106 protein-coding genes and 1 tRNA gene (2 of these 107 only partly in view) are annotated in these 113427 nt (G+C 63.7%); 58 read left to right on the top strand and 49 right to left on the bottom strand.

Annotated features, from left to right (window positions below):
- Window positions 1–896 carry the 5' portion of a CaiB/BaiF CoA transferase family protein gene (locus tag EHH60_RS16135; RefSeq protein WP_124160441.1) on the bottom strand. The gene continues 271 nt to the left of window position 1, outside the view, so the window shows 896 of its 1167 coding nt (coding positions 1–896); the start codon lies at window positions 894–896; its stop codon lies beyond the left edge, outside the window.
- 488 nt (window positions 897–1384) lie between these two features.
- Here EHH60_RS16135 and EHH60_RS16140 point away from each other — a divergent pair, with 488 nt between their 5' ends.
- Window positions 1385–1717, top strand: a complete 333-nt coding sequence (locus EHH60_RS16140; RefSeq protein WP_124160442.1) for a hypothetical protein — start codon at window positions 1385–1387, stop codon at window positions 1715–1717.
- 375 nt (window positions 1718–2092) lie between these two features.
- Entirely contained in the window at window positions 2093–2770 is a 678-nt protein-coding gene (locus EHH60_RS16145) for an AAA family ATPase (protein WP_061880428.1), read from the top strand.
- A gap of 139 nt (window positions 2771–2909) precedes the next feature.
- Here EHH60_RS16145 and EHH60_RS16150 read toward each other — a convergent pair whose 3' ends face one another.
- The 5 genes from EHH60_RS16150 to trxB form a co-directional block, all read right to left on the bottom strand.
- Entirely contained in the window at window positions 2910–3056 is a 147-nt protein-coding gene (locus tag EHH60_RS16150; RefSeq protein WP_199751506.1) for a hypothetical protein, read from the bottom strand.
- 132 nt (window positions 3057–3188) lie between these two features.
- The gene (locus tag EHH60_RS37560) at window positions 3189–3338 is read right to left on the bottom strand and encodes a hypothetical protein (protein WP_199751507.1); all 150 of its coding nucleotides are present in this window, start codon (window positions 3336–3338) and stop codon (window positions 3189–3191) included.
- Window positions 3339–3498: 160 nt separating this feature from the next.
- Window positions 3499–4407 carry a 4-hydroxy-tetrahydrodipicolinate synthase family protein gene (locus EHH60_RS16155; RefSeq protein WP_199751508.1) on the bottom strand — a complete coding sequence of 303 codons (909 nt, stop codon included), beginning with the start codon at window positions 4405–4407 and terminating at the stop codon, window positions 3499–3501.
- 444 nt (window positions 4408–4851) lie between these two features.
- The gene (locus tag EHH60_RS16160; RefSeq protein ID WP_028178742.1) at window positions 4852–5775 is read right to left on the bottom strand and encodes a LysR family transcriptional regulator; all 924 of its coding nucleotides are present in this window, start codon (window positions 5773–5775) and stop codon (window positions 4852–4854) included.
- A 4-nt stretch (window positions 5776–5779) separates the two neighbouring features.
- Window positions 5780–6745 carry a thioredoxin-disulfide reductase gene (gene trxB, locus EHH60_RS16165; protein ID WP_124160445.1) on the bottom strand — a complete coding sequence of 322 codons (966 nt, stop codon included), beginning with the start codon at window positions 6743–6745 and terminating at the stop codon, window positions 5780–5782.
- A 266-nt stretch (window positions 6746–7011) separates the two neighbouring features.
- Between trxB and EHH60_RS16170 the strand changes: the two genes are divergently transcribed.
- Window positions 7012–7491 (top strand): Lrp/AsnC family transcriptional regulator, encoded by a 480-nt coding sequence (locus EHH60_RS16170; protein WP_027534298.1) that lies wholly within the window; start codon window positions 7012–7014, stop codon window positions 7489–7491.
- A 141-nt stretch (window positions 7492–7632) separates the two neighbouring features.
- Here EHH60_RS16170 and greA read toward each other — a convergent pair whose 3' ends face one another.
- From greA to EHH60_RS16185, 3 genes are all read right to left on the bottom strand, one after another.
- Window positions 7633–8106: a transcription elongation factor GreA gene (greA, locus tag EHH60_RS16175; protein WP_027563740.1), complete on the bottom strand. Its 474-nt coding sequence runs from the start codon at window positions 8104–8106 to the stop codon at window positions 7633–7635.
- A gap of 213 nt (window positions 8107–8319) precedes the next feature.
- Window positions 8320–11784, bottom strand: a complete 3465-nt coding sequence (gene carB / locus EHH60_RS16180; protein ID WP_124160446.1) for a carbamoyl-phosphate synthase large subunit — start codon at window positions 11782–11784, stop codon at window positions 8320–8322.
- A 142-nt stretch (window positions 11785–11926) separates the two neighbouring features.
- The gene (locus EHH60_RS16185) at window positions 11927–13096 is read right to left on the bottom strand and encodes an MFS transporter (RefSeq protein WP_124160447.1); all 1170 of its coding nucleotides are present in this window, start codon (window positions 13094–13096) and stop codon (window positions 11927–11929) included.
- A 109-nt stretch (window positions 13097–13205) separates the two neighbouring features.
- Here EHH60_RS16185 and EHH60_RS16190 point away from each other — a divergent pair, with 109 nt between their 5' ends.
- Entirely contained in the window at window positions 13206–13583 is a 378-nt protein-coding gene (locus EHH60_RS16190; RefSeq protein WP_124160448.1) for an ArsR/SmtB family transcription factor, read from the top strand.
- 233 nt (window positions 13584–13816) lie between these two features.
- Here the strand turns inward: EHH60_RS16190 and EHH60_RS16195 are convergent, their stop codons facing one another.
- Window positions 13817–14518, bottom strand: a complete 702-nt coding sequence (locus tag EHH60_RS16195; protein ID WP_124160449.1) for a class I SAM-dependent methyltransferase — start codon at window positions 14516–14518, stop codon at window positions 13817–13819.
- A 113-nt stretch (window positions 14519–14631) separates the two neighbouring features.
- Between EHH60_RS16195 and EHH60_RS16200 the strand changes: the two genes are divergently transcribed.
- Complete coding sequence (locus EHH60_RS16200) at window positions 14632–15153, top strand: Dps family protein (protein WP_124160450.1); 522 nt, start codon at window positions 14632–14634, stop codon at window positions 15151–15153.
- A 110-nt stretch (window positions 15154–15263) separates the two neighbouring features.
- Here EHH60_RS16200 and EHH60_RS16205 read toward each other — a convergent pair whose 3' ends face one another.
- Window positions 15264–15785: a cupin domain-containing protein gene (locus EHH60_RS16205; RefSeq protein ID WP_124160451.1), complete on the bottom strand. Its 522-nt coding sequence runs from the start codon at window positions 15783–15785 to the stop codon at window positions 15264–15266.
- 145 nt (window positions 15786–15930) lie between these two features.
- Here EHH60_RS16205 and EHH60_RS16210 point away from each other — a divergent pair, with 145 nt between their 5' ends.
- Window positions 15931–16146 carry a hypothetical protein gene (locus EHH60_RS16210; protein ID WP_124160452.1) on the top strand — a complete coding sequence of 72 codons (216 nt, stop codon included), beginning with the start codon at window positions 15931–15933 and terminating at the stop codon, window positions 16144–16146.
- A 46-nt stretch (window positions 16147–16192) separates the two neighbouring features.
- On the opposite strand, the gene carA is transcribed toward EHH60_RS16210, so the two are convergent.
- On the bottom strand, window positions 16193–17383 hold the full coding sequence (gene carA / locus EHH60_RS16215; protein WP_124160453.1) for a glutamine-hydrolyzing carbamoyl-phosphate synthase small subunit: 1191 nt from the start codon (window positions 17381–17383) through the stop codon (window positions 16193–16195).
- 146 nt (window positions 17384–17529) lie between these two features.
- On the opposite strand from carA, the gene EHH60_RS16220 reads away from it, so the two are divergent.
- The 7 genes from EHH60_RS16220 to EHH60_RS16250 all read left to right on the top strand — a co-directional run bounded on the left by EHH60_RS16220 (window position 17530) and on the right by EHH60_RS16250 (window position 23136).
- The gene (locus EHH60_RS16220; protein WP_124160454.1) at window positions 17530–18258 is read left to right on the top strand and encodes an alpha/beta fold hydrolase; all 729 of its coding nucleotides are present in this window, start codon (window positions 17530–17532) and stop codon (window positions 18256–18258) included.
- 33 nt (window positions 18259–18291) lie between these two features.
- The gene (locus tag EHH60_RS16225; RefSeq protein WP_124160455.1) at window positions 18292–18747 is read left to right on the top strand and encodes a GatB/YqeY domain-containing protein; all 456 of its coding nucleotides are present in this window, start codon (window positions 18292–18294) and stop codon (window positions 18745–18747) included.
- 145 nt (window positions 18748–18892) lie between these two features.
- Entirely contained in the window at window positions 18893–20029 is a 1137-nt protein-coding gene (locus EHH60_RS16230) for an epoxide hydrolase family protein (RefSeq protein WP_124160456.1), read from the top strand.
- Window positions 20030–20152: 123 nt separating this feature from the next.
- A complete protein-coding gene (locus EHH60_RS16235; protein WP_124160457.1) occupies window positions 20153–21763 on the top strand; it encodes an acyl-CoA synthetase in 1611 nt (536 codons plus the stop codon).
- A gap of 9 nt (window positions 21764–21772) precedes the next feature.
- A complete protein-coding gene (locus EHH60_RS16240) occupies window positions 21773–22240 on the top strand; it encodes a MarR family winged helix-turn-helix transcriptional regulator (protein WP_124160458.1) in 468 nt (155 codons plus the stop codon).
- An 81-nt stretch (window positions 22241–22321) separates the two neighbouring features.
- Window positions 22322–22690 (top strand): nuclear transport factor 2 family protein, encoded by a 369-nt coding sequence (locus EHH60_RS16245; RefSeq protein WP_124160459.1) that lies wholly within the window; start codon window positions 22322–22324, stop codon window positions 22688–22690.
- A 2-nt stretch (window positions 22691–22692) separates the two neighbouring features.
- Window positions 22693–23136, top strand: a complete 444-nt coding sequence (locus tag EHH60_RS16250; RefSeq protein ID WP_124160460.1) for a hypothetical protein — start codon at window positions 22693–22695, stop codon at window positions 23134–23136.
- 1 nt (window position 23137) lies between these two features.
- Here the strand turns inward: EHH60_RS16250 and EHH60_RS16255 are convergent, their stop codons facing one another.
- A complete protein-coding gene (locus EHH60_RS16255; RefSeq protein ID WP_124160461.1) occupies window positions 23138–25369 on the bottom strand; it encodes an ATP-binding protein in 2232 nt (743 codons plus the stop codon).
- A gap of 238 nt (window positions 25370–25607) precedes the next feature.
- Between EHH60_RS16255 and EHH60_RS16260 the strand changes: the two genes are divergently transcribed.
- Window positions 25608–26384: a DUF2189 domain-containing protein gene (locus EHH60_RS16260; protein WP_124160462.1), complete on the top strand. Its 777-nt coding sequence runs from the start codon at window positions 25608–25610 to the stop codon at window positions 26382–26384.
- Between the two features lie 81 nt (window positions 26385–26465).
- Here the strand turns inward: EHH60_RS16260 and EHH60_RS16265 are convergent, their stop codons facing one another.
- From EHH60_RS16265 to EHH60_RS16275, 3 genes are read right to left on the bottom strand one after another with little or no spacing between them, the layout of a single operon-like run.
- Complete coding sequence (locus tag EHH60_RS16265) at window positions 26466–26978, bottom strand: SRPBCC family protein (protein ID WP_124160463.1); 513 nt, start codon at window positions 26976–26978, stop codon at window positions 26466–26468.
- Window positions 26975–27445: an SRPBCC family protein gene (locus tag EHH60_RS16270; protein WP_124160464.1), complete on the bottom strand. Its 471-nt coding sequence runs from the start codon at window positions 27443–27445 to the stop codon at window positions 26975–26977. The genes EHH60_RS16265 and EHH60_RS16270 overlap by 4 nt, the downstream gene beginning before the upstream one ends.
- Window positions 27438–27752, bottom strand: a complete 315-nt coding sequence (locus EHH60_RS16275) for an ArsR/SmtB family transcription factor (RefSeq protein WP_124160593.1) — start codon at window positions 27750–27752, stop codon at window positions 27438–27440. Before EHH60_RS16275 ends, EHH60_RS16270 begins: the two co-directional genes overlap by 8 nt.
- Window positions 27753–27878: 126 nt before the next feature.
- Here EHH60_RS16275 and EHH60_RS16280 point away from each other — a divergent pair, with 126 nt between their 5' ends.
- Entirely contained in the window at window positions 27879–28499 is a 621-nt protein-coding gene (locus tag EHH60_RS16280; protein WP_199751509.1) for a LysE family translocator, read from the top strand.
- Between the two features lie 3 nt (window positions 28500–28502).
- On the opposite strand, the gene EHH60_RS16285 is transcribed toward EHH60_RS16280, so the two are convergent.
- Window positions 28503–29306, bottom strand: a complete 804-nt coding sequence (locus EHH60_RS16285) for an N-formylglutamate amidohydrolase (protein ID WP_124160465.1) — start codon at window positions 29304–29306, stop codon at window positions 28503–28505.
- 77 nt (window positions 29307–29383) lie between these two features.
- On the opposite strand from EHH60_RS16285, the gene EHH60_RS16290 reads away from it, so the two are divergent.
- Entirely contained in the window at window positions 29384–29782 is a 399-nt protein-coding gene (locus EHH60_RS16290; RefSeq protein WP_124160466.1) for a gamma-glutamylcyclotransferase family protein, read from the top strand.
- On the opposite strand, the gene EHH60_RS16295 is transcribed toward EHH60_RS16290, so the two are convergent.
- On the bottom strand, window positions 29779–30342 hold the full coding sequence (locus EHH60_RS16295; RefSeq protein ID WP_124160467.1) for a chlorite dismutase family protein: 564 nt from the start codon (window positions 30340–30342) through the stop codon (window positions 29779–29781). The genes EHH60_RS16290 and EHH60_RS16295 overlap by 4 nt on opposite strands.
- A gap of 254 nt (window positions 30343–30596) precedes the next feature.
- Here EHH60_RS16295 and dnaG point away from each other — a divergent pair, with 254 nt between their 5' ends.
- Window positions 30597–32618 carry a DNA primase gene (gene dnaG, locus EHH60_RS16300; protein WP_124160468.1) on the top strand — a complete coding sequence of 674 codons (2022 nt, stop codon included), beginning with the start codon at window positions 30597–30599 and terminating at the stop codon, window positions 32616–32618.
- Window positions 32619–32993: 375 nt separating this feature from the next.
- Window positions 32994–35132 carry an RNA polymerase sigma factor RpoD gene (rpoD, locus tag EHH60_RS16305; protein WP_124160469.1) on the top strand — a complete coding sequence of 713 codons (2139 nt, stop codon included), beginning with the start codon at window positions 32994–32996 and terminating at the stop codon, window positions 35130–35132.
- A 116-nt stretch (window positions 35133–35248) separates the two neighbouring features.
- Here rpoD and EHH60_RS16310 read toward each other — a convergent pair whose 3' ends face one another.
- The 3 genes from EHH60_RS16310 to EHH60_RS16320 form a co-directional block, all read right to left on the bottom strand.
- Window positions 35249–35485: a hypothetical protein gene (locus EHH60_RS16310; protein ID WP_124160470.1), complete on the bottom strand. Its 237-nt coding sequence runs from the start codon at window positions 35483–35485 to the stop codon at window positions 35249–35251.
- 519 nt (window positions 35486–36004) lie between these two features.
- On the bottom strand, window positions 36005–36349 hold the full coding sequence (locus EHH60_RS16315; RefSeq protein WP_124160471.1) for a hypothetical protein: 345 nt from the start codon (window positions 36347–36349) through the stop codon (window positions 36005–36007).
- 113 nt (window positions 36350–36462) lie between these two features.
- Window positions 36463–36987, bottom strand: a complete 525-nt coding sequence (locus EHH60_RS16320; protein ID WP_124160472.1) for a hypothetical protein — start codon at window positions 36985–36987, stop codon at window positions 36463–36465.
- A gap of 144 nt (window positions 36988–37131) precedes the next feature.
- On the opposite strand from EHH60_RS16320, the gene EHH60_RS16325 reads away from it, so the two are divergent.
- On the top strand, window positions 37132–37938 hold the full coding sequence (locus EHH60_RS16325) for a lytic murein transglycosylase (protein ID WP_124160473.1): 807 nt from the start codon (window positions 37132–37134) through the stop codon (window positions 37936–37938).
- A 126-nt stretch (window positions 37939–38064) separates the two neighbouring features.
- Here the strand turns inward: EHH60_RS16325 and EHH60_RS16330 are convergent, their stop codons facing one another.
- Window positions 38065–38895, bottom strand: a complete 831-nt coding sequence (locus EHH60_RS16330) for an SDR family NAD(P)-dependent oxidoreductase (protein ID WP_124160474.1) — start codon at window positions 38893–38895, stop codon at window positions 38065–38067.
- Window positions 38896–39016: 121 nt separating this feature from the next.
- On the opposite strand from EHH60_RS16330, the gene EHH60_RS16335 reads away from it, so the two are divergent.
- From EHH60_RS16335 to EHH60_RS16350, 4 genes are all read left to right on the top strand, one after another.
- A complete protein-coding gene (locus EHH60_RS16335) occupies window positions 39017–39391 on the top strand; it encodes a response regulator (RefSeq protein ID WP_124160475.1) in 375 nt (124 codons plus the stop codon).
- 55 nt (window positions 39392–39446) lie between these two features.
- The gene (locus EHH60_RS16340) at window positions 39447–40058 is read left to right on the top strand and encodes a LysE family translocator (protein WP_124160476.1); all 612 of its coding nucleotides are present in this window, start codon (window positions 39447–39449) and stop codon (window positions 40056–40058) included.
- Window positions 40059–40703: 645 nt separating this feature from the next.
- Window positions 40704–41915 carry a GGDEF domain-containing protein gene (locus EHH60_RS16345; protein ID WP_124160477.1) on the top strand — a complete coding sequence of 404 codons (1212 nt, stop codon included), beginning with the start codon at window positions 40704–40706 and terminating at the stop codon, window positions 41913–41915.
- A 35-nt stretch (window positions 41916–41950) separates the two neighbouring features.
- Window positions 41951–42571 carry a peptidoglycan recognition protein family protein gene (locus EHH60_RS16350; RefSeq protein ID WP_124160595.1) on the top strand — a complete coding sequence of 207 codons (621 nt, stop codon included), beginning with the start codon at window positions 41951–41953 and terminating at the stop codon, window positions 42569–42571.
- A gap of 232 nt (window positions 42572–42803) precedes the next feature.
- Here EHH60_RS16350 and rpoH read toward each other — a convergent pair whose 3' ends face one another.
- A complete protein-coding gene (rpoH, locus tag EHH60_RS16355) occupies window positions 42804–43703 on the bottom strand; it encodes an RNA polymerase sigma factor RpoH (RefSeq protein ID WP_124160478.1) in 900 nt (299 codons plus the stop codon).
- 218 nt (window positions 43704–43921) lie between these two features.
- Complete coding sequence (locus tag EHH60_RS16360; RefSeq protein WP_124160479.1) at window positions 43922–44929, bottom strand: RluA family pseudouridine synthase; 1008 nt, start codon at window positions 44927–44929, stop codon at window positions 43922–43924.
- Between EHH60_RS16360 and EHH60_RS16365 the strand changes: the two genes are divergently transcribed.
- The 4 genes from EHH60_RS16365 (at window position 44928) to EHH60_RS16380 (ending at window position 48076) form a co-directional block, all read left to right on the top strand.
- On the top strand, window positions 44928–45272 hold the full coding sequence (locus EHH60_RS16365; RefSeq protein WP_124160480.1) for a hypothetical protein: 345 nt from the start codon (window positions 44928–44930) through the stop codon (window positions 45270–45272). The genes EHH60_RS16360 and EHH60_RS16365 overlap by 2 nt on opposite strands.
- 57 nt (window positions 45273–45329) lie before the next feature.
- A tRNA-Glu gene (locus EHH60_RS16370) sits at window positions 45330–45404 on the top strand.
- A 98-nt stretch (window positions 45405–45502) separates the two neighbouring features.
- Complete coding sequence (locus EHH60_RS16375) at window positions 45503–47308, top strand: site-specific integrase (protein ID WP_124160481.1); 1806 nt, start codon at window positions 45503–45505, stop codon at window positions 47306–47308.
- Window positions 47309–47848: 540 nt separating this feature from the next.
- Complete coding sequence (locus EHH60_RS16380; protein WP_124160482.1) at window positions 47849–48076, top strand: hypothetical protein; 228 nt, start codon at window positions 47849–47851, stop codon at window positions 48074–48076.
- 537 nt (window positions 48077–48613) lie between these two features.
- Here the strand turns inward: EHH60_RS16380 and EHH60_RS16390 are convergent.
- Complete coding sequence (locus tag EHH60_RS16390) at window positions 48614–50560, bottom strand: DEAD/DEAH box helicase family protein (protein WP_124160484.1); 1947 nt, start codon at window positions 50558–50560, stop codon at window positions 48614–48616.
- Between the two features lie 876 nt (window positions 50561–51436).
- Here EHH60_RS16390 and EHH60_RS16395 point away from each other — a divergent pair.
- Together EHH60_RS16395 and EHH60_RS16400 are read left to right on the top strand one after the other, a co-directional pair.
- Entirely contained in the window at window positions 51437–51772 is a 336-nt protein-coding gene (locus EHH60_RS16395; RefSeq protein ID WP_349629069.1) for a hypothetical protein, read from the top strand.
- A gap of 44 nt (window positions 51773–51816) precedes the next feature.
- On the top strand, window positions 51817–52371 hold the full coding sequence (locus EHH60_RS16400) for an ATP-dependent DNA ligase (protein WP_502697409.1): 555 nt from the start codon (window positions 51817–51819) through the stop codon (window positions 52369–52371).
- Here EHH60_RS16400 and EHH60_RS16405 read toward each other — a convergent pair.
- The 3 genes from EHH60_RS16405 to EHH60_RS16420 all read right to left on the bottom strand — a co-directional run bounded on the left by EHH60_RS16405 (window position 52368) and on the right by EHH60_RS16420 (window position 54591).
- On the bottom strand, window positions 52368–52769 hold the full coding sequence (locus tag EHH60_RS16405) for a hypothetical protein (RefSeq protein WP_124160487.1): 402 nt from the start codon (window positions 52767–52769) through the stop codon (window positions 52368–52370). The genes EHH60_RS16400 and EHH60_RS16405 overlap by 4 nt on opposite strands.
- Before the next feature lie 519 nt (window positions 52770–53288).
- Entirely contained in the window at window positions 53289–53561 is a 273-nt protein-coding gene (locus tag EHH60_RS16415; RefSeq protein WP_124160489.1) for a hypothetical protein, read from the bottom strand.
- A gap of 358 nt (window positions 53562–53919) precedes the next feature.
- Entirely contained in the window at window positions 53920–54591 is a 672-nt protein-coding gene (locus EHH60_RS16420) for a recombinase family protein (protein ID WP_124160490.1), read from the bottom strand.
- A 220-nt stretch (window positions 54592–54811) separates the two neighbouring features.
- Here EHH60_RS16420 and EHH60_RS16425 point away from each other — a divergent pair, with 220 nt between their 5' ends.
- The 8 genes from EHH60_RS16425 (at window position 54812) to EHH60_RS16465 (ending at window position 64764) form a co-directional block, all read left to right on the top strand.
- Window positions 54812–56086, top strand: coding sequence for an SIR2 family protein (locus tag EHH60_RS16425; RefSeq protein WP_124160491.1), 1275 nt, complete (start codon window positions 54812–54814; stop codon window positions 56084–56086).
- A gap of 3 nt (window positions 56087–56089) precedes the next feature.
- On the top strand, window positions 56090–57835 hold the full coding sequence (locus tag EHH60_RS16430) for an ATP-binding protein (RefSeq protein ID WP_124160492.1): 1746 nt from the start codon (window positions 56090–56092) through the stop codon (window positions 57833–57835).
- A 37-nt stretch (window positions 57836–57872) separates the two neighbouring features.
- Window positions 57873–59132: a GIY-YIG domain-containing protein gene (locus EHH60_RS16435; RefSeq protein ID WP_124160493.1), complete on the top strand. Its 1260-nt coding sequence runs from the start codon at window positions 57873–57875 to the stop codon at window positions 59130–59132.
- Between the two features lie 4 nt (window positions 59133–59136).
- Complete coding sequence (locus EHH60_RS16440) at window positions 59137–60801, top strand: SIR2 family protein (RefSeq protein WP_124160494.1); 1665 nt, start codon at window positions 59137–59139, stop codon at window positions 60799–60801.
- Entirely contained in the window at window positions 60798–61253 is a 456-nt protein-coding gene (locus EHH60_RS16445) for a nucleoside 2-deoxyribosyltransferase (protein ID WP_199751510.1), read from the top strand. The genes EHH60_RS16440 and EHH60_RS16445 overlap by 4 nt, the downstream gene beginning before the upstream one ends.
- A gap of 694 nt (window positions 61254–61947) precedes the next feature.
- Window positions 61948–62382: a cupin domain-containing protein gene (locus EHH60_RS16455; RefSeq protein WP_124160495.1), complete on the top strand. Its 435-nt coding sequence runs from the start codon at window positions 61948–61950 to the stop codon at window positions 62380–62382.
- A 305-nt stretch (window positions 62383–62687) separates the two neighbouring features.
- A complete protein-coding gene (locus EHH60_RS16460; RefSeq protein WP_124160496.1) occupies window positions 62688–63746 on the top strand; it encodes a LysR family transcriptional regulator in 1059 nt (352 codons plus the stop codon).
- Window positions 63694–64764 carry an LLM class flavin-dependent oxidoreductase gene (locus EHH60_RS16465; protein ID WP_124160497.1) on the top strand — a complete coding sequence of 357 codons (1071 nt, stop codon included), beginning with the start codon at window positions 63694–63696 and terminating at the stop codon, window positions 64762–64764. Before EHH60_RS16460 ends, EHH60_RS16465 begins: the two co-directional genes overlap by 53 nt.
- A gap of 68 nt (window positions 64765–64832) precedes the next feature.
- Here the strand turns inward: EHH60_RS16465 and EHH60_RS16470 are convergent, their stop codons facing one another.
- From EHH60_RS16470 to EHH60_RS16485, 4 genes are all read right to left on the bottom strand, one after another.
- Window positions 64833–66143, bottom strand: a complete 1311-nt coding sequence (locus EHH60_RS16470) for a glycosyltransferase (protein WP_124160498.1) — start codon at window positions 66141–66143, stop codon at window positions 64833–64835.
- Window positions 66144–66467: 324 nt separating this feature from the next.
- Window positions 66468–67976 carry a sensor histidine kinase gene (locus EHH60_RS16475; protein WP_124160499.1) on the bottom strand — a complete coding sequence of 503 codons (1509 nt, stop codon included), beginning with the start codon at window positions 67974–67976 and terminating at the stop codon, window positions 66468–66470.
- Window positions 67973–68692 (bottom strand): response regulator, encoded by a 720-nt coding sequence (locus tag EHH60_RS16480; RefSeq protein ID WP_124160500.1) that lies wholly within the window; start codon window positions 68690–68692, stop codon window positions 67973–67975. The genes EHH60_RS16475 and EHH60_RS16480 overlap by 4 nt, the downstream gene beginning before the upstream one ends.
- Before the next feature lie 891 nt (window positions 68693–69583).
- Window positions 69584–70609, bottom strand: coding sequence for an alpha/beta hydrolase (locus tag EHH60_RS16485; RefSeq protein ID WP_124160501.1), 1026 nt, complete (start codon window positions 70607–70609; stop codon window positions 69584–69586).
- A 938-nt stretch (window positions 70610–71547) separates the two neighbouring features.
- Here EHH60_RS16485 and EHH60_RS16495 point away from each other — a divergent pair.
- The gene (locus EHH60_RS16495) at window positions 71548–73038 is read left to right on the top strand and encodes an amidohydrolase family protein (RefSeq protein ID WP_245454506.1); all 1491 of its coding nucleotides are present in this window, start codon (window positions 71548–71550) and stop codon (window positions 73036–73038) included.
- A gap of 3 nt (window positions 73039–73041) precedes the next feature.
- Window positions 73042–73971: a CobW family GTP-binding protein gene (locus EHH60_RS16500; protein ID WP_124160503.1), complete on the top strand. Its 930-nt coding sequence runs from the start codon at window positions 73042–73044 to the stop codon at window positions 73969–73971.
- 48 nt (window positions 73972–74019) lie between these two features.
- On the opposite strand, the gene EHH60_RS16505 is transcribed toward EHH60_RS16500, so the two are convergent.
- From EHH60_RS16505 to EHH60_RS16540, 8 genes are all read right to left on the bottom strand, one after another.
- Entirely contained in the window at window positions 74020–74415 is a 396-nt protein-coding gene (locus EHH60_RS16505) for a GFA family protein (RefSeq protein WP_124160504.1), read from the bottom strand.
- Window positions 74416–74713: 298 nt separating this feature from the next.
- Window positions 74714–75184: a hypothetical protein gene (locus EHH60_RS16510; protein WP_124160505.1), complete on the bottom strand. Its 471-nt coding sequence runs from the start codon at window positions 75182–75184 to the stop codon at window positions 74714–74716.
- A gap of 14 nt (window positions 75185–75198) precedes the next feature.
- A complete protein-coding gene (locus EHH60_RS16515) occupies window positions 75199–75699 on the bottom strand; it encodes a hypothetical protein (protein ID WP_124160506.1) in 501 nt (166 codons plus the stop codon).
- 246 nt (window positions 75700–75945) lie between these two features.
- Window positions 75946–76845 (bottom strand): polysaccharide deacetylase family protein, encoded by a 900-nt coding sequence (locus EHH60_RS16520; protein WP_124160507.1) that lies wholly within the window; start codon window positions 76843–76845, stop codon window positions 75946–75948.
- Between the two features lie 2 nt (window positions 76846–76847).
- On the bottom strand, window positions 76848–77657 hold the full coding sequence (locus tag EHH60_RS16525) for an ABC transporter permease (RefSeq protein WP_124160508.1): 810 nt from the start codon (window positions 77655–77657) through the stop codon (window positions 76848–76850).
- The gene (locus EHH60_RS16530) at window positions 77647–78504 is read right to left on the bottom strand and encodes an ABC transporter permease (RefSeq protein ID WP_124160509.1); all 858 of its coding nucleotides are present in this window, start codon (window positions 78502–78504) and stop codon (window positions 77647–77649) included. The genes EHH60_RS16525 and EHH60_RS16530 overlap by 11 nt, the downstream gene beginning before the upstream one ends.
- On the bottom strand, window positions 78505–79554 hold the full coding sequence (locus tag EHH60_RS16535; RefSeq protein WP_124160510.1) for an extracellular solute-binding protein: 1050 nt from the start codon (window positions 79552–79554) through the stop codon (window positions 78505–78507).
- A 1-nt stretch (window position 79555) separates the two neighbouring features.
- Window positions 79556–80677, bottom strand: a complete 1122-nt coding sequence (locus tag EHH60_RS16540) for an ABC transporter ATP-binding protein (protein WP_124160511.1) — start codon at window positions 80675–80677, stop codon at window positions 79556–79558.
- A gap of 200 nt (window positions 80678–80877) precedes the next feature.
- Between EHH60_RS16540 and EHH60_RS16545 the strand changes: the two genes are divergently transcribed.
- The 7 genes from EHH60_RS16545 to EHH60_RS16575 all read left to right on the top strand — a co-directional run bounded on the left by EHH60_RS16545 (window position 80878) and on the right by EHH60_RS16575 (window position 92108).
- Window positions 80878–81648 (top strand): GntR family transcriptional regulator, encoded by a 771-nt coding sequence (locus EHH60_RS16545; protein WP_124160512.1) that lies wholly within the window; start codon window positions 80878–80880, stop codon window positions 81646–81648.
- A gap of 1 nt (window position 81649) precedes the next feature.
- The gene (locus EHH60_RS16550) at window positions 81650–82306 is read left to right on the top strand and encodes an aspartate/glutamate racemase family protein (RefSeq protein WP_124160513.1); all 657 of its coding nucleotides are present in this window, start codon (window positions 81650–81652) and stop codon (window positions 82304–82306) included.
- A gap of 148 nt (window positions 82307–82454) precedes the next feature.
- Entirely contained in the window at window positions 82455–84176 is a 1722-nt protein-coding gene (locus EHH60_RS16555; RefSeq protein ID WP_124160514.1) for an AMP-binding protein, read from the top strand.
- A 12-nt stretch (window positions 84177–84188) separates the two neighbouring features.
- Complete coding sequence (locus EHH60_RS16560; protein ID WP_199751511.1) at window positions 84189–87494, top strand: acetyl-CoA carboxylase family protein; 3306 nt, start codon at window positions 84189–84191, stop codon at window positions 87492–87494.
- Window positions 87495–87668: 174 nt separating this feature from the next.
- Window positions 87669–89540: a sigma-54-dependent Fis family transcriptional regulator gene (locus EHH60_RS16565; protein ID WP_199751512.1), complete on the top strand. Its 1872-nt coding sequence runs from the start codon at window positions 87669–87671 to the stop codon at window positions 89538–89540.
- 126 nt (window positions 89541–89666) lie between these two features.
- Window positions 89667–90554 carry a LysR family transcriptional regulator gene (locus tag EHH60_RS16570; protein ID WP_124160517.1) on the top strand — a complete coding sequence of 296 codons (888 nt, stop codon included), beginning with the start codon at window positions 89667–89669 and terminating at the stop codon, window positions 90552–90554.
- A gap of 246 nt (window positions 90555–90800) precedes the next feature.
- The gene (locus EHH60_RS16575; RefSeq protein ID WP_245454508.1) at window positions 90801–92108 is read left to right on the top strand and encodes an FAD-binding protein; all 1308 of its coding nucleotides are present in this window, start codon (window positions 90801–90803) and stop codon (window positions 92106–92108) included.
- A gap of 19 nt (window positions 92109–92127) precedes the next feature.
- On the opposite strand, the gene EHH60_RS16580 is transcribed toward EHH60_RS16575, so the two are convergent.
- Window positions 92128–92682: a flavin reductase family protein gene (locus EHH60_RS16580; protein WP_124160519.1), complete on the bottom strand. Its 555-nt coding sequence runs from the start codon at window positions 92680–92682 to the stop codon at window positions 92128–92130.
- Between the two features lie 57 nt (window positions 92683–92739).
- Window positions 92740–93837: an LLM class flavin-dependent oxidoreductase gene (locus tag EHH60_RS16585; RefSeq protein ID WP_124160597.1), complete on the bottom strand. Its 1098-nt coding sequence runs from the start codon at window positions 93835–93837 to the stop codon at window positions 92740–92742.
- A gap of 217 nt (window positions 93838–94054) precedes the next feature.
- Between EHH60_RS16585 and EHH60_RS16590 the strand changes: the two genes are divergently transcribed.
- The 3 genes from EHH60_RS16590 (at window position 94055) to poxB (ending at window position 97459) form a co-directional block, all read left to right on the top strand.
- Window positions 94055–94969, top strand: a complete 915-nt coding sequence (locus EHH60_RS16590; RefSeq protein WP_124160520.1) for a 2-dehydro-3-deoxygalactonokinase — start codon at window positions 94055–94057, stop codon at window positions 94967–94969.
- A gap of 13 nt (window positions 94970–94982) precedes the next feature.
- Entirely contained in the window at window positions 94983–95615 is a 633-nt protein-coding gene (locus tag EHH60_RS16595; RefSeq protein ID WP_124160521.1) for a 2-dehydro-3-deoxy-6-phosphogalactonate aldolase, read from the top strand.
- 107 nt (window positions 95616–95722) lie between these two features.
- Complete coding sequence (gene poxB, locus EHH60_RS16600; RefSeq protein WP_124160522.1) at window positions 95723–97459, top strand: ubiquinone-dependent pyruvate dehydrogenase; 1737 nt, start codon at window positions 95723–95725, stop codon at window positions 97457–97459.
- A gap of 65 nt (window positions 97460–97524) precedes the next feature.
- Here the strand turns inward: poxB and EHH60_RS16605 are convergent, their stop codons facing one another.
- Both EHH60_RS16605 and EHH60_RS16610 read right to left on the bottom strand, forming a co-directional pair.
- Entirely contained in the window at window positions 97525–97890 is a 366-nt protein-coding gene (locus tag EHH60_RS16605; RefSeq protein WP_199751513.1) for a hypothetical protein, read from the bottom strand.
- Between the two features lie 67 nt (window positions 97891–97957).
- Window positions 97958–98866: a PaaI family thioesterase gene (locus EHH60_RS16610; RefSeq protein ID WP_124160523.1), complete on the bottom strand. Its 909-nt coding sequence runs from the start codon at window positions 98864–98866 to the stop codon at window positions 97958–97960.
- Window positions 98867–99016: 150 nt separating this feature from the next.
- Here EHH60_RS16610 and EHH60_RS37565 point away from each other — a divergent pair, with 150 nt between their 5' ends.
- Window positions 99017–99337 (top strand): hypothetical protein, encoded by a 321-nt coding sequence (locus tag EHH60_RS37565; protein ID WP_061878930.1) that lies wholly within the window; start codon window positions 99017–99019, stop codon window positions 99335–99337.
- A 167-nt stretch (window positions 99338–99504) separates the two neighbouring features.
- Here EHH60_RS37565 and EHH60_RS16620 read toward each other — a convergent pair whose 3' ends face one another.
- The gene (locus EHH60_RS16620; protein ID WP_199751514.1) at window positions 99505–100974 is read right to left on the bottom strand and encodes an amidase; all 1470 of its coding nucleotides are present in this window, start codon (window positions 100972–100974) and stop codon (window positions 99505–99507) included.
- 127 nt (window positions 100975–101101) lie between these two features.
- Window positions 101102–102214: a cyanuric acid amidohydrolase gene (gene atzD / locus EHH60_RS16625; protein WP_124160524.1), complete on the bottom strand. Its 1113-nt coding sequence runs from the start codon at window positions 102212–102214 to the stop codon at window positions 101102–101104.
- A 281-nt stretch (window positions 102215–102495) separates the two neighbouring features.
- Here atzD and EHH60_RS16630 point away from each other — a divergent pair, with 281 nt between their 5' ends.
- The 4 genes from EHH60_RS16630 to EHH60_RS16645 all read left to right on the top strand — a co-directional run bounded on the left by EHH60_RS16630 (window position 102496) and on the right by EHH60_RS16645 (window position 107426).
- A complete protein-coding gene (locus EHH60_RS16630) occupies window positions 102496–104832 on the top strand; it encodes a Tex family protein (RefSeq protein WP_124160525.1) in 2337 nt (778 codons plus the stop codon).
- Window positions 104833–105117: 285 nt separating this feature from the next.
- The gene (locus tag EHH60_RS16635) at window positions 105118–105570 is read left to right on the top strand and encodes a hypothetical protein (RefSeq protein ID WP_124160526.1); all 453 of its coding nucleotides are present in this window, start codon (window positions 105118–105120) and stop codon (window positions 105568–105570) included.
- Window positions 105571–105670: 100 nt separating this feature from the next.
- A complete protein-coding gene (locus EHH60_RS16640) occupies window positions 105671–106363 on the top strand; it encodes a response regulator transcription factor (protein ID WP_124160527.1) in 693 nt (230 codons plus the stop codon).
- Window positions 106350–107426 carry a sensor histidine kinase gene (locus EHH60_RS16645; RefSeq protein WP_124160528.1) on the top strand — a complete coding sequence of 359 codons (1077 nt, stop codon included), beginning with the start codon at window positions 106350–106352 and terminating at the stop codon, window positions 107424–107426. Before EHH60_RS16640 ends, EHH60_RS16645 begins: the two co-directional genes overlap by 14 nt.
- A 12-nt stretch (window positions 107427–107438) precedes the next feature.
- On the opposite strand, the gene EHH60_RS16650 is transcribed toward EHH60_RS16645, so the two are convergent.
- Both EHH60_RS16650 and EHH60_RS16655 read right to left on the bottom strand, forming a co-directional pair.
- Entirely contained in the window at window positions 107439–107810 is a 372-nt protein-coding gene (locus EHH60_RS16650) for a response regulator transcription factor (protein WP_124160529.1), read from the bottom strand.
- Entirely contained in the window at window positions 107807–108673 is an 867-nt protein-coding gene (locus EHH60_RS16655) for a S1C family serine protease (RefSeq protein WP_124160530.1), read from the bottom strand. The genes EHH60_RS16650 and EHH60_RS16655 overlap by 4 nt, the downstream gene beginning before the upstream one ends.
- A gap of 183 nt (window positions 108674–108856) precedes the next feature.
- Between EHH60_RS16655 and EHH60_RS16660 the strand changes: the two genes are divergently transcribed.
- A complete protein-coding gene (locus EHH60_RS16660; protein WP_124160531.1) occupies window positions 108857–109822 on the top strand; it encodes a VOC family protein in 966 nt (321 codons plus the stop codon).
- 15 nt (window positions 109823–109837) lie between these two features.
- Here the strand turns inward: EHH60_RS16660 and EHH60_RS16665 are convergent, their stop codons facing one another.
- Window positions 109838–110974 carry a GGDEF domain-containing protein gene (locus EHH60_RS16665; RefSeq protein ID WP_124160532.1) on the bottom strand — a complete coding sequence of 379 codons (1137 nt, stop codon included), beginning with the start codon at window positions 110972–110974 and terminating at the stop codon, window positions 109838–109840.
- A 173-nt stretch (window positions 110975–111147) separates the two neighbouring features.
- Here EHH60_RS16665 and EHH60_RS16670 point away from each other — a divergent pair, with 173 nt between their 5' ends.
- The 3 genes from EHH60_RS16670 to EHH60_RS16680 all read left to right on the top strand — a co-directional run.
- Window positions 111148–112023 carry a dihydrodipicolinate synthase family protein gene (locus tag EHH60_RS16670; RefSeq protein WP_124160533.1) on the top strand — a complete coding sequence of 292 codons (876 nt, stop codon included), beginning with the start codon at window positions 111148–111150 and terminating at the stop codon, window positions 112021–112023.
- A 170-nt stretch (window positions 112024–112193) separates the two neighbouring features.
- The gene (locus EHH60_RS16675; protein WP_124160534.1) at window positions 112194–113294 is read left to right on the top strand and encodes a S1C family serine protease; all 1101 of its coding nucleotides are present in this window, start codon (window positions 112194–112196) and stop codon (window positions 113292–113294) included.
- 126 nt (window positions 113295–113420) lie between these two features.
- Window positions 113421–113427: the 5' portion of a xanthine dehydrogenase family protein molybdopterin-binding subunit gene (locus tag EHH60_RS16680; RefSeq protein WP_124160535.1), read on the top strand. 2318 nt of this gene lie beyond the right edge of the window; only the first 7 of its 2325 coding nucleotides appear in the window; its start codon is at window positions 113421–113423; its stop codon lies off the right edge, out of view.

Below are 113427 nucleotides of genomic sequence, written 5' to 3' on the forward strand. Positions count from 1 at the left end.
AAGCGCTGCTCGATATGCGCCTGCAGCTCGTCGCGGTTCTGCATACGCAGCGGATTGGTGCGGAAGCGCAGGTCGTCGGCAAGTGCGGCATCGCCGAGCACGATGCGGCACAGCGACCGCCATTCCCGGTCGTTCTGGATGCCGAAGAAGATCGTGTTGCCGTCACCGACGCGGAACGGTCCGTACGGCGCGATCGTCGCATGCTTCGCGCCGGTGCGCGGCAGCGGCCGGCCCGTGCTCTCGGTGTAGAAGGCGGGATAGCTCATCCAGTCCGTGATGGAATCGAACAGCGAGGCCTGGAACGCCGTGCCCTTGCCGGTCCGCTCGCGCCGATACAGCGCCATCAGCACGCCGCTCAGGATGTACATGCCGGTGGCGATGTCGACCACGGAGAGCCCCACCTTGGCAGGCTCCGCCTCGGTGCCGTTGATGGCGAGCACGCCGGCCTCACACTGCACCAGGAGATCATAGGCCTTCTTGTCGCTGTAGGGGCCGCCGGTGCCATAGCCCGAGACGTCGCAGGCGATGAGGCGCGGAAATTTCCGCACGAGCGATGCCGCATCGAGGCCGAGCCGCTCCGCCGCGCCGGGCGCGAGGTTCTGGATGAACACATCCGCCCGCGGCAGCAGGGCGTCGAGCACCTTGCGCCCCTCGGGGCTCTTGATGTCGATGGCAAGGCTTTCCTTGGAGCGGTTGGTCCAGACGAACTGGCTCGACATGCCGTTCATGACATGATCGTAGTCCCGGCAGAAATCGCCGCTTCCGGGCCGCTCGATCTTGATGATGCGCGCGCCCCAATCCGCCAGATGCCGGCTGGCCAGCGGCGCCGCGATCGCCTGCTCAAGCGAGACCACCGTCACCCCCGCGAGCGGAAGTTCCGCCTCATTCCCATCCATGCGCTCGCCTCCACTTCCAACGCTTTCTATCAGCGCAGGAGACAGGCCGACCACCCCACGCGCATCTTTTTTGATGATGCCATCATGCCCCTGTTTTGCCCGACAAGTCAAATTTGACTTCGTGAAATCCTAAGAATGGAAATGCCGAGGGATTGCCGTCCCTTGGCTACTGTGCATGGGGTTGTTTTCGGAGTTTTGTGTTGGAGGCCCGGAAACTCCGGCGCCAGTCCACCGCGACACAGTGGTCGTCATGCCGGGACAAGCCCGGCCATGACGTCGTGGCGAGTTCCGTGTCTCAATCGCTTTCTGGATGACTGCGGGTCGGTCCAGTGCGCAATTGCGCACAAGGCCGGACGACGACGGTAAGGAAGACTGCCCGTCGCCCCTGTTGCCGAGACCGCACACGTCCCGGCTTTCGCATCTGCCCTCGTTGCCAACGCACCGCCGTTCACCCACTATTCCCAGGGACTCATGACGTGGGGACATCGATGCCGGCATTTCGCTTGAACAAGTCATTGGCCGCCGCAACGCTCGGCCTTGCCCTGGCCGTCCTGGCTCTGCCGCGCGCCGGCTTCGCCTACACCCAGGAGGAGCAGCAGGCCTGCTCGCCGGATGCGATGCGGCTGTGCAGCGAGTTCGTTCCGAACGTCGATGCCATCACCGCCTGCATGATCAAGAAGAAGGCGCAGCTCTCGCCGCAATGCCGGGTGTTCTTCCGCCCGGAGCCGGGCGAGGTCCGCGCCGGCAAGCCGACCAATACCACCAAGACGAGCGCCAAGCCGGCGAAGGCGACCAAGAAGAAAAAGGCCGAGTCATTTTGAGCCGGGGCGGAGCGCCCCTTGCTTGAAACCTGCGCCATGACCGACATCGGCTCTGCGCCAGCCTCCGGACTCGTTTTGTTCGCGCGACGCTGCGCAGGCTTGCTGTAATTACGGCCGGTGCGCGACGGGAAAGAGTCGCCCGCAGGTTTGCGCGGCAAGGTTGCGTCGTCCCGTCTGTTGCTCAAAAAACGCACAAATGTCCGCGCAAGCGGTGTTTCGCAGGGAGCTGCGTCTTTCTCCTGCGATGCAGTGTGACTCAAAAGCCAACACGCCTTGTTATTTCGTGGCCGTAACGCAACCCCTGATAAATTTTTCTTTCCCGAATCAGCGCGCTGATTCATTTTCGCGGCCTGGGGTCAATTGGAGGCGGAAGGTATGAACGTTATTGTTTTTGCATCGCGCAAGGGCGGCTCGGGCAAGAGTACCCTGGCTGCACATCTCGCCGCGCAGATCAAGGCGAGCAAGCAGGTCATGCTCGTGGACGCGGATCCGCAGGGCTCGCTCACGCTGTGGCACAAGCTGCGCGGCACCAACGAGCCGCCGATCAAGGCTGCCGTGAACTCCGTCAGCGGCATCGTCTCCGCTGCCAAGCGCGACGGCTATGAATGGGTGTTGATCGACACGCCGCCGAACCTGTCGGCCGTCGTCGACGACGCGATCAAGAACGCCACCATGGTGGTGATCCCCGCCCGTCCCGGCGTGTTCGACGTCAACGCGGTGCAGGAAACGATCCAGATGTGCCGCGCCGCGCGCAAGCCCTACGCCGTCGTGCTCAACGGTGCGCCGGCCAAGCGCGACGAATCCGAAAGCCCGATCGTCACCATCGCCCGCGAAGCGCTGGCGAAATTCCGTGCTCCGGTCTGGGGTGGCCAGATCACCAATCGTTCGGACCTGCTGATGGCGCTGAGCCACGGCGAAGGTGCGCGCGAGTATCAGGCCGAGAGCCGGGCAGCCCAGGAGATTGCAAGGCTGTGGGCGGCGATCGAGCGTTCGGTCAAGGCTATTCGCGGCACGGCGTCGGCGTCCGGCGCAATGCACAAGCAGGCGGCTTAATTTTCATTGTTCATTCCCCGGACGACGAACGCGCGGACAAGCCGCGCGTTTTGCGTTTCTGCCTGGCCCGTCATTTGCGGGATGGCGCACGCGCCAGACCCGGAATCCCGAGCTTGCGTTGTTCGGGAACTTGTTTGGGCTACGCCACCAGCAGCATGTAGAACACGATGACCGGCGACAAGGTCAGGATCACCGACCAGATGCCGACGGCCCAGAGAATGTCCTCGGTGGTAAAGGCCTGCTGCCCGGCGTCGTAATGCGACGCCAGTTCATTATGATTATTCACAAACGCCTCCGCGATTTCTTCGCTTATGGGCGTCAAGTGTTAGCGGGGATGTTTTAAGATCCGGATCGCAGCTGCCAGTGCATTTTGAGCACAGGTGCTACCACGGATTAACCATCCCGCGCTCGCTTTGCGTCAGCCGACCAGCCAGAGCCGAAACAGCAGCACCGGCATCAGGCCGAGCATCACCGCCCAGAACCCGAACGACGACACCACCAGAATTCCCTGCACGAGATCGGCGGGCGCGAATTGCCGCGCGGCCGTAGGCCGTATGCGATGTCCCATGGTCATTCCCCCTCTGTAGGTGCCGAAGGATAGGCGCGACTGTGTAAACGAGCCGTGGATGCGCCATGCGGCGACAGCGAAGGCCGTTGAAAGGACGTTAACCACGGGGCGGGGCTCTTACCTCCCTGGAGGGACCCTCCAGGGGAGGGTAAGCGAAGCGCTACGCCGCGACCTTCGTCCGTCGCTCGATCTCGCGATCGATCGCTGCCGCGAGCTCGCTGCTCACCTCCACCATCGGCAGGCGCAATTCGGGGCTGTCGATCAGGCCGCTGCGCCACAGCCAGTACTTCGCCGGCGCGGGGCTCGGCTCGGCGAACAGCAGGCGGGTCAGCTCGGCGACCTCGTGCCAGCGCGCCAGCGCCGCATCGTGGTTGCCGCGCTTCAGCTCGGCATGGACGGCTGCGAACGTCGCGGTCTCGACATGAGCCGACAGCACGATGCCGCCGTCGGCGCCGTCGCAGAGCGCCTCGAAATAATTGGCATCCTCGCCGGTGAGCACGCGAAATGCCTTTGGCCTGTCGCGCAGCAGCGCGATCGACTGCTCGCGGCTCGCGCCGCAATCCTTCAGGCCGACGATGTTCCTGTGCTCGGCAAGCCGCAGCAGCGTCTGGTTGGTGATGTTGACGGAGGTGCGATAGGGGATGTTGTAGAGCGCGAGCGGCCATGCCGCGTGATCGGCGAGCGCTTCGAAATGCGCCAGCAAGCCGCGCTGCGACGGCCGCACATAATAGGGGCTGGCGATCAGGTAGCCGTCGATCGGCCAGTCCGCGGTCTCGTCGAGGCGCTCCTTCAGCCGCGAGGTGTCCGCGCCCGAGAGTCCGAGGCAGATCGGCACGATGCGGCCGCTGGCCGCCATCTCGTCGCGCACCACGGCGACGAGACGTTCGAGCTCTGGCTCGCGCAGCGTCATGCCTTCGCCCGAGGTCGCGCCGAGGATGAAGCCGTCGACGGCGCCCGCGCCGTAGTGCCGCGTCAGCCGCCGCAGCGATCTCTCATCCAGCGCGCCGCCGTGAAACGGCGTCACCAGCGGCAGCCACAGTCCGTGCAAGTGATCTTCAAGTCCGGTCATGTTCCATCTCCTTCTCGGGAAACCTGAGACGGAGGGCACATGAAAAAACCCCGTCCAGGCGGGCGGGGATTTCGGGATCTGCAGCGATGACGATATCAGCCTAGTGCGCGCAAAAAACCGAGGTCCCCGGATGGGGACCTTTTTTCGAGATTGCTGCGCACGACTTCGTGATCATCCGCAAATGATGCGGGGTATGCCTGGAACTGTCAATACACGCGGAGGGCGAAGGCTGCATGCGACAGAAAAAAAGCCGGACCCGAAGGGCCCGGCTTAGGTATTGGCCACGTGAGGCCGACACAATCACCTTCCAAGAGGGATTACTGAACTCCCGCGCCACTGGAGGAGGGGGACAAATGCGCAACGCGAAGGCTCAGCGTGCAAACATTATGGGCTTGCCGAGTGCCGCGCAGCAACAGCCGAGGTCGCATGTCAGTCATGCGGAAATTAGGACGGCCAGCGCTGCGCCTTGCTCACCACGAAGTCGCGGAACACCTGCACGCGGGCGACGGTCTTCAACTCCTCGGGATAGACGAAGTAGGTGTCGAGCTGGATCGAGTCCGACTCGCCGAACAGCTGCACGAGTTTGTTCTGCTCCTCGACGAGATAGTCCGGCAGCGCGGCGATGCCGAGGCCCTGCTGGCAGGCGCGCACGAGACCGAGGATGTTGTTGACCTTGAAATAGGCTTCGCGCGGGCCGGAGCCGTTGCGCCCGGCTTCGATCAGCCAATTGCGGTTCTGAAGATGCGGCGCGAAGCTGCCGTCGCTGAGCGTGATGATGCGGTGGGAGTCGAGCTCCTCCAGCGTGCGCGGCGTGCCGAAGCGCTTGATGTATTCCGGCGAGCAATAGGCGTGGAAGCCCATCGCGAACAGCTTGCGCTGGATCAGGTCCGGCTGGGTCGGCTTGCGCGTGCGGATCGCGACATCGGCCTCGCGCATCGACAGATCGAGCTCCTCGTCGGTAACGATCAGCGAGATGCGGATCTCCGGATAGAGCGCAGTGAACTCGCCGAGCCGCGGGATCAGCCAGTTGATGCCGACGCCGGGCGTGGTGGTGATCTTGAGGTCGCCGCTGGGCCGCTCGCGGCTGTCGGTCAGCTTGGCGCGAGCCGCCTGCAGCTGCATGAACACGTCATGCGCGGTGCGGAAGAGCAGGTCGCCCTGCTCGGTGAGGATCAGGCCGCGGGCGTGGCGGTGGAACAGCGAGACTGAAAGCTCCTGCTCCAGCGCGGAGACCTGGCGCGACACCGCCGATTGCGACAGGCCGAGCTGCTCGCCCGCATGCGTGAAGCTGCCCGCTTCCGCCGCCGCGTGAAACACCTTCAGCTTGTCCCAATCCATATCCGTAAATCCGTCGCGTGTTCGAGGCATGATGTTATTCCGCTGCCGCGCGCTCGCTGGCGCGAAGGGCCAAGAAACGTTCGGCTTCGAGTGCGGCCATGCAGCCGAGGCCGGCGGCCGTCACGGCCTGGCGATAGGTTTCGTCGGCCACGTCGCCGGCGGCGAACAGGCCGGGCACCGAGGTGGCGGTCGAGTTCGGGGCGACCTCGACATAGCCCGACGGTTTCAGCTTGACCTGGTCCTTGACGAGCTCGGTGGCGGGTGCGTGGCCGATGGCGATGAAGACGCCGTCAGTCTTCACGTCCGTGAGCGCGCCGGTCTTGACGTTCTTGAGCCGGACATGGGTGACCTTGTTCGGGGTCTCGGTGCCGCAGATCTCGTCGACGGCCGAGTCCCAGATCACCTTGATCTTCGGGTGCTTGAACAGGCGTTCCTGCAGGATGCGCTCGGCGCGGAAGTGATCGCGACGATGCACGATGGTGACCTGCGAGGCATGATTGGTGAGGTACAGGGCTTCCTCGACCGCGGTGTTGCCGCCGCCGACCACGATCACGTCCTTGCCCCGGTAGAAGAAGCCGTCGCAGGTGGCGCAGGCCGATACGCCGCCGCCCTGGAACTTGGCTTCGGACGCCAGCCCGAGCCAGCGCGCCTGCGCGCCCGTGGCGAGGATCACGGTGTCGGCGAGATAGACGTCGCCGCTGTCGCAGGTGAGGCGGAAGGGCCGCTGCGCAGTCTCTAATCTGGTGACCAGGTCGGTGACGATCCTGGTGCCGACATGGACCGCCTGCTTCTCCATCTGCTCCATCAGCCAGGGGCCCTGGATCACGTCGGCGAAGCCCGGATAGTTCTCGACGTCGGTGGTGATGGTGAGCTGGCCGCCGGGCTGGATACCCTGGATCAGAATCGGCTCGAGCATCGCGCGCGCGGCATAGATCGCCGCCGTGTAGCCAGCAGGGCCAGAGCCGATAATGACGACCTTTGCATGTACAGGAGCGGACATTTCGATGGAGGCCTTTCACGGGGGATCTGCAGCGCGAGCGCGGAACGTGCCGGGAGGTCTCGCGGAGGCGCTGAAATATCAGAGCTAATCTAAGCCTTCTGGTGAGCTATGCAAGAATTGCATTCCCTCTCGGCGGATTTTTCCAACAGGGAACAAAAGTCGATTGCGCTGCGCGCGCAACAAAATTGCGCTGGCGGTGCGGACTGGGCTATGACGATTTCGAGAAACCATCCACTACCGCTGCAAAGGGCAGGAGTTCCAATCACGTGTCGCGGAACCTAGACGAGATCGACCTGAAAATTCTCGCCGAGATTCAGGCCGACGGTCGAATCACGAATGTCGAGCTGGCCAAGCGCGTCGGCATCTCTCCGCCCCCCTGCCTGCGCCGGGTCCGGGCGCTGGAGGAGGAGGGCTACATCCACGGCTACCGGGGCCTGCTCGACGCCCGCAAGCTCGGCTTCGACGTCACCGTGTTCGCGGCCGTGCACCTGTCCAGCCAGGCCGAGGCGGATTTGCGTGCTTTCGAGGAATTCGTCCGCGCCGAGCCCTTGGTGCGGGAATGCTGGATGCTGTCGGGCGAGGTCGATTTCATCCTCAAATGCGTCGCCCCTGACATGGCGACCTTCCAGGATTTCGTCACGCACCTGACTGCCGCGCCACATGTCCGCAACGTGCGGACCTCGCTGGTGCTGCATAATTCGAAGTACGAGGCGGCCGTGCCGCTCGATGTGAAGGGAAGAAGGTAAGTCCCGCGAACTCGTGCCCCGGACGCGGCGCAGCAACGTTAAGGGCGTGCCAGTGCGTCCGGGACACGAGACGCAGAAACAAAAAGGCCGCGCACTGCGCGGCCTTTTCGAAGATATCATCTCAGCGCAGGCGGCAAATGCTTACCGCCACTCCACCTTGGTGATCTCATAGGCCTTGGCGCCGCCCGGCGTGTTGACCTCGACCGAGGCGCCTTTCTTCTTGCCGATCAACGCGCGCGCGAGCGGCGACGTGATGGAGATGCGGCCCTTCTTGGCGTCGGCCTCGACCTCACCGACGATCTGCCACACCGTCTTCTTTTCGGTGTCCTCGTCGACCAGCGTCACGGTAGCACCGAACTTGATGGTGTCGCCGGAGAGCTTGGAGATGTCGATGATGTCGGCGCGCGCGAGCTTGTCCTCGAGCTCGGCAATGCGGCCTTCATTGTGGGACTGCTCTTCCTTCGCGGCATGATATTCCGCGTTTTCCGACAGGTCTCCGTGCGAGCGCGCCTCCGCGATATGCTCGATGATCCGCGGACGATCCACGGACTGGCGCTGCTTCAATTCTTCCCCGAGCGCGACAAAGCCGGCCTGGGTCATCGGAACCTTTTCCATCGTCTCTCTCGTCCTTCGATCGTGCGCCCGAAACGCGATGGGCGCCGCAACCTTGATTCGTCAGTGTCTCCGGAGCCCAACGCGAGGGCTGCCGGACGTTGACAGATATGGGCTTTTAGCGCCGGAACAGAACCACCACCTGGCCGGACAGTTCCTCCGGCCATTGTGGCTTCATCGCCAATCACTTAGCTGCGGCTTCGTCGGAGCTAGCGATCAGGTTTCCGAAAAGTAGCTCTGCAGGGTACGAACCTCAAGATCCCCGCCCAAATAGGCGCGGATGCCCTGCGCGGCCGCCACGGCCCCGGAAAGAGTGGTGTAATACGGCACTTTATGCAAGAGGGCCGCGCGCCGCAGCGAACGGCTGTCGGCCAGCGCCTGGGGGCCTTCAGTGGTGTTGAGGACGAGCTGGACGTCCCCGTTGGTGATGGCGTCGACGATGTGCGGCCGCCCCTCCAGCACCTTGTTCACCTTTTCGGTCGGGATGCCCTGGTCGGTCAGGAAGCGCTGAGTTCCCGAGGTCGCCAGCACCTTGAAGCCGAGCGAGTGCAATTCGCGAACGGCCTCGGCGATGCGCGTCTTGTCGCTTTCGCGAACCGACACGAACACCGTGCCCTTGCGCGGCACCCGCGTGCCGCCGCCGAGCTGGCTCTTGGCGAAGGCCACCGCGAACGAACGGTCGATGCCCATGACCTCGCCGGTCGAGCGCATCTCGGGGCCGAGCACCGTGTCGACGCCGGGGAAGCGCGCGAACGGGAAAACCGATTCCTTGACGCCGACGTGTTTGAGCCTGGCCTTCTTCAGCTTGAAATCGGCGAGCTTCTCGCCCGCCATGATGCGCGCGGCGATCTTGGCGACCGGCGTGCCGACCACCTTGGCGACGAACGGCACCGTGCGCGAGGCGCGCGGATTGACCTCGAGCACGTAGATCTCGCCGTCCTTGATGGCATATTGCACGTTCATCAGGCCGATGACGTCGAGGCCGAGCGCGAGCTCGCGGGTCTGGCGCTCCAGCTCCTCGATCATCTTCGCATCGAGCGAGTGCGGCGGCAGCGAGCAGGCGCTGTCGCCGGAATGGATACCGGCCTCCTCGATGTGTTCCATGATGCCGACGATGAACGTGTCCTTGCCGTCGGAGAGGCAGTCGACGTCGATCTCGGTCGCGTCCGACAGATAGCGGTCGAACAGCAGCGGGTTCTTGCCGAGCACCGTGTTGATCTGCCCGGTCTTGTCGTTCGGATAGCGCGCCTTGACGTCGGCCGGCACCAGCTCCGGCAACGTGCCGAGCAGATAGTCGTTGAGCTGATTCTCCTCGCGGATGATCTGCATGGCGCGACCGCCGAGCACGTAGGACGGGCGGACCACGAGCGGCAGACCGAGATCGGCGGAGACGAGCCTCGCCTGTTCGACCGAATAGGCGATGCCGTTCTTCGGCTGCTTGAGACGAAGCTTGTCGAGCACGCGCTTGAAGCGGTCGCGGTCCTCCGCAAGGTCGATGGCGTCCGGCGAGGTGCCGAGAATCGGCACTTCGGCGGCTTCCAGCGCGCGCGCCAGCTTCAGCGGCGTCTGGCCGCCGAACTGCACGATCACGCCGTGCAGCGTGCCCTTGCTGCGCTCCTTCGCGATGATCTCCAGCACGTCCTCGGCGGTGAGCGGCTCGAAATAGAGCCGGTCGGCGGTGTCGTAGTCGGTCGACACCGTCTCCGGATTGCAGTTGACCATGATGGATTCGTAGCCGGCGTCATGCAGCGCGAAGCAGGCGTGACAGCAGCAATAGTCGAACTCGATGCCCTGGCCGATGCGATTGGGGCCGCCGCCGAGAATGATGACCTTCTTCTTATCGGAGGGCGTGCTCTCGTCGGCCGGGGCGCCCGCAAACGGCGCCTCATAGGTCGAATACATGTAGGCGGTCGGCGAGGCGAACTCGGCCGCGCAGGTGTCGATCCGCTTGTAGACAGGGCGAACGCCGAGCGCGTGCCGTTTCGCCGTCACCTCGGCCTCCGTCGTCTCGGCCAGCACGGCGAGCCGCGCGTCGGAGAAGCCCATGGCCTTGAGCGTGCGCATGCCGAAGGCGTTGCCGGGCAGGCCGTTCTTCCTGACCTTCTGCTCCATGTCGACGATGCCGCGCATCTCGCCGAGGAACCATGGATCGATCTTGCAGGAGTTGAAGATGTCCTCGTTCGACCAGCCGAGCCGCATGGCCTGGGCGACCTGGAGCAGCCGGTTGGGTGTCGGCGTGCCGAGCGCGGCGCGGATCGCGTTCTTGTCGTCGTCGCGGCCGAGGCCCTCGATCTCGATCTCGTCGAGGCCGGTCAACCCGGTCTCGAGCCCGCGCAGTGCCTTTTGCAGGCTTTCCTGGAAGGTGCGCCCGATCGCCATGACTTCGCCGACCGACTTCATCGACGTGGTCAGCGTGGTCGAGGCGCCGGGAAATTTCTCGAAGGCAAAACGCGGCACCTTTGTAACGACGTAGTCGATGGTCGGCTCGAACGAGGCCGGCGTGGCGCCGCCGGTGATGTCGTTGGCGATCTCGTCCAGGGTGTACCCGACGGCGAGCTTGGCGGCGACCTTGGCGATCGGAAAACCGGTGGCCTTCGAGGCCAGCGCGGAGGAACGCGACACGCGCGGATTCATCTCGATGACGACCATGCGGCCGTCTTCGGGATTGACGCCGAACTGCACGTTGGAGCCGCCGGTCTCGACACCGATCTCGCGCAGCACCGCCAGCGAGGCGTCGCGCATGATCTGGTATTCCTTGTCGGTCAGCGTCAGCGCCGGCGCCACCGTGATGGAATCGCCGGTGTGCACGCCCATCGGATCGAGGTTCTCGATCGAGCAGACGATGATGCAATTGTCCTTCTTGTCGCGCACCACCTCCATCTCGTACTCCTTCCAGCCGAGCACGGATTCTTCGATCAGCACTTCGTTGGTGGGAGACGCATCGAGGCCGCGTTCGATGATGTCGAGGAACTCTTCCTTGTTGTAGGCGATGCCGCCGCCGGTGCCGCCCATGGTGAAGGAGGGGCGGATGATCGCGGGCAGGCCGATCTCGGACAGCGCCATCATCGCCTGTCCGAGCGCATATTCCTGATAGCGCTTGCGGCGGTCGCCTTCGCCGAGAGTCCATTGCCGCTCGAGCTCTTCGAGCGCCGCGCCCGACAGCTTCTCGCGTTCGGCCTGGTATTTGTCGCGGAACGACTTCTTCAGCTCGGACGCGTTGGCGAGCCGCGACTTCGGCGTCTGCAGCCCGATCTTCTCCATGGCATTGCGGAAGAGCTGCCGGTCTTCGGCCTTGTCGATCGCATCGGCGGTGGCGCCGATCATCTCGACGTCGAACTTCTCCAGCGTGCCTTGCCGGCGAAGCGACAATGCGCAGTTCAGCGCGGTCTGTCCGCCCATGGTCGGCAGCAGCGCGAAGCCGCCGGGAATGACGTGACGTTCCTTCTCGATGATCTTGGCGACGATCTCGGGCGTGATCGGCTCGATATAGGTCGCATCGGCCAATTCCGGATCGGTCATGATGGTGGCCGGGTTGGAATTGACGAGGACGATGCGGTAGCCCTCTTCCTTCAGCGTCTTCACCGCCTGCGTGCCCGAATAGTCGAACTCACAGGCCTGGCCGATCACGATGGGACCGGCGCCGATGATCAGGATGGTGGTGATGTCTGTACGTTTGGGCATCAACTCTCGCCGAAGTGGAATTTTGGCACAAAAAAAAGGCGCGCTGCTGCGCGTCCCTTTGGCCGAGAGCGCGGTGGTCTCCCTCGCGCGCGGGTGGGTCTTAGACCAGTTTTAGGGGCGGCGAAACCCCGAAAAACGCCCATCAACCGGCAATTTTGACGGGTTTTGGCCGGACCTGCCAGCCACGGGCGAGGTGCACCAGGAGCGAGGCCGCAACGCTCGTTCCGCCGATCCAGCCGAGGTCGGTCGGTGAGAGGGTGACCAGCGCTGCGCCGCCCAGGGCTCCGCCGATCGCGAAGCCGAGATACATCGACGAGGCGTTGAGCGAGAGCGCAATCATCGAAGCCTGCGGCTCGATCCGGATGATGCTGGCGAGCTGGGCCGGATAGAACGCCCATCCCGAGATGCCCCAGAGGAAGATCGCGCCCAGCACGGCGTAATGCGCCTGTCCGGGCATCAGCTTCAGCACCAGCGAATGCAGGAACAGGGCGCCCGCCATGCCGGCGAGCCCGAGGCCTGCGGTGGCGAGCGTGCCGAGCCGGTCGGCCAGGACGCCGCCAAGCATGTTTCCGATCGCGGCGGCGCCGCCGAACACCAGCAGTGCCAGGCTGATTTGCGAGGCGTCGAAGCCGAGCCCGCGCAGCGGGACCGCGAAATATGTGAACACAGTGAAGCCGCCCAGTGCCCACAACATCGTGATCAGCAGGGCGGTCACAACATGGCCGTGTCGCGCCACCGCCAGCCGCTCGCCGAGCGAGGCCGTATTGCGCGGCAGGCCGCGGGGCAGACCGAGCAGGAGGCCGGCGAGCGCAACAGTGCCGATCAGGGCGACCATGGCAAATGTCGCGCGCCAACCGAGCAGGCTGCCGACGAGATTGCCGAAGGGAACGCCGACCACGGTCGCAACCGTGAGCCCCGCGGTAACGAGCGCCACCGCGCGGCCGCGCCGTTCGGGCGCGGCGACCGCCACGGACACCGCAAGCGCCGTCGGCATGCACAGCCCCGAGCCCAGCGCCATCAGCATCCGCGAGGCCAGCAGCAGGGCGTAGTTGGATGCCACCATGGCCGCGAGGTTGCCGGCGATGAAGGTCGCCAGCGCCAGGGCCAGCACGGTGCGGCGGTCGATGTTGTTCAGCGCCACGGTGAGGATCGGCGAGCCCACCGCATAGGTGAGGGCGTAGGCGGTGACCAATTGGCCCGCGGCCGAAACCGAAACTGAGAGGTCGCTCGCGATTGCCGGCAAAAGTCCTGCGATGACAAAGCCTTCGGTGCCGATCGCAAAGGCCGCCAGGGCCAGCCAGACCACGCTCATTGGAAAAGTCCATATGTTCAACGGTTATTGAACTATTCAATGCTGCGGCCCAGGAGTCAATTGGTTCAAGAACTATTGAACATAATGGCCGCGTCGCTATGATCTGAACATGAGCCGCACGCCACTTCACCCGACCCGCGGGCAGATCGAGCTGCCGATGGTGCTGGATTGCCTGAGCGATCCGATCCGGCTCGCCATCGTCTACCAGCTCGCCCTGCAGGAACGTGTCAGCAGCGAACTATGCTGCGGCGACTTCAGCGGCCTCGGCGGCAAGTCGAACCTCGCCTACCATTTCGCCAAGCTGCGCGAATGCGGCCTGATGCAGACGCGCGTGGCGGGGACCAACCGGTTCATGCGCCTGCGCCGCGAGGATCTGGACGCGCGGTTTCCGGGTCTGCTCGATGCGGTGATCAGCTCCGCGGCCAAGGATGCGGACCGGCTTCAACTGCTGCCGGAGTGCAAAGTGGTTGAGGCGGATCGCAGCTGAGCGGATTGCTGACATAGGTCCGGCTCCGCCCGTTCGGGCTTCGCCGCGGCAGCCTTCGCCACGAGCGGGCTTGCCGAGCCGAAGCTGCGCAAGCAGCGAAGGCTGGAGACCCGGCCTGGATTTGAACCAGGATGAAGAGCGATGCACCGCCCCCGCGTAGACACTTCCGCCACCGGGCCGCGGCAATCATGTCCGATTGCAGTGCGACAAGCTACAACGGCTAATTGTTATGCTTAACGAACCAGAGGCGGCCGCGCGATGAAGGTCATGCGCCAGCGATTGTGGCCGATATTGCCATCGGCGCGCCGGACCGCGAATCCGGCCACCTTCAGCTTGGTGGTGATCTCGTCCTCGCTGTAGCGCTGCAGCCCGATCTTCGAACGCAACTGCCGGTAATCCGACAGCGCGGTGCTGATCAGCCCGATCAGCGCGTCCTTCAGGAAGCCGTGGCGCAGGCCGAAGCTGAGCAGCGCCATCACGTCTCTGGCCATGCCAACATTGGGCTGGAGAATGTCGCCCAGCACCAGCTTGCCGGAGGGCTTCAGGATACGGCGGATGTTGAGCAGTGCGGCATCGAGCTCCTCGGGCGTCATGTATTGCGCGACCGAGTTCATCACGACGAGGTCGATCGACTGGTCCTGCATCTTGCGGACATCGTCGAGCGAGCGGACGCGGATCTTGGTGTTCGGGGCAAACCGCGCGATCAGCCGGCCACGCACGCCCGGCGCGGGCTCGGCCAGAATCAGCTTGCCGCAGGCCGCTGCCACCTCGCTCGCCGACAGCGCTTCCCCGCAGGCATAGTCCAGCACCGTCGCATCGGGCGAGGGGATGTAGCCGATGATGTCCCGCGCAATGATCTGGAAGTGCAAGTCGCGATGCAGCTTGCTGACATAGATCGTATGCGTCGAGTCGTAATAATCGATCCAATCGTCCATGCTATTCAAAGGTCCCGGCAAACGGTTCCGATGGAGGAACCGGCGCTGCCCACCTTGCGTTAGGGGTGCGACGGCGCGCCGTCAATGTCCGCGTCCTAACAGGAAGGTCTCCCGTGAGCAAAACCAGCAAGGTCTCGCCCGATCTCGATACCCCCACTGATCTGTCGTCCGACGGAGTCAAGAAGGTCTCGGAGGCGCTCAACGTGCTTCTGGCCGACGCGTTCGCGCTTTATCTCAAGACCAAGAATTTCCACTGGCACATCAGCGGGCGCCATTTCCGAGATTACCATCTCCTGCTCGACGAGCAATCCGACCAGATCTTCGCCACCACCGACCAGCTCGCCGAGCGCGTCCGCAAGATCGGCGGCACCACGCTGAAGTCGATCGGCCAGGTCGCAAAGCTCCAGACCATCAAGGACAACAACGAGGACTACGTCCCGCCGCGCGAGATGCTGCGCGAGCTGATGCAGGACAACAAGCACGTCGCCGCCGCGATGCGCAAGGCGCACGAGGTCTGCGACGAGGCCGGTGACGTCGCCAGCGCCAGCATCCTCGAAAACTTCATCGACGAGACCGAGCGCCGCACCTGGTTCCTGTTCGAGGCGACCCGGCAGGAAGGTGCCAACGTGGCGTAGCAGGGATCCTGAGGTGGATTAGCCGAAGGCGTAGCCCACCACGTGTGCCTCGGCGGAACGGAAGAGGTGGATTACGCTTTGCTAATCCACCTACGGTACTGCGTTTGCGGCTACCGCCACAGCCGCATCAGTGCGCCATCCTTGCCCGTCACCGGATCCGCCGGCGGCAGCGCGACTTGCGGAATCGTCTTCAGCGCCCTGGCATGATTCTCCGGGGTCGCCCGCGTGATCTCCATCCTCGCGCCAGGCGGGTAGGCGCCGATGATGCAGAAATCCTCGCTCGCCTGGATGCATTGATGCCCGGTGCCGGCCGGCAGGATCGCGACGTCGCCGGCCTTGATCCGAAGCTCCTGGCCATGGTCGCCGCCGAAGCGAACGCGGGCATTGCCGCGCGCGACGCCGAGCGCTTCGTGCACCGTCGCGTGATAATGCAGGTAGTCGTAGACGCCGTTGCGCCACGTCCCGCCCCAGCCGTTGCCTTCGAACAGGTCTTCGATGGTCTCTTCCGGATGCTTCGGATCGAGCTTCAACGCGCCCTGGTAGACCAGGAACGGAAGGATGTTGTTCGGCACGAGGCCATCGTCTTCGAACACGATGGCGAGCGGCTCGGCATTGTCGCGGGCGACGGACATGGGGGCTCCCACTGGCAACGGACCGGAATCAAGAGGGCACAGGCCCTCTTGTTCCGCACGACACTCCATACGTCGGCTTGACCGAGATCAAGGCGCCGGCGGCCAATGGCGGGCACGCAGATCGAAGCGAAGGAGGGGGAACGCCATGTACGCATCCGACGTTGCGCAGCGTCATTTTTCGGCCGCCGTCGACGAGGCGGAGACAGCGGGCCTGGGGCACGAAGCCGTCTGCCGGGCATTGCTCAATTTGGTGGTTTCGAAATATCTGGAAACGAGGTCGGTCGCCGACATCCAGGCGGAACTGCGCTTCATCGCCGAGAACTGCGATCCCGACACCGACTTCATGTTCATGCGTCCATGACGGAGCCGGGCCCCGACGGACTCTTCCGCCGGGTGGTGTTGTCGCCTTACGCGCTCTTCCTCTGCCGCATCAGGTCGGCGAAGCGCTTGAACAGATAGTGCGAGTCGCGTGGGCCCGGTGAGGCCTCGGGATGGTACTGCACCGAGAACACCGGCTTGCCATCGAGCTGGATGCCGCAATTGGAGCCGTCGAACAGCGAGATGTGGGTCTGCGTCGCGCCTTTCGGCAGCGTCGTCTCGTCGACGGCAAAACCGTGATTCATCGAGGTGATCTCGACCTTGCCGGTGGTCTCGTCCTTGACGGGATGATTGGCGCCGTGATGGCCCTGGTGCATCTTCTTCGTCTTGGCGCCGACGGCGAGGCCCAGCATCTGGTGGCCAAGGCAGATCCCGAAGGTCGGCGTGCCCGACTTGATCACGTCCCGGATCACAGGCACGGCATATTTGCCGGTCGCAGCCGGATCGCCAGGGCCGTTGGACAGGAACACGCCATCCGGCTTCATTGCCAGAATGTCTTCGGCTGAAGTCGTCGCCGGCACCACCGTCACCTTGCAGCCGACGCCGGCGAGCAGACGCAAAATGTTGCGCTTGATGCCGTAGTCGATGGCGACGACGTTGAATTCCGGCTTCTCCTGCCGGCCGAAGCCTTTGTCCCACAGCCACGGCGTCTCGTCCCAGGTGAAGCGCTGGCCGGAGGTGACCAGCGGCACGAGGTCCATGCCCTCGAGGCCCGGCCATTCGCGCGCTTCTTCCTTCAGGCCATGCAGATCGAACTCGCCGGTCCTGGAATGCGCGATCACGGCGTTGGGCATGCCCTTGGAGCGGATCAGCGCGGTCAGCGCGCGGGTGTCGATGCCGGAGAGGCCGATGATGCCCCGCGCTTTCAGCCAGGCGTCGAGATGCCTGGTGGCGCGATAGTTCGAGGGATCGGTGATCGCGGTGCGCAGGATCACGCCGCGCGCGCCCGGCGTCGCCGCCATGTTCACCGTTTCGATGTCGTCCTCGTTGGTGCCGACATTGCCGATATGCGGGAAGGTGAAGGTAATGAGCTGTCCGGCATAGGACGGATCGGTGAGGATCTCTTCATAGCCGGTCATCGCCGTGTTGAAGCAGACTTCACCGACGGCGTGGCCTTCTGCGCCGAGACCGAAGCCCTCGAGCACCGTGCCGTCCGCAAGCACGAGGAGCGCGGTCGGTTTGTGGTCCGGCCAGGCAGGATCGTTGTCATGTTGTGTCATGAGCCCGCTTCATAGTCCCCACAGGCGCCGCCGTCAAAGCGGAGAATGGCCGATTCACATGCGTTTTTGCATATTTGACAGCCCGTCTCGGGCACTTAAGCTCAGGCGCACAATTTCCGGCAATTTCCTGGGCTTGCGAGGCAATAATGGACCAGACCACCCCGATTCTGCTGGTTCCGGGGCTGGCCTCCTCGGCCCGGATCTACGCTCCGGTGCTTCCGGCGTTATGGCGGTTTGGCCCCGTGATGATTGCCAACCACATCCGCGACGACAGCATCGCGGCGATCGCCCGCCGCATCCTCGCCGAGGCGCCGCCGCGCTTTGCTCTCGCCGGCCATTCCATGGGCGGCTACATTGCCTTCGAGATCATGCGCCAGGCGGGCGAGCGCGTGACCAAGCTCGCGCTGATCAACACGCAGGCCCGGCCCGACACGCCGGAGGCGACCGCGCGCCGATATGCCCAGATGGAGCGCGTCAGGCGCGGCGAGCTCCGTGCCGTCCGCGAGGAGAGTTTTCCGGAGCTCGTGCATTCGTCGCGGCGCGATGACGCCGATATTCTCGCGCTCGTGCATGCGCAGGGCGAGGACGTCGGCGTCGAAGGCTATCTGCGGCAGCAGACCGCGATCATCGCACGGGTGGATTCGCGCCCGACGCTGGCGGCGATCGCATGCCCGACGCTGGTGCTGACGGGCGATACCGACAACACCATCCCGAACGCCTTCTCGAAGGAAATGGCCGAGGGCATCGCCGGCGCGAGGCTTGTGATCCTCGATCACTGCGGGCACCTGCCGCAAGCCGAACAGCCGCAAGCGACAGTGCGGGCGCTCGCGGAATGGCTCGGAACCGAGGTTGTCTCAAGGGCGCGAACGGCCTAGATCAGGCGTCGGATATTCGAAGGGATCACGATCATGCTGCGCGACGACATCAACAATGCGGTCAAGGAGGCCATGAAGGCCAAGGACGAGCGCAAGCTGTCCACGCTGCGCATGGTCAACTCGACCATCAAGAACGCCGACATCGATGCCCGCGGCAGCGGCAAGCCGCCGCTGTCGGACGCCGACATCCTCGCGGTGCTGCAGAAGATGATCAAGCAGCGCCAGGAGGCGGTCGAGCTCTACGACAAGGGCGGCCGCGCCGAGCTTGCCGCGCAGGAGCGCGAGGAGATCGCGGTGATCTCGGCCTACCTGCCGAAGCAGATGTCGGAGGATGACGTGAAGAAGGCGATTGCGGACGCGATCGCTGAGACCGGCGCTAGCGGCATGAAGGACATGGGCAAGGTGATCGCCGTGCTGCGCGCGAAGTATGCGGGACAGATGGATTTCGGCAAGGCGAGCGGCTTGGTGAAGGCTGCGCTGTCGGGCTAAGTCGTCATTCCGGGGCACGCGTAGCGTGAACCCGGCCATCGCGCTGCTGAGTCCGTTGCTTGATGGATTCTCAGATGCGCAACTGTGCATCATAGCTCGCGCTACGCGCGCCCCGGAATGACAAGAAGAACAAGGGAGGCAACCGATGAGCGCCGTCAAACCGTTCCGCATCGCCATCGGCGACGACGTCCTCTCCGATCTCAGGTCACGCCTCGTCCGCACGCGCTGGCCGGATGCCGAGCTCGTCGACGACTGGAGCCAGGGCGCGCCGCTACAGTGGATCCAGGAGATCTGCACCTATTGGGCCAACGATTACGACTGGCGGGCCCGAGAGGCAAAACTCAATCGCTTCGAGCAGTTCACCACCGAGATCGACGGGCTCGACATCCACTTCCTCCATGTGCGTTCGAAGGCGCCGTCCGCGCTGCCGCTGATCATCACCCATGGCTGGCCGGGATCGATCGTCGAATTCCAGAAGGTGATCGCGCCATTGGTCGATCCCGCCGCGCATGGCGGCAATCCCGCTGATGCGTTTCACGTCGTCTGTCCCTCGCTGCCGGGCTTCGGCTTCTCGGCCAAGCCAAAGACCACCGGCTGGGGTGTCGATCGCATCGCCGCGACCTGGGCCAAGCTGATGGACCGGCTCGGCTATGCGCGCTACGGCGCGCAAGGTGGCGATTGGGGCTCGGCGGTGACGACCTCGCTCGGGGCGCAGGACGCCGAGCATTGCGCCGGCATTCACATCACGCTCGCCTTCAATGCGGCGCCCAAGCTCGAGGGCGAGCCGACGGCTGAGGAGAAGCGCGCTCTCACCGGCCTCAAGCACTATGTCGATCTCGACTCCGGCTATTCCAAGCAGCAGTCGACGCGCCCGCAGACGCTCGGCTATGGCCTCACGGATTCACCGAGCGGGCAGGCGGCCTGGATCCTCGAAAAATTCTGGGCCTGGACCGATTGCAGCGGGCACCCCGAGAACATCTTCAGCAAGGACGAGCTGCTCGACAACGTCATGCTGTATTGGGCGACGCAGACGGCGACCTCCTCGGCGCGGCTCTATTGGGAGAGTTTTGGCAAGCGCCGCACCACGCCGGTGGTGAAGGTGCCGACGGGCGTCGCGGTGTTTCCCAAGGAGATCGTCACGCCGGTGCGGCGCTGGATGGAGCCGAACTTCCCGGACATCACCCACTGGAGCGAGATGGAGAAGGGCGGTCATTTCGCCGCCTTCGAGCAGCCGGAGCTGTTCGTGCGCGATGTCAGGAAGTTTTTCGCGACGGTGCGATAGCTCCTGCCGTCATGCCGGGCTTGTCCCTGCCATCCACGGCCCTAGAATGTCGCCAAAGCAAGAAGACGTGGATGGCCGGGACGAGCCCGGCCATGACGTTCCCTCCAGGAAGCGCCTGCAGCCATGCTCACCGAAGCCGCAACCTACGACGAACTCTACCGCGATTTTCGCTGGGACATCCCCGCGCGCTTCAACATTGCGGAAGCGTGCTGTGATCGCCATGCCGACGGCACCGGTCGCCTCGCGCTGATCTATGTCGACGAGAACGGGGCGACCAGCCGCACCTCCTTCGACGAGGTCGCCGAGATGTCGCGCCGCTTCGCCAATGTGCTGAAGGCGGACGGGCTTTCCCGTGGCGACCGCGTCGCGGTGTTTCTGTCGCAGTCCCGGGAATTGCCGATCGCGCATATGGCGGCGTTCCGCTCCGGGACGATCTCGATCCCGTTGTTCGCGCTGTTCGGAGAGGACGCGCTGGAATTCCGCCTGTCGAATTCGGAGGCGAAGGCCATCGTCACCGACGAAGGCGGCTGGGAGAAGCTCGCAAAAATTCGCGATCGTTTGCCCGACCTGAAGACGATCTATGTGGTCGGTGGGCGCGCGCCGGCGGGAACGACGTCGTTCTGGGACGCGGTGAAGGCCGCGTCGGCCGACTTCGCGCGGGTCGACACCTCGTGCGATGATCCCGCGCTGATCATCTACACCTCGGGCACAACGGGCAATCCGAAGGGGGCGCTGCATGCGCACCGCGTCGTGCTCGGTCATCTACCGAACGTGGAGATGTGTCACAACTTCCTGCCGCGCCCCGGCGATCTCATGTGGACGCCGGCGGACTGGGCCTGGATCGGCGGGCTCATCAACGGCCTGTTCGCGTTCTGGTATCACGGCATTCCCCTCGTCGGTCACCGCGCACGCAAATTCGAGCCGCAGGCGGCGATGCAGATGATGGCCGATCTTTCCGTGCGCAACGTCTTCCTGCCGCCGACCGCGCTGAAGCTGATGCGGCAGGCCGGAGTGAAGCATCCCGGCGTCAAGCTGCGCAGCATCTTCACCGGCGGCGAGTCGCTGGGCGGCGAACTGCTCGGCTGGGTGCGCGAAACCTTCGGCATCGACGCGCACGAAGTGTTCGGCCAGACCGAGTGCAATCTCGTGATCGGCAGCAACTCGAACTTGTTTCCGATCCGCCCCGGTTCGATGGGCAAGGCGACGCCGGGCTTTGATGTCCGCATCGTCAACGACATGGGCGAGGAATTGCCGCGGGGACAGCGCGGCCTCATCGGCGTGCGCCAGCCATGCCCCGTCACCATGCTCGAATATTGGCGCAATCCGGAGGCGACGGCGAAGAAATATGCCGGCGAGTTCCTGTTGACCGGCGATCTCGGCGTGCAGGACGAGGACGGCTATTTCTGGTACGTCAGTCGTGAGGACGACGTCATCACCACCGCCGGCTATCGCGTCGGGCCGTCCGAGATCGAGCACACGCTGATGAAGCATCCGTCGGTGGCGATGGCAGCCGTCGTCGGCATCCCCGATCCGATCCGAACAGAGTCCATCAAGGCCTGGATCGTGCTGCGGCCCGGATTTGCCGGCAGCGATGCGCTGGCGCGCGAGATCCAGGAGTTCGTCAAGGTGCAGCTCGCAGCCCACGAATATCCGCGCTTCGTCGAGTTTGCCGAGACGCTGCCGATGACGGCGACGGGCAAGGTGCTGCGGCGCGAGCTGCGGGCGAGAGGCTAGCTTCCTGCAATGGCAAAGGCGCCTCAAGCCGCGGGACTCCACCGCGCCTCACTGACCAAGCTGCACGATCTGGATGCGGCGCTCGAGCTCATGTATTACGGCTGGCGTGGGATGACGCTGGAGGCCGACGCATATCTTGCGAAGCAGGGTCTTTCGCGTCCGCACCATCGTATCCTCTACGTGGTGGCGCGCCGGCCCGACATCGCGATCGGCGCGCTGATCGAGATCCTCGGCATTTCCAAGCAAGCCCTCAACCGGCCGCTCAATCTGCTGGTGGAGCGCAAGCTCCTGACGTCGAAGCGTTCGCCCGAGCAGCACCGCTCGAAATTGCTGCGCCTGACGGAAACGGGGCGGCGCATCGAGCAGCGGGCCTCCGACCACGAGCGCAAGGTGCTGCGCGAGGCGTTCGATCGCGTCGGGGCGTCGGGTGCGGCCGGGTGGATGGGCGTGATGGAGGCGATCGCCGACAACAACTGACGGAATCCTCAAGTCAACGTAGTTGACATGAGGCGCGGGCTTTGCCACCCTCCCTGCCACGAGCCAGGGAGGATCCGTGCCATGAGCGGACAGGCAATGAACCGCGCGACCGCGGAAGGCTTTGTTGCGGCGTGGTGTTCGAATTGGCGCAGGGTCGACATCGACGCTGTCGTCGCGCATTTCACCGACGATGCGCAGATGCGCAGTCCTCTCGCTCTCACGCTGACGGGGTCTCCTGTCGTCAACGGCGCCGAGAGCATCCGTGCCTACTGGCGGAAGGCCTATGGCCACGTCGAGCACGCGGACCTGAACATCCTGAGCTGGAGCTGGGACGAGGCGATCGCGCGCCTGACGGTGTGGTGGCAGCTGGGCGATACGCGCGCCAGCGAATGCATGGATTTCGATGATGCTGGCCGCGTCGTGCGCAGCGAAGCCTTCTATGGAAAATGACGATGCGCCTTTCTGATTTCGTTCTGCTTCTCAACACTCTCTGGTTCGTCGGCGCTTTCATCCAGTTCAGTGTCGCGCAATCGAACACGTTGAAGATCCTGCTGCCGCGGGAAGAGCGCAGCAATCCGATCGCGCCGACCCTGGCGGCCAGCGTGGCGTTCCTGGGCGGGATGAATCTGCCGATCGGGCTCCTGTCGCTCTATCTTCTGGCCGTCCGCCCATCCTTCTTCCAGCCGAGCGAAGCGCAGCTCGCGCTGTTCCTGTTCTTCGCCGCCTGCCATTTCAGCCAGTTCGCCTATAACGTTCCGGTGCTGATGCGCGGAGGCCGCGTCGGAGTGGCCTACTGGCCGGTGCTGAAGGGCCCGATGCTCCGGATCTTTGTCATCGACGCGGCCCTGTTCGCGGCCAATCTCGGCGTGGCGCTCCAGCTCGCGATCGGCTCCTGATCTACCGCGATGGCTCCGAGAGGGCGGCCCGCAGCATCGCAGCAAGATCCTTGCGCCGGAACGGCTTGGTCAGAATGCGGGCACCGCCGATCTGGTCGGGCGTCCTGACGGGACTCTGGCTGTAACCGGAGGTGAAGAGAACCTTGAGACCAGTCCGCAGCCCGGTTGCCTGCCTCGCCAGCTCCGGTCCGGACATCCCGCCGGGCATCACGACATCAGTGAACAGCAACTGGATGTCTCCGGGCTGGCGCAGCACATCCAGCGCCGCCGGCCCGTTCGATGTCGCGATGACGCGATAGCCGAGCGACTTCAGCTCGTTTGCGACATAGGCTCGCACCATATCGTCGTCCTCGACGACGAGAATCGTCTCGTGTCCGTCGGGTGCGGTGACCTGCTCTGCCGGCAGCGGTTCCTCATTCGGCGGCGTCGCGAGGCGCGGAAAGAACAGCCTGACGACGCTGCCTTGACCCGGTTCGGATTGCATTTGCACCAGTCCGCCGGATTGTCGCGCAAACCCGTAGACCATGCTGAGGCCGAGACCGGTCCCCTTACCGACCTCCTTGGTGGTGAAGAACGGTTCGAACGCGCGCCCCAACACCTCGCTGCTCATGCCGGTCCCCGTATCCTTCACGGCCAGCATCACGTAGTCGCCCGGCCGCGGCTCGCCGTTGACGTCGAGGTCGGTGTCACTGAGCGAGATGTTTCGTACCTCGACCATCAGCTTGCCGCCGTCGGGCATCGCATCGCGTGCGTTGAGCACGAGGTTGAGCACGGCCGTCGCCAATTGGCTGGGATCGACGCTGGCGAGCCATAGATTCGGCGCGAGCGCGAAGCTGCAGTCGATGTGCTCGCCCAAGGTCCGCCGCAGAAGCTGCTTCATGCCGGTCACCTGCTCGGCGATGTCGATCTCTCGCGGTCGCAGCGGCTGCTTGCGCGCGAAGGCGAGCAGGCTCCGCGTCAGGTCGGAACCGCGCTCGGCGGCGGTCGCGATGTCGTCAGCGATCCGCCGCAATTCCTTGTTGCCCGCAAGCCTGTCGGCGAGGTGCTCCGCATTGCCGAGAATGACGGTCAGGAGATTGTTGAAATCGTGCGCCACGCCGCCGGTGAGCTGGCCCATGGCTTCCATCTTCTGGGACTGGCTGAGCTTGTGGCTGAGATCCGCGATGGCAACTCGCTGCTGCTCGAGCGATTCGGCCGTCCTGTTGAGCAGGGTCATCAATCCGCCGAGTTCGCCGCCCGAGTGGGGCTCCGGAATGCGCGCGCTGAGATCGCCGCGCCCGAGACTCTTGGCCATGGCGGCGAGCCGTCCGACTTGGCGGCCGACGCTCATGGTCGCAAGGATCCAGACACCGGCGAGCAACAGAAGCGAAGCCACCGCAAGGATGGCCGTGTCCTCCAACAGCCGGCGATTGGCCGCCGCCACCAGTCCGTCCTTGGATCGTCCGACCAGGACGGTGAGGCCGGCCTTGCGGATCGAAGGTGAGCGGGCAACGGCCCAGATCTGCGTGTGGCCGTTGCGGTCGCTCACCTCGCGAAACGGCTCGCGATCGGGCGCTGCCGCAAAGCGGAACAGGTCGGAACCAGCAATGGATCCGCCGACGGGCTCGCTCCAGCTGCCGCCCTTGGGGGCGACCAGCACTGTACCCTTGGCGTCGATCAGCAGGATGTCCTTCTCGGCGAGCAGCCGCTTATCGTGAAATTCTGCGAACTTGTCGAGGTTGAACGAGGCGAGCAGCACGAATTTCAGCGCACCCGCCTCCGATCGTACGGGATAAGCGATCTGCAGCACCGATAGCCCGGTGAGCCGGCCGAACACCGGCTCCACTGCGACGACGCCGTGAAGACCTTTCACCTGCTTGAAATAGCCGCGGTCATTCAGGTCGAGCGCGCGGTTGGTCCGCAGCGAGTCGCAGAACAGACGGCCGTCGGGATCGATGGTCAGGATGCCCGTGAACTGCGGGTATTCTTCGCGGACATCAGATAGAAATGCCGAGCACGCCGCCTTGTCGCGCGTGTCGAGATCGCGGGCACGGGCGAGCCCATAATGAAGCTGGGCGGTGCCCTTGATCTTCTCGTCCAAATCTCCCGCGATGTCGTCGGCGGATGCGACCAGATTGGCCAGCGCCGCGTCGATCTCACTGGCCCGGTTTTGCACGAAACGGAGCCCGACCAGGATCGCTGGCACGAGCATGGCCGCGATGACGAGGATCAGTAACCGGGTACGCAGGCTCATCGGTTGGCGATCGGCTCCCAGGCGAGGGTGGTCGGAGGTACAATTTGAGGCACGATCATCTGCCCCGTCCATAGTCATCGCCGCGAATATCACACCAAAGGCCAGGATTTCTCATTGCGATCATTGTCTCGTTGCCGGTCTCTTCGGCCGGCATCAAGTTGCACCTCCGTGCGGCGGCGCTAATATCGTGTTCGGTCCAAGCGCGACGGGAGATCGCGCCGATCTTCGGAGGAAGCTGATGTCCATCTCGGGCAAGGTCGATCCGGTGGTGCGTCCCGTGGCGGCGGTCGACATCGCCGAGGCGCTGGTCGAAGGCCTGCGCGATTTTCAGGCGCTGCCTCTTTACGGTCTCTGCTTCGGCGCGCTCTATGCTGCCGGCGGCATCGCCATCATGCTCTGTCTCACCGCCTTCGGCATGGTCTATCTGGTCTATCCCCTGGCCGCCGGTTTTGCGCTGATCGGGCCGTTCGTGGCGATCGGCCTCTACGAAATCAGCCGCCGCCGCGAGTGCGGCGAGCCGGTCTCATTCGGTGCGATCTGGTCGGCGATCCGTTCACGCAGCGAGATCGGCTGGATGGCCTTCGTGACGCTGTTCGTGTTCGTGGTGTGGATGTACCAGGTGCGGCTCCTAATCGCGCTGCTGCTCGGCCTCAATGCCTCGTTTTCGAGCTTGCAGGAATTCATGACAGTGGTGCTGACGACAAACGAGGGCCTGCTGTTCCTGGCCATCGGCAACGCGGTCGGTGCCGTGCTGTCGCTGATCCTGTTCTCGCTGACCGTGGTGTCGTTCCCGCTGCTGCTCGATCGCGACGTTGATTTCGTCACGGCCATGGTGACGAGCGTACGTGCCGTCGTCGCGAGCCCGCTGCCGATGATCTCGTGGGCCGCTGTGATCGTGATGCTGCTGATCGTCTCGGCGCTGCCCTATTTTCTAGGGCTGATCGTGACGCTGCCGGTGCTGGGACATGCGACCTGGCATCTGTACCGGCGGCTGGTGTCGCCGGTGCCCGCCTAGCTCAACCGCTTGATGGATTCTCAAATGCGCAATTGCGGCATCATAGCTCGCGCTACGCGTGCCCCGGAATGATACAGCGTCCTACGGCGTCTTGATGCCCATCGCCTTCAGCGCCCCCAGCAACCGCACCGGCGGGGACATCTCGATCTGCGGCGCCTTGCCGGTCTCCAGCAGGCTCTTCAATCCGGAGAGGATCGCGGGCCAGCCGGTACGGCCGCCGGAAAGGATGTCGTCGCTGAGCTCGCGGTCGTGGCGTTGGCTCAGGGTGAGGCGGACGGCTTCGCCGGCCTGTTCGATCTCGTAGGTGACAATGGTGGTGCCGAGCTTTTCCACGAGGTCCGGCCAATTGACGTTCCAGCTCACCGTGAGCCTCCTCGGCGGATCGTATTCGAACACTTCGCCACGAATGTGCTCGGAGCCGTCGGGCGCGTGCACGATGAAGCTGCCGCCGAGCTGCGGCTCCATCTCCACTGCAAAGCCGGAGAAATATTTCCGGCTGAACTCGGCGGACGTGAGCGCCTCCCACACTTTCTCCGGCGTCGAGACGATGTAGATGGTGTAGACGGTCAGCGGCTTGAACTGATCGAGGTTCATTTTGCGTCGAATCCCTTGTTGAGGGCCGCGCGCGGGATGGCGAGAACCTTGCCTGTCTCCAGGAGACTCTTCAGCCCGGACAGGATCGCCGGCCAACCATTCGAGACGGCGCCGAGATATTTGCCGCCTTCGGCGAAGCCGTCATGCAGCACGGTCAAACGCACGAGCGGGCCGAATGGTTCGAGGGTGAAGACGACACGAGAGATCGGCTCGCCGCGCAGCTCCTCGTACTTCTGGTGCTTGAAGCTGTAGGACAAACGTCGCGGCGGATCGGATTCCAGGATCTCGCCGGAATCGGTGACCTCGCCGTCGAGCGTGAGCGCGAAGGGAGAGCCGACCTTCCAGTCGGACCTGACCTCGGCGCTGAACCAATATTGCCTGGTGAACTCGCTCGACGTCAGCGCCTGCCACAGCTTCTCGGGCGTGGTCTCGATGTAGGTCACGTAGACGAACTCCGGCTTACTCATCGCGTTTCTCCAACTGACGTTTCAATTCGCTGAGCGCAGCGAGCTTGCTGCGCTCGAACTTCTTGATCCAGCGCTCACCGATCTGATGGATCGGCACCGGGTTGAGGTAGTGCAGCTTCTCGCGGCCCTGCCTGATGGTCGTCACCAAGTTGGCCTCTTCCAGAATGACGAGGTGTTTCGTGACAGCCTGCCGCGTCATGGCGAGGCCCTCGCAAAGTTCGTTCAATGTCTGGCCGTTCCTGGCGTGAAGCCTGTCGAGCAGCGACCGTCGTGACGCGTCGGCGAGCGCTTTGAAGACTTCATCCATGGTCGAGATAATAAGCAACCAAATGGTTGCATGTCAAGTCGCGAAAGCGAGGAGAGAGGGAACGTCTTCCGTTCCAGCCCTCGCCATGCATTAATGCGGCAAAACCGCTGTCAGCGAGTCCTCCCCATGATGTCCATGCAAGCCTATCTCGCCTTCGTCGCCGCCTGTATTGCGCTGGCGCTGCTGCCGGGACCGATCGTCACCCTCGTCATCGCCAACGGCCTGCGCCACGGCACGCGCGCCGCGCTCACCAACGTTGCCGGCGCGCAAGCGGGCCTTGCCATCGTGATCGGCATCGTCGCGGTCGGCCTGACCTCCCTGATGGCAACCATGGGCTATTGGTTCGACTGGGTGCGCTTTGCCGGCGCCGCCTATCTGATCTGGCTCGGCATCAGGCTGATCTGGGCGCCGGTCGAGGGCGTCGATCTCGAGGCGCCGCCACCGCCGCCGCGCGGCGGCTTCTTCCTGCAGGGATTCCTGGTGCTGCTGTCGAACCCCAAGGTGCTGGTGTTCTTCGGCGCCTTCATTCCGCAATTCATGGACATGAACCAGCCGCACTTTCCGCAAGTCGCGCTGCTGGGCGCCACCTTCATGGTGACGGCGGTCATGACCGATGCGCTCTACGCCATCGCCGCCGGGCGGGCCCGAAAATTCTTCTCGGCGCGCCGCACGCGGATGATGTCGCGCATCTCCGGCGGCTTCATGATCGGCGGCGGCATCTGGCTGGCGCTGACTCGGGCGAAGTGAGCATCACGCCATTCCGTCCTCGCGCAGCGTTGCTGCGATCTCGCGCAGGATCCGCGCCAGCCGCTCGGCCCATTGCTGCTGGCCGGTTTCGTCGGTGATCAGGTCTTGGCGGATTTCGATGCCGGTGTTGATCAACCCGCGCGTCTCGCCGTGTACGGGGATGGTGTAGTCGGTGATGTCGCTCACCGCATAAGGCTGGTTATCGCCGACGACGAGATCGCTCTCCCCCCGCAGGTGTTGCAGCATCAGCCGCGGCAGCACCGTATCGCGGTGATAGAGCGTGCCGATGTGCCAGGGCCGCGGGTCGCCGTAATAGACGGGCGTGAAGCTGTGTAGCGCCACCAGCACGGTTGGTCGCTCGGCGTGCACGCGCGCATCGATCGCCGCGCCGATCCGGCCGTGATAGGGATCGAAGATCTCGCGCCGGCGCATCTCCTTGGCCGCGGCCGATAGATTCTCGTTGCCGGGGATGGCGGTCGCCTCGGAGATCACAGGTATCGAGCTCGCGACGCCCGGCGGACGGTTGCAGTCGATCACGAGGCGCGAGTAGCGTTGCGCAATCAGGTGCGCGTCGAGCATCCTGGCGAGCCGCTCGGCGACGCCGGCGATGCCGATGTCCCAGGCGATATGCCTGACAAGCTCGCCTTCCGCCAGACCGAGATCTCCGAGCGCGCGCGGCAGCACCCGCCCGTAATGATCCGCGGTGAGCAGGAAGGGCGATGCCCCCGCCGCATTCACCTCATGCACGGGCGGACTGTCGCCCTCGCCGAGCAGTTGATCGGTTACCTCGGCTGTCTCGAAATCCATCTAGATTTGCCTATGGAAGAGCAACGTGTGTAAACGGAGTAACGGTATTGCGCCGTCGTCGCAACGTTGGAACACCCATGAGCTTCGATCGCCTCTTCGTCTACGGCACCCTGATGCGCGGCTTCGACCATCCGATGGCGCGGCTGCTGACGGGCCATGCGGATTTTCTGGGTGAAGCGACCTGCCGCGGCCGGCTCGTTCTGGTGAAGCACTATCCGGGATTGCTGCTCTCCGACGTGCCGACGGACATCGTCCACGGCGAGCTCTTCCGCCTGCGCGTGGCGGGCGAGCTCCTGCGCGAGCTCGACATGTACGAAGCCTGCGGTGAGGGCTTTCCGGAGCCGACCGAATATTTGCGCCAGTTGGTCGATGTGACGCGGGCCGACGGCGCCACCGAGAAGGCCTGGACCTACGTCTACAACTGGCCCGTCTCCGATCTGCCGCGCATCGAGTCGGGCCGCTTCCTCGAGCATTAGGCCGACAGCACTTCCTTCACCAGGCGCACGTCGACCTCGCGCTCGACATAGGTCCACTCCTCGGTCTGCCGGAGCATCGTCACCAGCTCCTCGAACAGCGCGGCGTGCGCGGGGGCGAATTCGAACCAGGTGAGAAAGTCGAAAGGCCCGCCGAGGTCGCGGCAGTGATAGAGCTGGCGCGCAATCGCCGGCAGGAAGCGCAGGCTGCTCGCGATGTGATGCGACTTGTCCTCGAAGATCCTGCGGCGCTCTTCCTGGGTCAGCTCCCACCAGGCCTGCGACTTGCGGATCGGAATCAGCGCAGCGCTGGTCGCCTCGATGCGGCCGAGGTCAGCCTGCACGGCCACGAGCTGCTGCTTCTCGGTTCGCTCGGTGTAGCGCAAGCTGCTCTCGACACCCACCAGCCGCCACGCATTGCGCGAGGGTACCAGCGGCAACGAAACGGCATCGCTGTCGGTTACCGACAGCGCCGGCACGAAGGGCAGGGGCTCGCCCGTCACGGGCGAAAGCGAGGTCACACGCCAGCCCCCGCTCTGGCCGCCTCGAAAGGTCTTGAACATGGGCGTATGGAAGCGTGGAACCGGGCGCGGTTCAAGCCTTCTGTCATTCCGGGCGCCCGCTCCGTCATCCGTCGAGGCCGGCCGAAGATACGGGCGCTCTGGGTGAGGGGGCTAGGCGCCCCCGAATGACGGGCCAAGGCCTGTGCATAGGTCGAATAACCCGGATAAACCCGACAAACCTGGCCTTTGGCCGCGCCGCACCTATATCCCTGATCTTTCGCCCGACTCACCCGGTTTCGCGCTAGACAAAATCCATGCGCTTCACGCCCCAGTTCCTCGACGAGCTTCGTGCCCGGCTTTCGGTCTCCGAAGTCGTGGGCAAGCGCGTCAAGCTGAAGAAGGCGGGGCGGGAGTGGAAGGGGCTGTCGCCGTTCCAGCAGGAGAAGACGCCGTCCTTCTACGTCAACGACCAGAAGGGTTTTTACCACGACTTCTCCTCCGGCAAGCACGGCGACATCATCACTTTCGTGATGGAGACCGACGGTCTGCCGTTCGCCGAGGCCGTGGAGCGGCTCGCCAACATGGCGGGCCTGCCGCTGCCGGCGGTGACGCCCGATGCGGCGCGGCACGAGCAGCGACGCAAATCGCTGCATGACGTCATGGATCTCGCAGCAAAATTCTTCGCGGAGACGCTGGCCTCGCGTCTCGGCGCCAAGGCGCGCGGCTATCTCGCCGACCGCGCCATCTCGCCGGGGACGCAATTGCAGTTCCGCCTCGGCTATGCCCCGCCCGATCGCTTCGCGCTGAAGGAGCATCTCGGCAAGCTCGGCATCTCCGTCGACGACATGGTCGAGACGGGATTGCTCGTCGCCGGCAACGACATCCCCGTGCCGTACGACCGCTTCCGCGATCGCGTGATGTTTCCGATCACGGATCTGCGCGGCCGCGTCATCGCCTTCGGCGGACGCGCGCTGGAGAAGGACGTTCCGGCAAAATACCTGAACTCGCCGGAGACGCCGCTCTTCCACAAGGGCGACAATCTCTACAACCACCAGACCGCGCGCAAGGCCACGCACGACGGCAGCGCTCTGATCGTCGTCGAAGGCTATGTCGACGTCATCGCCATGGTCACTGCGGGCTTTGCGGGCTCGGTGGCGCCGCTCGGCACCGCGCTGACTGAAAGCCAGCTCGCGCTGCTCTGGAAGATGGCGGACGAGCCGATCCTCTGCTTCGACGGTGACCGCGCCGGACAGAAGGCGGCTTATCGTGCCGCCGACCTCGCGCTGCCGTTCCTCAGCCCCGGCAAGAGCCTGCGCTTTGCGCTGCTGCCGGAGGGGCAGGATCCCGACGATCTCGTGCGCTCCGGCGGACGCGGTGCGATCGAGGAGGTGATCGGGGCGGCGCGACCGCTTGCCGACATGATCTGGTCGCGCGAGCTCGAAGGCGGCAATTTCGCCACCCCCGAGCGCCGCGCCGCGCTGGAGGCGCGCATCAGGGAGCTCACCAACGGCATTCGCGACGAGGTGGTGCGGCGCTATTATCGCGACGAATTCGTCGAGCGGCTGCAGCGCACCTTCGCGCCCGAAGCTGGACGCGGCTATGGCGGCCGGGGCAATTTCCGCTCCGGCGGCGGCCGGCCGTTCCAGCCGAGGGCAGGGGGAAGCGCGAATCGATTCGGCGGCCAGGGATTTGGTGGACAGGGATTTGGCGGCGGCCGCCGCGGCGCCCCCGGCCCGACCCCGCTCCCGTCCGGCCCCTATCAGGCGGCGAGCCCCCAGCTGGCGGCAAGCCCGATCATGAAGGGCCAGCGCAGCGCGATCTCCCGCCGAGAGGCCCTGATCCTGCAATGTCTGATCAACCACCCCTGGCTGCTGCACGACCACCTCGAGGAGGTCGCCGCCCTGGAGCTGGCCCATCCGGAGGCCCATAAGCTGCGGGCCGGCATCATCGCCGCCTTCGCCAACGACCACCATCATTTGCCGGAGCCCGGCGAGCAGGCCGAAAAGATGCGTGGCGATCTCGATCGGGGCGGATTTTCCCAAGTTCTTCAAAGGGTTGAGAATGGCATCACGACCCAGGCGGTGTGGGGTGCCCGCGAAGGCGCGGCGCGGGATGACGTTCTTGCGACGTGGCACCAGCTCGTTGTCTTGCATCGGCAATGGCATTCACTACTTAGGGAGCTGAAGGACGCCGAGCTGGCCTTGGGGGAGGATCCCAGCGAGGCCAATTTGGCATGGCTCCGTGACGTCAAGGCCCGGATGGCCGAGGTCGACGGCACCGAGGCCCTGATCGAGGGTTTTGGCGAGCTGTCGGGCCGGCTTCAGAAGAGCGTATGATGAAAGAATCATGCGGACGGCCGGGGTCGGAACCGCTAAAAGACTCGCCAAATCCAAGGTTTGGCGGCACAAACAGGGTTAATCGAGGCTTAACGGTCTTGTAGCACTTTGGCCCAGAGGCGGCCGCAGGCAGAACAGACGCGTCAGGAATGAATCCGCGCAATCGCTGTTGGCACTACACCTGCATCCGCCGCGACAAAGAGGCTGACGAAGCGTTAGGCAATTCCGGCGAGAGAAAGTTGGGGGTGGCGAGAGGTTTGTGCGCCGCCCTTTCCGTGTCGAGAGCTGCCGAAGCGAGAGCGTCGAGCAACAGGTTCAAGTGAATTCAGGCAGGCGCTGCGGGCGTCTCGCGTGAAGCGCGTTTAGGAGCAATGGATGGCCACCAAGGCAAAGACGCTGCAGGCGAAGGACAAGGAAAAAGACGACAAGGCAGCGGATGCGCCGGAGAAGGACTCCCAGGACGCGCCCTCGCCGTTGCTCGACCTGTCCGACGCCGCCGTGAAGAAGATGATCAAGCAGGCCAAGAAGCGCGGCTTCGTGACCTTCGATCAGCTCAACGAAGTCTTGCCGTCCGACCAGACCTCGCCCGAACAGATCGAGGACATCATGTCGATGCTCTCGGACATGGGCATCAACGTCACGGAAGCCGACGACACCGAAGGCGAGGAAGAGAAGGACGAGGGCGACGACGAGACCGATAACGAGCTCGTCGAGGTCACCCAGAAGGCCGTCACCGAGGTCAAGAAAAGCGAGCCGGGCGAACGCACCGACGATCCCGTGCGCATGTATCTGCGCGAGATGGGCACGGTCGAGCTGCTCTCCCGCGAAGGCGAAATCGCGATCGCCAAGCGCATCGAGGCCGGCCGCGAGGCAATGATCGCAGGGCTGTGCGAAAGCCCGCTGACCTTCCAGGCCATCATCATCTGGCGCGACGAGCTCAACGAGGGCAAGATCTTCCTCCGCGACATCATCGATCTCGAAGCAACTTATGCCGGCCCGGACGCCAAGGGCGGAATGAACAATGCGATGATCGCAGGTCCCAGCGGCGAGACCGGTGAAGCTTCGGCCGAGGGCGGCGAGGCCGCCGCCACCGCTGCGCCCGCGCATGTGGCGCCGCCTGCGGCGCCGCCGGCGCCGACCCCGTTCCGTGCCGCGCCTGCAGCCGCTGGCGCCGAGGCCGGCGAGGAGAAGGATCCGGGGGAGGCCGCCGCCGAAGCCGACATGGACGACGACGAGTTCGAGAACCAGATGTCGCTCGCGGCGATCGAGGCCGAGCTCAAGCCGAAGGTGGTCGAGATCTTCGACAAGATCGCCGACAGCTACAAGAAGCTGCGCAAGCTTCAGGAGCAGGACATCCAGAACCAGCTCCAGAACGAGTCGCTCTCGCCGCACCAGGAGCGCAAGTACAAGAAGCTCAAGGACGAGATCATCGTCGAGGTGAAGTCGCTGCGCCTCAACCAGGCGCGTATCGACAGCCTCGTCGAGCAGCTCTACGACATCAACAAGCGCCTCGTCTCGCATGAGGGCCGCCTGATGCGCCTTGCCGACAGCCACGGCGTCGCGCGCGAGGATTTTCTGCGCAACTACACGGGTTCTGAATTGGACCCGCGCTGGCTCAACCGCGTCTCGAAGCTGTCCGCAAAAGGCTGGAAGAATTTCGTCCACCACGAGAAGGACCGCATCAAGGACCTTCGCCACGAGGTGCATCAGCTCGCCGCGCTCACCGGCCTCGAGATCGTCGAGTTCCGCAAGATCGTGCACTCCGTGCAGAAGGGCGAGCGCGAGGCACGTCAGGCCAAGAAGGAGATGGTGGAAGCCAACCTCCGCCTCGTGATCTCGATCGCCAAGAAGTACACCAACCGCGGCCTGCAGTTCCTCGACCTGATCCAGGAAGGCAACATCGGCCTGATGAAGGCGGTCGACAAGTTCGAGTATCGCCGCGGCTACAAGTTCTCGACCTACGCCACCTGGTGGATCCGGCAGGCGATCACGCGCTCGATCGCGGACCAGGCCCGCACCATCCGTATCCCCGTGCACATGATCGAGACGATCAACAAGATCGTGCGCACGAGCCGCCAGATGCTCAACGAGATCGGCCGCGAGCCGACGCCGGAAGAGCTCGCCGAAAAGCTTGGCATGCCGCTGGAGAAAGTGCGAAAAGTCCTCAAGATCGCCAAGGAGCCGCTGTCGCTGGAGACGCCGGTCGGTGACGAGGAGGATTCACATCTCGGCGACTTCATCGAGGACAAGAACGCGATCCTGCCGATCGACGCCGCGATCCAGTCCAACCTGCGCGAGACCACCACGCGCGTTTTGGCCTCGCTCACCCCGCGCGAAGAGCGCGTCCTGCGCATGCGCTTCGGCATCGGCATGAACACCGACCACACGCTGGAAGAGGTGGGGCAGCAGTTCAGCGTGACGCGCGAACGCATCAGGCAGATCGAGGCGAAGGCGCTGCGCAAACTGAAGCATCCGTCGCGGTCGCGGAAGCTGCGGAGCTTCCTGGACAATTAATTCGGATTGTCATGCCCGGGCCTGACCCGGGCATCCACCCCAGACAAAAAACGGCGGGCCGAAAGCCCGCCGTTTTTGTTTGCGTTGGAGCTTGGAGTATCACGCGTCCAACCGCCCTACTTCTTCTTCGCCCCCACCCGCTCGATCCGCTTGATCTCCAGCGGGGGGCGGCCGCTCTTCTCGGCGATCTCGCGGTCCTGCTCCATGATGAAGCTGCGGGCGGGTTCGTCGCCGTCGAGGCCGCCGAGGAGTTCAGCGGGCACGCGGCGGTTGGAGCGTTGGGAATCGTCTTCATAGACGACGTTGAAGAAGGCGAATTCGCCTTTGAGATTGGTACCGGGTTTCTTGGCCATGGCGGCTTTTCGTCGATAGCCACGCCGCAGTCAAATGACTTTGGCGCTGATCGACCTCCGCCGCGTCCGAACGCGGCGGGCTTGGCGCGGCTGTGAAGGTACCTGATGTGGGGAGGAAGGAGGAGCCAGAGATCTTCTGCGGCCCTTCGAGAAGACTTTCGTCTCCAATAAACGGCGGGCCCGAAGCCCGCCGTTTATCTTGGTCTTCAGCGCCGCCCGGGGCTGGCAGGGCGACAACCTAAGATAGAATACTATAGAAGGCGCGCTGCGATGGCAAGGTAAATCGTGGTGGTGCCGATGTCGCAGCCAGCGCATCAGATATGCGTTTGTTCCGATGTGCGACATGGTCATGCATAGAGACATGCTTTGAGCTGCCAAATCATTTTGTTCATCTCGCTTGCTCTTGCGACCCAGCGAGAGCGAGGCGCTCTGTAGGAAAACGCGTTGGCCTGCACGTATTCCCGCCGGCGTGCCCTGTGATTGCAAAGCAAAGCCGGTGCCATCCTCCGAACGCGTATCTCAATGCGTGTGTGTGCGCTGCGTCAATTCCGGCACGGCGAGTCGCGATCCGTGCCCGCCGCCCTTGTCGGTGTCCTCCTTGCGCCCCTGCGCCATGATCGCGGTGCCCATCGCGGCAGAGCCGAAGGTGATGAGAAAGGATGCGAGCAGCAGGAGAAGCGCCACGCCGGGCGCGCGGTCGGCGAAGATCAGCTCGCGCAGATGTCCGGGATTGAGCCAGAGCAGGCCGCCGACCAGCAGCGCGGCGGCGCCGGCGCCGATCGCGAGATTGATGGCGAGCAGGCGGAACAGCGGGATGCGGAGGAGGGCGGGGGTTGGCCGGCGAGGATGCTGATGGTTGGACATGGGTGGTTGCTTCGCGCCGACTTTGATGCAGTGACTGACGGTTGCTCAGGCATCGGCATTCTAGCGCCAACTCTCTCCGCTCGTCATTCCGGGGCGCGACGATATCATCCGCCTCACGCCGCCGGTGCGACCCGGCTACCCGAATCCTGCGCGGCCTGTTGGCGCTCCATCATGGTCTGCCACAGCGTTGCGATGCTCACCTGCGTCTGCGGCGCGATCAGGCAGTGCCCCTCATTGTCGAAGCCGCAGAACCGAGCCGACGGGTCCTTCTTCACCTCGGTCAGCGCCTGGTTGATCATCTCAAGGCACGTCATCACCTGCCCGATATCCTGCAGGCGCGTGTGATGCAGGATGTCCATCAGGCGGAACGTCATTACCGCAGGGCGGCCGAAGCTGATGCCGGGGCGGCCGAGCTCGAACAGCACGTTCACCGCAGGAAGCACGCCGCGGATGTGCTCGAGCACGCCGGCCATGTCTTCCACGCTGCAGGCGACGAGATGGGCCGCCTGTGGTGGCGGCGCGGCCTCCGGCGTCCGTGGCGCCAGCCCGAGTGTGGCCATCACCTCCTGCTCGATCCATTGCCGCACCGGGGCGGGGGCATTGCGGATCTGCTCGGCGGTCAAGGTGATTCCGGTCATGTGCGGTTCTCCTGTTTGCCTCAATCTAGAAAGCACGGCGTGAGACGGTTTGATGCGGATCAAGCCTGCCGCTTTGACGCTCGCTGCGTTCCCGGGCATGATCGGCCGCCTGCTTCGCGCAAGGAATTTGGGGAACTGCTGCACATGCTGAGACCGCTTCTCGCCGCCGCCGTCGTCGTTTGTCTGACCGGCGGGTCGGCGCAGGCCGCCCGCTGCGGCGGCGATTTCGACAGCTTTGTCGCCAGCATGGCGCAGGAAGCACAGGCGGCCGGCGTCTCGGCGGGCGTGACCAATGCGGCGCTCGGCGGCGTGACCCAGGACGCTGCCGTGCTCGCCTTCGACCGGCGCCAGCGCTACACCTTCAAGAAGAGCTTCGAGCAGTACGTCTCGACCCGTGTCGGCCCCGGCCGCATCAATGGCGGCCGCGCGCTGCTCCAGCGTCACGCCGCGCTGCTCTCCCGCGTCGAGCAGCAATTCGGCGTGCCGCGCTATATCCTGGTCGCGATCTGGGGCCTTGAGAGCGATTTCGGCAAGGGCGACACCGGCAAGCTGCCGGTGATCCGCACGCTGGCGACGCTCGCGCATGATTGCCGCCGCACCAATCTGTTCCAGGGCGAGCTGCTCGCCGCGCTCAAGATCGTGCAGCGCGGCGACCTGCCGCTGCGCGACCTCATCGGCGCCTATGCCGGCGAGATCGGCCAGACCCAGTTCCTGCCGTCGTCCTACATCAAGTACGGCGTCGATTTCGACGGCGACGGCCATGTCGACCTCCGCCACAGCGTCCCCGACGTGCTCGCCTCGACCGCGAACCTCCTGCACACCAACGGCTTCAAGATGGGCCAGCCCTATGATGAAGGCACGCCGAACTTCGAGGCGATGCGCGAGTGGAACAGGGCGGTGGTCTATCGCAAGACGATCGGGTATTTCGCCGATCGGCTGGCGGGGCAGTGAGGAGCGGCGCGCCGCCAGCCATACTCGTCATTGCGAGCGCAGCGACGCAATCCAGAGTCTTTCTGCCGAGACAGTCTGGGTTGCTTCGCTGCGCTCGCAATGACGGTGGAGAGACATTGTCTCTCCTCACGTCCCCTTCGCCATCTTCTCCAGTCGCCGCTGCAGCGGCGCCCAGTACGTTCCCGGGCGGAAGCGCTGCAACAGGTCCATGAAGCGGGCGTCGTTGCCGATCAGGATGCGCGGCTCGTTCCTCTCGATGCCGCTGATGATGCGCAGCGCGGCATCCTTTGGCGTGGTCTTCGCTGCGTTCTCGAACCGGTCGATCGATTGCGCGCGCCGGTCATTGTCGGTGACGCCGATCCCGGTGCGCGCGTTGCGCGCGATCGCGGTGGCGACGCCGCCGGGATGGACGACCGACAGCTTGACCGGGCTTCCCGCCATCGCCAGCTCGTGCCGCACGCTCTCGGAGAAGCCGCGCACCGCGAACTTCGCCGCCGCATAGGCCGATTGCCCCGGCGGCGCGATGATGCCGAAGATCGAGGAGAGGTTGACGATGTGTGCCTCTGCCAGCGTCTTCAGGTGTGGCAGGAAGGCGCGCGTGCCGTGCACCACGCCCCAGAAATTGATGTCGAACAGCCAGTCCATCTGGGCCTGGTCGATCTCCTCGAACGAGCCCATGAGCGCCACGCCGGCATTGTTGATGACGATGCCGAGGGCGGGATGCGCGGTGGTTGCTTCGCTTGCGAACTGCGCGATGTCGGCGGGCTCGCCGACATCGACGCGATGCACGCTGACCCTGCGCGTTGTTCCGATCTCCGCCGCGACCATCTTCAATCCGGCCTCGTCGCGGTCGGCCAGCGCGAGATCGCAGCCGCGCTGCGCCAGCTCAACCGCCAGCGCCCGGCCGATGCCGCTCGCGGCTCCCGTGATGGCGGCGGCGCCCCGAATCTTCGTCATGAATTCCCCCGTCAAGTCCCCGAACGTGGAACTATGAATTACTTTTTTTTGAAATGAAACCGAACCGTTGCCGGCCTCGGTTTTTAACATGCGTTATGGAGGCATGCATTGGGAGCCGCCGATGGGACAAGCAAAGCCGTTTCGCGCGACAGCGCTGATCGTTGAAGACGACGTCATGCAGCGGGAGATGCTTTGCGTTCTCCTGGAAGAGAGCGGCTACCAGGTCATCCAGTGCGAAAGCGCGGAGGCCGCCGAGCGCGTCCTCGACAAGAGCGCAGGCGCGCTCTGTCTGATGCTGACCGACGTCCAGCTTGCAGGCCGCATGAACGGTGTCGAGCTCGCGCACGTCGCCAAGCACCGCAATCCGAACCTCGACGTCGTCGTCACCTCCGGCCGCCCCTTGAAGCAGCCCTTGCCCGATGGCGCCAAGTTCTGGGCCAAACCCTGGGCGCCGCTCGACGTGCTGCGCGAGGCCGAGCTCGCTCAGCTGTCCTGACGGCAGCCCCGCGGGCGCGCTTTCTCGCCGCGAGCCGCGGTGATAAGGTCGGTCCATGACCTTGTCCTTCCTGCTCACCTCGCTCATCGTCGTCGCATCGCCTGGCACCGGCGTGCTCTACACGCTCGCGGCGGCGCTGACCCGCGGCTCGCGCGCGAGTATAGCGGCCGCCTTCGGCTGCACGCTCGGCATCGTGCCGCACATGGTGGCGGCGATGCTCGGCCTTGCCGCCGTGCTCCACACCAGCGCACTCGCCTTCGCCGTGCTGAAATGGTGCGGCGTCGCCTATCTTCTCTATATGTCCTGGCAGGCGCTGCGTGAGACGGGGGCGCTCGCGGTTGGCGGCGAGATCAAGGAGCGGTCGAGCGGCCGCGTCATCGTCACCGGCTTCCTGATCAATATCCTCAATCCAAAGCTGTCGATCTTCTTCCTCGCCTTCCTGCCGCAGTTCATCGCGGCGGACGAGGCCCATGTCCTGGCTCGCATGCTGGAGCTGAGCGGCGCCTTCATGGCGATGACCTTTGCGGTGTTCGTCCTCTATGGACTCTGCGCTGCCTCCGTGCGCGAGCGCGTCATCTCCCGTCCCCGCGTCATGGCCTGGCTGCGCCGCAGCTTTGCGGCCGGCTTCGCCGCGCTCGGCGCCAAGCTTGCGTTTGCGGAGCGGTAGAGTCTTCTCTTCACCTCTCGAAAGGTCGTCATGCCACGGCTTGTCCCAGGCAACGCGCCTCGAACACTCACCCAATAAAAAAGCGGGCCTTGCGCCCGCCACCTTCCAACCTGCCCGACTCTACCCGACGCCCGGGCGGAGCGAGACTCCACCCGGGCAAAGAAACAGAAGCCTCGTTACTTCTTCTTCGCCTTCTTGGCCTTTTTCGCCTTCTTCTTCACCGCCTTCTTCGCTTTCTTAGCCATAGTATCCTCTTAGGGGTTAATGGTGGAACGCGACACGAGGGATGCTCGGCGGAGGGCCAGCCTCGCAACATCCTCGATACAAACTCAGCAGATTCGGAGCCGGCTGCCCCGCGCCGTCATATCTCCGTCATTGCGTTATCCACAGCTCAGATGCGTCTTGCGTGATCTTTGGCCCCGAATCCGCTGCGTCGCCGCCCGCTCTCCGCAGCAAGGTTTGATTAACGATGCCGCAATCCGTTCGCGGATTCATCAATCCAAAACCAACGCCCGGCTTTGCGCGATTGCGGTGAGACTCCATTAAGCGCGCCGCGCACATGATCGCCCGCAAGAACACGGGGGCGGGTATGTACGGGCAGTTGCCAAACGAAGAGGGCGGGACCATGCGCGTCCCGCAGTCGCCATGCTGAGCGTGCCGACACTCTGGACCGTCATCGTCATCAATTTCCTGGCGCTGGGCCTGGTCTGGGCCTATGTGGCGCGCGCCTATCCCAAATTCGAGGCGGCGCGGTACTGGACGGCGGCGGCGGTGCTGGCTGCAGCAGGCGCGGCCATCTCGATGCTGCGTGACGTCATGGATCCGCGCTTTCCGCTGATCGGTGGCGGCGGCCTGATGATCTTTTCGTCGTGGCTCGCCTGCATGGGCGTCGCCCGGTTCTATCACCGCCCGGTGTCCTGGCCAGCGGCGATCGCCAACTCGGTCCTAGCCAGCGCCGGTCTCGCCTTCTTCCTGGTCGTCACCGACAACATGCCGATGCGGGTCGTGATCTACTCGCTGGCACAATCGACCCCAATTGCGCTGATGCTGCCGCTGCTGCTGCTCGGCCAGCAGAACGGCCGGGAGAACCCGGGGGCGCGCCTCGCTGCGATCGTGGGCTTTCTGCTCCTGTCCATTCACGTCGTCCGCTCCGGCGCGGCGCTGCTCGGCTATGGCGGCGCCATCACCGCGATCAATTTCAACGGCCTGCAGGCCGTGATGATCCTGCTCCTGGTGTTCCTGGCCATGGGCTGGAATTTCGCCTGTCTGCTCATGGCGATCGAGCGGCTGCGCAATGAGGTTGCTGACCTTGCGCTGCTCGACGATCTCACCGGCGTCGCCAACCGGCGGCATCTGCTGCAGCGCCTGACCGAGGAATGCGCCCGCTCGACGCGCAGCGGCGCGCCGTTCTCGCTGCTGCTGATCGATCTCGACGGATTCAAGACCGTCAACGACACCCATGGTCATGCCGCCGGCGATGCCTGCCTGAAGCACTTCACCCTGATGGCGCAGACGCGCCTCCGGCCCGGCGACATGCTCGCCCGCACCGGCGGCGACGAGTTCTGCGTCGTGCTGCCGTCCTCGTCCTTGCGCGAGGCCTCCGCGATCGCCCGCCGCGTGATCGAGGTCTGCCGTCAGGATGCCGCCACCTGCACCGGCAGCGACATTCCGATCGCGATCTCGATCGGGGTTGCGCAGTGGGACCGCGATGTCGGGGAGTTCCCGGATCGCCTGATGGCCAACGCCGACCATGCCCTCTATGCCGCCAAGAAGAACGGCAAGAACGATTTCGCGATCTATGATCCCGCCCCGCCGCTTTCGCCCGACACGATCGAGGCGTTGAGGAAATTCGCGTAAAGCCTGCTAGGCTTGGATCGCACTGGGCCTTGCATATGATGTTTCGCCTGCTCGCGGTCATTCTCGCCGCTCTTCTGATCAGTCCCGCCGCCGCTGACGACGCCGAGCTCGTGAAGCTCGCGCGCGCCTCCGGCACGCCCGACATTCCCGGCCTGAAGATCGTCTGGCTTGCGCCGTGGGGCGACGTCCGCAACGCCAAGCCCTGGCGTAACATCATCGTGCACCAGACCGAGGGACCTGCGGGCTCGGCGCGCGGCGGCGCGCAAGCGCAGGCGAAGAACCCGACACGGCGCGGCGTCACGGTCTGGGTCGAGACCGACGGCACGGTCTATTGGGCCGTCGCCGAAAACCTGGTGCCGACCCACGGCGATGGCGCCAACCGCAACGACAACAAGTACATCGACAACAGCTCGACCTACCGCCAGGTGGTGCGCGACAACTCGATCGGCGTCGAGTTCGCCGGCAACTATCCCGATGTCACGACGGGGCCGACCGAGGCGCAGGTCGCGGCGTGGAAGATTCTCGTGCAGGTGCTGCGCGCGCGCTATGGCATCCCGCTTGATCGCGTCTATGCGCACAACTGGATCGACTACAAGGACGCGCGCTATTGCGAAGGCTGCACGCTCGCGACGCTGGCAAGGCAGTGGGGAGAGTAGTCTCCTCCGTCATTCCGGGCGCGACGAAGTCGCGAGCCCGGATCCATTCGTCCACCAACTCTGCGGCCTGATGGATTCTCAGGTGCGCAATTGCGCACCATAGCTCGCGCGCGTGCCCCGGAATGACAGCGGAGCGCCGTCCGCCGAACCGTGTCACGCAAACAAAAAAGCCGGCGTTGCCGCCGGCTTTTTCTCTCTTTCTATCCGCCAATCTCTTCTGCTGAACTGCCGCTTAGTGCGCGGCTTCCAGCGCGGCCTGTTCGGCCCTCGCGATCGTGCCCTTGACCGCGGACTGCACCTTCTCGAAGGCGCGGACCTCGATCTGGCGGACGCGCTCGCGCGACACGCCGAACTCGGCGGCAAGGTCTTCCAGCGTCATCGGCTCATCGGCGAGGCGGCGCGCCTCGAAGATGCGGCGTTCGCGCGGGTTGAGCACGCCCATGGCGCCGTTCAGCGCATCACGGCGGTGATCATACTCCTCGTGCTCCGCCATCATGGCTTCCTGGTTAGGCGTGTTGTCGACCAGCCAGTCCTGCCATTCGCCGGCTTCGCCGTCATCGCGGATCGGAGCGTTCAGCGACGCGTCGCCGCCGAGGCGGCGGTTCATGTCGATCACGTCCTGATCAGTGACGCCGAGGCGCTTGGCAATCATCTTCACCTGGTCGGGGCGGAGATCGCCTTCGTCCAGCGCGTTGATCTTGCTCTTCGCCTTGCGCAGGTTGAAGAACAGCTTCTTCTGGTTCGCGGTGGTGCCCATCTTCACGAGCGACCAGGAACGCAGGATGTACTCTTGAATCGACGCCTTGATCCACCACATGGCGTAGGTGGCGAGACGGAACCCCTTCTCGGGTTCGAAACGCTTCACCGCCTGCATCAGGCCGACATTGCCTTCCGAGACGACCTCGGAGATCGGCAGGCCGTAGCCGCGATAGCCCATGGCGATCTTGGCCACGAGCCGGAGATGGCTGGTGACGAGTTGGTGCGCCGCGTCGCGATCGTCATGCTCGCGCCAACGCTTGGCGAGCATATATTCCTGCTGGGGTTCCAGCATCGGAAACTTGCGGATCTCGGCGAGGTAGCGAGAAAGGCCGGATTCTCCATTGAGGACCGGCAAAGCAGCGGTACGGGCCATAGTGCGCCCTCCAAAAGGTTCAGGCCCCCGATAGCGGCGGGCCAGGCAGACGACCGCTGTGTTAAAGCCGGCCGTAGCTGCGATGTTCCGCGTTGGTCATTTCAACGCAGACGCAATATACCCTATCGGGGGCCGAAAAGGGAAGGATTGCTGACGTCACGTCCCCGTGTGGCAGCTATAACTTTTTGTAATGTAAAGACTTTCTGAAGCGGCCTGCGTCATAGCGCCGCTTTGAGGGCGCGTTCGAGGAGAAGCAAATCCTCCGGCAAAGGCGCTTCCCAGTGGAGTAATTCTCCTGTCCTCGGGTGCTCCAACACCAGCAGGTAAGCATGTAGGGCCTGCCGCCCCAGCGCCGCCAAAGCGGCCTGCGACTGAGGCGCCAGCTGGTTGGCCTTGGTCTTGAAATGCGGGCCATAGACGGCATCGCCCATCAGGGGTTGGCCGATATGGGCGAGGTGGACGCGGATCTGATGGGTGCGGCCGGTCTCGAGCTCGCAGGCGAGCAGGACGGCGACCGGCTTTCCGTCGCGCCCGGCGAAGCTCTCCAGGATCTCCCAATGCGTCACCGCCTCGCGGCCGCCCTGGCGCACCGCCATCTTCTCGCGCGCATGCGGATGGCGGTCGATCGGCGCATCGACCGTGCCGCGATGCCGGTTCGGCACCCCCCAGGCAAAGGCCATGTAGCCGCGGCGCATCGCGCCGGTGCGGCCGTGGTCGGCGAATTGGGCTGACAGCGAGGCATGCGCGAGGTCGTTCTTGGCGACCACCATCAGCCCTGTCGTGTCCTTGTCGAGCCGGTGCACGATGCCGGGCCGGCGCACCCCGCCAATGCCGGACAGCGAGGCGCCGCAATGGGCGATCAGCGCGTTGACCAGCGTGCCGGTCTCGTGGCCGGCCGCGGGGTGGACCACCAGCCCCTTCGGCTTGTTGATGACGACGATGTCGTCGTCCTCGAACACGATATCGAGGGCGATATCCTCCCCCATGGGCTCGGCCGGCGCCGCCTCCGGCACGTCGATTATGATCGTATCACCGGGACTGACGTGATAAGCGGGGTCGCGGACCGCGGAGGCCTTCAGGTGCACTGCGCCCGCCAGGATCAGGGCTTTCAGCCTCGATCGCGATAGCTCCGGCCGGCGCGCCGCCAGCACGCGGTCGAGGCGGGACGAGCCCTCGTCGCCGGCGACCACCACCTCCAACCTTTGCGCAGACCCAGAGCTTTCCATGACGACGTCTGATACCGCTGTTCCCGAACCGACCCCCGAGCAGGCCGCGCTGTTCGCGCGGGTGCGGCGGATGATGCTGATCGCGGGGTTGACCACGGCGCTGGCGATCTGCGCCGTGCTGATCGCGGTGGGCTACCGCCTTTTCAAGTCGGAGGGAAGGGCGCCCGAACCGGTGGGCGACGTCATCGCCACCCTGCCGAAGGGCGCCAGGATTGTCTCGACCGGCGTCGCCGGCGACCAGCTGGTTATCACGCTCGACGTCGGCGGCGCCACCGAGATCCGCACCTTCCACGCCCACACCCTCAAGCCGGCCGGAAGGCTGAAATTTGCCAACGAGCCGTAAAAGGCACGTCGGGGTCCTTGCGGCGGACAAGTTTCGAGGTTATTGGCTAGCCCTCACGCTCCCTTCGTCTAGCGGTTAGGACGCGGCCCTCTCAAGGCTGAAACAGGGGTTCGATTCCCCTAGGGAGCGCCAGCGGCTCTAGAAGCGCTGAGATTTCAAAAACATCACGCAAATCATGGCTTTGTCTGCTGTCAGGTGGTAGCAGGGACACGTAGCTTTTGATGCGCGCAATGCCGGGACTGATCCAAGATAGATACGGGACTTACTACGTCCAAAGGAAGGTGCCAGAACGCCTCCAAGAAGCCGTTGCGCGCGTTCTCAATTCCGGGAAATCCAAGCAGGTCTTTCTCAAGAAGTCCCTCGGCACCAAGGTGCTGAAGGAGGCGAACGTTGCTGCCACTCATGTGCTGGCAGACTTCAATCGGACCCTGGCGAATGCCGAGGCGCTGCTGAAGGAGCGGCCCGTCATAGAGTCGCTCACCGATGCTCAAATTAGGCGTATGGCCGAGATGCATTACGCTGCATTGTTGGCCCATGATGAGGAGGAGCGCAGCGAGGGCACTGGGTCAGAGCCCCTGTTTCAGAATATCGCGAAGCAGCTCAGCGATGCCGGTATTCCGTACAGCACGCCGTTCAAGGTTGGTTCAGTGCCCGAGTTCGGGCTCTCTGACCGCGAGATTTACAAGAGGACGGATACGCTGGAGTTCGATTTGGCGGTCAGCGCTCCAGCGTTGGCTCGAGGTGACGTCAGCGTCATCGGAGAGGAACTGGATCAGCTGCTGGACGAGTTTCAACTCAACCTCGACCGCAAAAGTGCTTCATACCGAAAGCTGGGAATGGCGGTGCTAGCCGCACACGTCCGCGCCCTCAGGGACATTGAGAGGCGCAATGCGGGAGAACCGGTTGAGACGCCCGCGTCTGCCTATGCGTCCCCTGAGGCTCCTTCAGGCGAACAGGGAGGCACGCTACGCGAAGCCTTCGAAGGTTGGAAGAAAGAGCGCGATAGGCCTGAGGGCACCGTGCATGAGTACGGTCGGGCTGTGGAGATGTTCATCCAACTGCACGGTGATCTTCCCGTATTGAAAATGAGGCGATCACACGCCCGCACATTTCGTGAGGCGTTGCAGTTGGTGCCGAAATCGCGCAGAGGCGCGCTCCTGAAGGCATCTCTTCCGGAGCTGCGCGACTACGGCAGCGCGCACCCAACGGTCCCGAAGGTGTCCCCAGGGACCGTGAACAAGCAACTGGGCGCCTTGCAAGCCATAGCAGGTTGGGGCCACCACCACGGCCTAGTGCCTGATGATGTGCCATGGGCGGACCCGTTCGCCGAGATGCGTCTTGAAGAGGAACAGTCGGAGCGCGAGCCCTTCGACGCTCGCGACCTCCAGACCATCTTCGACGCTCCGCTCTTTACCCAGCAAAAGCTGCCCGCGGGAGCTAAGGGGGAGGCGGGTGTGTGGTTGCCCCTGCTTGCACTGTTCGCAGGTGCCCGTCAGGCCGAATACGCCGGTCTTCGCGTGTCTGACATTCGCACGGATGAGGAAACAGGCATTCCGCTGATGTGGTTCTCTCGCGACCCGAAGGCGGGACGGCGGCTCAAGACCAAGACGTCCGAGCGCGTTGTGCCTGTCCATCCGCAGCTCGTAGCGCTAGGATTCCTGAAGTACGTGGAGGCACGGCGTCAGGTAGGCGACAAGGCGTGGCTCTTTCCCACTGTTGCTCCGGACCAGAAGGGTGCCCTCAGTGCTTGGTCAAAATGGTGGGGTCGTTATCTGCGCACGCATGTTGGAATCCACGACCGCAACAAGGTCTATCACAGCTTTAGGCATGGCTTTCAGGACGCGCTCCGCCGTACTACGCCCGACGAAGAACTGCGCGACGCTCTGACGGGCCGGAGCAGCGGGAAATCCGTAGGCCGCACCTACGGCGCCAAGGCGATGTTGCAGCGATGGGGTGCTAAGGTCCTAAAGCGAGCGGTCGACGACATTTCCTATCCCGGTTTGGACGTCTCGCGCGTGAGAACGTCGGTCCTGTGAGGCGCGCGCAGGGGCCCAAGGGAAACCAATGACGCGGAGGCCCTTTCGGTCTTTGCAGAATCTAGCCTTGGCGGCTGGTCTGGGAGAAGCGGACGTGGACCGAGAAGACCGACAGGTCTTCTTGTGACCCGAAGGCGACTTCAATCTCTTGAGTAAGTGGACAATGCGTCTGCATTTGCACAGTTTAATGTGGCGGCCGTGTCGGCCGGGTAGTCCTTTCCCATGGAACGAGAACTCCGACGCCTCGAACGGGACGCCCGCCATCAAGCAGCTCTGTCTGCGGACGAGCGCGCAAGGGCGGCCTTGCTCGAAATCGCGGAGGAGTACCGGCAACGCGCCGACTACCTTGAGGCCCAAAGCGGCAAACCGACTGAGACAGGACGTTGAAAGGGCCCCTCATCGCGCTTTTTGGCACTCTCGGAGGATTGACTGCCAAGCCGCTGAGGAACAGCATCGTTCCATCATCGTCCGGTTCGTGGCTTCTATCGGTGACTGAGAGACCAATTGTGCTCCCGCCTGCTCAAACAGGGAGCAACCGTCATGCCGATTTCACGGCTGATTGCGAACATCGATCTCACCCGCGAACAAGAACACGTTCTTGAATTGGCCTTCAACCACGCCCTGCGCAAGCTCGACCTGGTTGGTCGAAGCGATCCGCTCTGTGATCTCGTTGCCAAGAGGATGATCGAAATTCACATGCGCGGCGTTACCGATGCCGTCGCTCTTGCCGAGATGACAGTCCGGGAAATCAAGGTAGCGAAAGATTAAGAGCCCCGGTCTTTCGCGTTCGGGTAAGTCGAGCAAGCCCGCTTCTGGCCCATCGCGATCATTCCAGCGGGTCCGCGCGTAGACCGCTGTTCACCTCTAAGCGGACAATGTGCTGCGTTTCAGGAAGAGAAGGCCGCACCCGAGGGGTCCTGACGGAAACCTTTGGTGCGGCCGGTCTGTATCGTTAGGGTTGGGACGAAGGCGCTAGGTCCAAGAAACCGCCGCGACGATGCCCCAGTTTCCTTTCGAGTTCGGGCGGCGCCAATGTGGCTCGGCCATCAGGTTGAGGGCGGCCAGGGCATCTCGGTAACTAGTGAACTTAAGCTCCCGACCCTTCGGACCTACCCAGTATCCGCCAGCGCGTCGGCAGGTGACTGGGTGGAACGAAGTTCCGTCTGATGCGGTCGGAATTTTCATGAACGGGGCTCTCCCAATTGAGCGAGATTGCTCCTTTTACATAATAGCAAGAAGTTCACGGCTTGCGCGATAAACAGTAAGAGAATCGCTCTGCCGTTGTCCTGCCTCGGCTCTGATGGCCTAAGCCGCCTTCATCAGGAAGCTCTTAGAGCCTCGCCCGACACCAGGGACATAAGTGACGCCTATTTCAGCGAGCGCCTGCGTGGTGGGATGGCCGGCCGCGTTGAGGGTCTCGCGTAGCTTCTTGAGGCTGGTGAGCTTCAGGGCGTGCTGAATCTCCGTGAGAGACACAGTTCCGGCCGACTGCCCTTCCATGTAAGCGATGAGGCGGGTGTGAGAGCTTTCCCGCGGCTTCCTTGCCTTCGGCGGATCGAGCTCAAAGTCCCACTGGCGCACAGCGACACCGGGCATGTCCGCTTTGATGGCATCCAGCACGGATTCCCCCATGGCGTCCTGCGGGAGCACGATGAAAATATCAGCAGGCGGGCAGTTGCCCTCGGCGTCGATGACATGCCTACAGCAGATGCGGTTGATGGCCTGGATCACGGACACCGACATTTGCCGCTGCTCCATCTCCTTGCGCACGTTCTTGAACTGCTTCCACTCGGGGGACTGGAGCCACTTGTCGTCCTGAGAACCTTGCAGCGCGCAGAACATGTTGGTGGCCCAGGTTTGGGGACGGTAGGGGAGCCCAAGGATCAAAGCAGCATCGAAATCTTGCCAATCGTTTCTCCCATCGACCGCGTTCCAATGACCAACTGCCACCTTCATCGCCGACTTCTCGACCCACCGCTTCGCGATGACATCTTCTACGTCCTTGTGAGCGCAAACGAAGAGCGACCGCTCGTCACCCAATGCCTCCTCCATGGCGCGGCGGATCCGTGGGAGCCGTTCCTTGACGTGCTCGATCATGGCGTTCTTACCAAGCCGGGTGCCACGAGCGACGTGAAGTGCCACGTTGCTGTAGTCACGCGCGTGGCTCGGCACCGGAGGGCACACGTGCCGCTCCTCGAACAGGTCCCACAGGAAGTTGCTCTTGGCGGTCGCATCGAGCACCACGGGGCCAGGGGTGTTCAATGGCACCGCCAGGGCCGCTGAGTTGATTGAGTGATACTTCCCCTCCTTGGCGTAATAGGCGAACTGATCGAGGCACGACTGAACGGCTTCCAACGTCTCGGCTACGCGCGCGGCCATCCAGGCGTGGTTCTTGTGGCTGCTACGGTTACCCACCAGGCGGTCATAACGCACCTCGCTCATGGCGGCGCAGAGCGGTGAGAAGTCTACGGCGCCAGGGGCCTCCTTCTCTCCCCAAATCATCGACATGGCGCTGTCACCGTCTTGCTCGGATACATAAGCGAGCAGAACATGATAGACCTGCTCGAGCACCTGCACCTGCCTGGGAAGGGCCTGACGCACAGTTTGCGGAATGATGCCTAGCACGAAAGCCAAGTTGTCCGCCGTCGCGCTGCTCTCGTCGACTACGTTAGCCAAGGCCTCATCAATCACCGTCAGAAGGCGCTTCCCGCCCCGCCACGACACCAGTCGTTCCCAGGCGGCCCAGTTATCGTCCTTGAGGCTCCTTTTGGCATTGAGGAATGCTGAATGTGTGATCACCACAACGTCACTCGTTTGCAGCGCCTGAAGGCTGGCTGCGTTGCGGGAGTGGTTCACAACGGCCACAGAACGCCCAGCAATAGCGTTGATGGTGTCCCTGATCTTGTCGGCTTCCTCAATCAGCCGGGTGACCACGAGCATCCCCACGGGATTGAGGTGGCTCTCGAGATTCTTTTGGGCCTGCATAGCCGCATACACGCAGGTCCCTTGGGTCTTTCCGCTGCCGGTGGGCGGCTGCAAGATGCGCCATGGTGATTCAACACCGAGGATAGCTTCCTCAATGGCGCCCCTGAAATTCTCTCCCATAATTTTCCAGAGGAGCTTCAGTGGTGCGGAGGAGTGCTGCCCAAGGCCACCTGGGCGAGGCGAGGTCCAATATGCGTTCATCCGTGATGAGAAATCTTCCGGACACACGAGGGCGTAATCGGTCGGAGATAGTAGAATGTCGGTCATGCTTGGTGTTCCTGTATGGGACACGACAAGCCACCTAGTGATCCTAAGAGACACCAGGGTGTGCTTGTGAATGTTGAGTGGAGAATTGAATTGGTCTGACAAAGACCAGTTAGAAGGAGCCCCTCAAGGCTCTAAGAGAACCGAATTGGTCTCAGGGGTAGGAATAGTGGGTCGGTGTAGAAAACACCCCTCGAAGTCTCTAAGAGATACATCCATTAGAGGTCTCAGGGGGACCTTTCCGAGGTGCTGAGCTGTGGTGTTCTCCTCCGAGAGGAGCTTACTTCGTTTGTTGGCGCCTCAGGTATCTTATGAGCCACGGAAATCAGCTCTGATATAATTACAAAAGTGATGGTGTTATCTCCGCTTGAGAGTTCTCTCCAGGTAGCCCCTAAGTCTCCCAGAGGAGCCTTAGGATTCGTTGCTGGCGCGTGGTGCCTATCTGTCGTCAAACCCACGAGGCGTTTCGGCGGCTCCGCAGCGGGCCTGACGAGTCATTGGTAGCACAAAGGCGCCCCGGTGTTTCATAGGGCCCCCGAGAATTCGGTTTTTGCGGGGGACCGTTTGCCCGCTTTAGGTTCTCTTCCTTAGCCGCTGGGCCCAGGGGCCTCCGCTCCGAGCAGCGATATGGACTTGGTGAGCAAGCTCAATCCCTTTCTCGGTGCACCTGATGCTCCCTGCATCCCACTCGGCCCACGCGCACGGTCCTGCTTACGCCCACGCGCGGTCTTTGCTTTCTTCGCCATTCTCAACCTCCAGTGCCTGACGAAGAACGCTGGGGTGTTCCGAGTTCCAAATCATGCGATTCAAGACGCTTGGGCATGATTCGCAATCGGTTCGACGTCACCTACGCAGGACTCGTTTGAGTGGAGTTGCGTGATGGGCTCGCCCTCGATTGTGCCGAACGACCGTTTGGACCGTGATTTTTACATCGTGCTTGAGGATTTCCGGACCGGTGCCGCATTCCGCGAGACTGAGGAAGGCATCGACTACACCACTATGATTTCCGACCTCCTCTCCGGGCAGTATTCCCACGTCCTCCGTGTGGTGGCGTTCAATCCTGTGGAGGGGTGGGCACGGGATGCCTCCGAAGACATCGCCCTTGAGTTGGAGAGGCGGCTGGACGGGGACATACCCGACGTCCTGCGGGACTTCATTGAAGGACAGCTCGGCCGGAAGGTCGGCGTTCAATTGGCTCTGCCCCTGAGTAACTGATGCCGAAAGAGATAGGGTTTGCGTTGCCGGTCATAGGCGAATCTGTGCCCGCGGGTAACGACTGGATTCACGAGGTCAAATACGACGGCTACCGCCTTAGAGTAGTCCGCAATGGCAATCGGGTGAAGCTCATCACCAAAAACGGGCACGACTGGACCAAGCGATACCCGTGGATAGTCGAGACCGCGCTGAACATCCGCGAGGAGCACTTCGTCATTGATGGCGAGGCGGTAATCCTGGGCGTGGATGGAATGTCGGATTTCGACGCCCTCCACTCACGCCAGGAAGACCATGAGGTTCAGCTCTACGCCTTCGACTGTCTGGCCTTCGGCGGCGACGACCTAACCGGCCTGCCCCTGCACATGCGGAAGACCAACCTGATGCAACTCCTCCGCGGCCGAAGCCAAGGGATCTTCGTCGCCCCGTTCGAGGCCGGACCGATCGGGCCGGAGCTGTTCGACGCCGCGTGCAAGATGGGGCTGGAGGGACTGGTCTCGAAGCACAGGGAGCGGGCCTACCGGTTCGGCCGGTGCGACCACTGGATTAAAAACAAGAACCGCAATCACCCGGCCTACACGCGGGTCATGGAGAGCTTTTAGGCGTCATCGTGCAGAAGCATACCTTCTTCTTTTAAGGTGCTGTCCGTGCGGTAATAGCTCTCGATGAACTCGTCACCGTTTCCGGCAAACGCGCCGTACATCCCGTACTCATTCAGATCTTTGAAAAAGAACCCGACGCGGCTTTCCGCGAAGTGATCAACATGGAAAGCGATGAGGTGGGCCGTTTCGAACAGCCGCTGGCCGTGCTTCGCGTCCCAAAAGTCATGGTCACGCTCCTTCCAGCGATATTCCCGCATCCCCGCTTTGATGGCCTGGTAGAGCCGGTCATCCCGCTTGAGACGGTCCCTCGCCGCCTCTGCTTTTTCCGTGTTCTTCGATTGGCGCCATAGGAAGAATCCGCCGACCAGCGCAATCAGCAATATCAGTGACCAATCCATCTCGCCCCCAGGCGTATATTATCGCCGGTCCGGCTCAGTCCGCTACCACTTCCGGCCGCCGAGAACCCTGCCTCTTACCGGTCCGGGTTCGGCTTTCCTCAGCTGGTCCCGCTGGTCGCATAGGCCGTCCACCTTGGCCTGCATCCTCCCGAGCAAGCTCTCAGCGGACGCCGTGGACAGCCCGGCACGCCGGAGGGACTGGATTTCCTTCTGCTGGCGGCCGATCTGACGCCGCATATGCTCGATTTCCGAGCGGAGATATTCGAGAGTGGGCATGGCGAACCTGGGAATTCTCCCAATAGAACGAAGAGAGAACATAAAGTCAAGGGAGCGTCAGGAGCGAGAGGCGCCGCCCGTCAGGCCGAGCGCCTTCTGGTGAAGGTCAGGGTCGTTGGTCGCTAAGTGCTTGATGACTTCGCAGATCCCTAACGAAATCAGAGGGGATTTCTGTAACTGGGGCCCGATGGGACCCGCGAGAACCAGTGTTGGCCATGGGACCCGAAGACGGAGCTTTCGTTGCTAACGAACACGCTCCAGAAAGCTCTCACCCTGCATCTTCCGACATGCCCAGGAGAACGCCCGATTGGGTTTCGGCGTGTTGTAGCTGTTGAACATCGCCTGTGCCTCCGAGATGCAGCTGTCGAAAGAGGTATCGTTTCCAACGTACCATGCTTGAGCGCCGCCGTTGTAGTATCCCACCTCGGCCCTGTAGGTGTACGGGCTCAGGAACGATGGGGTCCCAAAGACCCACAGGTACGCCGCTATAGCTGCGATGATCATCAGCCCGCGCATTCGATACTCCCCCCTCAGGAACCTAAGCCTAGCGAAGATTCAGCACCTGCTTCAAGCCCACGCGCAGTTGCGCAATAGAGTGAACACCGCAGCAAGGAGCTTGGCGGCGGCGGAGGCTTTAAGCCGAGGAGCTTGAAGTCGGTCGAGGCAACGTTTCAGATTAGGATCCCTTGCGGCGTATGGGACCCGAAGTTTTCGCCCAAGGTACTGGGGGGCGCACCCACGCCCTACCCCGAATACACCATCCACAGGCCAATGATGAAAAGTACGCTTGCGGGCCATGTCGCCCCAGGGACAATTGACAGCAGTGACGCGAGTAGCACCGATATTGTGCCAAGAGCTGACATCACAGTTCCTCTTATGCCCGTTGTAGGATGTTCGCGACGGACTGAGCGTACCACTGGCCACCTCGGGCCGTAGGGATACCCCGCGCATTCAACGCGTCCGCCAGCTGCCTGAGCGTGCTTGCGCCAGCCTTCTGAGCCTCACGAATGATAGGGAGCACGTTGGCAGCGTAGCGGTCCGCCTCGGCCTTAACGGCTTCCACAGCTCCTTTGCGAGCCGCGTGGAGCTTAGGGTTGCCCAAGCTGACCCCGCGAGCCTTGGCGGCCGACAAGGCCTGCCTGGTACGGGTGGAGATCAGCGCGCGTTCTTTCTCGGCCAGGGCGGCGAAGAGGTGCAGCACGAAGGGGTCTACGTCCGGGCCAAGCTCAGCGACCACGAAAGGGACCTTGTGAGCCATGAGCCCGCTTATGAAGTGAACGTCGCGGCTGAGCCGGTCGAGCTTGGCCACACCAACCTGACACTTGAGTTTGCGTGCGGCGGCCAGGGCGGCCTTCAGCTGCGGCCTGCGGTCGAGAGCATCCGAGCCCTTGCCTGTTTCCACCTCAACGAACTCGCGGGCGACTTCGTATCCCTCGGAGGCGGCGAAGTGGGCAAGGTTCTGCCGCTGGGCCTCGATGCCCAAGCCTGAGCGGCCTTGGCCCGATGTGCTGACGCGGATGTACGTGATCAGGGGAGCCGTGGCCACGTAAGGGTCCTCCAGAGCTGGTCTGTAAAGAACCTTATCGACCATTTAGGATTTAGACAGCCTCCATTTCGGAATCCGGGGGATACGTCAGACGCATACCTGTTCGGTTTCGGATCCTACGGTATCTTGGGACAACCTATGAGGGCGCTGGAGGCCGATGTGTCTGCCGCAGATATCAAGGTCGCCCTGACAGGTGCGGGAGCGCGCGTGCGAGGGAGCGATGAACTACTGGGATGATCGTCCAGCGTCGGTGAGCAATGTACGCTTCTATAAGCGCGAAGACGGTTGGCGTGCTCATGACGACGCAAAGAACGGAGAGGGGCAAGTAACCGAACGTGGCAGCGCGCGCCTAATCGAAGAATCTTTGACCGCGAGTCTAAACGCTTCAAACCTGATCCTATTAACGGGGGCAGGCTCCTCATTTTGTGCAAAGAATAATGCTCAGAACGGCATTACAGCGCCCGGCATGAAAGACCTTTGGGACGCGGTGCTTGCTGAAGCGAGCCAAGACTCGGTCGACGCAATTGCTCGCCGTATGCCTCTTTCTAATCAGGCTATTGCAGAAAAGAACATCGAAAAGCTCTTAACTCAATGCAAGATTTACCTGGAGCTGTTCGGACGCGAAGAAGCTCGTGACGTTGCTGCATTTATCGCATCAGCCGAACAGTCTATTGCGGCTCGCGTCGACTTTGTGAGCGAGCAAACGGACCTGTCTGCACATCAGGCGATTCTAAGAAAAATCGCTCGGCGCGGTGCAAGGAAGCCAAGGGCGCGCTTGTTCACTACAAACTATGATTTGAGTTTTGAATACGCGGCGAGGGCACTCCGCTTTACAGTTGTCGACGGCTTCACCCATACGATGCCGCAAGTCTATGACGCCGGCAATTTCGCTTACGACATCGTCCGTCGAGATTCTGTTAGCGAAGGGCCAGAGTACATCGAAAGTGTTTTCCATCTGTACAAGCTTCACGGTTCCATAGACTGGCGCCGGAAGGAAGCAGAGTTGATACGGTCTCGCAGCGAGGTCGACGGACCGGCGGTCCTTATTTATCCACGCGACAGCAAGTATCAGGAAGCATTCGAGACGCCATTTTTAGACATGATGTCGGCCTTGCAAACCGCCTTGCGTCAACCCGATACCGCGCTGATCGTCTCGGGGTTTGGCTTCAACGACGATCACATCAGCAAGCCCATAATGGCCGCTCTTGAAGCCAATATGACGCTACGCTTAGTTGTTTGCGACATCGCATTCCTCACCGACGAGGAGTTGGAAAAGAATGAGCATTTGCTGCCAACGACTGCGGAAGCTCGACCAAAGGCCAGCCCGTGCTTTTCCAGGTTGAAACGGCTCGCAGACATTGGCGACCAACGAGTCACGCTCTTAAATGCTCGATTTGATGATCTTGCTCAAGCGATTCCAGATCTTGTCGCACAAACGGAACGCGAGCGTCATGCGGAGCGGATCAAGATTTTAAATGAACCCTCAGCGGTCTAAACCATGATGCGCAGTCTTATCGACCCAAGCCGCTACGCCGGAACAATTACCTTTGTTAGCGCATCAATTGTCCACGCCAATCTTCCCTACGCCACGGCGCGTCCCGAGCGTCGCGCACTCGCGCGAGGTTCTGTCGGAGATTTTGTGTTTGTCGATTGCGAGAGCGCGAAATTGCTAGGCCGCATCATCGAAGTCAAACTCCCTGACAATGAGCGTTTGAGCATTGAGCCGCAGATGGGACTTGCTCCTGAGCCGCATCCTATCGGTCGTATTCAACTGCTTGCATCCGTGGATCAGAAGCGGAGTCGACTTGTCCGCGGGCTTAGGACGCATCCCCGTGTAGGCGATGCAGTGTATCTTGCCCAGCCTGAGTTGTTCGGAGAACTGGCTGCAAATGCTCTTTCAAATGAAGGGCAGCTTTCAGTGGATCTGGGGGTTTTGAGTGCCGGTGGTGAAATGCACTTGCGATTACCTCCGGAGAAACTATTCGGTCGTCACTGCGGTGTATTCGGAGCCACGGGAGGCGGGAAGAGTTGGACGATTGCCACCATCCTTGATCAGATCAAAGCCAATGGCGGGAAGTGCGTCCTTTTTGACCCCACTGGTGAGTTCGCTGGTTTGCCGTCCATCACAAAGCATTATGCCTTCAACGAAGGCGAAGAAGGGACGGAGCGGGTGCACTTTCCCTATACTCAAGCAACCGAAGAGGATCTGTTCGCCCTATTTCGTCCCTCGGGTCAATCTCAGGGGCCAAAGCTCAGAGAAGCCATTCGAAGCCTTAAGTTGATACGTGCTTGCCGAGGACAGCCCCCCGAGGGCGTCCGATTTACGGGGCGAGGGAACGTAGAAAAAGCATTTCAGCCTAGAGAGCCGTTTTTCAATGCACTTGAGTTTCATCGCGATGCGATTAACTCGCCGTTGTGCAACTTCAGAATCGAAGGACTTGCAGAGCAGGTAATTGCCGAATGCGTTTGGTCTAGCGGTCAGGGTGCAAATGCGGATAACTGGGGAGGCCCCGACAACTCCGTTGCTCATTGCGAAACGCTTGTCGCCCGAATCAGGACGCTGGTGGGTACGCATCAATTATCATGCTTCTTCGAAACGGCCGGTCTTTCATTGGTTGACGTGTTGACGAAGTTCTTTGCGGAAGACGGTGATGACATCATTCGCATTTCATTTCGCTCGGTTCACTTCGAACACAACACCCGAGAAATACTTCTGAATGTTATTGGGCGTTATCTGTTGAGTGAAGCACGGAAGGGATTGTTCCGGGTGCGCCCAATCATTGCGATCCTAGATGAGGCTCACCAGTTTCTCGGAAGGACTGTAGGCGACGAGTACGCGAGCGTGAGGCTGGAGTCCTTCGGTATCGTGGCGAAGGAGGGACGAAAGTACGGACTTACGTCTATAATGGCGACACAGCGACCGAGAGACATTCCCCACGATGTGCTCAGTCAGTTGGGTACTCTCATTGTGCATCGTCTCACAAACGATGAAGACCGGCACGCAGTCGAGCGCGCATGCGGCGACTTGGACAAGAACGCCGCGATGTTTATTCCATCCCTTGCGCCGGGCGAAGCCATCATCGTTGGTCCCGATCTCCCCGCCCCAATGCCCGTTCAAATTCACGAGCCGCAAGTCCCGCCTGATTCCAAGGGGCCTGACTACAACAAGTTCTGGCGGGACCGAAAAGGAAGACCTGTGGATAAAGGCCAGGAGCGATCCGGGGAGGTCGTGTCGCAAGAGTAGCCGGTATACTACCTAGGGACACCTGAGAGCGCCTGATATGCCGCAACAGCTCGCGGGAGCCATGAGCCATTCTCCTTCCGCCAAGTCTGATCAATTGGCCTTCGACTGGCTCGACCCTGATCGAGACGAACTTGCGCGTGCGGCAAAAGAGCTGGTTGACGAGCTGAAGCTGCTCACCGGCGGCGCGGTTGTCCTCGTGTCGTGCGGGAAGCATAAAAAGCAAACCCGGTCCATCGCTTCCGAATTGTATACTTCGCCGCGCTTTCGGATGTCGATGAACTTAATCACTCGGCTACAGCAGCGCGCGTTCGTTCTGTCTGCAAAGCACGGGCTTCTCGCCCTCACCACGGCTATCGATCCTTACGATGTTAGTTTGAGCTCATTGGATGAGGAGCGCCGCCTCGCGTGGCAATCCGAGGTCGTGTCAAAGCTGAAGCGGGCTAAAGGCCGTAGCTCGGTTGTAGTCCTACTTGCAGATGATGATTATGCAATTCCCTTGGATCAGCGCTTAGAGTCGGTGGGTTTCAAAGTGATCCAACCGCTAAGCAGGCTCTCTAACAGCGCGCGCCTGCTTTTTCTGAAGGAGTGTCACCATTACCTTGATCGGATTAGCGGGGTGGAAGAGGTGTATGCGAGTTTTGAAAGAATGAGCGCCGCGGGTCACGTTAAGCCACTGAGAGAAGCTGTTCGCGGAACGCTTCCCGATCAGGGCGTCTATTTCTTCTTCGATCCGACCGAACAGACCAGGTTCTCGAGGACTTTGCCTCGGCTTGTCCGAGTAGGTACTCACGGCGTCTCTGCAGGATCACGCGCTACACTTCGTGACCGTCTTCGAACACACTTGGGCACTTCTGACGGGTATGGAAATCACCGTAGTTCGGTGTTCCGACTTCATTTGGGTGAAGCGCTCATCCGACGAGACGGTTTGCGAGACGACTATCCTAACTGGGGCATTGGGCAAAATTCCACGGCCGCTATTCGAGATAGTGAAAAGCCCCTCGAAAAGATGGTGTCAGAGATTATTGGCAGTCTCTTAATTTGTTGCGTGGCGGTGGCGGACAAATCCGCCAAAGAGAGTGCTCGGTCTCTTATCGAACGCCTTTCAATCGCTCTCTTTACCGAATACTTGCTTCCGGTTGAGGCCCCAAGCCAGCATTGGTTGGGGCTACATTCCAAGCATGACGTAATTGTAAAGACGGGACTTTGGAATCTCCGAGATGCCGGCAGCAAGGCGGATACATCGATATCGAAATTGATCAATGCTCGCATAATGAAGTCTGGGGTTGCGGGAACATAGCAGCATGCCTCGCTCAATTACTGCCCTTGAAGAAGCCTCCAAAACGCAGTCGCAGCTTCCCGTCTGGCTATGTCACATGTGGCAAAGGCTTGATCGAAGGCGCTTGGGTCTCATTCTTGGCGCTGGCGTCTCCATCGATGCAGGACTTCCGACTTGGAAGGACTTGGTCGAGCGGCTAACTACTAGATTCCCGGCCGTGAAAAGTGCGTTCGATGCACATCGGAGCGCCGGATTGCAGGAGACCTACATTACGCAAATCGCTTACGCGCTTCATCAAGCGAGTATAAAAGGCGCGCCGTCTGCTCTTCCCAGGCAGTTTGAACAGTATCAGGTTGATTCAACCTGGATGGAGCTTGTCCATCAAGAGCTTTATCGCGATATCGAAAGCCTGAAGTATGAAGAAATACTTCAGCGGCATTCCTATCTGAGCTCGCTGGGGCAGCTCATATGCAGGACCGAGCTGAGCGTTAATTTCAATTTTGACGATTTGGTTGACGAAGCGGCAATTAACTTCGCGCGCACCAGGAACAAGGTTCAGCCCGAAGTTATTTCGCGTCCTAAAATCGAAACGAGGCGCGATGCATCCGTAATCTATCACATTAATGGCTTTCTTCCTCGCGAGAAGCGGCGGCGCCGAAGCGAAAGTCTAGTTTTCACGGAGGATGCCTTTGCGGACGTCTTGATATCGCCAACCCTCCACGAGTCGGACTTCTTGATGTCGCGCTTCGCGACAACAACATTTTTGCTGTTGGGGACATCGCTCAACGACAACTCGCTCAAGAACATGCTTAGAGCTGGAATGAAGCGCAATCCGGCCAATCATCACTACATTATCTATTGGGAAAATCCTGCTAGCCGAAGGAGCGATGAGGAGCGCAAACACATCTTTGATGTGAATCTTGACGTGTACAATCTGATTTCTATTTTCTTGGAGACGAAGCAGATTGCGGAGCTCGTCGATCTTCTAAACGAAGAAGATGCCGGGCTGTTCGAGGCAGAGCTGGTGAGGTTTTCGCCACATCCTGCACGGCGTAAGTATTATCTGGTGGGCTCCGTCGTCGCCGGAAAGTCGAGCAATCTGGAGGGATTGAGATGCTTCTCAACCTTCGAGGAATGGTCGGGGCGAGCACCGGAAAAGATGTATCAAGACCATATGACGCTGACTGCAGCAGAGAGGAAGGAAATAGACGAGTGGCTTTATAGTCAGCTTCGCGAGAAGAACGATAAGATGCGGCGTGCTGGAGTTGGCATGCACGTTATGGATAGGTGCTATCTTGACTTTTGTGCATTCTCCAAAACAGATATTGAGAACGTTGAGAAGTTGAATGAGTTGCGCGCACGTGTATGTAAGCATAGCGGCCCACTTGAGGCTGGCCAAATAATCTTCTTGGAAGCTGATGAGCACGCACTTAGCGACAGGCAGGCTAGGCGCGGGAAGCTTAGAGGCGCTACCATGGTGATTGATTACGATGGCGCCTCTCTCGTGAAGCAATCTGCCACGTTGAAGTCGGTCTACAAGCCGGAGCCTCAATTCACGTTCGATAATTCTCGCGAGGGCAGTGATAAGACATCGCGCAGGATTGCTAGGCAGATATTGCTAGGCGACTATCAGCCATTTGATTTTGAGAAGCGCATAGACGAACTGCTCGGGAGCGGAGGAAAGGTGTGAAGGCCAACGGAACTAGAGTGTATCTTGCGGCTCCGTTGTTTTCGCAGGCCGAGCGCGTAAGGAACAAGTCGCTCAGAGACGCGATTTCGCGCTTCGCCAATGTGTACCTACCGCAGGAGGACGGAGGTCTTATCCTGGACCTTGTGCGGGACGGAATGTCAGTAGAGGAGGCGAAAGCCAAAGTATTTCAGCTCGACATTGACGCCATAGCGGCTTGTGACGTGCTCGTCATTGTACTGGACGGGCGAACCGTTGATGAAGGGGCGGCGTTCGAGTTGGGATACGCATTCGCGACCGGAAAGATTTGCGTTGGTCTCAAAACTGACCCCCGTATGCTGCTTCCAATAGGAGACAATCCCATGATTGAGGTTGCTCTCCGGAAGATTTTCCATGACGAAGGCGAGTTAGTGAGTTGGATTGCAAGCTATGACGCGGGTGTACGAGCGAGCTGAGGTATTTATCGGCTACATGGAATCGCGAATAGCCCGCAATTGGCGCCTTGCCGGTGGTAGCAGCGCGTGGTAGCATTTCGCTGGCAGCTAAGCTGATTTCTGTTTGTTTTTCAAAGTCTTCCTTGGTCGCTCTTCGTCTCCCCTAGGGAGCGCCAGCGATTTCAGTTACTTAGCTGGTCCCATTTTCTCCCGTTCCGTCGCCGACGAAGTTGGAGCCGAGTATCGAGCGCAAGCGGTTTCTCTTGCGCTTCGCGATAGCCCATCAAATCCGACGTAGGTAGTGTCTGAGCAAGCTCGGCGAGGTCGAGCGTGTCGATATCGAGCGTTTGATCAACACCGCTGTGCTGTGGGCCGTCCTCGCGACGAATGAGCCGGATGGCGGCGCGACGTTTTCTTTTGCTTTCCCGGCAGCGTAAACCGGCGCCGCCTCTTCGACGCCGGCGTCTGTTGCGGGTCGATTCCGGCCGGCTTGACGATCCGTCCCCACTTGCCGATCTCGAGCTTCAGAAAGGCTTCAAGGGCTTCCGGGGTCGCACGCTCAGGCTCCACTGGAGCCACGCTGAGCTCGGCAAAACGGCCGACAATTAGGCTATTGGCGATTGTCTTGGCCGGTCTGTCCAGAGGATTGGGCTATGCGCGGCGCGCCGGAGCGACGAAGTATGGACCGACGCCCACTCGAGCCTCGGAGACCGACATGGAAGCTGGCATCGCAACCACATTCGAGCAGACTGACTTCGCGGGAATCAGCACCAGGATCATCAATTCCAGCACAAGCCCATTCACGATTCTGGACATGACGATCAAGCCAGGCTTCGGTGCACCGGCCCATATTTCCGCGTCCGAGGACAAGCTGTTCGTCGTGCTTGAGGGAACGCTGAAATATCTCATTGGCGACCAGACCGAGGTCGTAGAGCCCGGGGCACGCGTGCAGGTTTCGAAAGGCATGGTTCATGGATTCACGAATGTCGGCTCCCATGATGCGCGCCACATCCTGGTTTCGACGCCGCGAAAGCACGAGGAATTCTTTCGCGATCTCCGCGACATCCCTGAACCACGGGAGCAGAATATGAATCTCCTGCCTGGTATCGCACAACGGCACGATCAAATGATCGTCGGACCTCTGCCATAGCGCTCGCTTCGAGCGAGGAAATCGGACGAGCGATGGTGGGGAGGTCTCCCGATCCCCGGATGTCTCAATCCTGGCTTTGACCAACCCATCTTCCGGCGGGCATTCGTGAAAACGAGGATGTGAAAAAGAGGCAGCGCCCGATATCGTACTATCCCGCGATAGATGCGGACTCTCAAACATTCCCGATCCCGCCGCTCGTCCATGCTTAGGGATGGCCGCCGGAGGGCTCGTCGCTCGCTTTCGGAGGTGGCGCGCCATTTCACCCGTGATCCTATCAGACGTCACGGTTCGCTGTGGGTGCGCTGATGGATCTCAACGCACTCAAGACATTCATTGAAGTTGTTCGCGCGGGCAGCTTCTCCGGAGCCGCGCGCCGGACAGGAATGCCGCGGTCTTCCGTGAGCCTGCGCATTCGCAACCTCGAGAGCTCGCTAGGCGTTCGCCTGTTCAGACGGTCGACACGCGCCTTCGCCCTGACCGCCGAAGGGCAGGATCTGTATCAGCGGTCGGAGGGCGCCCTGGTGTCCCTGGCCGATACACTCGCCGATCTGAAGCAGGTCGGACCATCTCATACAGGCGAGATCCGCATGACGCTGCCCGCGGACTTTCCTGCAAAGATCGTTGCTCCGGCCATCGCGGAGTTCTGTGCGGCATATCCGAAGGTGCGGATCAATGTGGTTCCGACCAACGCGGTGCTCGACCTCGTGTCCGAGAATGTCGATATCGCACTTAGGATCGGTGCGGCCAATCCCCAGGATGCCGTCGTGCGGGGGGCGCTCGACATGGAATTGGGCTTCTATGCGAGCGCCGATTATATGCGCCGTCACGGTGCTCCGGCGAGCATCGCCAAGGCAACGCGGCTGATCGGCCCACAGCAGCCGGAACTGCGCCGCCTTTTCGAACAGTGCCTCGATGGCGGGGTCCTGCCTCAGTTCCACGTTACGGTCGACAGTTTCACATTCATCCGCGAGCTGGTGCTGCTCGGTCAGGGCATCGGCCTCCTGCCCAGGTCGCTATGCAGAACGGCGTTGGCGTCCGGCGCTCTCGTGAAGGCCCTCCCGGTTTCGGCTTCGGAGACTCCAACTCACCTATCCCTCGCGCGTCGACATCTCCTCGAAGGTAAAGGTGTTCGCAGAGATACTTGCCCGTCATCTGAAAGCGGCCGTCGCCTAAGCGCCGATTGGCGATTCTTCTGGCCGTTCTGTTCAGAAGCACAGGCTATGCGTTGCACGCCTTTGCGACAGAATATCGGCCGAGCACCCGGGCCTTGGAGATCGCGGCCAGTGAAGGCGTCGTCACGACGCCGCTTCATTGGCAGCCCCATGGCCGGAGGACCGTGCCGGACAACACGAAAGGATTCATGATGGACAGATCGCTTCCGATCTCGATGCTCGATTTTTCTCCCGAGTACAATGGCGACGGCATACGTCAGGCCCTGGCCGCACTGTCGAGCGAGCGCAGCATGCGGAGGCATTGGGCTATCGACGCTTCTGGTTTACCGAGCATCACAACGTGCCGCGGCTGACCAATGCGGCGCCACCTGTCGTGCTTGCACATGTTGCGAGCCGCACGCTATCGATCCGCGTCGGCTCCGGCGGCGCAATGTTGCCCAACCATTCACCCCTTCTGATTGCCGAACAGTTCGGAACATTGGCGGCGCTTCATCCCGGCCGGATCGATCTCGGAATCGGACGCGCTACGGGCGGACCAGGGTCGGACGAAGACACGCTGCGGATGCTACGCAAGGCGCCCGATGCGCGCATGCGATTTGACGCTGACCTCGGCGAATTGTTGGCGCTCCTGCGCGAGCCGCAATCGGGCGACAGTCCACATGCACCCGGGCGCGGCATCGATGTACCCGTCTGGTTGCTGGGGTCTTCAACGGCCTCGGCGGCAATGGCGGGCAAACTCGGCCTGCCGTTCTCCTACGGGACCCATATCGCGCCCGATGATTTGATTCCTGCCATGCAGGCGTATCGCGCGCATTTCCGGCCCGGCGCCACAATGCGATCTCCGCATGCGATGGTGTCGGCCTTTATCATTGCGGCGGACACGGATGCAGAAGCGGAGGAAATGACGGCCGGCGTCCGGCCGATCCTGGTGCAATGGTTTCGCAAGAAGCTGCCGGCGTCGGCGACGGACGCGACTGCGGCGCCCGTCGCCGACGTGCCCGATCGTTTGTCCTACGCTATCGTTGGCGGGCCGGAAACGGCGCGTTCCGGTATCCAGGCGATGATCAGGAGAACGCAGGCAGACGAACTCATGATCATCACGTTCATCCAGGACACCGCCGCAGCCTATCGCTCCTATCAGATCATCGCCAGCGTCTGCCAGGATATCGATAGAGGAGCGGCTGATGACGAACCCATTCAGCCGGGGTGATCGCCAGAATGTAGGTCTCGTATAGCATCTGCCGCCGCACCATGGGCGGGCGGCGGCATCGAGGTTCGTCAGGCGCGATGAAGCGCTGTCGTTGCAGGAGACGGCCGTCTCATTCGGCGGCCAGCGGCGGCGATGGTCTCCATCTCGTCGACGAGGCTGGACCGATCGATATCGACCTTGATGGCCTCGCCGAGGAAGCGAGCCGTCGTCGTGAATTGCGGCTCGGTGATCAGCCGGTCCACTGCCGCGGCGACCTCCATCTCCGAGGCCGTTGGCGGCAATCGAAGCCCGGCGCCCTTGGTCTCGACCCGCGCGGCGTTCGCAGCCTGATCCCGTCCCGTCGGAAGAACGAACTGCGGCAAGCCGTGGAGAAGCGAACGAGTAACGGTTCCGTGGCCGCCTTGCGACACCACCACAGAAACGTCTTTCATGATCAGGTCATGGGGAGCTCCACTGATCAATTGCACGTTCTGCGGAGCCCGCAGATCTGTAATTTTCAGATTGGGCCCAGTGGTCGTGATGGCATCGATCTCGAGCATGCCCATCGCGTTGACGACGCGTTGAAACAGATCGCGCTGGCCTTGAGCGCCGGTGCTGCAAGCGATCAAGACGCGGGGGCGCCCCGATCGCATGGACGATGCTGGCCAGGTGGCGGCCTGCCGCGAATTCGGTTGCGTGGCCTTGGACCAGTTCGGCACGTCGAGCAGCGGCCCGACATACCGGAAATTGTACGGCAGAGCATCAGCCTGAAAGTCGAACGCCCGACTGGTTGCGAGCAGAAGCCGGTCAGCCCGATCGAACAGGTGCATGACATCCGCGAGCGGGGCGAGTCCCAGATCGACGCGGGCGCGGTTGAGAAGAGGGAGAAACGAATTCAGCATCTGGGATACGGCGGCATTGGCCACGTCGACTTCAGCACGCTCTTGCGGAGTTTTCGGCTGGCCCAACCCGCTCGTGGCCGGCGGCATTCCCGGCAGGGTCCGCAGGCTGACATGGGGGGATAGAAGAGCGAGGGGCACATCCGATGCCTCCGCTCCGAGCGCGGCGCCGAACAATACGTCCAAGCTGAGAACCGCATCCGTCGGTCCGCCGCGAATTTCGTCCCGGATATCGGCCGCATAGGCCGAGCAGGGGTCGAATACGACGCGGCGTATCCATTGCGGTATCTCCGAGAGATCTGTCGGATCGGCGGCCTCTCCCGTCGGAGCGCGGCGCCATGTCACGAATTCGAAGTCGGCGCTCTCGACTTCGGCACGCATGGACGGATCGGCCATCACCCGGACATGATGACCATTCCGGCGCAGTTTCCGTCCCGCAGTCAGGAGAGGGCTGAGGTTTCCCAATGTGCCCCACGACGCCAGCAGAAAATGGTAGAACATTCCGGAAGCCTCATCAGGTCGCGAAACTCGCTGACACAATCGTTTCTTTCGCGACCCGGAGCAGGCGATAGGATAATTGCGTGACCGCGGGTGTAGCCGCGCGGGCCGCGCCAACGATGGGGCAATGCCGCTACTGAATGATGTCTGGTCGAGACCAAATGGTTACCTCTGTAATAATGGCGCGCGCGATCATGTGCAGCGTTCGCGGCAGGCAATGCCGCGGCGATCGCTGGCACAGTCTATCCCCCACGAGGCGGCGGTTCCGCATCTGTCACTGCTGAGCCTTGTCCAGACTTCTGACGTCTGTCACGACCTCGCCGGGCTTCACGCAGAGATGCCGCGCGATGCCGGTTCGAGATCGTTGATAACGTCTTTCGCTGCTGCGGCCGTGATCGGGCGGCTGACGAGAGGCGGCGCGCCCTCCTGCGCCGGCAGGCTGATGACCGCGCGCAGTCCCTTCGGCCCGTTGGTCAAGACGATGTCTCCGCCGTGGTGGCGGACAATGGTCCGGGCAATGGAAAGGCCGAGGCCCACGCCTCCTGTTTCGCGATTTCGCGAGTTCTCAATCCGGAAGAAGGGCACAAAAACCTGCTCGCGGGCGCTGTCGGGAATGCCGGGTCCATCATCAGAGACGATGATTTCGATGTTGTCTGCGCGTCGCTCCAAGGTAACGCGCGCCCGCTCGCCATAGCGGATGGCATTCTCAATGAGGTTACGGCACGCGCGGCGAAGTGCGTCTGGCCGGCAGCTGTAGCCGATCTTCTGTCCGTTCGAGAAAGAGACGTCATGACCGAGTTCGGCGAGATCGTCGCAGAGACTTTCCACGAGAGCCGAGAGATCCAAGGTGCGCGTACTTTCCGCAGTTGCATCTTCGCGAGCAAATGCGAGGGTAGCCTCTGTCATTGTCTGGATCTCGGCGATGGTGGAAAGCATTTTCTCGCGGACGTCCTCGTCGCGCACGAATTCCGCACGCAAACGGAGCGAGGTCAGAGGTGTGCGCAGATCATGACCGATGGCAGCCAGCATCTTGGTGCGGTCGTCGACGAAACGATGCAGGCGCGCCTGCATGCGATTGAATGCCTCGGCGGTGCGTCGGATATCGTCGGGGCCGGTTTCCGGCAGCGGCACGACCTCCTGGCCACGGCCAAGCGCCTCGGCCGCTACGGCGAGGCGGCGCAAGGGTTGCGCGATGCCGCGTGCGGCAAACACGGCTATGATGGACAACGACAACGCTGAAAGGCCGAGCGCGAGGGTGGATTTGGAGGTCCAGAAGCCGTCTTGTGCGGGTTTGGCAAATGCAGTGTTCAGCCACGCCCCATTCGCCAACTGAACGGCCAGGCCCATGCCGGTGGTGTCATCGAGATAAAGGAACTTCGCCGGCCGGGAGAGTGGCCAGGCTTCCGGTCTCAGGTCGAGCCACTGGGAGGAGGTGGCGCCGCTGCTCCTGGCTGTGTTTCGGGTGAAGTCCGGTCTCACCTCGGCGGGCACGTTGTGGCCGGGAAAGGATACGCGCGGCAGTGGCTGCGCCAGGCGCTCCCATGCCTCCTCTCGCCACTCCGAGGCATCCTTCAGACCGTTGGTCGATATCCAATATCTCGCGGAACTGGTGTTGCTGGCATTGAGGATGTCGGTCTGGAGCGATTGAGGAGTCGCTTCCAGGACCCGGGCCAGCGAGGCACACCTGCTGAGTATCTCGCCCTTGGCGGCCTTCCGGATCGATTGCCCGTGCTCGTCCCAGGAAATGAAGAATACGATTGCCTGCGACAGCACGAGGGACAGCAGCGTGAAGCAGATGAAACGGGCCGCAAGACTGCGCGTCCACAAGTTCGTCATGGTTGCCCGATCTCCGCGACGAGACTGTATCCACCACCCCAGTGAGTCTTGATCAAGGCTGGTACTTTCGGATCGGCCTCGATCTTCTTCCGCAAGCGGCTGACCTGATTGTCGATGCTCCGGTCGAACGGATCGGCATCTCGGCCGACTGTCAGGTCAAGGAGCTGGTTGCGGCTGAGTACCAGGCCCGGATGATCGAGAAACGCGCACAAGAGACGAAATTCAGCCGTGCTGAGCGGTACGGCAACGCCGTCGCTTCCCAGCAATTCGCGCCGGTTGACGTCGAAGGTCCACCGGTCGAAACGTACGATCTTGCTGGCCAGCCGGCCTTTTCGCGGCGGCAGGCTTTGCACTCGCCGAAGCACCGCCTTGATGCGGGCGAGCAGCTCGCGGGGATTGAATGGCTTGGACAGGTAGTCGTCAGCGCCCACTTCCAGACCGACGATGCGGTCGGTCTCCTCCGCCATGGCAGTCAAGAGAATAACAGGAAGCTCCGTGGTGCTGCGCAGATGGCGGCAGAGGGACAATCCGTCCTCGCCCGGCATCATGATGTCGAGAACGATCAGGTCAGGAGCACTTCGTTCGAGCAAACGGCGCAATGCGATAGCGCTCTCCGCGAGGCTGATCCGGTAGCCATGCTGCATCAAGTATTTGCCGACCAGGTCGCGGATGTCACGATGATCGTCCACGACGGCGATGTGCGGTGCCGAGTCCATCCGATTGCTCCGTTCCGCATCATGATGAATTCCACTAGCCAACCGATCGGAAGAGCGTAATAGAATGTACCTGTCGCGCACGATCGGCTGAAATCACATCCCTGCGGGATGGCTTCCCTGAAAGGAACGTGGCTTCAAATCGTGATCGCAAGATGCCGGCCTGTTCCGGGGAACTGCCCTCATCTGCAACGATTTCCGACCATGGCCGAGACATCCTGGCCACAAGCTGTCGCAGAACTTTGTCCCGGCAGGCCGCTTCTGTCGCAAATTGTCGCAAGCGCGCATGTCCATCGGGATCTGATGCGATGCCGGAAGCCGCACTGAAAGCAACGTGATTGAAAGAACGGCAGAGGAGAGGAGGTGGCAGGTCAAGAGGACCACTTTGTCGCGAACTGTGCGAGGCAGCATACCTGAGACCGATCGCGACAATTTCCGGTAGCCGTCGGCAAAGTTCTGCGACAACCGGATCCCATCGTGCGCATGTTCAACCGGACAGGAGCGCTGCATGTGCGCGATGGAGGCGGTTTCTCACGAAGCAGTTCTGGAAACCTCGAGAGGCTCAACGGTCGGGCACGATGACGGCGACGCCACAAAGGGACGGCTTCTTCGTAGAGCCGCATTTCGGATCACCTGCCTGCTCGTTCTATTGTTGCGAAATACTTCGTCTTCGGCCACGCTCGTTGGCTTGACGCAGGGAGCGAGTGGCATGGCCATTTCGCGTCTCGTGGCGGATAGCGACCGTTTGACGCCCGGCGCGCATCTCAGGTGCACATGCGCAGCGCCCATGAGAATCGTTTTCCCGGTCCGAGAAGTTGTGTGCACACATGATTGCGTTTCTGGGGACCTAACGGCACCGGCGCCGTGATTGCGAAAGCAGCATAGATGCGCTGCTCACGCGGTCGTGCCGTCGATGGAACGGCGGATCACCCGCTGTACTTCCGCGTTCGACAGGAACAGGTCGTGGTTGATGATGCCCCAGCCTTCCTGCGAGGCGTCGACCACGCGCACACCGAGCCGCGCGATGGCGGCCTTTTCGGCGGCGCCGACCCTCGTCATTCCGCCTGCGATCTGCCCCGACAGCGCCAGGGCGCGATCGTTCGTCGCGGCGATCACGGTGATCTTGCCGGCGAGCGGACCGATGCGCTGGATCGCCGACGAGAAAACGTCCATGTCGATGTCGGGCGAGGCAAACACCACCGCGCCGATCTTGCTCGTGACTGTGTCGCCGTATCGCCCATAGAGCTGACGCAGGCTTTCCAGCGTCAGCATGGTTCCCATGCTGTGCGCAACGATGTGCACGCGGCCGCCGCCTGGCGCCGACACGAGCGCCGAGAGCACGCGTTCGAAATCGTCGCGGGACCACATCGCGCTGTCGCGATCATAGGCATAGTCGAACAATCCTGCCCTGGACGGCCAGGAAAACGCGATGGTCCGGCCGCGGAACTTGATCCCATCGGAGAGATGGGCGGTGTCCAGCACCGCGGTTTCGAATGTCTGCTTGAAGCCGTGCACATAGATCAGCACGTCTCCTCCGCCGGCCTGCGCGGCGAGATCGCCGGCGTCGGCCGACACCGGTTCGATCCGATCAAGACGCCAATCCCCAAGTCCGACGGAGGCGAGAGAGAGACGGCTCTCGTCCGGGGCGACCAGCCTGGCCCGCGCGACCGTCATGCTCGTCGCTCGCTCCGGCCCGAACCAGGGTTTCGTACGACCGCCGTTCGCGGGCTTGCGCGTGGTAGCGACAAGCACGGTGGGATCGGCGGAGAGGGACGATGCGTCAAAGCGCGCGCCGGTCGCGCCCAGGCCGGCGCATCCGCCGAGCGCAAGGGCACTCCCTGCCGACGCCAATCCACCGAGGAAGGTGCGGCGCGAAACAGAATGGTAGGAGTCGCGTTGCAGGAGACGTCGGACGATCACATGGAACCTTTGGGAACTTTGCCCACCGTAACGCCGCCCCGCCAGCTCACTGAATGACAATGGGGGCGAGAAGACGGCAGAGCCGCACGCCGGTTCTCGGCCTCAGTGGACATCCGCAAAACACCCGGGTCGCTGTCAACCCCCTCCCAGCAAAATATTCCACTTTACCGAAATTCGGATTTATCGTATGACTTGGCCATCCCAGGCCACCATAGGGGCGGTCGTACGTCGTCACGAACGCGGGCTGGATTGCGGTGGACGCGGGCGGCGTTAAAGGCGGGCTTGCGCGTGCAGGGCGAGATGAACCTCGTGAGCATGGCGCTTCCTGCGCAGACGAACGGCGCTCAATGTCTTGCGAAGCCTCTTGGCGACGCAGGATCGCCTGCGTACGGCGAAACCGTGTGGTCCTGGCCGTCGTTGCTACGGTCAAGCCTTGACGAAGGCGTCACTCGCGTCAACCGGCGCGGGTAGCGTGAATTTCGCGGAGGTGACGGAGGCCAGAAGGAATTCGGCTCCGAGGAGAGCGCGGCATAGGCCGTCAAACCATCGCGCAGGGGAGGCCTGGTTCGGCTGCCCTGTGTCTCCCCTGTGCATTGCGTGTGCATTCGTTCAGCGCAGGGGTCTTATGGGTGCCAGCCGGCGCCCGGCCTTCCCTGCGCCCTTTCCTTGAATGGGTGCGAAGCGAAGCACAGCTCGGGCAAATCATGCCGCGAGATGCGAGCGCATGGCGATTGGGCCGGCGAATTGACGCAGCGGCGTTGTTGCGTTCCGGTCCCGATACACTCTCCTGCGTTCACCGGTCTTACTTGCAAGCATGCAGCATCGGCATCGGTGGTGGTGGTCGTTCTCCCCAGAATCTGCACTATGCGCGCCGATACGCCCCCGAAGCGGCCGCCGGGCCTTTGGAGGTTTTGGCAATGGCTTTTCGGAGTGACGATATGAGCGGTTTGGTGATCAGCGGCGGCCGGGTGGTGGATCCCGCGAGCGGGATGGACGCCGTTGGCGATGTGGCGGTGGTGGATGGCAAGATCGCCGCTGTCGGCACGGGCCTCGGCGGCGCCGAGCGGGTGATCGACGCGACCGGGCTCGTAGTGGCGCCCGGTTTCATCGACCTGCATGCGCATGGCCAGTCGATCCCGGCCGACCGCATGCAGGCGTTCGACGGCGTCACGACGACGCTCGATCTCGAGGCCGGCGTGCTGCCGGTTGCATCCTGGTACGAGCGCCAGGCGCGGAAAGGCCGCGTGCTGAACTACGGCGCCGCCACCAACTGGGCCTTTGCCCGCATCGGCGCGATGACGGGCTCTAATGCGGAGAGCTCGCTGGAGGCATTCGGCAATGCCATGCGCGATCGGCGCTGGATGGACAACGTGGCGACCGATGCGGAGGTATCGGGCATTCTCGATCGCCTCGCCCGCGGTCTGAACGAGGGCGGCATCGGTATCGGCATCCTGAACGCCTATGCGCCGGGCGCGGGCGTGCAGGAGCTGACGGCGGTGTGCCAGTTGGCTGCGGCCAAGGACGTGCCGACTTTCACCCACGTCGCCTTCATGTCGCGCATCGATCCCGAGAGCGCGGCGGAAGCCTATATCCGCCTGATCGGATATGCCGGCGCCACCGGCGCGCACATGCACATCTGCCATTTCAACTCGTCGAGCAAGACCGACGTCGAGCGCTGCCGCGTGCTGATCGAGAAGGCGCAGGCGCAGGGTCTGCCGATTACGGTCGAGGCCTATCCCTACGGCACGGGCTCGACCGTGCTGGCCGCCGCCTTCTTCAGCGATCCCGAGTTCGTCGAGCGCAACGGCACCGGCTATGATTCCGTGCAGCGCGTGACCGACGGCTACCGTTTCCACGACCGCGAGGAGCTGCTCAAGGCGCAGGCCGAGGAGCCGTCCTCGCTGGTGCTCTGGCACATCCTCGACACCGAGAACAATGCGCATCACCGCGACCTGCTCGACATGTCCGTGCTGTATCCCGGCGGCGCCATCGCGTCCGATGCGATGCCGTGGACGCTTTCCGACGGCACCACCTACACCGGAGATGCTTGGCCGCTGCCGGATGACGCCACCTCGCATCCACGCTCGGCTGGCTGCTTCACGAAATTCATCCGCGAATGGGTGCGCGAGCGCAAAACCGTGTCGCTGCTGGAAGGTGTGCGCAAATGCGCGCTGATCCCGGCGGAGATCCTGTCGCAGAGCACGCCGGCGATGCGCGCCAAGGGCCGGCTCGCGAAAGACGCCGATGCCGACATCGTCGTGTTCGACTACGAGAAGCTCTCTGACCGCGCGACCTTCACTGCGATGAACCGTCCCTCGGAGGGCGTGCGGCATCTCGTCGTCAGCGGCCAGCCGCTGATCTCCGACGGCGTGCTGGACGTGGCGGCGCGGCCCGGCAAACCGGTGCGCCGCCCCGTCGTCGAGGGCTGACCCATGCCGGTCCCCATTCTCCTGGTGACGGGCTTTTTGGGGGCCGGCAAGACCACGGTCGTCAACCATCTGCTGGCGCATGCGGAGGGGCGGCGGATCGCCGCCGTGGTCAACGATTTCGGCGCGATCAACATCGATGCGGAGCTGATCGCGGGCGCGAGCGAGGGCGTGGTCAGCCTTGCCAATGGCTGTATCTGCTGCTCGCTCGAGGGCGATCTGTTGCGCACGCTCTCGACGCTGCTGCGGCGCGATCCCAAGCCGGATTATATCGTCATCGAGACCAGCGGCGTCGCCGATCCCGCCGACATCGTCCGCAATCTGATGGATCCGGTGATCCTGCGCGAGGCGCGGTTGGAGACGGTGCTCTGCGTGATGGACGCGACGGCGCCGCCCGCCGCACTTGAAGATGCGCTGCATCGATCGCAGCTGCGCGTCGCCGATATCGTGGCGCTCAACAAGCTGGATCTGGCGGATGCAGGCGCGGGGGCACGCATGCGCGTGGCCATCCGCGCGCTGCGTGTTCCCGCCGTCGTGGTCGATGCGCAGCACGGCGAGATTCCTGCCGCCCTGCTGTTTCCCGCGGATGTCGATCGCCCGCCCGCGCCGCGCGACGTGGGCCCGCGGCGACCGGCAGAGGAGCGCTTCGAGACGCTGAGCTGGACCTCGGACAAGCCGGTCTCGCTGCCCCGTTTGCAGCAGGCTATCAACCGACTGGCGCCTAAGCTGGCGCGCGCAAAAGGCTTGTTCGAGACGATCGAGCAGCCCGGCCGTCCGATGGTGTTTCAGTTCGCCGGCGGCCGCGCCACGCTCGCACCGAGCGATGCGCTGGCGGCGGGCGGGGCACGGACGCGGATCGTCTTCATTGCCGAGCTTGGGGTGCTCTCGAAGGCGGAGATCGACGGCATCATGGAGGCGTGCGTCGCGGGCGGGTAGCGCGATCCGCACCGATTGCACGCGTATCAGCTCAAACCGGGCGCCGCCTCAATCCTCGACCGGCAGCGCATCCCCGTGTGCGTACCAATCGGCGCGGGAAGTCCAATGCACATGCCGGTCGGGTGTCGCAGCCAGCTTCTCGTCGAATGCGCCGGCATGGATGATCGCCTCGCGCCCACTGCGTGTGAGGTGCGGCATCGGGCTGCCGCAGATCTTGCAGAATGCGGTGGCAAAGCTCCGGGCATCGGGCAGGTCGAAGCGCATGACGGATGCTTCACCGCGCAGCCATCGCAGTGCCTGCGCCCTCACGATCACCTCGCAGGAATGCGCCGTCCCGGTTGCCTTGCGGCAGCGCGAGCAATGACAATTGAGGAAGCGCTCGAAGGGTCCCTCGACCTCGAAGGCGATCTCGCCGCACAGGCAGCTCCCGCGGAACGCGGCCATGTCACTCTCCCGCCGGCTCGACCGGCTTCTCGACCGCCTCTTCGTCGACTGGCGGACGCGCCGTGCGCGGCGCAGCTGCATTCGCGGGAGTCCTTTCCCCGCACCCCATCAGACCTTTCCGGCGGTCAATTCTCAAGAGGGGACCGCCCCGATCGTGCGGCCCTATCCAGAATGACGATCCCAGCGGTGGTCGCGCTGGGATCGTCTGGAGGTTTCATGGAGGGCATCGAGCACTGCGCCTCCATGAGGATATGATAGCGCAAGGCCGCTTCAGATGCGACTGGAACCCGTCAAAACATCAGCAGAACGCCAGCGCGTTGACCGCCCGCGTGGTCGCAATCTCGTTCTCATTGCCGACGAACTGGCAGACGACGGATTCGAGCTCGCCCGGCTGCTTGCGGCGCGCCACCGCCAGCAGCCGCATCAGCTCCGCCTCGTCCTTCGACAGGCGCCGGGAGGACGGCGGCATGAAGCACAGCTCGCAAGGCCGGCCGCTCCGCAGGATTCTGACGAGCGCGGCAGCCCGTGCGACCAGCAGCGGGCTGTCGGCAACGCCAGGTGCCTCGTCCGCGAAGCGATAGGCCGCTTCCCAGCAATCGGATGTGCCGGTCGCGTAGGCCGCTCCGATGAACCGGAACAGCGACAGCGCGATGCGGCAGAAGTCATCGTAGCTTTCGACGCTTCGTGGCGCCGCAAGCGCGGCCCGGAGCGGACAGAGCTGCGGCCGGACGGCGTCCGGGGCTGCCACGGAATCGCATGGATCCTGCATCGTGAATGTTCTCGTCAGTGCAGCGTGGGGCTTCCGATCAGCCAGCTCTTCATCGGCATCATCCGATCATGGTTGAAAGACCGCACGTGCCGGTCGGGCAGGATGAGACCGGCCATGCGGAAGATCGTTGCAAGCCCCTGGACCGGCGCAAGCGCCCAGTCGGCGCCGACAGGCGGCAGCCAGCGCTCGAACTGCTCGCGGGCGAGATCGACGCGATCCTGCTGTGCTGCGGCGATGGCGCACAGAATCTCGCGCTCGCTGTCCGACATGCGCGGACAAGTCGGGCAGTGCACCTCGATGGCCGTATGGGCGGTGCAGGCGAATATCTCGATGATGGATTCCAGCGAGGGCACGGCGTCGCCTACGCGGAAATGGTCGTACACCTCCTTGATATCGGCTGCGGTCGGAACGGCGCCTCCGCTGCGGGCCTTCGCCCTGAATCCCCAGATGAAGAGCCGCTCCGCTGCGCTCAGCGCAGGAAGATCGAGGGGACCAGTATGTGTCGATTGATGCATTGGGCTTCTGGCCTCTGGCTGCGCTCACGGCAGAGCTGGCGCGGATGATCTGTGCCGATCGTTCCGCCAGAGACCTCTCCAAGTCAACGCTCGGAGAGGCGATGTCGAGGTGTTCTAGATTGGAAGAATTCGTATCCTGGAAGCCGCATGCCGGCAGTTCTCCCGCGGAATTACTGGGCAAACATCTGCGGCAGTGTGACGGCGGAGACCGGCCAGGCCGCCGACCTCGTGCTGCAATCGAGCGGCCTAGCGCGCGACTTCACGAAAATGCGCCGCGATATCGGCGCGTGTTGCGACCCAGACCCGGCCCTCCAGCCGCGCCAGCTCGGCCAGAATGGCCTTCACCGCGCGGAAGCGCGCGGGCCGACCGCAGATGCGCAGATGAAATCCGACGGACAGCATCGCGGAGCGGCCGCGCTCTGCCTCCTCGACCAGTGTAGCGAGTGCCGCGCTGACATAGTTTGAAAAATCCTCCGGCTGCACAAATCCGTTCGCATGGAAGAACTTCATGTCGTTGGTATCGAAGCCATAGGGCAGGACCAGCATCGCTCCCTGTGGCGACCGGCTCCAATAGGGCAGATCGTCGTCGAGCGCGTTGGAATCGTAGGCGAAGCCGAGCCTGATCAGGATATCGCGCGTCCATGCGCTCTGGCTGCCGCGCGACATGAAGCCGACCGGCGTAAGGCCGGTCGCGCGGGCGATGACGTCGCGCGTCTTCTCAATGTCACGACGTTCCGTCTCGGCATGTCCATAGAGGGCGTGCGGCAGCCAGCGCCAGCCATGCACCGCCGGCTCGTGGCCGGCCTCGACCACGGCGCGGGCAAGGTCCGGTACGCGCTCGACGGCGCGGCCGCACATCATGAAGGTGGAACGGATCTTGGCCTCAGTGAAGGCGTCGAGGAATCGCCACAGGCCGGCGCGCATGCCATAATCGAACACCTGCTCCTGCACGAGATCGCGCACGCCGGGCGGCGATGTCGAGGCGACCTCGCCATAGCGCTCCGTCTCCGCATCGCCTTGCTCGACCGCGAGCTCGGCGCCCTCCTCGAAGTTCACCACCAGCGACACCGCGACGCGGGCGCCGTTGGGCCAGACGATATCCGGCTGCGCCCGGCCATATCCGCGAAGATCGCGTTCGATCGGCATGATCAGCGGCTCCCGATCTGGCGGCTGACGCCGCCGAAGATTTCGGCGCAGACGAGGCCCGCCAGAGTCAGCAGCACGATCACGCCGGAGACGGCGGCGACGCGCACGTCGAGGCTGCCTTCGAGGATCGCCCAGAGCTTGATCGGCAGGACCTCGGTGCGCGCGTCGGCGAGGAATAGCGACACCGGAACATTGTCGAACGAAGTGAGGAACGCGACGAAGCAGCTCGCGACGATGCCGCGGCGGATCAGCGGCAGAGTGATGCGGCGGAAGGTGTACCAGCGGCTGGCACCCAGGCTCAACGAGCAGGTGATGAGCACCGGATTGAGCTGCTGCACCGAGGCGCCGACCATGCGGATGACGAAGGGAACGGAGATGATGGTGTGGCCGAGCACCAGCGTCGCCGCCGACAGGCGGATGCCGAGCAGGTTGAAGACCAGCAGCAGCGACAGGCCGAAGGCCATCGCCGGCAGCACCATCGGCGACATGAACAGGGCATCAAGGACGCGCGCGATCTTCAGCCGGCTCCGTGCCAGTCCGAGTGCCGCCGCGCCGCCCAGCACTGCGGAAAGAATCGTCGCCGCCGCAGCGACCTTGAGACTCGTCAACGCGGGCGCGACGATTTCCTGCGATTGCAGCAGCTCGACATACCAGCGCAACGACCAGCTCGGCGGCGGGAATTTCAGCGTGATGCCGCCGGTGAAGGAAATGATCAGCACGACCAGCGTCGGTGCCAGCAGCAGCAGCATCCCGAATGCGGTGATGGCACCAATGATGGTGGAATAGGCGCGATCAATGAGGCTACGCTGCATCGACGCCTCGCACGCAGCGGCGCGACAGCGCACCGATGGCAAAGACGATGCCGGTCACGGCCAGCGTGAAGATCAGCGACAGCGCCGCCGAGAACGGCCAGTCCTGCACGCCGACCGCCTGTTGGTAAATATAGGATGGCATCAGGATAATGCGCCCGCCGCCGACCAGCGTCTGGGTGATGAAGGCGGTCGCAGCGGCGGCGAAGACGAGCAGCCAGCCGGCGATCGCGCCTGGCAGCGTCAGCGGCAGGATGACGGTGACGAAGATGCGGGCGCGGCCTGCACCCAACCCTTCTGCCGCACGCGTCAGATTGCCGTCGAGCCGCAGCAGGCTGTTGATGACAGGCAGCGCCATCAGGGGAAGCTGGATCTGGGTCAGCGCCAGCACCATGCCCTCCCACGTGTACAGCAAGCGAGCCGGGGCCTGCCAGAGCCCGAGCGACAGCATCGCCGTGTTGATGATGCCGTCGCGGCCGAGCAGGACGATCCAGGCAAAGGTGCGCACCACCGTGCTGGTCAGGAGCGGCAGCATGATCAGGAACGTGATCAAGGTACGCATGACCTGGCCGCTCGCGGCGTAAACAAGTGCGAGCGGGTAGGCGAGGATCAGCGTCGCCAATGCGACCTCCGTCCCCAGCCAAATCGTGTCCGTCAGCACCTTGATGCTGAACGGGTCCGAGAAGAAGCGCAAATACTGCGCCGGCGACAGCTCCGCGAATTGTGGCGTGCGGAACAGACTGATCGCGACAAGCGCAATCAGTGGCAGCACGAAGGCGGCCAGGAACAACGCCGCCAGTGGGATCACCGGCAGCATTTGTCGTGATGCAGTCGTGCTTGCCGGCGTCATTTAGATCTTCACTTCCTTGCTGAAGCGGGTGATCCATTCGCCGCGCAGCGGCTGGAACTTGGTCCAGTCGAGCAGCACATTGCTGGCAACGAGGTCGTCGACGCTCTTGGCGACGGTGAGATTGGCGCCGGTCAGCGCCACCTTGCTGTTGGTCGGCATCATCACCCAGGGGGCCGCCTCGAGGCCCTTCTGCGTTTCGACCGACATCACCGTGTCGAGATAGTCCAGCACCGCCTTCGGATCCTGGTTGTTCTTGACGATCTGGGCGCTGGTGCGGATCACGACGGCGCCGGATTTCGGCTTCGCGAAGGCGATGTCGACGCCCTTGGCGGCGAGCAGCGCGACGTTGTTCCAGAAATTGAAGGCGATTTCGATCTCGCCCTGCTGGAACAGCGCAGCCAGCGCGCCGGGCGAGGCCGCGATCGCACCGACGTTGGGCAGCAGCTTCTTGATGGCCTCGAAGGCCGGCTCGATATTGGTCTCGGAGCCGCCGTTCAGCTTCGCGATCTCGACCATGAAGGCAGTGCCGAGGCTCGAGCCGAGCCCGGTGATACCGACGCGCCCCTTGTACTCCGGTTTCCAGAGATCCTCCCACGAGGTCGGGGGCGTCGTGATCTTCTTGGGATTGTAGGCGATGCCGATCAACTGACAGGTGATGACAGGCGCGTAACCGTCGGGATGACGGAATGCGCTTGGAATGTCGGCAAACGACTTCGATTGCCCGACCGGGAATTTCTCCAGCACGCCGCTCGCGATCGCAGGGATCAGCGGGCCCTCGTCGAACAGCACGACATCGAACGGCGGCGCGTTGCGCGAGGCCTGGATTTTGCCGATCTGGTCGACGCCGAGCAGGGGCGTGAAGGTGACACCGCCATCGCTGGACTTCTTGAAAGCCGGTCCGACCACCGCGCGGAAGGCTTCATCGAAGCTGCCGGGATAGGTCGTTGCCACGATCGAGGGCGCCGCCCGCGATGATGTCGGCCATCCGAGACCAGCTGCCGCAAGCGCGGCCGAACCTGAGGTGAGCAGCGATCTCCGGGATAGGCTCATGTCAAACACTCCTTTGCTGAAACTTGGAAACGTCGTCGACGGGCGTGCTGAAAATGCTGACGCGCGAGACATCGGAGATCGCGAGCCAGGCCGTCTCCCCGGCCTGCGCTTTCGCGATGCCGGCGGCGCGGGCCTGGCTGACCTTCACGGCTTCACCGCTCGCGGTGACGCCCTCGGTGACGCTGACGGCGCCGAGCGGCAAAGTGGCGCGAATCGTGATGGGAATGGCGCCGGGCCGCTCGGCGCCGAACGCGATGTTCTCAGGCCGAACCGAGATCGTCACCTGCGTGCCGCGCCTGCGCTGGGTCGAACGGCCGAGGTCGATCTCGGGCCCGGCGTCCAGCTGGACGCGATCGGCATCGGTGACGGTACCGCGCAGGAGATTGGTATGGCCGATGAAGCTCGAGATGAACAGGCTCGCCGGGCGGTCGTAGAGCGCATCCGGGCTGTCGATCTGCTCGATGCGTCCGTTGTTCAGCACGACGATGCGGTCGGCCATCGACAGCGCCTCCTCCTGATCGTGCGTGACGATGATGGAGGTGACGCCAAATGTCTTCAGTAGGCTCTTGATCTCGATCTGCATGTCGAGGCGCAAATTCTTGTCCAGCGCCGAGAACGGCTCGTCGAGCAGGACGAGGCCCGGATCGATCGCGAGCGTCCGCGCCAGCGCGACGCGTTGCTGCTGTCCGCCGGAGAGCTCTCCGGGCAGTCTTCGCGCAAACGACGCCATCTGGGTGAGGCCGAGCATCTGCTCGACCTTTGCCGCGACCACGTCCTTCGCCGTCTTGCGCGCCCGCAGGCCATAGGCGACGTTTTCGAACACAGTCAGGTGCGGAAACAGCGCATAGTTCTGAAACACCATGCCGATGCGGCGGCGGTTGGCCGGAATATGCTCGACCCGCGCGCCGTCGAAGCGCACCTCGCCCCGGGACGGACGCAGGAAGCCTGCGATGATCTGGAGCATCGTGGTCTTGCCGCAGCCGGACGGGCCGAGGAGGGCGATCAACTCACCGGCTGCAACGGTAAGATCGATCTCGTCCAGCGCAACGGTCGCGCCGAAGGCGTGGCCGATGCCCTTCAGATCCAGCGAGAGTCCGCGTACATCGCTCAACGCCAGCTCCATCCTTCGAATTGTCCTGCGCGAGGGAAGTTAGCAATCGCCGTGCCAGTGCGGCTCGTCCAATAAGGCATTGCGATCATTGCGATAATTTTCAGGCAACAAATATTGGCGCCAATCTGTTGGCTATATTGTAAACAGTCGTGCGGCCAGTTTGTCTAAAAGATGGGCTCCGGCAGCATTCCAGAATCCTGTAAGAGCGACGCATGAAGCGAACCCGTCCCCTCAAGCGCAAGCCGAAGCGCACCGAGCCGAAACACAGGGAGCCGGAGGCCGTCGACCCGCGCAGCATCGACGACGATCCGGTGGTTCAGGGAATCCTGACCGCGATCAGCCAGAAGCGGCTCAAGCCGGGCGCCAAGCTCGGCGAGGACAAGCTCGCCGCGGCCTTCGGTACCACACGGATTCACATCCGCCAGGCGTTGTCCCATCTCGCCTCGCGCAAGGTGGTGATGCAGATCCCCAACCGCGGCGCCTTCGTGTACCGGCCGAGCTGGGAGGAGGCGCAGGACATCTTTGCCGCGCGCCGGATCATCGAGACCGCAGCTGTGAGCGCCGCGGTCGACCGGCTGGACAAGGCCGGCAAGGCGGAGCTGAAGGCGCATATGGAGCGGGAGGCGCGTCACGATCGCAATGACCGCTGGGCCTCGCTGTCGCTGACGGCCGAGTTCCACATCCTGGTTGCCAAGCTCGCCGGCAACCGCGTGTTGCTGGAAATGTCGCGCGAGCTGATGCTGCGGACATCGCTGGCGATCGCGACCTTCGAGCAGCCGGGAGAGCCGGATTGCTCGCCCGACGCTCACCCCGACATCGGCGCGTTGATCCTCGCCCGCGACAAGGCCGGCGCGGTCCATGCCATGCGTCATCACATCGAGGAGATGGAGCAGCGGATCCGGCCGAAGGAAGGCGAGGACGAGGTTGACGAGCTCACCGCGATCTTCAAGGAGATCGGCGCGCGGGCGCGGGCGGGCGGATAGCATGGCGGGCCGCCGTATCCTCCTGATCAATCCGAACAGCCTCGAGGCGACCACCACGATGATGGTGGCGATTGCCAAGTCTGCAGCCGCGGATGGCTTCCACATTGCCGGTGCCACGGCAACGCGTGCGCCCACGATGATCGTCTCGGCGGATGCGTTGGAGGCAGCCGCGCCGGAGGTCGAGGAGATCGCGCATGCCCGCAGCGGCGAGTGCGACGGCATCATCGTCGCGGCATTCGGCGATCCCGGTCTCGCCGGAATCAAGGCGAGGATGAAATTGCCTGCCGTCGGCATCGGCGAGTCCTCGATGCTGGAGGCCGCGGAGAACGGCCGACGCTTCGGCGTGGCGACCACGACGCCGCTGCTGAAAGCGAAAATCGATGCACTGACGGACGCGCTGGGATTGCGATCGCACTACACCGGCGCACGCTTCGCCGAAGGCGATCCGCATGAGTTGATGCGTGATCCATCGCTGTTGCGCACTGCTCTTGCCGGCGCGGTCGAGGCTTGCATTGCGCAGGACGGCGCGGAGGCGGTGATCATCGGCGGTGGGCCGCTGGGTGAAGCAGTACGCGATCTTCAGCCGATCTTCACCGTGGCGGTCATCGCGCCGATCACGTCAGCCGTGCGGCGGATCATTCGCCTCGTCGCGGCGTAACGTCTGGTTTTTCCGCGCTGCGGCATCGGCCGTGCTGCGGAAAACTGTTTTCCTTGACATGAACTCTGCCGTGCTCGACGTGTAACGAGGTCGCGTGATGGCAGGTTGCGTCCCTCACGATAAGAAAAAGCAGCACGGGAAAGACGCCATGAGTGCAGGCCTCAACGAAAAGGACTATCTCGCCGCTTTGCGCGGGTTGTGGGACAAGGCTTGGCCGAAGGGCATGCCGCGCTCGCCGAACTATCTGCACGGCGAAGTTCCCCTGACGGAATATCTGCGCGCCTGGGCGAAACAAAGTCCGGAGCGTGCTGCCGTGATCTTCTACGGTCACGTCACCACTTACGCGGAGCTCGACCGGCAGAGCGACCGCTTCGCGGCGCTGTTGCAAGCCAAGGGCGTGCGCAACGGAGACCGCGTCGCCGTCTTCCTGCCGAACTGCCCGCAATTCCACATCGTGTTTTTCGGTATCCTGAAGCTCGGTGCGATCCACGTTCCCGTCAGCCCGCTCTCGCGCGCGTTCGAGCTGTCCTACGAGCTCAACGACACCAAGGCCGAGGTGATCGTCGCGCTGGACCAGCTCATGCCGGTCGTCGAGCAAGTCAGGGACGAGGTGCGGCTGCGCGAGATCATCGTCACCAGCTTTGCCGACGTCGTGCCTGCAAGGCCGGCATTTCCGGCGCCAGACTCGATCCGCGCGCCGCGTGTTGCAATCGCTGGCGCGACCGATCTGTTGCCGACGCTCGCCGCGATGCCGACTCCTGTGCCGCTACCGCCGCCCGGCCTCGATGATGTCGCCGCGCTCAACTACACCGGCGGCACGACCGGCATGCCCAAGGGCTGCGTCCACACCCATCGCGACATGGTCTACACGGCCGCCGCCAATTACGGCATCTCGGTCCTGTCCGACGAGAGCAGCGTGTTCCTGTCGTTCTTTCCGGAATTCTGGATCGCGGGCGAGAACTTTGGCCTGATCTTCCCGCTGTTCTCCGGCGCGACGCTGGTGCTGCTCGCGCGCTGGGATGCCATCGGCGCGATGGCGGCGATCGACAAATACAAGGTCACGATCACCGCGATGCCGGTGGACGGCGCGGTCGAGCTGATGGACCATCCGCGCTGGAGCGAATTCGACCTGTCGTCCTTGAAGCAGGTGCGCGTCGTCTCCTTCGTCAAGAAGCTCAATGCCGATTATCGCAGGCGCTGGAAGGACCTCACCGGCACAATCCTGATGGAGGCGGCCTGGGGCATGACGGAAACCCACACCTCCAACACCTTCACGGCTGGCTTTCAGGACGACGATTTCGACCTCAACAACCAGCCAATCTTTGTCGGGCTACCGGTCCCCGGTGCCGAGTTCAAGATCACCGATTTCGAAACGGGTGCGCTGTTGCCGCTCGGCGCCGAAGGCGAGATCCGCGTCCGCACGCCGTCGCTGCTCAAGAGCTACTGGAACAAGCCGGAGGCGACTGCGGAGTCTCTGATCGATGGTTGGCTGCGCACCGGCGACATTGGCACCATCGACAAGGATGGTTTCTTGCACTTCCTCGGCCGCCGCAAGGAGATGCTGAAGGTCAAGGGCATGAGCGTGTTTCCGCCGGAGATCGAGGCGCTGCTGGGGCAACACCCGAAGGTGCTGGGCTCGGGCGTGGTCGGCCGCGACGATCCCGACAAGGGGCAGGTGCCGGTGGCCTTTGTCCAACTTAAGCCGGAGGCCGCCGGCAGCGTCTCTGCCGAGGATCTGCGCGCCTGGTGCGCCGAGCGCATGGCCGTCTACAAGGTTCCGGAGATTCGTATCATCGAAGCGCTGCCGCTGACGGCCACGGGCAAAGTGAAGAAGCAGGACCTCAATCCAAGCCTGCCCGCTGCTGTCTGAGTGAGAGGGATCATGTCGTTCAAGAAGCTCCTGATCGCCAATCGCGGCGAGATCGCCATCCGAATAGCGCGCGCGGCGGCCGACGCCGGCATCGCGACGGTCGCGATCCATCCTGCGGACGATGCGCTGTCGCTGCATGTGCGCGTTGCGGACGAGGCGATCGAGATCCCCGGCCGCGGCGCTCGGGCCTATCTGGACATCGACGCCGTAGTGAAGGCGGCCAAAGCGGTGGGCTGTGACGCCGTGCATCCCGGCTATGGCTTTCTCAGCGAGAACGCGGCCTTCGCAAAGGCCTGCTCCGACGCAGGGATCACTTTCGTCGGCCCCAAGGCGACAGCGCTCGAACTGTTCGGCGACAAGGTCGCGGCACGGCAACTGGCCAAGCGCTGCGGCGTGCCAATCATCGCCGGCACCAGCGGGCCGTCGAGTCTTGAGGAGATCGCGGCCTTTTTCGCGTCGCTCGGCAGCAACGCGGCGATCGTGATCAAGGCGATGGCCGGCGGCGGCGGTCGCGGCATGCGCGTGGTGGAGAACGCGTCCGATCTCGCGGAAGCCTATGCGCGCTGCCAGTCCGAAGCCAAAGCGGCGTTCGGTTTCGATGGCGTCTATGCCGAGCGGCTGATCCGGCAGGCGCGCCACATCGAGGTGCAGATCATCGGCGATCGCCATGGTGCGATTTCACATCTTTGGGAGCGCGAATGCACCATCCAGCGCCGCCATCAGAAGCTGATCGAGGTGGCGCCGAGCCCGTCGCTGAGCGATGCCTTGCGCGGTCGTATCATCGAGGCGGCGAAGCAGCTTGCGGCGGCGGCCTCTTACGACAATCTCGGCACCTTCGAGTTCCTGGTCGACGGCACGGCAGACGACAGCTTTGCCTTCATCGAGGCCAACCCGCGGCTCCAGGTCGAGCACACCGTCACGGAAGAGGTGCTCGGGCTCGATCTCGTCCGCGCCCAGCTCGCGGTCGCTGAAGGCAGCACGCTGGCCTCGCTGGGACTTGCGCAGGGATCGATCCCGAAGCCGCGCGGCTATGCCATGCAGCTTCGCGTCAACATGGAGACGCTGGACGAGACGGGCGCGACCCATCCGACTGGCGGGGTGCTTGCCGTGTTCGAGCCGCCGTCGGGCCCGGGGGTGCGCGTCGATAGCTTTGGCTATGCCGGCTACAAGACCAGTGCCGCCTTTGATTCACTGCTGGCCAAGGTGATCGTGCACACGCCGGGCGAGGCCTGGCATGACGTGGTCGCGAAAGCCTCGCGCGCCTTGCGGGAGTTCCGGATCGACGGCGTCGTTACCAACATCGCTTTCCTCCAGGCGGTGCTCGCGCATCCCGATTTCAGGATCAACCGCATTGCGACCGATTTCATCCACCGCAACATCGGCAAACTCGTCGGGGCGGCCGAGGGCGCGGCAAAGCCGCTCTACTTCGCTGCGACCGAGCGGAGCGGCGCCCACGGCACGGAGGCCCACGTCGCGCAAGTGGTGCCCGAAGGCGCGGTGATGGTCGCAGCGCCCCTGCAAGGAACCATCGTCACGGTCCAAGTCAAGGAAGGTGAGATCGTGCGCCCCGGCCAGCAGCTTGCCGTGATCGAGTCCATGAAGATGGAGCATCTCGTCATGGCCGAGCAGGGCGGCCGGGTCATGAAGCTCCTTGCCGGTGACGGGGCCACGCTGATGCATGGCGAGCCGATCCTCTATCTCGAGCCGCTCGATGTTGCGGCTGATAGCACCGCGGCGGAAGCGGACATCGATCTCGACTACATCCGCCCCGATCTCGCCGAGCTCATCGCGCGCCAGGCCAATACGCTCGACGAGAACCGTCCGGCCTCGGTCGAGCGCCGCCGCAACACCAATCAGCGCACCGCGCGCGAGAACGTTGCCCAGCTCGTCGACGAAGGCTCGTTCATGGAGTACGGCAGCCTTGCCATCGCGGCACAGCGCCGTCGGCGCAAGCTCGACGATCTCATCAAGAATACGCCGGCCGACGGCCTCGTCATGGGCGTCGGCACGGTGAATGCCGGGAAGTTCGGCCCCGAGGGCGGGCGCTGCATCGTCGTGGCCTATGATTACACCGTGCTCGCGGGCACGCAGGGCCACATGAACCACAAGAAGATCGACCGCATGCTGACGCTTGCGGAAGACTGGCGCGTGCCGCTGGTGTTCTACGCCGAGGGCGGCGGCGGCCGGCCCGGCGATACCGACCGGCTCGGCATGACAGGGCTCGACGGTCCGTCCTTCGTGCAGTTCGCAAGGCTCTCGGGCCTCGTGCCGGTCGTTGGCGTGGTGTCCGGCTATTGTTTCGCCGGCAATGCCGCGATGCTCGGCTGCTGCGACGTCATCATCGCCACCAAGAACGCCTCGATCGGCATGGGCGGTCCGGCCATGATCGAGGGCGGCGGGCTCGGCGTCTATCATCCGGCCGAGGTCGGCCCCGTCTCGTTCCAGGCGCCGAACGGGGTCATCGACATCCTGGTCGAGGACGAGGAGGAGGCGACGTCCGTCGCGCAGAAATACCTGTCCTATTTCCAGGGCGCGGTTACGGCTTGGGAAGCCGCCGACCAGCGCATGCTTCGCCGCGCGATCCCGGAGAACCGGCTGCGCGTCTACGACATCCGCAGCGTGATCGACCTCGTCGCCGACAAGGATTCCGTGCTTGAGCTGCGACGCGACTACGGCGTCGGCATGATCACCGCGCTGATCCGCATCGAGGGCAAGCCGTTCGGCCTGATCGCCAACAATCCGCGCCATCTCGGCGGCGCGATCGATGCCGATGCCGGCGACAAGGCCGCGCGATTCCTCCAGCTCTGCGACGCCTTCGATCTGCCGATCGTCTCGCTTTGCGACACGCCAGGCTTCATGGTCGGCCCGGAGGCCGAGAAGACCGCGATCGTGCGCCACGTCTCGCGCATGTTCGTCACGGGCGCGAGCCTCACCGTCCCGCTGTTCGGCATCGTGCTGCGCAAGGGCTATGGGCTCGGGGCGCAGTCCATGATCGGCGGTGGCTTCCACGCCTCGTTCTTCACCGCGGCCTGGCCGACCGGCGAGTTCGGCGGCATGGGCCTCGAGGGCTATGTCCGCCTCGGCTTCCGCAAGGAGATGGAGGCGATCGCCGATTCCGAGGAACGCGAGACCTACTACCGCAACAAGGTCGCCGAGCTCTACGCCAACGGCAAGGCGGTCTCGATCGCCTCCGTGTTCGAGATCGACAACGTCATCGACCCCGCCGAGACCCGGCAATGGATCATGGCGGGCCTGCGATCGGTGCCGAAGCCCGAGCCGAGGACGGCGAAGAAGCGGCCGTGCATCGACACGTGGTGAGGGCGGTGCAGCAATTTTGATGATTCACTTCCCGTCATGCCGGGTTCGATGCTTCGCATCGCCCCGGAATGACGAGAAGAGACAGCACACCGCGTTCCCGTTCCCGGTTCCCGATTGACATCCCGCCCCGTGGTGCCAGACTTTGCACAATAATACAGGGTGGAGACGTCCGCGATGGCCAGCCTTTCGGCCTCGAACCATGTCGCCCGTGTCTTGTCCGTCGCCAATCAGGTCACAGACCGCTTGGCCGACGTCGACGCCTCGTCGCGGATCGCCAGTTCCTGGCGGCGCTGCCTGGTCAATCACAAGCTCGATCCGGCCCGCCAGGGTCCGCCACAGACGCTGACCGAAGCCGAGATCCGGCACGCCGCCGAACCGATGGAGCAGATGATCAGGCTCGCAATGCCCGAGCTCGACGATCTTGCCCGTGTGCTGCGCGACGCTGGCTACTGCGTCAATCTCGCGGATGCGAACGCGACCATGCTGTTCAGCCGCCTGCCGGGCGAAGCCGATGCAAAGATGTTTCTGGACTGGAAGATCTACACCGGCTCGAACTTCGCCGAGACCTTCGAGGGCACGAATGGGCTCGGGACCGCGCTCGCGGAGGAGAAGCCGATCCTGGTGCATCGCGACGAGCATTTTCGCGCGCAGTGGCACATGTTCTCCTGTGCCGTGGCGCCGCTGTTCGACCAGGCCGGTCGTCTCGCAGGCGCGGTGAACATCACGTCCTGCCGGGAGGATCTCGAACGCACCGCGCACCAGCTTGCGCTGGCTGTGACCATGGAGGCGACGCGGCGCATGGAGGGCGCCATCTTCCGTGGCCATTTCCACAATGCCTGGATCGCCACTGTGCCCGGCGACGGCGGCAGCGGCCTCATCGCCTATGACGACGACCGTCGCATCATCGGGGCCTGCCGTTCCGCGCGTCTACTGCTGGGCCTCACCGACGGAATGATCGCCGCCGGCATTGATCTGTCGCGCTACATCGAGTTCGACCATCAGGCCGAAGGTGGCGCGGAGGATGTCGTTCGGCTGCGCCGTGCCGACGGCAGCGCCCTGGGCCAGGGCCATGTCGCGCCGCCGCTGCGCAAGAGGACGCGCCCGCTTGCGCCGCGCCGCGATGCGCCTGTCGATCGCTTCGATGCACTGCATCGGCTCGCCGGCCGCGATCCCGGCCTGACCAAGAGCGTAAACCGGCTCAGGCGCATCGGAGATCACAATCTGCCGGTGCTGCTGCATGGCGAGACCGGCGTCGGCAAGGACGTATTCGCGCGCGCCATTCACGCCGCCAGCAACCGGGCGCGTCACAACTATGTCGCACTGAATTGCGCGGCGATGCCGGAGAGCCTGATCGACGCCGAACTGTTCGGCTACGAGGCCGGCGCCTTCACCGGCGCCCGGCGCGACGGTTCGAAGGGCCTGATCGTGCAGGCCGATCGCGGCACGCTGTTCCTCGACGAGATCGGCGACATGCCGATCGGCTTGCAGACGCGCCTGTTGCGGGTTCTGGAAAACCGAGAGGTCTGGCCGCTCGGCGCGCTCAAGCCTGTTGCCGTCGACATCCGCCTGATCAGCGCCACGCATCGCGATCTCGGCCGTATGGCGGAGCAGGGCGCGTTCCGCGCCGATCTCTACTTCCGCCTGCGCGGCATCGAGGTGCGGCTGCCGGCGCTGCGCGAGCGCGCCGACCGCGACGATGTCATTCGCCAGATCGCCCGCGAGGAGGCGCCGAATTGTCGTTTGTCGGACGAGGCTTGGTCACAGCTCGCGGCCTATCCGTTCCCCGGCAACATGCGTCAGCTCCGTCACGTGTTGCGGCTCGCCGGCTGCACAGCGGAAGACGGCACGATCACGGATGCCGACCTTGATCTGCCGCCGTTCGGTGGACGGGCGGCGGAGCCCGATCTCGCGGCCGCCGAACGCGGGACGATCGTCGGCGCCCTGCGCGCGCATGGTGGCCGCGTCAGCGAAGCGGCTCGCGCCCTGAAGCTCAGCCGCGCGACGCTGTATCGGAAGATCAAGCAATTGAAGATCGAGCCCGTTTGATCCTTGGCCCGGCACGACGTCCCACTTCCGCCGAACAAGCTCGGAACGTGGGCAGCGCTTGAATCGTCCCGCGCCGATGGGCCGCCGCGAACGGGCATTGCCGCAAATTGCGAGAGAGGAGGCTCGATGGAGGAGATCGAAGTCTTTCTGGCTGTCGTCGAAGCCGGCAGCCAGACCGCGGCTGCGCGGCGGTTGGGGCGCTCGCTCCAGTCGGTCAACCGGGCGCTGGCTGCGCTGGAACGTGGCGTCGGCGTCGAACTGGTTCGGCGGACCACGCGGCAGTCGGTGGCCACGGAGGCGGGGCTTGCGTTCTATCGTCGCGTCAAGCCAGCGTTTGCCGAAATCAGCGAAGCGCGCCTCGAGGCGGCAAACCGGCGCGTCGAGCCCTCCGGGCTGCTCAGGGTCGCCGCGCCAATCCTGTTCGGGGCCACCCATGTCGTGCCGGCCATTGCCGAATTCATGGCGCGCTTTCCGGAGATCGAGGCCGACGTGAACATGTCGGACCGGCCCGTCGACCTCGTCGCTGACGGCTTCGACCTCGCCGTCCGGATCAGGGAATTGCCGGACTCCTCGCTCAAGACCCGGCGGCTGGGAGAGCTGCGCACCGTTGTCTACGGCGCGCCCTCCTACTTCAAGCGCCACGGCCGCCCGCGTCAGCCCTGTGATCTCGCCGATCATCAATGCATCCTGCGCAGAACTGCCGAGGGCGAAGCCGATACATGGCGGTTTCGGATCGACGGCCGCTTGACCACCGTGCAGGTGAATGGCCGCTTTCGCACCGACAGCACGACGGCAGCACATGCTGCCGCTCGTCATGGCATCGGTGTCGGATATGGCCCGTTCTGGCAGATCCGCGATCTCGTCGACCAGCAGGCTCTCGAAATCGTGCTCGAGGATTTCGAGGCGCCGCGAACGCCCGTGGGCGCAGTGTTTCCACCCAGTGCGATGCCGCCGGCCAAGACGCAGCTCTTCGTCGATCTCCTGGCGGAGAGGCTGAAGCTCGAGCGGCTTTAAGCGACGTTCGGGAACCCATTCTACCGGCTGGCGGGAATGTCTATCCCGCGCCGCGCCCGTTGTCCCGGCGTCGGGGCCATCGCAGCTTGAAGCGCAAGGGCACTTTCGCCCCGCGAGAAGGACTGCGCCATGACTCCCGATCGACGGACACTCCTCCATGCGGGCGTCAGCGTCACCGCGACGCTGGCCTCCGCTACTTTTGCCGGACAGTCGTCCGGCGCGCACGATTCACAATCGCCCGAGCCCTTGCTCGCGACCGATGCAAAATCTCGCGCGGCGGCCGCGCAGGATTTCGGCCACATCGTGGATAGACGGCCTCGCGCCGTCTGCAAGCCTGCGACGTGCGGCGAGGTCGCTGACATCATGCGCTGGGCAAAAGCCCAAGGCCTGAAGGTTGCGGCGCGCGGGCAAGGGCACGCAACCTATGGCCGGGCCATGGCCGAAGATGGCATCGTGATCGATCTTGGCATGCTGGCCACGATCCATCGGATCGAGCCGGATCGTGTCGTGGTCGATGCCGGTACGACCTGGCACAAGGTGGTGGAGGCGACCTTGGCTAAAGGGCTTGTCCCGCTGGTCTTGACCAATTACCTCGACTTGCCCGTCGGCGGCACGCTTGCCGTCGGAGGAATCGGGGGATCCTCATCCCGGCACGGTCTCCAGACCGATCAGGTTCTGGAACTCGACGTCGTCACCGGCGAAGGCGTGGAACTGACCTGTTCGCCGGCCTCGCATCCCGAGCTCTTCGATGCGGTTCGAGCCGGCCTTGCGCAATGCGCGATCATCGTCAGAGCGACGCTTCGCTTGATGCGCGCACCCGAGCGGGTTCGCCGATTTCGGCTGTCCTATCCCGATCTTGCCTCGCTCACGGCAGATCAACGGCGCGTTCTGGAAGAGGCGCGCTTCGATCAGTTGCAGGGGGCTGTCGTGCCGGACGGCACCGGTGGCTGGCGCTATCAACTGGAGGCGGGTGTCTTCTACGGCGACAAGATGCCTCCTGACGACGGCGGCTTGCTTGCGGGCCTGGTGGACAAGCGCGAGATCGTCTCCGACCTGACTTTCGGCGAAGACGCGAACGCATTCGCCAAGCTCGAAAAGATCCTCCGGGCGAATGGCCACTGGCTCAATCCGCATCCCTGGCTCCTGACCTATCTGCCGGGCAGCAACGCGCGGAAGATCGCGAGCGATGTCATTGCCAAATTGAACACCGATGATCTGGGCCCGTTCGGGCGCATCACCTACTATCCGATGTTCACCGACGGATGCCGCACGCCCCTGCTTCGGCTTCCTGACGAACGCGTTGTGTTCCCGTTCAATCTCATCCGTATCCCCGCGTCGGCGGACAGAGCGAATGCGGAACGGCTGGTCATGCGAAACCGCGAGCTCTATGAGCGTATTCGCAGCGCAGGTGGTGTGTTGTATCCGGTGAGCGCGTTTCCGATGTCGTCCAGCGATTGGGCGGATCATTTCGGTGCGCGATGGTCGCTCTTGCGCGAAGCCAAGGGCAGGCATGATCCCGGCAGCCATCTTACTCCGAGCTATGAGCTGTTCTAGATCGCCCTGTCCGGCATCGTCAGGAAAAATCCGTCCAGCTCAGATGCCGCGCGTCAAGATCGCCGATCGTTACGCCCTCGCGCATCTCCCGCGGCGTATGGAAGTTGCTGCGCAAGTACACGAGCGGCGTCGCCGTGGCCGAATGCGTCGCGCTACGCACCTCGCCCACGAAGATCGAATGTGTCCTGGTCTCGAATTCCTGCGCCAGCACGCAGTCGAACGCGGCAACCGCGTCTGTCAGCACCGGCGCGCCGGTTGCTCCACGCGTCCACTGCCCGAAGGCGAAGCGGTCGTCGCCGTTGACGCCCTTCTGACCGCTGAAGGTCAGCGCGAGCAGCGCATGATCCTCGTGCAGGAAGTTGATCGCAAACGCGCCTTCCTCGCGGATGCGCGCATGGGCACTGGCGTTGCGGTTGACGCAGACGATCAGCGAGGGCGGATTATCCGACAGCGAGCAGGCCGAGGTCACTGTCAGGCCTGTGCGCTTGCCGTGCTCGGCACCCACCGTCACCAACGCGACGGCGCCGGCGCATTGGCGCATCGCCTGCTTGAAATCCTTGGCATCGACCGTCACGCGGAAGTCTCCGAAATGAATGCGGGTGCGGCACGATCGCGCCGCACCCGCAGGCGGTCAAGCCGCCTTCTTCGCCGAGCCGAGATGCGCAAGACGCGGCATCACCTCGTTCTTCAGCAGCGAGAGCGAACGGTGCCAGGCCTCGGCCTTGTGCTTGTAGTCGAAGCCGAACACCAGGAGCACGCCGAAGCCGCCGACCTCGTCGTAGATCTTTTCGATCTTCTCGGCGACCGTCGCGGGCGAGCCGACGATCCAGTTCCGCTTGGCGCAATATTCGACCGTGACGTCGCTGTCAGGCACGTCGGGCGCGTGCTTCAGATAGTCCTTGAAGCCGAAATGGCCGAGCAGCGGCAGGAAGTACTCGCTCATCATCCGGCCCATCATGTCGCCGGTCGAGAGCTTCCAGGCCTCTTCATCGGTGTCGGCAACGAACACCTCGCGCACCAGCCGCCAATCCTGCCGGTTCGGCTTGCGTCCGGTCTTGGCGGCACCGATCTCGACCGAGTCCCAGTGGCTGGAGACGTAGGCCGGGTTGAGGTTGAGGCTCATCGGAATGAAGCCGCGCTCGCCCGCAAGCTTCAGCGTGTCCGAGTTCTTCGACAGCCCGGCGACGCCGATCGGCGGATGCGGCGCCTGCAGCGGCTTGATGTGCGGCTTGAGGAAGTCGAACATTGTGTCCGGCTTGGTCACGGTCCAGTACTTGCCCTTGTGGGTGAAGGGTGCCGGCTCCGTCCATAGCTTCAGGATGATCTCCAGCGCCTCGCGCGTCATGTCGCGGTTCTGCCCGCTCATGCCGTCGACGTTGAACATCGCCCAGTCGCTCGGGAGCCCCGAAGCCGCGACACCGAAATTGAGCCGGCCCTCGGAGAGGTGGTCCAGCATGGCGACGCGGTTGGCGAGCTCGGCCGGATGATGATAGGGCAAGAGAAAGCCGCCCGGCCCGATGCGAAGCTTTTTCGTCTGCATCAGCGCCTGCGCGATCAGGAGGTCGGGCGTGGGATTGGGTTCCCAGGGGGCGGTGTGGTGCTCGCCAACCCAGGCTTCCTGATAACCGAGCTCGTCGAGCCAGCGCATGACTTGCAGGTCCCAGTCGTTCCCTTCCTTCAGTCCGCACTCCGGCGGATGCGAGGGCATCGTGAAATAGCCGATCTCCATGGGTTTCCTCATCTGATGTTGACGCGTCTTGTCGCGCGTTGACGGAGTTGAACGACCAGTCTTCAGCAAGCGGTGTGCCAGCATGGCGGAGCCGCAAATTGGAGAGAAAGCGCTGGTTTGCCCGCGCAATAGCCGGTATCTCGACGAGAGCCTGCAAGACGTCGTCTCATTCGTCGCGAGACGGCGTCTCAGCCGTGAGACGAGGACGAGATCTGACATGACCGAATCCGCTTATGTCGCCGTGGACTGGGGCACCAGCAGCTTCCGGCTCTGGCTGATCGATGGCGCCGGCCAAGTGCTGACCGAGCGCCGCAGCGGCGAGGGCATGCTGGCGGCTGCGAAGGCCGGCTTCCCGGCGGTGCTGCGATCGCATCTTGCGGCGGTCGAAGCGCCGGATCATCTGCCGGTGCTCGTCTGCGGCATGGCCGGTGCCCGCACCGGCTGGGTCGAGGCCGGCTATGTCGACACGCCGGCGCCGCTCTCTGCCGTTCTGAAGCAGGCGGTGCGTGTGCCGGGCGAGGCACGCGACATCCGGATCCTGCCGGGCATCGCGCAGCGCGACGCCAAGGCGCCGGATGTCATGCGCGGCGAGGAGACGCAATTGCTCGGCGCGCTCGGCCTCGACGCCGCGGGCGAGGCGCTGGTCTGCATGCCCGGCACGCATTCGAAATGGGTTCGCGTGAAGGACGGCACGGTGGCGCACTTCTCCACCTTCATGACCGGCGAGCTGTTCAGTGCTGTTTCGCGCGAGACGATCCTGTCGCTCGCGGTCGCCGGCGCGGACGACGCCGAGGATGTCGCGAGCTTCAAGGCGGCCGTGAAAGCTGCGTACGATGCGCCGGCCTTCGCGGCCAATCTCCTGTTCGGCGCGCGGTCGCGACAACTTCTGTTCGGCGGCACGCCGGCCGCGGCGCGCGAGACGCTGTCGGGCACGTTGATCGGTGTCGAGCTGGCGGCAGGGCTCTCCGGCACCGTGCCGCAGGCGGGTGTCATGCTGATCGCCTCGGGACAGCTCGCGGCATTGTACCGGCTGGCTTTCGAGGCGTTATCGATGACCGCAAGGCCGGCCGATGCGGATGAAGCCGTCCGCCGCGGTTTGTCGATGGCGGCTGCCGCGATCTGGACGAAGTAGAAGGATTCTTGAGATGACCGTTCCATTTCCGCCGATGAAGCGGCCGCTGGTCGCGATCCTGCGCGGCGTCAAGCCCGAGGAGACCGAGGCCATTGTCGGCGCGCTGATCGAAGCCGGCATGACTGCGATCGAAATTCCCTTGAACTCGCCCGATCCGTTCCGCTCCATCGCGACGGCGGTGAAGCAGGCGCCATCAGGCGTGTTGATCGGCGCCGGTACAGTGCTGACCGCGGCAGATGTCGATCGTCTCAACGACGTCGGCGGCAAGCTCATGGTCTCGCCCAATGTCGACACCGCGGTGCTGGTGCGCGCACATCAGCACGGTATGGTGACGATGCCCGGCGTGTTCTCGCCGACCGAGGCGCTGCTCGCCGCGCGCTCGGGCGCGTCGAGCCTGAAATTCTTTCCGGCGAGCGTGCTCGGCGCCTCCGGCATCGCCGCGATCAGAGCCGTGCTGCCATCAGGCGTGATGATCGCGGCTGTCGGTGGCGTCTCCGACCAGAACTTCGCGGAGTACATCAAGGGCGGCGTGACGGCGTTCGGGCTCGGCTCCAGCCTCTACAAGCCCGGCACGACGGCAGCGGATGTCGCAGCTCGTGCAAAGATGACGATCGCGGCCTACGATCGGGCGATTGCGCAAAATTGAGCAGGAACAGACAAGCCGTGATCGTGTCATAGCTTATTGTCCCTCGCGGTGTCGCAACCGATGTTTGCGCATCGTACATATGCGACTGGCTGGAGCAGGAGACCGACATGGCAATCAACAACGTAGCCGATCTGTTCGTGGCAACGCTCGAGCAGGCCGGCGTCAAGCGTATCTACGGCATCGTCGGCGACAGTCTGAATGCGCTGACCGAGGCGCTGCGCCGCCGCGGCACCATCGAATGGATCCATGTCCGGCACGAGGAGGTTGCAGCCTTTGCAGCCGCCGGCGAAGCCGAGATGACGGGCAGCCTTGCGGTGTGTGCGGGCTCCTGCGGCCCGGGCAATCTGCATCTGATCAACGGGCTGTTCGATGCGCATCGCAGCCGCGTTCCGGTGCTGGCGATTGCGGCGCAAATCCCAACCGCCGAGATCGGCGGCGGCTATTTCCAGGAGACCCATCCGCAAAACCTGTTCCGCGAGTGCAGCCATTATTGCGAGCTGGTCTCGGATTCGAGCCAGCTTCCCTACGTGCTGGAGAATGCGATTCGCGCCGCGGTGGGCTTGCGCGGCGTTGCCGTGGTTGCCATGCCCGGCGACGTCGCCTTCCGCAGTCCCCCGAAGCGCGCGCTGTCGACGGCGCGCGGCCTTGCCTTGTCGGCGCCGAAGGTCGTGCCGGAGGCCGATGAGCTGAAGGCGCTGGCGGACCTCCTGAACGGTGCCGAGCGCATCACTCTGTTCTGCGGCCGAGGCTGCGCCGGCGCGCATGCGCCGCTGATGCAGCTGGCGGAAGCTTTGAAGAGCCCGATCGTGCATGCGCTCGGCGGCAAGGAGCATGTCGAGTACGATAACCCTTACGACGTCGGCATGACCGGCTTCATCGGCTTCTCATCGGGCTACGCCGCTATGCACGCCTGTGACGCGCTGGTGATGCTCGGCACCGATTTTCCCTACAAGCAGTTCTTCCCGACCGACTGCCAGGTCGCGCAGATCGACATCCGTCCCGAAAATCTCGGCCGGCGTTGCAGGATCGATCTCGGCCTCGTCGGCGACGTCAAGCTCACCATCGAGGCGCTGCTGCCGCTGCTCAAGACCAAGATGCAGCGCAAGCATCTCGACGACGCCGTCGCGCACTACAAGAAGGCCCGCGAAGGGCTCGACTCGCTTGCAAAGGGCACGCCGGGCGCCAAGCCGATCCATCCGCAATATCTCGCAAAGGTCATCAGCGACCATGCGTCCGACGATGCCGTGTTCACCGCCGATGTCGGCACGCCGACCGTGTGGGCCGCTCGCTATCTCGACATGAACGGCCGCCGCCGGCTGATCGGCTCCTTCGTGCACGGCTCGATGGCCAACGCCATGCCCCAGGCGATCGGCGCGCAAGCCGCGCAGCCCGGCCGCCAAATCATCTCGCTCTCCGGCGACGGCGGCTTCACCATGCTGATGGGCGACCTCATCACGCTGACGCAGATGAAGCTGCCGGTGAAAGTCGTCGTGTTCAACAACGGCGTGCTGGGCTTCGTCGCGCTGGAGATGAAGGCGGCGGGCTTCGTCGACACCGGCGTCGATCTGGAGAACCCCGATTTCGCTGCGATGGCGCGCGCGATGGGTATCTTCGCGAAACGCGTCGAGGATCCCGGCGAGCTCCCCGGCGCGGTGAAGGAGATGCTGGCGCACAATGGGCCGGCACTGCTCGACGTCGTCACCGCCAAGCAGGAGCTGTCAATGCCGCCGACCATCACGGCCGAGCAGGTCAAGGGTTTCAGCCTCTGGGTCCTGCGCGCGGTGATGAACGGTCGCGGCGACGAGGTGCTCGATCTCGCAAAGACGAACCTCTTGCCGCGCTGATTTCGGCTGAGGCGGTTCGGTTCACCTCTTCCCAACGGGGAGAGGTGAACACCGAGTGCGCGGCCTCAGCCGCGCTTCACCGATGGCGTGGCCAGCCGATCATGGCGGTTCTGGAAGCGTCGCCAGTGCAGCACGGCGCCGACCAGCAGGGCTGGCAAAAAGCCGAGCCCGATCAGGAAAGGCGGCAACTGCTTCGCTGCGACGAAGGCGATGGCGATGTCCGAGATCAGCCACAGCGCGGCAAACACTACGGCAAAATCCATGCGCGGGCAGCGCAGATGGTAGAACACGGCCGTGATGACAATCGCAGGTCCGATCGCGACCGCGATCGTCACCGCCGTCAGATCTTTCGGCGTCAGCGCGTCGAGCATCATCGATGCCAGCAGCCAGAGCGCGGCGAACATGGCGACGATGTCGAGCGGGTGCCGCAATCCAATACCTCTCGCGGGGACGTGCTATCGTTGTTGCCGGAACTTCGGCCGTCAAGTCAAAATCCGCTTATTCATCGTCACTTCCCGGCGTCGGGCGCAGCATGAAGTGACCGAAAGCGGTGGCGATCGGCTTGGTGGCATCATCCTGCCAGGCCCGCGCCTCGAAGGCCACGATGCGCCGGCCCTGCTTCACGATCGAGACGTCGGCGAACGTGTCGAGGGCACGGCCGGAGCGCAGATAGTTGACGGTGAGGCCGATCGGCTTGGGCGGCGCCGCAGTGCCGAGCTCGCGCGCCACCCCGACGATCGCGGTGGTCTCCAGGAAGGCGCCGGTCATGCCGCCATGGATCGCGGGCAGGATCGGATTGCCGATGATCTTCGGCGAGAACGGCATCGTCAGCGTGCCGTCGTCGTTGACGCGGATGCCGAGACAGCGCGCGAACGGGCTACGCGCAAACGGCCCATCCGGATCCTCAGGAGCCTCCAGCGATGGGATGCTGCGCGCATCCATCCGGCGGTCGGCCAGCATGTTGGTGCGGTTGGCGCCGATCATGAAGCAGGCGGTGGCGGTCGCCACCGGATCATCCTCCGACTCCTGATAGGCGGTGGAGCGCACGAAGGCAATCGAGCGTGTGGTGCGGTAGCAGACCGAATGCGCCTTGATGTCGAGGCCCGGCGTCGCCGGCTTCTGATAGTCGATGCGCAAGTCCAGGGTTGCGATCGCGCGCGTGCCGTCGAGCGCAAGCTGCACGGCCATGCCGCAGCTCTCGTCCAGCATTGCCGTGACGATACCGCCGTGCAGCACGCCGGTCTCGGTGTCGCCGACGAAGACGGGCCGGTAGGGCAGGCTGGACCAGGCCTCGGCTGGCGCGAAGCGGTCGAGCTGGAGCCCACTGATATGGCCGTAATCAGAGCGGCGGCCCTTGATGGCTTCGGCGAGTTCCTCGAATGGGAGCGTGACAGGTACAGTGGACATGGCGCTGTTTTAAACCAGTGCCGAGCGCCGCGCAAAACCCCCGAATGTGCCTTGTCCGGGACGCCTGCCGGGGGCGGTTTGGCCTCGACAGGGCGGGCCAAAGCAACGATGGTGGGCGCTTCGTTCGTCCCATGCCCGCAAGGAGCGCCCATGACCGACCCCGAGACACCCGGCACCAACCAGGGGCCCGTCACCATTTCCACCTCAAGCTCGGAGCGGGCGCCGATCATCTATTTCGACGGCGCATCCTGCTTCGGCCACCACAACGGCGCGATCCAGATCGAGCTTGCCGCCAACCTCCTGATGCCGGTCGGTGCCGCCGTCAGGGTCGACGTGGTCCAGACTGCGCACCTGCGTTGCAGTGTGGCCGCGGCGCTGGCGCTGCGCGAAGCGCTCGACAAGGCCCTCGCGATGTATCAGCAGGGCCAGCAGCAGCCGCGGCCGGAGGAAATACCGGCGGTGAAGAACTAGGGACCGCCGTACGGCCTGCATGGTTCGAGACGCGCCGCGAGGCGGCGCTCCTCACCATGAGGGTCTAAGAGATGGCCGCGAAATCAGACCTCGACCTGAGGGCCCGCCAACGGCGGGCGTCTCGAAGGATGGCCGCAAGCGCGGGGACTGCGAGAAATAGGCCTGCCTCAGCAGACATGCACCTTCGGCTTCTTGCCGCCGTTCCACTTGCCGTCGAGCGCGCGCTCGATCTGTGCGGCGAGCTGCAGCAAGAGGCCGTCATTGGCCTGCTTGGCGATGGCCTGGATGCCGAGCGGCAGGCCGTGGTCCTGGGTTGCCATCGGCATCGAGATCGCGGGCATGCCGCAGAGATTGGCGAGGGGTGTGAAGGCGAAGTTACGCCAGAGATTGCCGAACCAGTCGAGCACGTCGGGATTATCGGAGATGGTGAGGTATTCCCTGGTGCCGACCTTCGGCGTCGGCAGCGCCGTGATCGGCGTCAGGATCACGTCCCACTGCTCGAAGAACGCGCCGAAGCTGCGCGAGGTCGTATTGAATACGCCCTGCATCTTCGCCCGCTCGGCGAAGCTCGTGTGCCGGCCGGCTTCCCAGATGCGAATGTTCACGGGTTCGATCAGATCTTCCGGGGGTCTTTCCAGCCCGCGCGCAGCGAGCATGTTGGAGATCACCACAGCAAAGTTCGAGATGTAGCAGGTGGTCTGCGCCGCGAACGCGGCACGGAAATCGAGCTCGGGCAGCGCGTAGTCGACGTGATGGCCGAGGCCTTCGAGGAAGCGTCCTGCCTTCTCCAGCTCGGCGACGATCTCGGGCGTGGCGGTATAGTCGCCCCACGTGTGTGAGAGCGCAATGCGGAGCTTGCCGGGATCGCGCTTAATCATCTCGGAATAGGGCTGCGCCGTGGTCCAGAACGGCATGAACTCGCCGGGCGCAGGCCCGCGCGCATGGTCGACGAAGGCGGCGGTGTCGCGCACCGAGCGCGACTGGCAGCCCTGGATCGAGACGAGGCCGGTGAGGTCAGACATGTGCGGGGCGAGCGAGAACACGCCGCGCGAGACCTTCAGCCCGATATTGCCATTGACGCCGGCGGGAATGCGAATCGAGCCGCCACCGTCGGTCGCATGCGCGATCGGCACCACACCCGCGGCGACCATCGCCGCGCTCCCTGCGGACGAGCCGCAGGTGGTGTAGTCGGTATTCCAGGGATTGCGCGTGACGTAGACGGCGGGATTGTCGGCGGAACTGCACACGCCGAACTCCGGCGTCGTGGTGCGTCCGATCAGGTTCAGCCCGGCCTGACGGAGTTTTCCGGTCAGGAACGTGTCGGCGCTGGCGCGGTTGCCGCGCATCAACAGCGAGCCCATTTCCTGGAGCCGGCCTTTCATGGTCGGCCCGAGGTCCTTCATCAGGAAGGGCAGGCCCGCGAACGGGCCGGCGAGATTGGCGCCATCCTTGGCGGGGTCGGCGATCACGTCCTCGAACAGCTCGACCACACCTGACAGAGCCGGATTGACCTTGCCAACGCCGGCCGCGGCCTGCCGCGCCAATTCCTTCGCCGTCAGCTCGCCCTTGCGGACGCGTCCCGCCAGCGCGACTCCATCGTGCTGCGCCCATTCATTCCAGCTCATCGGCAAAGTCATGACGTTCAAATCCTGTTGATGCGGCGGCTATCTTCCTTTCGCAAGGAACAGTCCGAATCAACCGAGCCGGCCGAAGGGCAGGGTTGCGTGGGACGGACAGGTCGCAAGACCGGAGATGCCGGTCGTATCAATCCGACAGTCTTGCGATCGCTGCAACCGGCCCGCCGCCCGGCGGGCCCTGGTGCTCGGCGCCGCCGGACACGTAGACTGCCCCGGTGCCGGCAAGGCCAGCGATCAGGCCGCCGACCGCTGCGCGGGCGTGTCGCGTCGAGCTGATGTCGGTGTCTTCCAGCATGGTGTGGCGAAAGCCGCGCACGCTGCCATCGGGCGAGGCTTCCGCCTTGGCGAAGATGTTGACGAGCTCGCGGCCCTTCGTTGCTTGCGGCGCGACGCGCACTCCGACGTTTTCCAGCGCCGCGCTCACCGCGACAGCGTCGATCGCGTCGCTCATCACGGCATGCCCGATCTCGAACTCGCTCGCGGATGCCGCCGAGTTGCCGAGCACGATGACGACGTTGTGCATCAGCTCGATGCCCGATGAGGTGGAGGCCACGGACGAGAACAGATCGTAGCGCCGCAGCACGTCATCATCGCGCAGATCGGCTGCAATCTCGCCGAGCGCAACGGCTACGCCGAGCGCGGAGGCGCCGCGGGAATAGGCCATCGAGGCGTAGGCGCTGGTCGTCGCAGTCTTGTTGCCGCGCGCCGCTGCCGCCTCGATGCGATCGCTGGTGAGCAGCGGGCACTTGATCTGCACGAAATGGACATCGGCGGGATCGCTGATGCCGGCATCCGCCATGGCGGCCTTCACGGCCGTCGCCGTTTCCGTGATCTGCGCGGAGCGGCCGAGCTCCTCGGGCAGGAAATCCCGCGTCTGCGCCATGCCGATGCTCAGCCGCTTGCCGGAGGGGCCCACCGGGCGGGTGTCGACGGTTCGACGCGTGAACACCGTGATGTGCGGGCTGAGCACGCCTTCGGTGCCGCCGGACATCACGAAGGCAATGCGTTGCTCGACCTCATGCGGCGGCAGGTTGAGGTGTGGCGCCAGCGCCGTGCACAGCGCGCTGACGGCGTATTCCCGCGTGAAATCATTGACACCGCCATTGCCCTCGGTCTTGCCGAGGATCGCCAGGATCTCGCGCGGGTCGGTCGCGCCCGAGCCGATCATGGCCATGAGGCCGGAGACATCGCCGGGGCCCGTGGTAGCGACCTTGAAGACGCCGACCGATGTTGTACGCATGACTGTCCTCGTGGAGTTCAGGGGCCCGGCGGAGCAAACAGCCGCTGAACGGCGACTCCTGTCAAGCCGGATGACGGGCCAGTTATCCTGGTCTGCCGCGACGCAAGAGAGAAGTCGCGCGTCCCCACGAATGTGGCGAGATCGCATCGATCCGACAAAAAATCCTCTGTCGACGGTTGCGCGCCCCACCTTGATGAATCAACCTCGGTTGGTCCATAAGCGGCGTCCCGCGGCCGGTGCTTTTCGCCCTGCGTCGCGTGCTTTGATAGAGGGAATCTCGCGTGGCAAATATCAACCACAAAATTGCGCAGGAGCTTGGGGTTCGCGCCGAGCAGGTCGAGGCGGCGGTGACGCTGCTCGACGGCGGCGCCACGGTTCCCTTCATCGCCCGCTACCGCAAGGAAGCGACCGGTGCGCTCGACGACGCGCAGTTGCGCACCCTGGAGGAGCGCCTGGTTTACCTGCGCGAGCTCGAAGACCGCCGCAAGGCCATTCTCGAATCGGTCCGCGAGCAGGGCAAGCTCGATGCAGCCCTCGAAGCCACGATCATGGCCGCCGACAGCAAGGCACGCCTCGAAGACATTTACCTGCCGTTCAAGCCGAAGCGCCGCACCAAGGCAGAGATCGCCAAGGAAGCCGGTCTCGAGCCGCTCGCCAATCAGTTGCTGGCCGAACCCGGCAACGATCCGAAGGTCGTGGCAGAAGGCTTCGTCAACGCCGAGAAGGGCGTTACGGATGCCGCCGCCGCGCTCGACGGCGCCCGCGCCATTCTGGTCGAGCGCTTCGACGAGGATGCCGACCTCATCGGCGCCTTGCGCGAGGAGATGTGGACCAACGCGCGCATGGCCTCCAAGGTGCGCGACGGCAAGAAGACCGAGGGCGAGAAGTTCGCCGATTATTTCGATTTCTCCGAGCCTCTGACCAAGCTGCCATCGCACCGTATTCTCGCGATGTTCCGCGGCGAGAAGGAAGAGATCCTCGATCTTCAGATCCAGGCCGAGGCGGAGGCGCCGCCGCCGGGCGTGCCGAGCGCCTATGAGCTGAAGATCATGAAACGGTTCGGCATCGCCGACCTCAAGCGACCCGGCGACCGCTGGCTGGTCGACACCGTGCGCTGGGCCTGGCGCACCAAGATCCAGGTGCATCTCAACATCGACCTGCGCATGCGGCTGTGGAATTCGGCCGAGACCGAGGCCGTGCGCGTGTTCGCCTCCAACCTGCGGGACCTCTTGCTGGCCGCGCCGGCAGGCACCCGCGTCACCATGGGGCTCGATCCCGGCTACCGCACCGGGGTCAAGGTCGCGGTCGTCGACGCGACCGGCAAGGTGGTCGACACCACCGCGATCTATCCGCACGAGCCGCAGCGGCAGTGGAACGAGTCGCTGGCGACGCTCGGCAGGCTCGCGCTGAAGCATCGCGTCGAGCTGATTGCGATCGGTAACGGCACCGCCTCGCGCGAGACCGACAAGCTCGCCGCGGACCTCGTCAAGGGCCTGCCGGAATTGAAGATGACGAAGATCGTCGTGTCGGAAGCCGGCGCGTCGGTCTATTCGGCCTCGGCTTTCGCCTCGGAGGAATTGCCCGGCCTCGACGTCACCCTGCGCGGCGCGGTCTCGATCGCGCGACGCCTGCAGGATCCGCTGGCTGAGCTCGTCAAGATCGAGCCGAAGGCGATCGGCGTTGGCCAGTATCAGCACGACCTCGGCCAGGCCAAGCTCGCAAAGTCGCTCGATGCGGTGGTCGAAGACTGCGTGAACGCGGTCGGCGTCGACGTCAACACCGCCTCCGCGCCGCTGCTCGCGCGCGTGTCGGGCGTCGGCTCGGGCCTTGCGCAGAGCATCGTGGCGCACCGCGACGCCAACGGCCCGTTCAAGTCGCGCAAGGCGCTGAAGGACGTGCCGCGGCTCGGGCCCAAGGCGTTCGAGCAGTGCGCGGGCTTCTTGCGCATCCTCGGCGGCGAGGACCCGCTCGATGCCTCCGGCGTGCATCCGGAAGCCTATCCGGTGGTGCGCCGGATTCTCGCGGCGACCAAGAGCGACATCAAGGCGCTGATCGGCAGCAGCGAGATCGTGCGCACCCTCAAGCCGAAGGATTTCGTCGACGAGACTTTTGGCCTGCCGACCGTCACCGACATCCTGCGCGAGCTGGAAAAGCCGGGCCGCGACCCCCGCCCCGCGTTCAAGGCCGCGGTGTTCAAGGAGGGCGTCGAGGAGATCAAGGACCTCAAGAAGGGCATGATCCTCGAGGGCACCGTCACCAACGTCGCCGCCTTCGGCGCCTTCGTCGACATCGGGGTGCACCAGGACGGCCTCGTGCACATCTCGGCGATGTCCAAGACCTACATCAAGGACCCGCGCGAGGTGGTGAAGCCGGGCGATATCGTCAAGGTGAAGGTGCTGGACTTCGAGGTCGCCCGCAAGCGCATCTCGCTGACGTTGCGCCTCGACGACGAGGTCGGCGCCAAGAAGGATGCCCCCGGCATGCAGCGCGACAACAGCTCACGCAATCCCTCCCGCATGACCTCGTCGGCTCCGCGCAAGCAGGAGTCTTCCGGCGGCGGTGCTCTCGCCGAAGCGCTGCGCCGTGCGGCGGAGAAGAGTGGCGGCAAGCGGGTGTGACCTCTTAACCTCTCCCCGCTCTTTGCGGGAGAGGTTCGCTGCTCGACGTATGGAAGACCTTCTCCACGTCGTCACTGCGAGCGCAGCGAAGCAATCCAGAGTCTTTTCCACGGATTCTGGATTGCTTCGCCGCGCTCGCAATAACGAGGAGGGAGCTAAACTCCCTCTCTCTAACATCCGCGTCAGAATCTGGCGCATTTGTAAGTTGAAGGCGGCAGCCTGTTCTCCTCATCTGATCATCCTCGTACGGCGCGCTGACCGCCGCACTGCAAGGAGGATGTTTCGATGAACAGCAGGCTTCTCAAGGGCCTCACCGTGGCGGCGGTCGCCGCGATGATGGCGCTCGCTTCACCGGTGCTCGCTCGTGGCGGCGGTGGGGGCCATGGCGGCTTCGGCGGCGGCGGGCATTTCGGCGGTGGCGGCCATTTCGGTGGTGGCATGCACGCCGGCGGTTTCGGCGGCTTCGGCGGCATGCGGGCTGGCGGCATGGGCGGCGCACGTTTCGCTCACGTCGGCGGGCCCGCCTTCGGCGGCCCGCGTTTCGCGCACGCGGCGATCGGGCCGCGCTTCGCCGGCGCAGGCTGGCACGGCCGCCACGGCTTCCGTCACCACCATTTCCGTCGTTTCGCCGTCTTCGGCGCGCCCTATTTCTACGGCGGCTACAATGACGGCTGCTGGAGCAGGAGCTGGACGCCCTATGGGTGGCAATGGGTCAATGTGTGCGGAGACTACTGGTAGTCGCATCGCCGTACCGCACCATTGTCGCGATCGCCACCGGGCGGTTCCGCTCAGCCCCGGAACGGGATAGTCTGGTGGCGATCGTCGCGCGGAGCTTGTCATGAGCGGAGGTCACAGTCGCATCCTGGTCGTCGAGGACGATCCGGAAACCGCAGGTCAGCTCGTCGAGGAGCTGACGGTTTCGGGCTACGACGTCGACCTCGCAACCAATGGCCGCGAAGCCCTGAACCACGGCGCCGCGCGCGACTATGCCGTGATCACCATCGACCGCATGCTGCCTGATATCGACGGCATCAGCGTGATGCGCCAGTTGCGCGACGACGGCATCGCCGCGCCGTTCCTGATCATCTCCGCGCTCGGCGAAGTCGACGACCGCGTGCGCGGCCTGCGCGCCGGCGGCGACGATTATCTCGTCAAGCCGTTCTCCTTCACCGAATTGCTGGCGCGGCTCGAAGCACTCGGCCGCCGCAGCGAGACCATCGCCAAGGAGACGCTTCTGCGCGTCGGCGATCTTGCGATCGACCTGATCGCACGGGCTGCCTCCCGCCGCGGCCGCAAGATTCCGCTGCTGCCGCGCGAATTCCAGCTACTCGAATATCTCGTCCGCAACGAGGGCCGCGTCGTATCTCGCGCGATGCTGCTTCAGCACGTCTGGGACCTGCATTTCGATCCGTCGACCAATATCATCGACGTCTATGTGGGGCGCGTTCGTCGCAAGGTTGACGATGCCCAGGCCTATCCGCTGATCCATACCATCCGCGGCATCGGATATTGCCTCCGTGCTCCTGGCTAAGACCCTTCGCTCCTCGACCTTCCGCCTCGCGCTGATCGCGATCGCGGCGTTCGGGTTGATTGTCGCGGCAATCATGGCCTATGTCTATTTCGGGACGCTCGCCTACGTCGAGCGCCGGCTCGGCACGGTCGCCGACCACGACGGCTTCACCGGCATGATCGAGCTCGCGATGGTCGCGGTCGCCATGCTGCTGCTGGTGCTCGCCGGGCTCGCGGCCGTGCTGGTGACGCGGCGCACTGTGGGGCGGATCGAACAGATCAACGCCACCAGCCGCGCCATCATGCTCTCCGGCCTCGACCAGCGTATCCCCATGCGCGGCAGCAACGACGAGTGGGATCGTGTCGCCGAAAACCTCAACCAGATGCTCGACCGCATCGAGACGCTGATGGGGGAGGTTAAGCAGGTGAGCGACAATGTCGCGCACGATCTGCGCACCCCGCTGACGCGCATGCGCGGCCGGCTGGAGAAGGCTTATCACGCCCCGCGCAACAGCGAGACCGACGCCGCGCTGATCGGGGACACCATCGCCGATCTCGATGCCGTGCTCGGCATGTTCGCCTCCATCACCCGGATCTCCGAGATCGAGACCCGCGCCCGCACCGGCGCCTTCCGCGGGCTTGATCTCGCCGAGATCGCCAGCGAGGTCGTCGAGCTCTACGATGCCGCCGCCGAGCAGGTTGCTACAAAGCTCAGCCTTGCCGGAGAACGTGGGGTGGCGATCACGGGCGACCGCGACCTGCTGTTCGACGCCATTGCCAATCTCGTCGACAACGCGATCAAGCACGGCTGCAAGGGCGGGCGGGTGACCGTGACCTGCCGCAGAACCGATGGCGCTGCGGTGATCGCGATTGTCGACGACGGTCCGGGCATTCCGGCCGAGCAGCGCGAACACGTCTTCAAGCGCTTCTACCGGCTCGAACGGAGCCGCTACACGCCGGGCAATGGCCTCGGCCTCAGCCTCGTCGCTGCGGTCGCGCACCTTCATGGCGCCGAAATTGCGCTGCATGACAATGCGCCGGGCCTGACGGTCGCGCTCAGCTTTCCGGCGGCGTCAGCACCGTGAGGGTTGGCGGCGTCAAAGCTCGATCACGCCGCGCCGTGCCGCATGCGCGACTGCATCGGTGCGGCCGGTCGCGTCCAGCTTGTGCAGCAGCGAGCCGACATGGAATTTCACGGTGTGCACGGAGATGCCGAGCTGACGCGCGATCATCTTGTTCGAGGCACCTTCCGCCATCAACGCCAGCACGTCGAGCTCGCGCTGTGTCAGGGCAATGTCCTCAGGCATGATGCGCGAATCGCGCGCGATGATCGCTGCGGCGGCCTGCTCGTCGGGCGCAGCGAGACGAAGCCCAGGGATATTGCCGAGGAGCGCCGCCAGGCGATCGGCGAGGGCGGGGTCGCCGACCTCCAGGGCGATCACGATCTCGGCCGTCTTGTCCTCGCTCACGCCTCCGGCCTCTCGACCACCGTAACCTTGAAGCTGGCCGGCTCGCCGCCGCGCCGCACGGCGACATCGACCACCGTGCCGACGCTCGAAGGTCCAAGTGTCCGCGACAGCGCACGCACGCCCGACAGTTTCTGGTCGTTGACCGCGACGATCACGTCGCCCTGACGGATGCCGGCCGCGGCCGAGGGACCGGCCTTGTCGACATTCATCACCATGGCGCCGACGCCGTCGTCGAGCCGCACCGGCTGAAGTCCGAGGCCGAGATATCCCCGCGCGATGCGGCCCCGCGCCTCCAACTGCGCCGCGACGCGCTCGATCGTCGCCGTCGGGATCACCAGCACGCGCCGCGGTCCGAGCACGGCCATGCCAAAGGCTTCGCCCGATGCATCGAGCGCGAGGCCGCCCTGCTGGCTACCGCGCAGGCGGACGTCGAGCTCGATGCGCGCATCGATGTCGCCGCCGCGCAGGGAGCGCCAGCTCTTGCCGGATGCCGACACCATCCCGAGCGCGGCGCTCGGCGTCTCGCGATTGGTGGCGACCACCACCGACAAGGCGCCGAGCGGCGGAACCGTTGCGGCGAGTTTGACCGGCGCGACGGCGGCATCGATACGCAGCAGCGCGATGTCAGTCGTATGGTCACGGCCGGCGATCGTGGCGGCCGCGGTGCTTCCGTCGCCAAGGCCGATCTCGACCGCGCCCTCGTCCGCCAGTGCCTCGTCGGCAGTGACGATCAGGCCGGGTTTCCAGGCGAAGCCGGTGGCGCGGGAACGGTGCGAATGCACGGAGACGACGGACGGCGCAGTGCGCGCCACGACGTCCGCGAGGGCGGACGACAGGGAAGGCAGGGGAGTAGGGGCGGTCATGGCAGGCTCCTGTAAGCTGTCCTCAATCTGGGATATCGCAGGCGCGCGCGAAACTGGCCGGGTGGCCAGGACTCCTCTCCGCGCGGCCGACGAACATGTGATTGGGACCCACTCACGGCAACGTGTAGCAATCGGCCGACATTGCGCCGCCTGGCCTCAACCCTTTTGAACGAGCCCTGACCGATGACCATCGATCTCACCCGCCGCACCCTATTGCAACTTGCCGGTGCAACCTCGCTCGCGATGGCGGCTGCAGCCGCGGCGCGCGCCGAGGGCGTTCCTCAAGGCGGCGGGCCGACCTTTGCCAGCCGCACGCCGATGCGCGTCGGCATGGTGACGCTGCGGGTGAAGAATCTCGACAAGGTTGCGGACTACTACCGCGACGTGATCGGGCTTGCCGTGATGGAGCGTTCGGCGATCGCCGCGAAGCTCGGCACGGCCGGAATAGCGCTGCTGGTGCTGGAGGCCCGTCCCGACGCGGAAATCGAGCCGCGCAATGCCGCCGGCCTCTACCACACCGCCTTCCTGATGCCGACGCGAAAAGACCTCGCGCGCTGGCTGGTGCATGCCGCCTCGCATCGCGTGCCGCTGTCGGGTTTTGCCGATCACCTCGTCAGCGAGTCCGTCTATCTCGACGACCCCGAAGGCAACGGCATCGAGGTCTATGCCGACCGCGATCCCTCGCAATGGCAATGGAGCGAGGGCAGCGTAAGGATGGCGACCGACGAGCTCAACATCCCCGACCTGCTGTCGCTGACCAATACACGCGTCGCCGACTATGCCAAGGCGCCGGACGGAATGCGCATCGGCCACATGCATCTGCGCGTCGGCGATCTCGCGCAGGCCGAGAGCTTCTATCACGGCACGATCGGCCTTGATCCGACGCGCAAGCGCAGCGGCGCCGCGTTCCTCTCGTCGGGCCGTTATCACCATCACCTCGGCATGAATGTCTGGCAGAGTCAGGGCGCCGGCCGGCGCGACGATGCCACCACGGGCCTTGCATGGTTCTCGCTCGTGACGGCGAAGCAGGATATTCTCGCCGCACAGGAGGAACGCCTGCGCAAGGGCGGTGCGCAGCTCACCACGCTTGCGAATGGCGTGGAGGCGATCGATCCATGGGGCACGCGGGTGCGGCTGCTCAAGGCGTGATCGAAAGCGGCAGCTTCAGCCCGCTGCGCGTTCCAGCTCGGCGCCCTCATCCGACCAAGCGCAACGGCCGCCTCCGGCACGTTTCGCCGTATAGAGCGCACGATCGACCCGCTCCATGAGCTGCGACGTTGAGCCGGCGGTGGCCGGATCAGCGCTGACCAGAATGCCGGCGCTTGCGCCGATGCGGACCGGAATGTCCGTGAGCAAAAACGGCATCGAGAGATCGCGAATGGCCTGGCGGGCCAGCGCGAGCGCTTGCTCACAGCCGGCATCGCCTGAAGCAACCGGTTTGAGCATCATGAACTCGTCGCCCCCGAACCGTGCGGCTATGCCTGGATTGCCGATACAGACCGACAGCCGCTCTGCGACCTGGCGCAACAGATCGTCGCCGACGTGATGGCCGTGGCGGTCGTTGACCGGCTTGAAGCCGTCGAGATCGATGGCGATGATGGCGAAGTTTCCGCGGGTCTCCGCCAGCGCCTGGAAGAACGCGGCGCGGTTCGGCAATCCCGTCAGGAAATCGTGGGTCGCCTGGCGCGCCAGCCGGTGCTTTGCTTCGAGCCGCTCGACGAAGGCGGCGCTGAGATGTTTCGACGCCTCGCGCAATGTGAGCCAGAAGAACACCAGCATGATCGCGCCGAGCTTGTAGGCGAACTCGGGGCGGAGCAGGCCGGCCAGGATGGTCGGCGTCAACAGCACCGCGGCGGTGGTCAGGATGATCCAGGGGCGGATCGCCGCGCGCGAGACCATGCCGACGCAGAAGGACATCGAAAGGCCGAACGCGATCCAGGCGCCGGGTCCATCGTCGAGCTCGAGCGCGCGATACGACAACATGCCCAGCGCAAGGCCGAAAGCGGACGCGCCGGCGCCGTAAAGCCCTTCCCAGCGGATCACGTCGGCATCGGAGAACTGCGCAGCGCGCGACTTGTAGCGGAACAGGGATGCGATCCGGGCTGCGGCCGTGATGAAGATGAAGACCGAGATCACCGCATAGCCGGTATCGCCGCTCATGAGCGCCAGCGCGGCGGCGCCCGTCACCGACGTGACGCCAATCGCGAACACCTGCGGCAGCGACGTGTACAGGAGATCCACGAGCTCGCGCCGGATGCGCGGATCGGGATGCAGGAACCTGGACAACATTGTCAGAGTCATGGCCGGCACCATCTCCGCTTCTTCCTAACAAGGGGTAGGGGAAGGGGCGCGAGACGATGTTGGTGCGCAACGTCCTTAAGAAGTGGTCAATGCACAGGGTTGCTGGCGATTTTTCCCCGTGTTAGCAGCGGTGAGGCGCGCAACGGCGGCCTGATGTCCTGAATGCAGCTGACATGTCCGAATTCCACGGTGTCTTTCCCTATCTCGTCTCGCCCGTCGGTGCCGACGGCACGGTGCGGGCCAACGTGCTGGCAAAGCTCTGCGACGACCTAATCGGCGCCGGCGTACACGGCCTGACGCCGCTGGGCTCGACCGGCGAATTCGCCTATCTCAACGCCGAGCAACGCGCGGTGGTCGTGCAGACCACGATCGAGGCCGCGCAGGGCCGCGTACCTGTCGTGGCCGGCGTCGCCTCCACCTCCACGACGGATGCCGTGGCGCAGGCAAAGGCCTACCAGAAGATCGGCGCCGACGGCATCCTCGCGATCCTGGAAGCCTATTTCCCGCTTGCCGACGTCCAGGTCGAATCCTACTTCCGCGCCATCGCCGATGCCGTCGACATCCCCGTCGTCATCTACACCAATCCGCAATTTCAGCGTTCCGATCTCACCCTCGACGTCATTGCGCGCCTCGCCGAACATCCGCGCATCGGCTACATCAAGAATGCTTCGACCAACACCGGCCGGCTGCTCTCGATCATGAGCCGCTGCGGCGATGCCTTGCGCGTGTTCTCGGCCTCGGCTCATATCCCCGCCGCAGTGATGCTGATCGGCGGCCGCGGCTGGATGGCGGGACCGGCCTGCATCATCCCGCGCCAGAGCGTTGCGCTTTACGAGCTCTGCAAGGCCGGCCGTTGGGACGAGGCCATGGTGCTCCAGCGGCGGCTGTGGCGCATCAACGAAGCCTTCGCCCGCTACAACCTCGCCGCTTGCATCAAGGCGGGGCTTGCGATCCAGGGCTACGATGTCGGCGACCCCGTCCCGCCGCAGGCGCCGCTCACGGCCGATGCACGGAAGGTGGTGGAAATGGCGCTGCGCGAGCTGACCTAGCTGTTTGGCACGCGGCAATATGCCCCGGCACCCGTGCATGAGCCAGAAAAGCCCTTACCTCCCAACCGGGAAACTTCCGTTCGTCTGCGACGTTGCCGCGTGAGCGAGGTCTGTCACTCCATGCATGTGCATCCCAAGGCCGTATTCAGCACTGGAGACGGTGGTCACCGATGAATCGTCGCTACGCGATTGCCGCGGCAGCCTTCGCCGCCCTGCTGCTTGCCGTCACTGCCGCGAAGATCCTGCATGTCCCGACGCTGCATGTCCCATGGGCTGCGCCCTCCGCGCGCGCGGTCGAGCAGCGCGGTCCGCTGTCCGATGGCGAAAAGGCGACCATCGAGATCTTCGAGCGCGTGTCTCCTTCGGTCGTCCAGGTGGCGGTGAAATCGGCGACCAATCCTCTCATGGGTGAGGAAGGCCAGGGCGGCTCTTCCGGCACGGGATTCGTCTGGAATCGCGACGGGCATCTCGTGACGAACAATCACGTCGTCGCCAGTGGCGGCGAAATCGCCGTGCGCTTTGCCTCGGGAGAGGTGGCCCAGGTCGATCTCGTCGGCACGGCTCCCAATTACGATCTTGCGGTGCTGCGGATTCGCAGCGTGCGCGAGCTTCCACCGCCGATCGCTCTCGGCAGCTCGAGCGACCTGAAGGTCGGGCAATCCGCCTTCGCGATCGGTAATCCCTTCGGACTGGATCAATCGATGACGAGCGGCATTATCAGCGCGCTCAAGCGCAGGCTTCCGACCCATGGCGGTCGGGAGATTGCCAATGTCATTCAGACCGATGCCGCGATCAACCCCGGCAATTCGGGTGGACCGTTGCTCGACTCTGCCGGCCGGCTGATCGGCGTCACGACTGCGATCATTTCGCCGTCCGGTTCGAACGCCGGCATCGGCTTTGCGGTCCCGGTCGACGTCGTGAACCGGATTGTGCCCGAGCTCATTCGCAACGGTCGCGTGCCGACGCCCGGCATCGGCATCGTGGCCGCCGGCGAGGATGTTTCGACCCGGCTTGGCGTCGAAGGGGTGATCGTGGTGCGGACGGCCCCCGGCAGCCCTGCCGAGCGGGCGGGAATCCGCGGTGTCAATTTTTCGACTGGAGCGGTCGGAGACATCATCACCGCGGTCGAGGGCAAGCCGGTGCGGCGCCTCTCCGACCTGACCGATGCGCTCGAGCAGGCCGGCGCCGGGAAGACCGTTCGCCTCACTGTCAAGCGGGGCTCGGACACTCGTGACGTGAATATTGGCATCATCGACATCGATAGGTCCTAGCCGGCCGATCCGCGCCAGCAAAGAGGCCCTGACGCGCATTGCAGATGTGCCCGGGCTCGGTTGTCTGGCCCGCAAAATCGGTTAAAACCGCCGCGGTCGTTTTCCGGATTTCGAGGACATAACGGAATGAACA

Origin of the sequence: Bradyrhizobium sp. RP6 (genome assembly GCF_003837805.1) — a bacterium.
Lineage (GTDB): Bacteria > Pseudomonadota > Alphaproteobacteria > Rhizobiales > Xanthobacteraceae > Bradyrhizobium.

Excerpts from the sequence above, each read along its gene's own strand:
- EHH60_RS16530 (WP_124160509.1), bottom strand. The coding sequence starts at position 78,504 with ATGACGCCGGCAAGCACGACTGCATCACGACAAATGCTGCCGGTGATC.
- EHH60_RS16475 (WP_124160499.1), bottom strand. The coding sequence starts at position 67,976 with ATGACGAACTTGTGGACGCGCAGTCTTGCGGCCCGTTTCATCTGCTTC.
- EHH60_RS37565 (WP_061878930.1), top strand. The coding sequence starts at position 99,017 with ATGACCGACCCCGAGACACCCGGCACCAACCAGGGGCCCGTCACCATT.
- rpoD (WP_124160469.1), top strand. The coding sequence starts at position 32,994 with ATGGCCACCAAGGCAAAGACGCTGCAGGCGAAGGACAAGGAAAAAGAC.
- EHH60_RS16210 (WP_124160452.1), top strand. The coding sequence starts at position 15,931 with ATGTACGCATCCGACGTTGCGCAGCGTCATTTTTCGGCCGCCGTCGAC.
- EHH60_RS16550 (WP_124160513.1), top strand. The coding sequence starts at position 81,650 with ATGGCGGGCCGCCGTATCCTCCTGATCAATCCGAACAGCCTCGAGGCG.
- EHH60_RS16520 (WP_124160507.1), bottom strand. The coding sequence starts at position 76,845 with ATGCCGATCGAACGCGATCTTCGCGGATATGGCCGGGCGCAGCCGGAT.
- EHH60_RS16415 (WP_124160489.1), bottom strand. The coding sequence starts at position 53,561 with ATGCGCGGGCTGATGATCATCGCAGCTATAGCGGCGTACCTGTGGGTC.
- EHH60_RS16570 (WP_124160517.1), top strand. The coding sequence starts at position 89,667 with ATGGAGGAGATCGAAGTCTTTCTGGCTGTCGTCGAAGCCGGCAGCCAG.
- EHH60_RS16425 (WP_124160491.1), top strand. The coding sequence starts at position 54,812 with ATGAACTACTGGGATGATCGTCCAGCGTCGGTGAGCAATGTACGCTTC.
- EHH60_RS16255 (WP_124160461.1), bottom strand. The coding sequence starts at position 25,369 with ATGAGCCTGCGTACCCGGTTACTGATCCTCGTCATCGCGGCCATGCTC.
- EHH60_RS16395 (WP_349629069.1), top strand. The coding sequence starts at position 51,437 with ATGGGCTCGCCCTCGATTGTGCCGAACGACCGTTTGGACCGTGATTTT.
- EHH60_RS16380 (WP_124160482.1), top strand. The coding sequence starts at position 47,849 with ATGCCGATTTCACGGCTGATTGCGAACATCGATCTCACCCGCGAACAA.
- EHH60_RS16470 (WP_124160498.1), bottom strand. The coding sequence starts at position 66,143 with ATGTTCTACCATTTTCTGCTGGCGTCGTGGGGCACATTGGGAAACCTC.
- EHH60_RS16595 (WP_124160521.1), top strand. The coding sequence starts at position 94,983 with ATGACCGTTCCATTTCCGCCGATGAAGCGGCCGCTGGTCGCGATCCTG.
- EHH60_RS16315 (WP_124160471.1), bottom strand. The coding sequence starts at position 36,349 with ATGTCCAACCATCAGCATCCTCGCCGGCCAACCCCCGCCCTCCTCCGC.
- EHH60_RS16555 (WP_124160514.1), top strand. The coding sequence starts at position 82,455 with ATGAGTGCAGGCCTCAACGAAAAGGACTATCTCGCCGCTTTGCGCGGG.
- EHH60_RS16585 (WP_124160597.1), bottom strand. The coding sequence starts at position 93,837 with ATGGAGATCGGCTATTTCACGATGCCCTCGCATCCGCCGGAGTGCGGA.
- EHH60_RS16275 (WP_124160593.1), bottom strand. The coding sequence starts at position 27,752 with ATGGATGAAGTCTTCAAAGCGCTCGCCGACGCGTCACGACGGTCGCTG.
- EHH60_RS16455 (WP_124160495.1), top strand. The coding sequence starts at position 61,948 with ATGGAAGCTGGCATCGCAACCACATTCGAGCAGACTGACTTCGCGGGA.
- EHH60_RS16495 (WP_245454506.1), top strand. The coding sequence starts at position 71,548 with ATGAGCGGTTTGGTGATCAGCGGCGGCCGGGTGGTGGATCCCGCGAGC.
- EHH60_RS16635 (WP_124160526.1), top strand. The coding sequence starts at position 105,118 with ATGAACAGCAGGCTTCTCAAGGGCCTCACCGTGGCGGCGGTCGCCGCG.
- EHH60_RS16260 (WP_124160462.1), top strand. The coding sequence starts at position 25,608 with ATGTCCATCTCGGGCAAGGTCGATCCGGTGGTGCGTCCCGTGGCGGCG.
- EHH60_RS16435 (WP_124160493.1), top strand. The coding sequence starts at position 57,873 with ATGCCGCAACAGCTCGCGGGAGCCATGAGCCATTCTCCTTCCGCCAAG.
- EHH60_RS16525 (WP_124160508.1), bottom strand. The coding sequence starts at position 77,657 with ATGCAGCGTAGCCTCATTGATCGCGCCTATTCCACCATCATTGGTGCC.
- EHH60_RS16295 (WP_124160467.1), bottom strand. The coding sequence starts at position 30,342 with ATGTTCAAGACCTTTCGAGGCGGCCAGAGCGGGGGCTGGCGTGTGACC.
- EHH60_RS16375 (WP_124160481.1), top strand. The coding sequence starts at position 45,503 with ATGCCGGGACTGATCCAAGATAGATACGGGACTTACTACGTCCAAAGG.
- EHH60_RS16270 (WP_124160464.1), bottom strand. The coding sequence starts at position 27,445 with ATGAGTAAGCCGGAGTTCGTCTACGTGACCTACATCGAGACCACGCCC.
- EHH60_RS16515 (WP_124160506.1), bottom strand. The coding sequence starts at position 75,699 with ATGCATCAATCGACACATACTGGTCCCCTCGATCTTCCTGCGCTGAGC.
- EHH60_RS16245 (WP_124160459.1), top strand. The coding sequence starts at position 22,322 with ATGAGCGGACAGGCAATGAACCGCGCGACCGCGGAAGGCTTTGTTGCG.
- EHH60_RS16460 (WP_124160496.1), top strand. The coding sequence starts at position 62,688 with ATGGATCTCAACGCACTCAAGACATTCATTGAAGTTGTTCGCGCGGGC.
- EHH60_RS16610 (WP_124160523.1), bottom strand. The coding sequence starts at position 98,866 with ATGTCCACTGTACCTGTCACGCTCCCATTCGAGGAACTCGCCGAAGCC.
- EHH60_RS16145 (WP_061880428.1), top strand. The coding sequence starts at position 2,093 with ATGAACGTTATTGTTTTTGCATCGCGCAAGGGCGGCTCGGGCAAGAGT.
- EHH60_RS16360 (WP_124160479.1), bottom strand. The coding sequence starts at position 44,929 with ATGGAAAGCTCTGGGTCTGCGCAAAGGTTGGAGGTGGTGGTCGCCGGC.
- EHH60_RS16140 (WP_124160442.1), top strand. The coding sequence starts at position 1,385 with ATGCCGGCATTTCGCTTGAACAAGTCATTGGCCGCCGCAACGCTCGGC.
- poxB (WP_124160522.1), top strand. The coding sequence starts at position 95,723 with ATGGCAATCAACAACGTAGCCGATCTGTTCGTGGCAACGCTCGAGCAG.
- EHH60_RS16620 (WP_199751514.1), bottom strand. The coding sequence starts at position 100,974 with ATGACTTTGCCGATGAGCTGGAATGAATGGGCGCAGCACGATGGAGTC.
- EHH60_RS16590 (WP_124160520.1), top strand. The coding sequence starts at position 94,055 with ATGACCGAATCCGCTTATGTCGCCGTGGACTGGGGCACCAGCAGCTTC.
- EHH60_RS16405 (WP_124160487.1), bottom strand. The coding sequence starts at position 52,769 with ATGGATTGGTCACTGATATTGCTGATTGCGCTGGTCGGCGGATTCTTC.
- EHH60_RS16325 (WP_124160473.1), top strand. The coding sequence starts at position 37,132 with ATGCTGAGACCGCTTCTCGCCGCCGCCGTCGTCGTTTGTCTGACCGGC.
- EHH60_RS16540 (WP_124160511.1), bottom strand. The coding sequence starts at position 80,677 with ATGGAGCTGGCGTTGAGCGATGTACGCGGACTCTCGCTGGATCTGAAG.
- EHH60_RS16665 (WP_124160532.1), bottom strand. The coding sequence starts at position 110,974 with ATGACTCTGACAATGTTGTCCAGGTTCCTGCATCCCGATCCGCGCATC.
- EHH60_RS16155 (WP_199751508.1), bottom strand. The coding sequence starts at position 4,407 with ATGACCGGACTTGAAGATCACTTGCACGGACTGTGGCTGCCGCTGGTG.
- EHH60_RS16205 (WP_124160451.1), bottom strand. The coding sequence starts at position 15,785 with ATGTCCGTCGCCCGCGACAATGCCGAGCCGCTCGCCATCGTGTTCGAA.
- EHH60_RS16290 (WP_124160466.1), top strand. The coding sequence starts at position 29,384 with ATGAGCTTCGATCGCCTCTTCGTCTACGGCACCCTGATGCGCGGCTTC.
- EHH60_RS16225 (WP_124160455.1), top strand. The coding sequence starts at position 18,292 with ATGCTGCGCGACGACATCAACAATGCGGTCAAGGAGGCCATGAAGGCC.
- atzD (WP_124160524.1), bottom strand. The coding sequence starts at position 102,214 with ATGCGTACAACATCGGTCGGCGTCTTCAAGGTCGCTACCACGGGCCCC.
- EHH60_RS16440 (WP_124160494.1), top strand. The coding sequence starts at position 59,137 with ATGCCTCGCTCAATTACTGCCCTTGAAGAAGCCTCCAAAACGCAGTCG.
- EHH60_RS16505 (WP_124160504.1), bottom strand. The coding sequence starts at position 74,415 with ATGGCCGCGTTCCGCGGGAGCTGCCTGTGCGGCGAGATCGCCTTCGAG.
- EHH60_RS16560 (WP_199751511.1), top strand. The coding sequence starts at position 84,189 with ATGTCGTTCAAGAAGCTCCTGATCGCCAATCGCGGCGAGATCGCCATC.
- EHH60_RS16655 (WP_124160530.1), bottom strand. The coding sequence starts at position 108,673 with ATGACCGCCCCTACTCCCCTGCCTTCCCTGTCGTCCGCCCTCGCGGAC.
- EHH60_RS16190 (WP_124160448.1), top strand. The coding sequence starts at position 13,206 with ATGAGCCGCACGCCACTTCACCCGACCCGCGGGCAGATCGAGCTGCCG.
- EHH60_RS16675 (WP_124160534.1), top strand. The coding sequence starts at position 112,194 with ATGAATCGTCGCTACGCGATTGCCGCGGCAGCCTTCGCCGCCCTGCTG.
- EHH60_RS16565 (WP_199751512.1), top strand. The coding sequence starts at position 87,669 with ATGGCCAGCCTTTCGGCCTCGAACCATGTCGCCCGTGTCTTGTCCGTC.
- EHH60_RS16640 (WP_124160527.1), top strand. The coding sequence starts at position 105,671 with ATGAGCGGAGGTCACAGTCGCATCCTGGTCGTCGAGGACGATCCGGAA.
- EHH60_RS16230 (WP_124160456.1), top strand. The coding sequence starts at position 18,893 with ATGAGCGCCGTCAAACCGTTCCGCATCGCCATCGGCGACGACGTCCTC.
- EHH60_RS16220 (WP_124160454.1), top strand. The coding sequence starts at position 17,530 with ATGGACCAGACCACCCCGATTCTGCTGGTTCCGGGGCTGGCCTCCTCG.
- EHH60_RS37560 (WP_199751507.1), bottom strand. The coding sequence starts at position 3,338 with ATGGGACATCGCATACGGCCTACGGCCGCGCGGCAATTCGCGCCCGCC.
- EHH60_RS16330 (WP_124160474.1), bottom strand. The coding sequence starts at position 38,895 with ATGACGAAGATTCGGGGCGCCGCCGCCATCACGGGAGCCGCGAGCGGC.
- EHH60_RS16430 (WP_124160492.1), top strand. The coding sequence starts at position 56,090 with ATGATGCGCAGTCTTATCGACCCAAGCCGCTACGCCGGAACAATTACC.
- EHH60_RS16310 (WP_124160470.1), bottom strand. The coding sequence starts at position 35,485 with ATGGCCAAGAAACCCGGTACCAATCTCAAAGGCGAATTCGCCTTCTTC.
- EHH60_RS16510 (WP_124160505.1), bottom strand. The coding sequence starts at position 75,184 with ATGCAGGATCCATGCGATTCCGTGGCAGCCCCGGACGCCGTCCGGCCG.
- EHH60_RS16480 (WP_124160500.1), bottom strand. The coding sequence starts at position 68,692 with ATGGACTCGGCACCGCACATCGCCGTCGTGGACGATCATCGTGACATC.
- greA (WP_027563740.1), bottom strand. The coding sequence starts at position 8,106 with ATGGAAAAGGTTCCGATGACCCAGGCCGGCTTTGTCGCGCTCGGGGAA.
- EHH60_RS16350 (WP_124160595.1), top strand. The coding sequence starts at position 41,951 with ATGATGTTTCGCCTGCTCGCGGTCATTCTCGCCGCTCTTCTGATCAGT.
- EHH60_RS16335 (WP_124160475.1), top strand. The coding sequence starts at position 39,017 with ATGGGACAAGCAAAGCCGTTTCGCGCGACAGCGCTGATCGTTGAAGAC.
- EHH60_RS16390 (WP_124160484.1), bottom strand. The coding sequence starts at position 50,560 with ATGACCGACATTCTACTATCTCCGACCGATTACGCCCTCGTGTGTCCG.
- carB (WP_124160446.1), bottom strand. The coding sequence starts at position 11,784 with ATGCCCAAACGTACAGACATCACCACCATCCTGATCATCGGCGCCGGT.
- carA (WP_124160453.1), bottom strand. The coding sequence starts at position 17,383 with ATGACACAACATGACAACGATCCTGCCTGGCCGGACCACAAACCGACC.
- EHH60_RS16240 (WP_124160458.1), top strand. The coding sequence starts at position 21,773 with ATGGCAAAGGCGCCTCAAGCCGCGGGACTCCACCGCGCCTCACTGACC.
- EHH60_RS16500 (WP_124160503.1), top strand. The coding sequence starts at position 73,042 with ATGCCGGTCCCCATTCTCCTGGTGACGGGCTTTTTGGGGGCCGGCAAG.
- EHH60_RS16265 (WP_124160463.1), bottom strand. The coding sequence starts at position 26,978 with ATGAACCTCGATCAGTTCAAGCCGCTGACCGTCTACACCATCTACATC.
- EHH60_RS16365 (WP_124160480.1), top strand. The coding sequence starts at position 44,928 with ATGACGACGTCTGATACCGCTGTTCCCGAACCGACCCCCGAGCAGGCC.
- EHH60_RS16535 (WP_124160510.1), bottom strand. The coding sequence starts at position 79,554 with ATGAGCCTATCCCGGAGATCGCTGCTCACCTCAGGTTCGGCCGCGCTT.
- EHH60_RS16160 (WP_028178742.1), bottom strand. The coding sequence starts at position 5,775 with ATGCCTCGAACACGCGACGGATTTACGGATATGGATTGGGACAAGCTG.
- EHH60_RS16660 (WP_124160531.1), top strand. The coding sequence starts at position 108,857 with ATGACCATCGATCTCACCCGCCGCACCCTATTGCAACTTGCCGGTGCA.
- EHH60_RS16195 (WP_124160449.1), bottom strand. The coding sequence starts at position 14,518 with ATGGACGATTGGATCGATTATTACGACTCGACGCATACGATCTATGTC.
- EHH60_RS16285 (WP_124160465.1), bottom strand. The coding sequence starts at position 29,306 with ATGGATTTCGAGACAGCCGAGGTAACCGATCAACTGCTCGGCGAGGGC.
- trxB (WP_124160445.1), bottom strand. The coding sequence starts at position 6,745 with ATGTCCGCTCCTGTACATGCAAAGGTCGTCATTATCGGCTCTGGCCCT.
- EHH60_RS16185 (WP_124160447.1), bottom strand. The coding sequence starts at position 13,096 with ATGAGCGTGGTCTGGCTGGCCCTGGCGGCCTTTGCGATCGGCACCGAA.
- EHH60_RS16670 (WP_124160533.1), top strand. The coding sequence starts at position 111,148 with ATGTCCGAATTCCACGGTGTCTTTCCCTATCTCGTCTCGCCCGTCGGT.
- EHH60_RS16545 (WP_124160512.1), top strand. The coding sequence starts at position 80,878 with ATGAAGCGAACCCGTCCCCTCAAGCGCAAGCCGAAGCGCACCGAGCCG.
- EHH60_RS16320 (WP_124160472.1), bottom strand. The coding sequence starts at position 36,987 with ATGACCGGAATCACCTTGACCGCCGAGCAGATCCGCAATGCCCCCGCC.
- EHH60_RS16340 (WP_124160476.1), top strand. The coding sequence starts at position 39,447 with ATGACCTTGTCCTTCCTGCTCACCTCGCTCATCGTCGTCGCATCGCCT.
- rpoH (WP_124160478.1), bottom strand. The coding sequence starts at position 43,703 with ATGGCCCGTACCGCTGCTTTGCCGGTCCTCAATGGAGAATCCGGCCTT.
- EHH60_RS16235 (WP_124160457.1), top strand. The coding sequence starts at position 20,153 with ATGCTCACCGAAGCCGCAACCTACGACGAACTCTACCGCGATTTTCGC.
- EHH60_RS16250 (WP_124160460.1), top strand. The coding sequence starts at position 22,693 with ATGCGCCTTTCTGATTTCGTTCTGCTTCTCAACACTCTCTGGTTCGTC.
- EHH60_RS16345 (WP_124160477.1), top strand. The coding sequence starts at position 40,704 with ATGCTGAGCGTGCCGACACTCTGGACCGTCATCGTCATCAATTTCCTG.
- EHH60_RS16280 (WP_199751509.1), top strand. The coding sequence starts at position 27,879 with ATGATGTCCATGCAAGCCTATCTCGCCTTCGTCGCCGCCTGTATTGCG.
- dnaG (WP_124160468.1), top strand. The coding sequence starts at position 30,597 with ATGCGCTTCACGCCCCAGTTCCTCGACGAGCTTCGTGCCCGGCTTTCG.